This window comes from Synechococcus sp. JA-3-3Ab (genome assembly GCF_000013205.1).
Taxonomy (GTDB): Bacteria; Cyanobacteriota; Cyanobacteriia; order Thermostichales; family Thermostichaceae; genus Thermostichus.
On record NC_007775.1, the window covers coordinates 2,065,149 to 2,178,591 of the forward strand.

The 113,443-nt window shown below is 60.7% G+C and carries 109 protein-coding genes and 1 pseudogene (2 of these 110 only partly in view); 42 read left to right on the forward strand and 68 right to left on the reverse strand.

Annotated elements, in window-relative coordinates; all coding sequences use genetic code 11:
- Positions 1–749, forward strand: the 3' portion of a protein-coding gene (pheS, locus tag CYA_RS09645) for a phenylalanine--tRNA ligase subunit alpha (protein WP_011430859.1). Its footprint begins 253 nt before the window's first position; the window shows 749 of its 1,002 coding nt (coding positions 254–1,002); its start codon lies beyond the left edge, outside the window; the stop codon is at positions 747–749.
- Position 750: 1 nt separating this feature from the next.
- On the opposite strand, the gene CYA_RS09650 is transcribed toward pheS, so the two are convergent.
- The 13 genes from CYA_RS09650 to CYA_RS09710 all read right to left on the reverse strand — a co-directional run bounded on the left by CYA_RS09650 (position 751) and on the right by CYA_RS09710 (position 12,050).
- Positions 751–1,044: a PipX family protein gene (locus CYA_RS09650; protein ID WP_011430860.1), complete on the reverse strand. Its 294-nt coding sequence runs from the start codon at positions 1,042–1,044 to the stop codon at positions 751–753.
- Positions 1,045–1,241: 197 nt separating this feature from the next.
- A complete protein-coding gene (locus CYA_RS09655; RefSeq protein WP_011430861.1) occupies positions 1,242–1,826 on the reverse strand; it encodes a TIGR04376 family protein in 585 nt (194 codons plus the stop codon).
- 87 nt (positions 1,827–1,913) lie between these two features.
- Positions 1,914–2,657, reverse strand: coding sequence for an ABC transporter ATP-binding protein (locus CYA_RS09660; RefSeq protein WP_011430862.1), 744 nt, complete (start codon positions 2,655–2,657; stop codon positions 1,914–1,916).
- Positions 2,658–2,716: 59 nt separating this feature from the next.
- Positions 2,717–4,483: an MBL fold metallo-hydrolase gene (locus tag CYA_RS09665; RefSeq protein WP_011430863.1), complete on the reverse strand. Its 1,767-nt coding sequence runs from the start codon at positions 4,481–4,483 to the stop codon at positions 2,717–2,719.
- A gap of 258 nt (positions 4,484–4,741) precedes the next feature.
- A complete protein-coding gene (locus CYA_RS09670; protein ID WP_011430864.1) occupies positions 4,742–6,235 on the reverse strand; it encodes a cellulose synthase in 1,494 nt (497 codons plus the stop codon).
- Between the two features lie 126 nt (positions 6,236–6,361).
- Positions 6,362–6,631, reverse strand: a complete 270-nt coding sequence (rpmA, locus tag CYA_RS09675) for a 50S ribosomal protein L27 (protein WP_011430865.1) — start codon at positions 6,629–6,631, stop codon at positions 6,362–6,364.
- A gap of 60 nt (positions 6,632–6,691) precedes the next feature.
- A complete protein-coding gene (rplU, locus tag CYA_RS09680) occupies positions 6,692–7,099 on the reverse strand; it encodes a 50S ribosomal protein L21 (protein ID WP_011430866.1) in 408 nt (135 codons plus the stop codon).
- Between the two features lie 157 nt (positions 7,100–7,256).
- A complete protein-coding gene (locus CYA_RS09685; protein ID WP_011430867.1) occupies positions 7,257–8,006 on the reverse strand; it encodes a photosystem reaction center subunit H in 750 nt (249 codons plus the stop codon).
- A gap of 52 nt (positions 8,007–8,058) precedes the next feature.
- Positions 8,059–8,340, reverse strand: coding sequence for a chaperone modulator CbpM (locus tag CYA_RS09690; protein WP_011430868.1), 282 nt, complete (start codon positions 8,338–8,340; stop codon positions 8,059–8,061).
- Positions 8,337–9,269, reverse strand: a complete 933-nt coding sequence (locus tag CYA_RS09695) for a DnaJ C-terminal domain-containing protein (protein ID WP_011430869.1) — start codon at positions 9,267–9,269, stop codon at positions 8,337–8,339. Before CYA_RS09695 ends, CYA_RS09690 begins: the two co-directional genes overlap by 4 nt.
- Before the next feature lie 121 nt (positions 9,270–9,390).
- The gene (locus tag CYA_RS09700) at positions 9,391–10,152 is read right to left on the reverse strand and encodes a ChaB family protein (RefSeq protein ID WP_011430870.1); all 762 of its coding nucleotides are present in this window, start codon (positions 10,150–10,152) and stop codon (positions 9,391–9,393) included.
- A gap of 276 nt (positions 10,153–10,428) precedes the next feature.
- The gene (locus CYA_RS09705) at positions 10,429–11,277 is read right to left on the reverse strand and encodes a M28 family peptidase (protein WP_011430871.1); all 849 of its coding nucleotides are present in this window, start codon (positions 11,275–11,277) and stop codon (positions 10,429–10,431) included.
- Complete coding sequence (locus CYA_RS09710; protein WP_011430872.1) at positions 11,274–12,050, reverse strand: HAD family hydrolase; 777 nt, start codon at positions 12,048–12,050, stop codon at positions 11,274–11,276. The genes CYA_RS09705 and CYA_RS09710 overlap by 4 nt, the downstream gene beginning before the upstream one ends.
- 144 nt (positions 12,051–12,194) lie before the next feature.
- On the opposite strand from CYA_RS09710, the gene lpdA reads away from it, so the two are divergent.
- Positions 12,195–13,577, forward strand: coding sequence for a dihydrolipoyl dehydrogenase (gene lpdA, locus CYA_RS09715; protein ID WP_011430873.1), 1,383 nt, complete (start codon positions 12,195–12,197; stop codon positions 13,575–13,577).
- Between the two features lie 99 nt (positions 13,578–13,676).
- Positions 13,677–14,984 (forward strand): class I SAM-dependent methyltransferase, encoded by a 1,308-nt coding sequence (locus tag CYA_RS09720; RefSeq protein ID WP_228375268.1) that lies wholly within the window; start codon positions 13,677–13,679, stop codon positions 14,982–14,984.
- 38 nt (positions 14,985–15,022) lie between these two features.
- On the opposite strand, the gene CYA_RS09725 is transcribed toward CYA_RS09720, so the two are convergent.
- The 3 genes from CYA_RS09725 to CYA_RS09735 all read right to left on the reverse strand — a co-directional run bounded on the left by CYA_RS09725 (position 15,023) and on the right by CYA_RS09735 (position 20,103).
- Positions 15,023–16,414: a TldD/PmbA family protein gene (locus CYA_RS09725; protein WP_011430875.1), complete on the reverse strand. Its 1,392-nt coding sequence runs from the start codon at positions 16,412–16,414 to the stop codon at positions 15,023–15,025.
- A gap of 24 nt (positions 16,415–16,438) precedes the next feature.
- Entirely contained in the window at positions 16,439–18,751 is a 2,313-nt protein-coding gene (glgB, locus tag CYA_RS09730; protein WP_011430876.1) for a 1,4-alpha-glucan branching protein GlgB, read from the reverse strand.
- Between the two features lie 80 nt (positions 18,752–18,831).
- Positions 18,832–20,103, reverse strand: coding sequence for an RNA-guided endonuclease InsQ/TnpB family protein (locus tag CYA_RS09735; protein WP_011430877.1), 1,272 nt, complete (start codon positions 20,101–20,103; stop codon positions 18,832–18,834).
- Between CYA_RS09735 and tnpA the strand changes: the two genes are divergently transcribed.
- From tnpA to CYA_RS09775, 8 genes are all read left to right on the forward strand, one after another.
- Entirely contained in the window at positions 20,059–20,535 is a 477-nt protein-coding gene (tnpA, locus tag CYA_RS09740; RefSeq protein ID WP_011430878.1) for an IS200/IS605 family transposase, read from the forward strand. The genes CYA_RS09735 and tnpA overlap by 45 nt on opposite strands.
- Before the next feature lie 223 nt (positions 20,536–20,758).
- Complete coding sequence (tatA, locus tag CYA_RS09745; protein WP_011430879.1) at positions 20,759–21,037, forward strand: twin-arginine translocase TatA/TatE family subunit; 279 nt, start codon at positions 20,759–20,761, stop codon at positions 21,035–21,037.
- 238 nt (positions 21,038–21,275) lie between these two features.
- On the forward strand, positions 21,276–22,109 hold the full coding sequence (locus tag CYA_RS09750; protein ID WP_011430880.1) for an anti-sigma factor domain-containing protein: 834 nt from the start codon (positions 21,276–21,278) through the stop codon (positions 22,107–22,109).
- A 193-nt stretch (positions 22,110–22,302) separates the two neighbouring features.
- The gene (locus CYA_RS09755) at positions 22,303–23,163 is read left to right on the forward strand and encodes a bestrophin family protein (RefSeq protein WP_228375270.1); all 861 of its coding nucleotides are present in this window, start codon (positions 22,303–22,305) and stop codon (positions 23,161–23,163) included.
- Between the two features lie 270 nt (positions 23,164–23,433).
- Positions 23,434–23,799, forward strand: coding sequence for an NAD(P)H-quinone oxidoreductase subunit M (locus CYA_RS09760; RefSeq protein WP_011430883.1), 366 nt, complete (start codon positions 23,434–23,436; stop codon positions 23,797–23,799).
- Between the two features lie 74 nt (positions 23,800–23,873).
- Positions 23,874–24,326, forward strand: coding sequence for a DUF2996 domain-containing protein (locus tag CYA_RS09765; RefSeq protein WP_011430884.1), 453 nt, complete (start codon positions 23,874–23,876; stop codon positions 24,324–24,326).
- 197 nt (positions 24,327–24,523) lie between these two features.
- Positions 24,524–25,999 (forward strand): glycogen synthase GlgA, encoded by a 1,476-nt coding sequence (gene glgA / locus CYA_RS09770; protein ID WP_011430885.1) that lies wholly within the window; start codon positions 24,524–24,526, stop codon positions 25,997–25,999.
- A gap of 152 nt (positions 26,000–26,151) precedes the next feature.
- Positions 26,152–27,759 (forward strand): glycoside hydrolase family 57 protein, encoded by a 1,608-nt coding sequence (locus tag CYA_RS09775; protein WP_011430886.1) that lies wholly within the window; start codon positions 26,152–26,154, stop codon positions 27,757–27,759.
- 282 nt (positions 27,760–28,041) lie between these two features.
- Here CYA_RS09775 and ilvB read toward each other — a convergent pair whose 3' ends face one another.
- Positions 28,042–29,838, reverse strand: coding sequence for a biosynthetic-type acetolactate synthase large subunit (gene ilvB / locus CYA_RS09780; RefSeq protein WP_011430887.1), 1,797 nt, complete (start codon positions 29,836–29,838; stop codon positions 28,042–28,044).
- 532 nt (positions 29,839–30,370) lie between these two features.
- Between ilvB and CYA_RS15750 the strand changes: the two genes are divergently transcribed.
- Positions 30,371–30,526: a PepSY domain-containing protein gene (locus tag CYA_RS15750; RefSeq protein ID WP_346426067.1), complete on the forward strand. Its 156-nt coding sequence runs from the start codon at positions 30,371–30,373 to the stop codon at positions 30,524–30,526.
- A gap of 39 nt (positions 30,527–30,565) precedes the next feature.
- Here the strand turns inward: CYA_RS15750 and CYA_RS09785 are convergent, their stop codons facing one another.
- The 3 genes from CYA_RS09785 to CYA_RS09795 are packed head-to-tail and all read right to left on the reverse strand — an operon-like array spanning position 30,566 to position 33,032.
- The gene (locus tag CYA_RS09785) at positions 30,566–31,117 is read right to left on the reverse strand and encodes a hypothetical protein (protein WP_011430890.1); all 552 of its coding nucleotides are present in this window, start codon (positions 31,115–31,117) and stop codon (positions 30,566–30,568) included.
- Positions 31,104–31,490 carry a thioesterase family protein gene (locus CYA_RS09790; protein WP_099813344.1) on the reverse strand — a complete coding sequence of 129 codons (387 nt, stop codon included), beginning with the start codon at positions 31,488–31,490 and terminating at the stop codon, positions 31,104–31,106. Before CYA_RS09790 ends, CYA_RS09785 begins: the two co-directional genes overlap by 14 nt.
- Positions 31,491–31,523: 33 nt before the next feature.
- Positions 31,524–33,032, reverse strand: coding sequence for a hypothetical protein (locus CYA_RS09795; RefSeq protein WP_011430892.1), 1,509 nt, complete (start codon positions 33,030–33,032; stop codon positions 31,524–31,526).
- A 196-nt stretch (positions 33,033–33,228) separates the two neighbouring features.
- Between CYA_RS09795 and CYA_RS09800 the strand changes: the two genes are divergently transcribed.
- Positions 33,229–35,397: a toll/interleukin-1 receptor domain-containing protein gene (locus CYA_RS09800; RefSeq protein WP_041438461.1), complete on the forward strand. Its 2,169-nt coding sequence runs from the start codon at positions 33,229–33,231 to the stop codon at positions 35,395–35,397.
- A gap of 210 nt (positions 35,398–35,607) precedes the next feature.
- Here the strand turns inward: CYA_RS09800 and CYA_RS09805 are convergent, their stop codons facing one another.
- From CYA_RS09805 to CYA_RS15375, 3 genes and pseudogenes are all read right to left on the reverse strand, one after another.
- The gene (locus CYA_RS09805; RefSeq protein WP_049749773.1) at positions 35,608–35,865 is read right to left on the reverse strand and encodes a hypothetical protein; all 258 of its coding nucleotides are present in this window, start codon (positions 35,863–35,865) and stop codon (positions 35,608–35,610) included.
- 202 nt (positions 35,866–36,067) lie between these two features.
- Positions 36,068–36,999 (reverse strand): IS630 family transposase gene (locus CYA_RS14450; protein ID WP_148203202.1). Its coding sequence is split into 2 segments (ribosomal slippage): positions 36,068–36,663 and positions 36,663–36,999, totalling 933 coding nucleotides; the frame shifts between segments, so codons are not numbered across the junction.
- 304 nt (positions 37,000–37,303) lie between these two features.
- Positions 37,304–37,414, reverse strand: a pseudogene (locus tag CYA_RS15375) (SulP family inorganic anion transporter); the annotation flags it as partial.
- 380 nt (positions 37,415–37,794) lie between these two features.
- On the opposite strand from CYA_RS15375, the gene CYA_RS09825 reads away from it, so the two are divergent.
- From CYA_RS09825 to CYA_RS09840, 4 genes are all read left to right on the forward strand, one after another.
- Complete coding sequence (locus CYA_RS09825) at positions 37,795–38,226, forward strand: hypothetical protein (protein ID WP_011430898.1); 432 nt, start codon at positions 37,795–37,797, stop codon at positions 38,224–38,226.
- A gap of 54 nt (positions 38,227–38,280) precedes the next feature.
- Entirely contained in the window at positions 38,281–39,141 is an 861-nt protein-coding gene (locus CYA_RS09830) for an LmeA family phospholipid-binding protein (RefSeq protein ID WP_228375271.1), read from the forward strand.
- Between the two features lie 244 nt (positions 39,142–39,385).
- Complete coding sequence (locus tag CYA_RS09835; RefSeq protein ID WP_099813000.1) at positions 39,386–40,012, forward strand: GerMN domain-containing protein; 627 nt, start codon at positions 39,386–39,388, stop codon at positions 40,010–40,012.
- Between the two features lie 6 nt (positions 40,013–40,018).
- The gene (locus tag CYA_RS09840) at positions 40,019–40,786 is read left to right on the forward strand and encodes an MlaE family lipid ABC transporter permease subunit (RefSeq protein ID WP_011430901.1); all 768 of its coding nucleotides are present in this window, start codon (positions 40,019–40,021) and stop codon (positions 40,784–40,786) included.
- Between the two features lie 42 nt (positions 40,787–40,828).
- Here the strand turns inward: CYA_RS09840 and CYA_RS09845 are convergent, their stop codons facing one another.
- The 4 genes from CYA_RS09845 to CYA_RS09860 all read right to left on the reverse strand — a co-directional run bounded on the left by CYA_RS09845 (position 40,829) and on the right by CYA_RS09860 (position 44,948).
- Positions 40,829–41,956, reverse strand: coding sequence for a peptidylprolyl isomerase (locus CYA_RS09845; protein ID WP_011430902.1), 1,128 nt, complete (start codon positions 41,954–41,956; stop codon positions 40,829–40,831).
- 129 nt (positions 41,957–42,085) lie between these two features.
- Entirely contained in the window at positions 42,086–42,535 is a 450-nt protein-coding gene (locus CYA_RS09850; protein ID WP_011430903.1) for a hypothetical protein, read from the reverse strand.
- Positions 42,536–42,880: 345 nt separating this feature from the next.
- Positions 42,881–43,489 carry a hypothetical protein gene (locus CYA_RS09855; RefSeq protein WP_143597348.1) on the reverse strand — a complete coding sequence of 203 codons (609 nt, stop codon included), beginning with the start codon at positions 43,487–43,489 and terminating at the stop codon, positions 42,881–42,883.
- Between the two features lie 382 nt (positions 43,490–43,871).
- Entirely contained in the window at positions 43,872–44,948 is a 1,077-nt protein-coding gene (locus CYA_RS09860; protein ID WP_041438472.1) for a vWA domain-containing protein, read from the reverse strand.
- Between the two features lie 399 nt (positions 44,949–45,347).
- Here CYA_RS09860 and CYA_RS09865 point away from each other — a divergent pair, with 399 nt between their 5' ends.
- Positions 45,348–46,049 (forward strand): hypothetical protein, encoded by a 702-nt coding sequence (locus CYA_RS09865; RefSeq protein ID WP_011430909.1) that lies wholly within the window; start codon positions 45,348–45,350, stop codon positions 46,047–46,049.
- 67 nt (positions 46,050–46,116) lie between these two features.
- Here the strand turns inward: CYA_RS09865 and tyrS are convergent, their stop codons facing one another.
- Both tyrS and psbU read right to left on the reverse strand, forming a co-directional pair.
- Complete coding sequence (gene tyrS / locus CYA_RS09870) at positions 46,117–47,370, reverse strand: tyrosine--tRNA ligase (RefSeq protein WP_011430910.1); 1,254 nt, start codon at positions 47,368–47,370, stop codon at positions 46,117–46,119.
- 409 nt (positions 47,371–47,779) lie between these two features.
- Positions 47,780–48,142 (reverse strand): photosystem II complex extrinsic protein PsbU, encoded by a 363-nt coding sequence (psbU, locus tag CYA_RS09875; protein WP_041438474.1) that lies wholly within the window; start codon positions 48,140–48,142, stop codon positions 47,780–47,782.
- A 214-nt stretch (positions 48,143–48,356) separates the two neighbouring features.
- Between psbU and gcvP the strand changes: the two genes are divergently transcribed.
- Positions 48,357–51,287 (forward strand): aminomethyl-transferring glycine dehydrogenase, encoded by a 2,931-nt coding sequence (gene gcvP, locus CYA_RS09880; RefSeq protein ID WP_011430912.1) that lies wholly within the window; start codon positions 48,357–48,359, stop codon positions 51,285–51,287.
- An 8-nt stretch (positions 51,288–51,295) separates the two neighbouring features.
- Here gcvP and CYA_RS09885 read toward each other — a convergent pair whose 3' ends face one another.
- From CYA_RS09885 to CYA_RS09905, 5 genes are all read right to left on the reverse strand, one after another.
- Positions 51,296–52,078, reverse strand: a complete 783-nt coding sequence (locus tag CYA_RS09885) for a hypothetical protein (RefSeq protein ID WP_099834815.1) — start codon at positions 52,076–52,078, stop codon at positions 51,296–51,298.
- Between the two features lie 317 nt (positions 52,079–52,395).
- Positions 52,396–53,796 carry an Asp-tRNA(Asn)/Glu-tRNA(Gln) amidotransferase GatCAB subunit A gene (locus CYA_RS09890; protein ID WP_011430914.1) on the reverse strand — a complete coding sequence of 467 codons (1,401 nt, stop codon included), beginning with the start codon at positions 53,794–53,796 and terminating at the stop codon, positions 52,396–52,398.
- Positions 53,793–53,981 (reverse strand): DUF4089 domain-containing protein, encoded by a 189-nt coding sequence (locus CYA_RS09895; RefSeq protein WP_011430915.1) that lies wholly within the window; start codon positions 53,979–53,981, stop codon positions 53,793–53,795. Before CYA_RS09895 ends, CYA_RS09890 begins: the two co-directional genes overlap by 4 nt.
- A gap of 93 nt (positions 53,982–54,074) precedes the next feature.
- The gene (locus CYA_RS09900; protein WP_011430916.1) at positions 54,075–54,683 is read right to left on the reverse strand and encodes a hemerythrin domain-containing protein; all 609 of its coding nucleotides are present in this window, start codon (positions 54,681–54,683) and stop codon (positions 54,075–54,077) included.
- A gap of 146 nt (positions 54,684–54,829) precedes the next feature.
- A complete protein-coding gene (locus CYA_RS09905; RefSeq protein WP_041438476.1) occupies positions 54,830–55,702 on the reverse strand; it encodes a tRNA (5-methylaminomethyl-2-thiouridine)(34)-methyltransferase MnmD in 873 nt (290 codons plus the stop codon).
- Between the two features lie 137 nt (positions 55,703–55,839).
- Between CYA_RS09905 and accD the strand changes: the two genes are divergently transcribed.
- The 3 genes from accD (at position 55,840) to CYA_RS09920 (ending at position 58,219) form a co-directional block, all read left to right on the forward strand.
- Complete coding sequence (accD, locus tag CYA_RS09910) at positions 55,840–56,784, forward strand: acetyl-CoA carboxylase, carboxyltransferase subunit beta (RefSeq protein WP_011430918.1); 945 nt, start codon at positions 55,840–55,842, stop codon at positions 56,782–56,784.
- A 279-nt stretch (positions 56,785–57,063) separates the two neighbouring features.
- Complete coding sequence (locus tag CYA_RS09915; RefSeq protein WP_011430919.1) at positions 57,064–57,438, forward strand: STAS domain-containing protein; 375 nt, start codon at positions 57,064–57,066, stop codon at positions 57,436–57,438.
- Between the two features lie 82 nt (positions 57,439–57,520).
- Positions 57,521–58,219: a class I SAM-dependent methyltransferase gene (locus tag CYA_RS09920; protein ID WP_011430920.1), complete on the forward strand. Its 699-nt coding sequence runs from the start codon at positions 57,521–57,523 to the stop codon at positions 58,217–58,219.
- Here CYA_RS09920 and CYA_RS09925 read toward each other — a convergent pair.
- A complete protein-coding gene (locus CYA_RS09925) occupies positions 58,216–60,408 on the reverse strand; it encodes an NAD-binding protein (RefSeq protein ID WP_011430921.1) in 2,193 nt (730 codons plus the stop codon). The two genes, CYA_RS09920 and CYA_RS09925, sit on opposite strands and share 4 nt — an antisense overlap.
- A gap of 406 nt (positions 60,409–60,814) precedes the next feature.
- On the opposite strand from CYA_RS09925, the gene CYA_RS09935 reads away from it, so the two are divergent.
- The 3 genes from CYA_RS09935 to CYA_RS09945 all read left to right on the forward strand — a co-directional run bounded on the left by CYA_RS09935 (position 60,815) and on the right by CYA_RS09945 (position 64,214).
- Positions 60,815–61,867 (forward strand): Fe(3+) ABC transporter substrate-binding protein, encoded by a 1,053-nt coding sequence (locus CYA_RS09935; RefSeq protein ID WP_369781426.1) that lies wholly within the window; start codon positions 60,815–60,817, stop codon positions 61,865–61,867.
- A gap of 173 nt (positions 61,868–62,040) precedes the next feature.
- The gene (locus tag CYA_RS14810) at positions 62,041–62,325 is read left to right on the forward strand and encodes an esterase-like activity of phytase family protein (protein WP_148203203.1); all 285 of its coding nucleotides are present in this window, start codon (positions 62,041–62,043) and stop codon (positions 62,323–62,325) included.
- 167 nt (positions 62,326–62,492) lie between these two features.
- Positions 62,493–64,214: an ABC transporter permease gene (locus tag CYA_RS09945; protein WP_011430925.1), complete on the forward strand. Its 1,722-nt coding sequence runs from the start codon at positions 62,493–62,495 to the stop codon at positions 64,212–64,214.
- 115 nt (positions 64,215–64,329) lie between these two features.
- On the opposite strand, the gene CYA_RS09950 is transcribed toward CYA_RS09945, so the two are convergent.
- The 8 genes from CYA_RS09950 to CYA_RS09985 form a co-directional block, all read right to left on the reverse strand.
- The gene (locus CYA_RS09950) at positions 64,330–65,274 is read right to left on the reverse strand and encodes a F0F1 ATP synthase subunit gamma (protein WP_011430926.1); all 945 of its coding nucleotides are present in this window, start codon (positions 65,272–65,274) and stop codon (positions 64,330–64,332) included.
- 45 nt (positions 65,275–65,319) lie between these two features.
- Positions 65,320–66,840 (reverse strand): F0F1 ATP synthase subunit alpha, encoded by a 1,521-nt coding sequence (atpA, locus tag CYA_RS09955; protein WP_011430927.1) that lies wholly within the window; start codon positions 66,838–66,840, stop codon positions 65,320–65,322.
- A 59-nt stretch (positions 66,841–66,899) separates the two neighbouring features.
- Complete coding sequence (gene atpH / locus CYA_RS09960; protein WP_011430928.1) at positions 66,900–67,448, reverse strand: ATP synthase F1 subunit delta; 549 nt, start codon at positions 67,446–67,448, stop codon at positions 66,900–66,902.
- A 16-nt stretch (positions 67,449–67,464) separates the two neighbouring features.
- A complete protein-coding gene (locus CYA_RS09965) occupies positions 67,465–68,025 on the reverse strand; it encodes a F0F1 ATP synthase subunit B (protein WP_049749774.1) in 561 nt (186 codons plus the stop codon).
- A gap of 35 nt (positions 68,026–68,060) precedes the next feature.
- Complete coding sequence (locus tag CYA_RS09970; RefSeq protein ID WP_011430930.1) at positions 68,061–68,534, reverse strand: F0F1 ATP synthase subunit B'; 474 nt, start codon at positions 68,532–68,534, stop codon at positions 68,061–68,063.
- Positions 68,535–68,628: 94 nt separating this feature from the next.
- Positions 68,629–68,874 carry an ATP synthase F0 subunit C gene (atpE, locus tag CYA_RS09975; protein ID WP_011430931.1) on the reverse strand — a complete coding sequence of 82 codons (246 nt, stop codon included), beginning with the start codon at positions 68,872–68,874 and terminating at the stop codon, positions 68,629–68,631.
- Positions 68,875–69,103: 229 nt separating this feature from the next.
- Positions 69,104–69,850, reverse strand: a complete 747-nt coding sequence (gene atpB, locus CYA_RS09980; protein ID WP_011430933.1) for a F0F1 ATP synthase subunit A — start codon at positions 69,848–69,850, stop codon at positions 69,104–69,106.
- Between the two features lie 5 nt (positions 69,851–69,855).
- Positions 69,856–70,407 (reverse strand): ATP synthase subunit I, encoded by a 552-nt coding sequence (locus CYA_RS09985; RefSeq protein ID WP_228375272.1) that lies wholly within the window; start codon positions 70,405–70,407, stop codon positions 69,856–69,858.
- Positions 70,408–70,752: 345 nt separating this feature from the next.
- Here CYA_RS09985 and CYA_RS09990 point away from each other — a divergent pair, with 345 nt between their 5' ends.
- Together CYA_RS09990 and CYA_RS09995 are read left to right on the forward strand one after the other, a co-directional pair.
- Entirely contained in the window at positions 70,753–71,340 is a 588-nt protein-coding gene (locus CYA_RS09990; RefSeq protein WP_011430935.1) for a DUF3177 family protein, read from the forward strand.
- On the forward strand, positions 71,337–71,651 hold the full coding sequence (locus CYA_RS09995) for a hypothetical protein (RefSeq protein ID WP_011430936.1): 315 nt from the start codon (positions 71,337–71,339) through the stop codon (positions 71,649–71,651). The genes CYA_RS09990 and CYA_RS09995 overlap by 4 nt, the downstream gene beginning before the upstream one ends.
- Before the next feature lie 13 nt (positions 71,652–71,664).
- Here CYA_RS09995 and gpmI read toward each other — a convergent pair whose 3' ends face one another.
- The 4 genes from gpmI to mnmE form a co-directional block, all read right to left on the reverse strand.
- Positions 71,665–73,257 (reverse strand): 2,3-bisphosphoglycerate-independent phosphoglycerate mutase, encoded by a 1,593-nt coding sequence (gene gpmI / locus CYA_RS10000; protein ID WP_011430937.1) that lies wholly within the window; start codon positions 73,255–73,257, stop codon positions 71,665–71,667.
- Positions 73,258–73,464: 207 nt separating this feature from the next.
- A complete protein-coding gene (locus CYA_RS10005) occupies positions 73,465–73,989 on the reverse strand; it encodes a tetratricopeptide repeat protein (RefSeq protein WP_011430938.1) in 525 nt (174 codons plus the stop codon).
- Between the two features lie 42 nt (positions 73,990–74,031).
- The gene (dps, locus tag CYA_RS10010) at positions 74,032–74,532 is read right to left on the reverse strand and encodes a DNA starvation/stationary phase protection protein Dps (protein WP_011430939.1); all 501 of its coding nucleotides are present in this window, start codon (positions 74,530–74,532) and stop codon (positions 74,032–74,034) included.
- 118 nt (positions 74,533–74,650) lie between these two features.
- Entirely contained in the window at positions 74,651–76,030 is a 1,380-nt protein-coding gene (gene mnmE, locus CYA_RS10015) for a tRNA uridine-5-carboxymethylaminomethyl(34) synthesis GTPase MnmE (RefSeq protein ID WP_011430940.1), read from the reverse strand.
- A 189-nt stretch (positions 76,031–76,219) separates the two neighbouring features.
- Here mnmE and glgP point away from each other — a divergent pair, with 189 nt between their 5' ends.
- The 4 genes from glgP (at position 76,220) to CYA_RS10035 (ending at position 81,372) form a co-directional block, all read left to right on the forward strand.
- Positions 76,220–78,820: an alpha-glucan family phosphorylase gene (gene glgP, locus CYA_RS10020; protein WP_011430941.1), complete on the forward strand. Its 2,601-nt coding sequence runs from the start codon at positions 76,220–76,222 to the stop codon at positions 78,818–78,820.
- Positions 78,821–78,981: 161 nt separating this feature from the next.
- On the forward strand, positions 78,982–80,043 hold the full coding sequence (locus tag CYA_RS10025) for a tetratricopeptide repeat protein (protein ID WP_011430942.1): 1,062 nt from the start codon (positions 78,982–78,984) through the stop codon (positions 80,041–80,043).
- Between the two features lie 117 nt (positions 80,044–80,160).
- Complete coding sequence (gene ilvN / locus CYA_RS10030) at positions 80,161–80,685, forward strand: acetolactate synthase small subunit (RefSeq protein WP_011430944.1); 525 nt, start codon at positions 80,161–80,163, stop codon at positions 80,683–80,685.
- Between the two features lie 45 nt (positions 80,686–80,730).
- The gene (locus CYA_RS10035; RefSeq protein ID WP_011430945.1) at positions 80,731–81,372 is read left to right on the forward strand and encodes a hypothetical protein; all 642 of its coding nucleotides are present in this window, start codon (positions 80,731–80,733) and stop codon (positions 81,370–81,372) included.
- A gap of 188 nt (positions 81,373–81,560) precedes the next feature.
- Here the strand turns inward: CYA_RS10035 and CYA_RS10040 are convergent, their stop codons facing one another.
- Positions 81,561–82,307: a DUF3120 domain-containing protein gene (locus tag CYA_RS10040; RefSeq protein WP_011430946.1), complete on the reverse strand. Its 747-nt coding sequence runs from the start codon at positions 82,305–82,307 to the stop codon at positions 81,561–81,563.
- 138 nt (positions 82,308–82,445) lie between these two features.
- Between CYA_RS10040 and CYA_RS10045 the strand changes: the two genes are divergently transcribed.
- Positions 82,446–83,492: a glucokinase gene (locus tag CYA_RS10045; protein WP_011430947.1), complete on the forward strand. Its 1,047-nt coding sequence runs from the start codon at positions 82,446–82,448 to the stop codon at positions 83,490–83,492.
- Positions 83,493–83,577: 85 nt separating this feature from the next.
- On the opposite strand, the gene CYA_RS10050 is transcribed toward CYA_RS10045, so the two are convergent.
- On the reverse strand, positions 83,578–84,153 hold the full coding sequence (locus tag CYA_RS10050) for an NUDIX hydrolase (RefSeq protein ID WP_011430949.1): 576 nt from the start codon (positions 84,151–84,153) through the stop codon (positions 83,578–83,580).
- Positions 84,154–84,257: 104 nt separating this feature from the next.
- On the opposite strand from CYA_RS10050, the gene trpE reads away from it, so the two are divergent.
- The 4 genes from trpE (at position 84,258) to CYA_RS10070 (ending at position 88,327) form a co-directional block, all read left to right on the forward strand.
- A complete protein-coding gene (gene trpE / locus CYA_RS10055; protein ID WP_011430950.1) occupies positions 84,258–85,754 on the forward strand; it encodes an anthranilate synthase component I in 1,497 nt (498 codons plus the stop codon).
- Between the two features lie 6 nt (positions 85,755–85,760).
- Positions 85,761–86,567, forward strand: coding sequence for a phytanoyl-CoA dioxygenase family protein (locus tag CYA_RS10060; protein WP_099812963.1), 807 nt, complete (start codon positions 85,761–85,763; stop codon positions 86,565–86,567).
- 83 nt (positions 86,568–86,650) lie between these two features.
- Positions 86,651–87,715 carry a chlorophyll synthase ChlG gene (gene chlG / locus CYA_RS10065; protein WP_071813560.1) on the forward strand — a complete coding sequence of 355 codons (1,065 nt, stop codon included), beginning with the start codon at positions 86,651–86,653 and terminating at the stop codon, positions 87,713–87,715.
- 156 nt (positions 87,716–87,871) lie between these two features.
- A complete protein-coding gene (locus CYA_RS10070; protein ID WP_011430954.1) occupies positions 87,872–88,327 on the forward strand; it encodes a hypothetical protein in 456 nt (151 codons plus the stop codon).
- A gap of 22 nt (positions 88,328–88,349) precedes the next feature.
- Here CYA_RS10070 and CYA_RS10075 read toward each other — a convergent pair whose 3' ends face one another.
- From CYA_RS10075 to CYA_RS10085, 3 genes are all read right to left on the reverse strand, one after another.
- Positions 88,350–89,732 (reverse strand): MFS transporter, encoded by a 1,383-nt coding sequence (locus CYA_RS10075; RefSeq protein WP_011430955.1) that lies wholly within the window; start codon positions 89,730–89,732, stop codon positions 88,350–88,352.
- An 83-nt stretch (positions 89,733–89,815) separates the two neighbouring features.
- Positions 89,816–91,228, reverse strand: coding sequence for an aspartate ammonia-lyase (locus tag CYA_RS10080; RefSeq protein ID WP_041438484.1), 1,413 nt, complete (start codon positions 91,226–91,228; stop codon positions 89,816–89,818).
- A gap of 9 nt (positions 91,229–91,237) precedes the next feature.
- Complete coding sequence (locus CYA_RS10085) at positions 91,238–91,504, reverse strand: hypothetical protein (RefSeq protein ID WP_011430957.1); 267 nt, start codon at positions 91,502–91,504, stop codon at positions 91,238–91,240.
- 296 nt (positions 91,505–91,800) lie between these two features.
- On the opposite strand from CYA_RS10085, the gene infC reads away from it, so the two are divergent.
- The 3 genes from infC (at position 91,801) to CYA_RS10100 (ending at position 94,896) form a co-directional block, all read left to right on the forward strand.
- Complete coding sequence (infC, locus tag CYA_RS10090; RefSeq protein ID WP_011430958.1) at positions 91,801–92,358, forward strand: translation initiation factor IF-3; 558 nt, start codon at positions 91,801–91,803, stop codon at positions 92,356–92,358.
- A 15-nt stretch (positions 92,359–92,373) separates the two neighbouring features.
- Positions 92,374–92,838 (forward strand): thioredoxin-dependent thiol peroxidase, encoded by a 465-nt coding sequence (bcp, locus tag CYA_RS10095; protein ID WP_011430959.1) that lies wholly within the window; start codon positions 92,374–92,376, stop codon positions 92,836–92,838.
- A 126-nt stretch (positions 92,839–92,964) separates the two neighbouring features.
- Positions 92,965–94,896: a serine/threonine-protein kinase gene (locus tag CYA_RS10100; RefSeq protein ID WP_011430960.1), complete on the forward strand. Its 1,932-nt coding sequence runs from the start codon at positions 92,965–92,967 to the stop codon at positions 94,894–94,896.
- A gap of 51 nt (positions 94,897–94,947) precedes the next feature.
- On the opposite strand, the gene CYA_RS10105 is transcribed toward CYA_RS10100, so the two are convergent.
- From CYA_RS10105 to CYA_RS10110, 3 genes are all read right to left on the reverse strand, one after another.
- A complete protein-coding gene (locus tag CYA_RS10105; protein WP_228375273.1) occupies positions 94,948–96,450 on the reverse strand; it encodes a GTP-binding protein in 1,503 nt (500 codons plus the stop codon).
- 293 nt (positions 96,451–96,743) lie between these two features.
- Positions 96,744–96,920 carry a hypothetical protein gene (locus tag CYA_RS14815; protein ID WP_011430963.1) on the reverse strand — a complete coding sequence of 59 codons (177 nt, stop codon included), beginning with the start codon at positions 96,918–96,920 and terminating at the stop codon, positions 96,744–96,746.
- Positions 96,921–96,977: 57 nt separating this feature from the next.
- Positions 96,978–97,370, reverse strand: a complete 393-nt coding sequence (locus tag CYA_RS10110) for a fasciclin domain-containing protein (protein ID WP_228375274.1) — start codon at positions 97,368–97,370, stop codon at positions 96,978–96,980.
- Positions 97,371–97,681: 311 nt separating this feature from the next.
- On the opposite strand from CYA_RS10110, the gene CYA_RS10115 reads away from it, so the two are divergent.
- Complete coding sequence (locus CYA_RS10115) at positions 97,682–99,445, forward strand: phospholipase D-like domain-containing protein (protein ID WP_011430965.1); 1,764 nt, start codon at positions 97,682–97,684, stop codon at positions 99,443–99,445.
- A gap of 9 nt (positions 99,446–99,454) precedes the next feature.
- On the opposite strand, the gene CYA_RS10120 is transcribed toward CYA_RS10115, so the two are convergent.
- Entirely contained in the window at positions 99,455–100,438 is a 984-nt protein-coding gene (locus CYA_RS10120) for an acetyl-CoA carboxylase carboxyltransferase subunit alpha (protein ID WP_011430966.1), read from the reverse strand.
- A gap of 147 nt (positions 100,439–100,585) precedes the next feature.
- Here CYA_RS10120 and CYA_RS10125 point away from each other — a divergent pair, with 147 nt between their 5' ends.
- Positions 100,586–101,137, forward strand: coding sequence for a hypothetical protein (locus CYA_RS10125; protein ID WP_041438491.1), 552 nt, complete (start codon positions 100,586–100,588; stop codon positions 101,135–101,137).
- On the opposite strand, the gene CYA_RS10130 is transcribed toward CYA_RS10125, so the two are convergent.
- From CYA_RS10130 to CYA_RS10140, 3 genes are read right to left on the reverse strand one after another with little or no spacing between them, the layout of a single operon-like run.
- Positions 101,113–101,595: a hypothetical protein gene (locus tag CYA_RS10130; RefSeq protein ID WP_011430968.1), complete on the reverse strand. Its 483-nt coding sequence runs from the start codon at positions 101,593–101,595 to the stop codon at positions 101,113–101,115. The two genes, CYA_RS10125 and CYA_RS10130, sit on opposite strands and share 25 nt — an antisense overlap.
- Positions 101,596–101,598: 3 nt before the next feature.
- Positions 101,599–104,427, reverse strand: coding sequence for a hybrid sensor histidine kinase/response regulator (locus tag CYA_RS10135; protein ID WP_011430969.1), 2,829 nt, complete (start codon positions 104,425–104,427; stop codon positions 101,599–101,601).
- Positions 104,372–105,466, reverse strand: coding sequence for a methyl-accepting chemotaxis protein (locus tag CYA_RS10140; protein WP_049749775.1), 1,095 nt, complete (start codon positions 105,464–105,466; stop codon positions 104,372–104,374). The genes CYA_RS10135 and CYA_RS10140 overlap by 56 nt, the downstream gene beginning before the upstream one ends.
- 100 nt (positions 105,467–105,566) lie before the next feature.
- Here CYA_RS10140 and CYA_RS10145 point away from each other — a divergent pair, with 100 nt between their 5' ends.
- Entirely contained in the window at positions 105,567–106,760 is a 1,194-nt protein-coding gene (locus CYA_RS10145; protein ID WP_011430971.1) for an RNA-guided endonuclease InsQ/TnpB family protein, read from the forward strand.
- On the opposite strand, the gene CYA_RS13835 is transcribed toward CYA_RS10145, so the two are convergent.
- From CYA_RS13835 to CYA_RS10185, 9 genes are all read right to left on the reverse strand, one after another.
- Positions 106,757–107,692, reverse strand: a complete 936-nt coding sequence (locus tag CYA_RS13835; protein ID WP_148203205.1) for a GAF domain-containing protein — start codon at positions 107,690–107,692, stop codon at positions 106,757–106,759. The two genes, CYA_RS10145 and CYA_RS13835, sit on opposite strands and share 4 nt — an antisense overlap.
- Positions 107,676–107,918, reverse strand: a complete 243-nt coding sequence (locus CYA_RS13840; RefSeq protein ID WP_011430973.1) for a hypothetical protein — start codon at positions 107,916–107,918, stop codon at positions 107,676–107,678. The genes CYA_RS13835 and CYA_RS13840 overlap by 17 nt, the downstream gene beginning before the upstream one ends.
- 54 nt (positions 107,919–107,972) lie before the next feature.
- Entirely contained in the window at positions 107,973–108,422 is a 450-nt protein-coding gene (locus tag CYA_RS10155) for a chemotaxis protein CheW (protein WP_240527341.1), read from the reverse strand.
- 206 nt (positions 108,423–108,628) lie between these two features.
- Positions 108,629–109,003 carry a response regulator gene (locus CYA_RS10160; RefSeq protein ID WP_011430975.1) on the reverse strand — a complete coding sequence of 125 codons (375 nt, stop codon included), beginning with the start codon at positions 109,001–109,003 and terminating at the stop codon, positions 108,629–108,631.
- A 47-nt stretch (positions 109,004–109,050) separates the two neighbouring features.
- Positions 109,051–110,295 carry a response regulator gene (locus CYA_RS10165; RefSeq protein ID WP_011430976.1) on the reverse strand — a complete coding sequence of 415 codons (1,245 nt, stop codon included), beginning with the start codon at positions 110,293–110,295 and terminating at the stop codon, positions 109,051–109,053.
- Between the two features lie 385 nt (positions 110,296–110,680).
- On the reverse strand, positions 110,681–111,160 hold the full coding sequence (locus CYA_RS10170) for a bis(5'-nucleosyl)-tetraphosphatase (RefSeq protein ID WP_011430977.1): 480 nt from the start codon (positions 111,158–111,160) through the stop codon (positions 110,681–110,683).
- 6 nt (positions 111,161–111,166) lie between these two features.
- Entirely contained in the window at positions 111,167–112,399 is a 1,233-nt protein-coding gene (locus tag CYA_RS10175; RefSeq protein WP_011430978.1) for a hypothetical protein, read from the reverse strand.
- Positions 112,400–112,453: 54 nt separating this feature from the next.
- Positions 112,454–112,645 (reverse strand): hypothetical protein, encoded by a 192-nt coding sequence (locus CYA_RS10180; protein WP_041438495.1) that lies wholly within the window; start codon positions 112,643–112,645, stop codon positions 112,454–112,456.
- A gap of 62 nt (positions 112,646–112,707) precedes the next feature.
- Positions 112,708–113,443: the 3' end of an argonaute PAZ domain-containing protein gene (locus tag CYA_RS10185; RefSeq protein WP_041438497.1), read on the reverse strand. It continues 1,454 nt past the right edge of the window; 736 of the gene's 2,190 nt are visible here — the last part of the coding sequence; its start codon lies beyond the right edge, outside the window; its stop codon occupies positions 112,708–112,710.

Consider the following 113,443-nt stretch of genomic DNA (forward strand, 5'->3'; position numbering starts at 1 on the left):
CCCTGGCCGAAGCTCAGCTCCAGGCTCGCCTGGAGGCGGAGCGGCTGGACGTCACTATGCCGGGGCCGCGCCGGCCTCTAGGGCGGATTCACCCTTTGCAGGCCACCATCGACCGCATGCTCGATATCTTTGTGGGGATGGGCTACACGGTGGTCCACGGCCCGGAGATCGAGACAGAGTACTACAACTTCGAGGCCCTCAACACCCCCGCCGACCACCCGGCGCGGGACATGCAGGATACCCTCTATTTGGAAAAGGGCTATCTGATGCGCACCCAAACCTCTTCGGTGCAGGTGCGTTATATGGAGCAACACCAGCCGCCCCTGCGCATTGTGCATGCCGGGCGAGTGATGCGCCGCGACAGTGTCGATGCCACCCACTCGGCTGTGTTTCACCAAATGGAAATCTTGGCGGTGGGCCAGAACCTCACCTTTTGCGACCTGAAGGGCACCCTCAAGGAGTTTGTCACTCGCCTGTTGGGCCAGCGAGAAACCCGCTTCCGGCCCAGCTATTTTCCGTTCACGGAGCCTTCTGCCGAGATGGATGTGCGTTTTGGCTCCAAGTGGCTGGAAATTTTTGGCTGCGGCATGGTGGATCCCAATGTATTTCAGGCGGTCGGCTATGACCCGGAGCGCTACACCGGCTTTGCGGCAGGGATCGGCGTTGAGCGGGTGGCCATGCTCTTACATGGCATTCAAGATATCCGCCTGTTCTACAGCAGCGACCTGCGCTTTTTGTCGCAATTTTAGGTCAAGAGAAGGTGCGTTTGTAAACCAACTGCAGATGTTCCAGCTCGTCTTTGCGATTGGCGCGGCGCAGCAAGCGCATCTGCTCTTCGAGAACTTGGCGGGCTTCGTTGCGGCTAATCGGATCAAAGACCAATTCTTCCACAGCAGAGGGGTCGTCGTCAGCGGGGGGCTTGAAGTAGACCCGAAAAAACAGCCGTTGGGCATAAAGGGTGGTGAAGATGGCCTCACCTTCGTTAACCCGACACAGGCCGTAGAGCAAACCAAATGTAGGGTGATTTAGATAGAGCTCATTCATGCCCAATAGCGTACCACTCTTGGTGGAGAAGAGGGGCTTTCCTTCTCGTTCGGTGGCCGAGAAAGTTGCCGAAACGATTTCGCTCCGGCTCTTGAGACCGAGAGCGCAAATCGTAGGTTCCACCCAGCTTGATTTTGGTTCGGCTGTTGCAACTGGATTCGAGGTTAACAGAGTTTTTTTAGACACAGGCCAGGCTGCTACCGCCGCTGCTGTTCCCCCACCTTTTTCTTCATGTCATGCAATTCCTTCTCTACCTCTAGCCGCATCTCCAGCCGGCGAAATTCCTCCTCCAACTTATCTTCCTCAAACGGTTTTCCCCAGGGGCTGAAGCCCCAAGCCGGCTCGGCGGCAGTTTTGGCTTGGGCGGCCTTGACTTCTTGCAGCTTGGTTTTCACCTCTTGGCGGCGCCGGGCAATTTGCGGCAGCAGAGCTTCCAGTTGCTGGATTTTCTCCTCCAGAGCCTTCCCTTGGTTGAACAACCGGCTTCCTTTCTCCAAAAGCTCGGCTTCCCGTCGACGCGCCCCTTCGGCCAGGTCGGGGCGGTTGGCCCGCTCGGCTTTTTCGATGCGAAAGTGCCAGGTCTTGATCTCCTCGCCCAGCTTGGCGAGAGCTTCGCTCAGGGCTTGCTTCTGGGCCAAGCTTTCCTGCCGCAGCCGTCGAGTTTCTTCTTCCTGCTGGCGCAACTGCTCGTCGAGGGCTTGCAACTCGATCTCTGGGTGGGCTTTGAGGAATTCCTCTAGGCGGGTCTCCAAAAATCGGATGATATCTTCGATCAATTTCATGGGCCGATCCTCACTGGCCGAGCGCTCAGTTGCGTTTAGGCTAGCGCAAGCCGGCTCGTTCCCGATAGGCCCCCGTTGGATCGCAGCCTAGACCAGCAAATGCCCATCGGCAACGCGGATGATGCGCTGGGCGGCCTGGGCCACTTCCAGGTCATGGGTAACCACGACAAGGGTAATGCCCTGGCGGTGCAGCTCGGCAAAGAGGTTGAGCACTTCCTGGCCGGTGCGGCTGTCCAGGGCTCCTGTAGGCTCGTCAGCCAACAACAGTTGTGGCCGGTTGACGATGGCACGGGCGATGGCCACCCGCTGCTGCTGGCCGCCGGAGAGTTGAGCCGGGCGCTGGTGCAGCTTGCTCCCCAAGCCCACTTGTTCTAAAGCTTGCTTGGCCCGCCGGCGTTGCTCTGGCTCCGGGATCCCGGCGTAGGCCAGGGGCAGCATCACGTTCTCCAGAGCCGTCAAGAGGGGCAGGAGGTGAAACTGCTGGAAGACAAAGCCAATCTTTTGGTTGCGAATCCGGGCCAGCTCCCGATCCGTCAGAGTAGAGACTTCCACGCCGTCCAGCCAGTAGCGCCCTGAGCTGGGCCGATCCAGGCAGCCCATGAGGTTCATCAGGGTGGACTTGCCGGAGCCAGAGGGCCCCATGATGGCGCAATACTCCCCTGCCTCGATCGCCAAGTCGATATCGTAGAGGGCCTGAAAGCTGCCTTCCGGCAGTGGGTAGACTTTGTTCACCCCGACCATTTGCACCACGGGCAGGTGGGGTGTGGTAGGGCGCTCCAGGGATCCGACCAGCCCCTGGCGACGATCTGCCCAGGGTTGTTGCTCAAGCATGGTGGGTACCGCGACTGGCCCCATTCTAGCCTTTGGGCTGCTGGGGCTTCGGGGGCTGACTAACCGGAAGAGCGGATTTCCAGCGGCTGATGGTAGGGACAGCTTCCTTGCGGATCCACCCGGAGGCGGTAGAGGGGGGAGCGCTCTTGGTCGCAGCGAAAGGCTTGGGCTTGTGAGGTTAAGATCTGGCGGGCAAAGCGGCAGTTCTGGCACTTTCTGCCACCGTTATCGGTGGAGGCAGAAGGCTGTTTTGGACGCGGCACGATTCCTGCTGGTGCGGGGGCGGCCCCTGCCGGGCGGATCAGCTCCCGCGGCGAAAGGCCGCGCAACACCAGTTCGGATCCCTGCCAGCGGGCCTCCACCAAGCCAGTCTCAGCCCAGGCGGCCCAGCGGGGATCCTGGGCAATCTGAGGGGGCAGCCGTACCTGTACGCCGGCCAAGGCGCGGGGCGAGCCCTGTTCCTGCCAGATCTCTTCCACCTCCCCCTCGTAGCGCAAGGCGGGATCCCTGGGAAATTCTGACGGCTTGACTTGGGTTTGCAGGCGGCCGTCAGGCAGCTCCAACCAATGGCCGGGTTGGGGGCAGTGGACATGGTAACGGTTGCACAGCTCCGGCAGATCCGCCAGATCCTGCGCCTGCTGGGGGCTGGCGTGCACCAAGACCACATGTTGGGGGCGAAAGGTGTGGACGATCTGGGTCAGATGCCCAACGTCGTTGTGGCTGTGCCAGGCCAGCCACTCCACTCCGATGCGGGAGCGCAGCGGCGCTGGCCATTGGTCAAAGGGGGTGGCCAGCTCCACTTCCGGCAGCCGCACCAGCAGACAGGAGCGCTGCGGCTGGGCCAGCAAGCGCGACCAGATGGGATCCCAGGCTTCAGGCCCGGCATCGGCATCGCACAGCAACAGGCCCTGGGGCAGGGGATCCGCCTCCGTGAGGGGCTGCACCCGCGGCTGCAGGCGGTCTTCCCAGAACAAGGGCTGATAGGTGGCGAAATTGCGCACCGGCTCCGGCAGGTAGGGGAGCAAGCGTTCGTAGAGGTTGCAGCCTGCAGCTAGGCCTGGCGCCACCCACACCGTCAGCTCCTGGGAAGCTTGGGTAAAGCGGTGGTGAGCTTTGAGGAGGAAAATCAACTCCTGGCCCAACCCTAGCACTGGCAGCGGGAACAGCACCGTCTGGCCTGCAGCCAAGGCGCCAAGCAGGCGCTCCACCAGGCGGTTTTCCAGATGGCGACGGGGCGGATGGCGAGTGGATCCCAGCGAGGCTTCGATGAGCAGCACGTCCGGCTGCCAATGGCGCAAAGCGGTGAGATCCAAGCCGGGGGCAAAGCGGGTTGAGGCCAGGGAACAGTCGCCGGTGTAGACGCAGGTTTGGGCCGGAGTGGTCTGGGTATTTTGCAGCAGGGTTGCCGCTGCTCCCGGCAGGTGCCCGGCTGTGAAAAAGGTGAGCATCAGATGGGGCAGGATCTCTCGTGCCTGGCCAAAGGGCAGTGCCCGAAAGGGAGGAAAGCGAATTTCCCGGTCGTAGCCCGGCCAAACGCCCCGCTCCCACAGGCCGCCCGCCAAGTGGGCGGTCAGGGGAGTGGCATAGATAGGCACCTGCGGGTAGCGACGATAAAAGGCGGGCAGCCCCTGCAGGTGGTCAAAGTGAGCATGGCTGCAGATCACCGCATCCGGGATCCCTGGCAGGGCCTTGAAGAGGGAGGAAGCAGGCAAACCGCAATCGAGGAGCAAGCGGTGGGATCCCATCTCCAGCCAGTAGGCACAGCCCTGCCGGCGGGGATCCGTGCCCAGGGGAAACAGTCGAAGGGGGGGTCTTTCTGACTCCACAGATGTGTTGTTTTTAAGCTAGAAGACCACGCTCAATCCTGCAAACCACAAGGGCGGCTCGGCCAGGGATCGCCCCTCCCCCTCCGTACACCTCCCGGAAAGGCAGGGGCAACCTCTGCCGATCTAGCTATCCTATCCTTCTTCCAGCATAGCTGTTGACCACTTCCGCCGGGGCAGCCGGCCATTTTCTCTATGCTCTCCATGCAACAGCGGAATAATAGGGGGATTTGGCTTTGCCGTGTGCCTGGCTTGGCAGCCCTAGGAGTTGGAGAGCGCATCTGTTGTTTCTTCCGCTGCCGGGTTGTGGCTACGCAAGGCAAAGCCGGCAAAATCGTGATCGTCCGGGCGCACCGTTAGAACCATCAGGTTGTAGAAGGCCCAGACTAGGCCAAACAGCAGCTCTGGCCAGGTTGGATCCCAGTTGCCGGCAAAGCGCAGGGATCCCACCCCCATGGCCAACAACGTCAGCACAATAGCCAGCGCCTGCGGGCCGAGGGCAAGCTGGGACGGCTGTTCGGGGTAGGGGGGCACCCCCCGCACCGCCTGCACCAGCGCCTGGATGGACTGGAAAAACTGGCTGCCCGTCTGCCGCTCCGACTGCCACGCCGCTCCCCACAGCGACGGGGGAAAAGCCAACAGCCAGGTGAGGCGCCCCAGCAGGGCGTAGGGAAGAAACCAGGCAAAGAAGACTCTATCAAAGGCCGGCACCGGCATCCAGCCTGTGCAGAGAAAGAGGATGGGCACCGCTAAATAGGCCAGCTCCGCCACCCCGCCCGCAGCCCAGAGGGCCAGCCACAGGTACTGAAAGCGCTGCTGCTGCGTGGTGGGCTTGCTCCAGAAGGGGTTTTCCCGCAGGGCAGAAAACACCGCCAGCAGAGCGACGCGGCGGTTGCGCAACGGCAACAAAATGCCAGTGACCTGGGCTGGGCGCACTAGGTGGGACTGCCAGCCGCGGCAGTGCATCTGACACCCCAACTGCACAGGGCGGCGAATGTCGATTTGCGGGATCCCCTCCAAAGCTGCCCGCCGAATGAGACAGCCAGATCCCAGCAGCGGCGCCGCCTGGTAGCCCTGGGATCCCACCGCCAAAAGCTGCTGCAGCGGGTGAACCGCCCTGGGCTGGCCCAGGGTGCGCAGCGTTGCCTGCACAAAGCCGGTGGCATTGGCAATCGGGGCCCGCTCCGGAAAGTCGTAAAACAGGGGCAACGTCTGCCACAAAAAATCCGGCTCGACAAAATGGCCGGGATGCAGCAGGAGCAGATATTCTCCCTGGAGCTGGCCGGATCCCAGCATGTAGGCTAGGGGATCGGTCGTGGGGCTTGGGCAAGACCAGTACTCGCAGGGGATGGCCCGCGCCACTTTAGCCATCTCCGCATCTTCCACCCGATCCACAATATGGACAAACAGCCGCTCCCAGGGGTAATCCAGGCGCAGGGCCGAGAGCACCGTCTGCCGGGTCGCTTCCACGGAATCCCGCTGGCGCAGCACCAGCACGTCCACCCGCGGCAGTTGAAAAAACGCCCGCCGCAGCACCTCGGGCGCGGGCACCCCCTCCTGCGGCACCTGGGGATAGCGGCTGAGGATAAAGCCCACCGCCGCCAGCCAAACGTACAGCTCTGCCCCCCAAAACAGAAGGGATCCCAGACCGGTCAGCCCCTCGCTGATGCGCCAGTAGAGGTACGCCACCCCAGCGATAAGGTGGAGCAACCCCACTCCCCGAAACAAGTACACCTGCACAGCCCTGGATCTCACAGGCGCTCCACACAGGATTGGGATTGGGCCAAGCCAGGATCCCCCCTTTGCCCAGCTGCAGGCTGAGGAATGGAACCAGTTGAGCTGTCTTGCCCAGTTGCCCAGCCAGAACGGGAAGCTCACTGCCTATTGGGCAGCCGCCTCAACCGGGTAGACGCTCACCTTTTTCCGCCACTTGCCGTAGCGCTCAAAGGTAACAATGCCGGTGGCCACCGCAAACAAGGTGTCGTCGCCGCCGCGGCGCACGTTCACCCCTGGATGAAACTTGGTGCCCCGCTGTCTCACCAAAATGTAGCCAGGGTGCACCAGCTCGCCGCCAAAGCACTTCACCCCCAGCCGCTTGGCATTGGAGTCGCGACCGTTGCGGGTACTGCCGGTTCCTTTCTTGTGAGCCATAACGCCTCCTCTGCAACTGTGTCGTCGCCAAAGATAAGTTGGGATCCTGGAGTTTAGGATCTATTCCTCCGCCGCTGGGATCCCTGTGGTGTCAGTGGTCGCCTCAGAAGTGGATGGCGGAGCAGACTGGGCCGTGGCCAGGGTTGTGCCGTTGAGTTCGATGGACTCGATCAGCACGCGGGTGAGCGGCTGCCGGTGTCCTCTCTTTTTGCGGGTTCCCTTCTTCGGCCTCATCTTGTAGACGATGATTTTGTTGCCGCGGCGGTGCTGCAAGACCCGTGCCCTGACCACTGCCTCGGGAACATACGGATGCCCTAGCGTCACCTGTCCCTCGTGGTTGATTAACAACACCTGGGACAGGGCCAAGGGGCTGTTTTCCTCTGTGCCGGGCAGGCGATCGACGTCGTAAAAGCGCCCTGGCTCTACCCAAAGCTGCTTGCCACTGGTTTCCACAATTGCGTAGGTCATGCCTTTTCCTTGCCGTACAGGTGCCCCTAGGGGTCTTGCAACCTGATCCGAGCATTGACAGCGATTTTTAATCCTAGCGGAAAAACCTGCCCTCTGTCAGCTAGGGCTATTCCCTCACCCCCATCCCCTCTCCCTTTGGGAGAGGGGAGTTGGAGCATCATTCGGTCAGCTTTTCCCAGGCGGCCTGGAGGGCAGCTTGCATGCGCTGGGCGGCGCGGCTAAGGCGCTGCTGCCAGGTTGTCCATTTTTGCTGCAAAAACTCTGCCGCCTCATCGAGCAGGGAGAGGTCGAACTTGCCCCCTTTGGCCAGCTCGTCCCGCACTTGCTTGACCTTGACGCGCACCACCTCCGGCGGATCCTGGGGGCCGACCAGGGATTTGAGGCGATCCCCCATGCGCTGGATGAGCTGCTTGACTTGGCGAGACTTTTCGCTCCAAAAGTTCTTTAGGCCCTCAGTTTCTGATTTGAGGCGCTGCGGCGCATCTTCCTTGACCACCACGGCATCTACGTCGATGGCCTCTACATCCTCCGGCAACAGGACGGCGCGCCCTCCCCAGGGCTCGGCGATGCTGCCCCCCAGGATGTAGGCGGCAATCGTTCCGGTTTCCCAATCGAAGAGAAAATCCTCGATCCAGCCCACCGGCTGATCCCCAATACGCACGGTTCGCCGGTAGAGGGAGCTAAGCGGCGTTGCCGGAGTGGCGAAGACGGTGGAGTAGGTCAGCAGCGCGTCCGGCCCGATGAGAGAGATTTGCTCCAGGGGGGTGTAGCCCTGCTGGCTGGTGAAGTAGCAGACCCGCCCTTGTCCATCGACCCAGATTTCTTCGACAGTGCCCAGGGCCGTGGCAGTGCTGCTATCCAGGGCCAGCAGGCCCACCACTTGGCTACGTCGGACGACTTGTTCCATAGAGAAGTTCTCCTGACTTGCGGGATTTAAGGGAGATGGAGGCTTGGGCTGCTTAGCCTCCGCGGTAGTAGTGTAGCTGCGCCCTGAGGCGGGCAATTTCCTGGGCCATATCCAAAACCATGGCCGCCCCAACCCAGTTGAGGCCCAAGTCCCGATGCAGGCGGATCATCTGCAGCAGGCGCCGCAGTTGTTGGGGGGTGAGGTAGCTGCTTTGCGCTTCCACCAGCCCCTGCAACAGCAGCCACTCCAGCAGGTGGGTCGGGATCCCGGCTACTTCACTGGCCTGCTCAAAGGTGTAGAGCCGTTCTTCTACCCGCACAATGGCCAAGCTCATAGCCTCACCTCCTGCAAGTAGGCGCGGGGATCCCAGCTCCGATTTTGCCGCAGCTTCTCGTAGAGATCCCGCTCAGTGGGGGAGAGGGATTTGGGCGTGACAACCTTCAGCCGCACCAGCAGGTCGCCCCGCTGCCCTTGGGGATCCCGCCAGCCCTGGCCGCGCAGCCGCAGGGTCTGGCCGCTATCGACGCCGGCGGGGATCTTCAGTTGCACCCGACCGGTGGGGGTGGGGACTTCCGCTGTGCCGCCCAAAACCGCCTCGTCAGGGGTGATGGGCAGCTCGCAGAGCAGGTTGTCGCCGTCGAAGCGGAAGAAGGGGTGCGGGGGCAGCTCCAGGGTGAGGTAGAGATCCCCCCTCGGCCCGCCAAAGGGGCTATATTGGCCTTTACCCTTGACGCGGATGCGGCTGCCCGGTTTGGCGCCGGGAGGAATGCGGATGGTGAGGGTTTCGCCATCCACGCTCAGCCGCTTTTGGGTGCCGTGGAAGGCCTCTGCCCAGGTGAGGCCCAGCGTGGCTTCTACGTCTTGCCCTGGCAGATCCACCGAGACAAACGGCCCAAACCCCGTGGTGAAGCCCTGGAAGCCGCCGCGGCGGGATCCCATGCGGCCCAGCAGCTCGTTGATGAAGTCCTCGAAGCTGGCGTACTGGGCAAATCCCTCCATGCCCGGCCCCGCCGCCGCGCCGCTGCCCACCCGTTGCCAGTACTGGCCAAACTGGTCGTAGCGCCGCCGCTTGTCGGGATCCGAGAGCACCTCGTAGGCTTCGTTGATCTGCTTGAAGCGCTCCTCGGCCGCCTTGTTGCCGGGGTTGACGTCGGGGTGATACTGGCGAGCCAGCTTGCGATAGGCGCGCTTGATCTCCTCTAAAGAGGCATCTCGGCTGACGCCCAGGATCTGGTAGTAGTCCTTGAAATCGCTCGCAGCCATAAGCTCACCCCTACGAAATCAGGTTAAGGCTTTTAGGATACCTTCAGGCTAGAGGTGCAATCGGAAAACCCAGAGCGAGGGAGAAACACTTAGCTCTGTCCTTGCCCCTGAGAGCACTCCCCTAGGGTTTGCGCCTGGAGAAAATCCCCTTGTCGTCTCTTGTGAAAACTTGTTTGACCTTTTCCCAAGCCTTGAGCAGCGCCTGGGTGACCGGGCTGCCCTCTGCCTTGGCCTGGTTGTAGGCTTCCACAAAGGTTTGCTGGGCTTCTTCTGAGAGATCGGCGCGGATCTCGGGGGAGATGGTTTCGGGAGTCAGGGATCCCTCTGGCTCGCTGGGCAAGTTCAAGTCGGCAGTGGCCACCTCTTCGCCGCCGGCACTTTGCAGCAGCAAGTAGATTTCGCCCGCTTTTTCCTCCGGCACCTGCACCACCAACAGGAATTCGCCCGCCTGCACCCGCGTCTGGTAGATGGCGGCCTTCTCCTGTGGCATGCCCAGGGCAATGAGGGCGGATCCCAGCCCCGCTCCCAGCGCCCCGTAGAGAGCGCCACCGGTTGCCCCCAGCAGCGCCGCTCCTAGTGGCCCGGCGGCCACCACCGCCCCCAAAAAGGGAATAAACAGCACCCCTACCCCCGTGAGGAGCCCCAGCAGCGATCCAAACAGGGATCCGTAGATGGCGCCGCTGGTCAAGCCATCGAGAACCACATCTTTGCGAGTGATAAAGCCACTAATTTTGGCTTCCGTTTGAAAGTTGCGGCCAATGATGGAGATGCGGTCGTTGGGGATACCGCGGTTGAGCAGGCGCTGGATGCACTCTTGGACTTTGGCTTCTTCTTTGAAAACGGCAGAGACGCACTTTTTGGGGGCTTGGGCGAAGGTATTCATGAAAAAGGCTCCTGTGAAAGTTTTGACCCAAAAGGCTAAGGGAGGTTTTTTGGCAAACTTTTCCCCTCTTTGCCTATGCCGCCTATTATCTCCCTCTGTCGCCCAAGCGGGAGTCGAGGGATCGCGAAACTCCTGGAGCGATCTCCGTACTGAGGAGGCCTGCCCAAGCGCCCCGCGCCGCTGGCCTTCACCCCCAGCCCCTCTCCCAGAGGCACCCTCACCCCCAGCCCCTCTCCCAGAGGGAGAGGGGAGTTGGGAATCGAGGGATCTCACGGCCTAGAGGGATCCAAGACCCTGCCTCAAGCCGCGGCAGACCCCACTCAAAAAGGCAAGATCTAGGGTCTCGAGGGTGTCGCTCAGCTTGTGGTAGTGGGGGTTGCGCAAAAAGGCGGTGTCGGTCACCATAGCCGCAGGGTAGCCCGCATCCCAAAAGGGGGAGTGGTCGCTGAGGCGGGTAACCGGCAGGAACAAACCCCGCTGGCCGGCTGGCAGCCAGCAACACGGGATCCCCACCTGCTGAAAACCGCGCTGCAGCCTAAGCAGATCCCCCAGGGCGGGCCAGTTGCCAATGAGACCGATGTAATCTCCCCGGTCGGGGTAGAGCCGCTCCAGGCCGGCGGGGTAGCGCTGGGATCCGGGCGTGGGATCCCGGTAGCCCAGCATCTCCAGAGAGAGCATCAGCCGCAGGGGTTGGCGCTGTTGTCTGAGAAAGCGGGCGTAGGCTTTGCTCCCTAGCAGGCCCCGCTCTTCTAGGTCGAAGGCCACTAGCCACAGGGGGGAAGGGGCGGGCTCGGCGGCAAAATGGCGGGCCAACTCCAGCAACACCGCCACGCCGCTGGCGTTGTCGTCGGCGCCGGGGGTAGCAGGCGCGGCGTCGAAGTGGGCCCCGATTAAAATGGGCCTGCGGCCAGGCTGGGATCCCGGCAATTTCAAGATCCAGTTGCGGTGCTGGCAGCCATTGGCCTCAAAGGGGAAGGGCTCCACCGGGCCGCACTCGGAAAGCTGTTTTTGGACATACTGCTCCACCTGCCGGTGGCCCAAAGGCGACCAGTCGGGATCGCGGGGCTGAGCTACTTGCTGCAGGTGCTCCCGGAGGCGCTGTTGCAGATTGGGCTCTCGGGTCACTTTTCTTGTCCGGCGAGGGCTTGAGCGTGGACTTGGCGAGCCAGCTCCAGAGTAAAGTGGCTGTGGGATCCCGCCCTTCCCGCCAACACCTGAAACGGCAGCCCAGGCTCCCCTAGGTGATCCAACACCAAAGCCGCTCCCGAAAAGTCTTGCTCCCGCGTATAGTTGTTTACTGTCACCACGGCTGGGACGCCCGCCTGCTGGGCCGAGCGCAGCCCGTTCTCCGAGTCCTCAAAGGCCAGGCACTCCTGGGGGCGCAGCCCCATCTGTTCCAGCGTGTAGCAGTAGATGTCGGGGGCTGGCTTTTTGGCGGGGACAATATCGCCGGCAGCGATCACCTCAAACCAGCTCAGGCTTTCTGGCAGGGTGTGCTCCAGAAGGGCCGTCACGTTTTCGGGCGTGGTGGTGGTGGCGATGGCCAGGCGGATCCCGGCGGCTCTGGCTTCCTGTAAGAGGCGCTTGACGCCGGGGCGCAAAGGGATCCCTCCTTGGGCCAACAGAGCTGTGTAGTGGCGGGTCTTGGCCTGGTGCAGCCGGGCTATTAGACTGGTCAGGTCTTCGCCGGCAGGCAGGGGCGGCTGGCAGGTCTGGACGAAGTGGCGAATGCGCTCTTTGCCGCCGGTGATGGCCAGGAGCTGGCCGTAGAGCTCCACCGACCAGTGCCAGTCCAACCCTGCCTCGGCAAAGGCGGCGTTGAAAGCCACGCGGTGCCCATCCCGCTCCGTATCCGCCAGCGTGCCATCCACATCAAAAATGAACGCCTGCAGTTCCATGCGCATCCCCCGTTCCCACCCCGCCAGCCTCTTGTCAACTGGGCAAGCGACCCTATGCTACCTCATGGTTTGGATGCTCTCAGCCAGGTTCCTGGGAAGGCCAACAAGATGAGAAAATGAGGCACCGGTTATCCAAGTCTCGCCATGAGCTTTGATTTTGACTTGATCATCATCGGTGCTGGCGTCGGCGGCCATGGCGCGGCGCTGCATGCCGTCGAATCCGGCCTCAAAACCGCCATCGTCGAAGGTGCGGAAATGGGCGGCACCTGTATCAACCGCGGCTGCATCCCCTCCAAAGCTCTCCTGGCCGCCTCCGGACGCCTGCGGGAACTGCAACACACCCCTGAGCTGGGCATCCAAGTGGGATCCGTCCAGGCCGACCGAGGAGCCATTGCTGCCCACGCTGCCCAGGTGGTGGAGAAGATCCGCACCGACATGACCCGCTCCCTAGAGAAGCTGGGGGTAACAATCCTGCGGGGGCGGGGCGGGCTGGCGGGGCCACAAACGGTCGAAGTCCAGGAAGAGAAGGGATCCCAGACCTACACGGCGCGGGATGTGATCCTGGCCACGGGTTCTCGACCCTTTGTGCCGCCGGGGATCCAGGTGGATGGCCGCACCGTGTTTACCAGCGACGAGGCGGTGCGGTTGGAGTGGATCCCGGAGCGGCTGGCCATCATCGGCAGCGGCTACATCGGCCAGGAATTTGCCGACGTCTACACGGCGCTGGGATCCCAAGTTATTCTCATCGAGGCGCTGGAGACCCTGATGCCGGCCTTTGACCCCGACATTGCCCGCCTGGCCCAGCGGGTGCTGATTAAACCCCGCCAGATCCAGACCTATGTGGGCGTGCTGGCCAAGCAGGTGATCCCCGGCCAGCCGGTGACGATCCACCTCTCCAACGGGGAGACGCTGCAGGTGGATGGCTGCCTGGTGGCCGCTGGGCGGATCCCGGTCTCAGAAGGGCTGGGCCTGGCGGAGCTGGGGGTTGTTACGGACAAGCGCGGCTTTGTGCCGGTGGATAGCCGCATGGCCACCGAATTGCCCCACCTGTGGGCCATTGGGGATGTGACGGGCAAGATGATGCTGGCCCACGCGGCGGCAGCGCAGGGGCGGGTGGCGGTGGAAAACATCTGTGGCCGCCCTGCCTACATGGATTACCTGAGCATCCCGGCGGCGGTGTTCACCCATCCGGAGATGGGCTTTGTGGGGCTAACCGAGCCGCAGGCCAAAGCCGAGGGCTATAGCGTAGGCACGGTGCGCACCTACTTTGGCGGCAACTCCAAGGCCATTGCTGCTGGCGAGACTGAGGGCATGGTGAAGCTGGTCTTTGATAAAGAGACGGGCCTCTTGCTGGGATCCCACATTTTTGGGCCGCATGCCGCCGATCTCATCCACGAGGCAGCCCAGGCCATCGCCCGCCGCGCCACGGTGCAAGAGCTGGCCCGCCTGGTGCATGTTCACCCCACCTTGGCAGAGACGCTGGAGGAGGCCTACCGGCGAGCTGCCCACAGTTTGACGGCGGCCTAGCCCTGCCCTGCTGCCGACCGACACGGGCCGACTTGACGGCCAAAACCGGTCTAAGAATCTACAAAGACTCTTAGGATAGGGGGGAAGAGGTGGGAGGACGTGCCTTTGGCAAGCGAAGCGGAGATCACCCAGGCAGTGCAGGCCCAGTACGAGGCGTTTCCCTACCCGCCTGTGCCTTACGACCAACCCTTTGAGGGCTTCTCCAGCCTGGGCAGCTATACGTTGGCCCAATATGCCCGCACCCGCACCTTACAAGAGCCGACGGGCGCCAGGTTTTTGGTGGCCGGGTGTGGCACCGGCTGGGAGGTGCACGGCATTGCCGCCAGCAACCCCGGCTATGGCGCCGTGGTCGGGATCGACCTCAGTCGCCCGGCCCTAGAGATTGCCCAGAAGCGGATCAAGTACCACGGCCTGCGCAACTGCTCGGTGCACTACGGCGATCTCATGGATCCCTCCACCTGGCCGGAGGGAAGCTTCGACATGATCAGCTCCTACGGGGTAATCCACCACACCGCCGATCCCGTCAAGGCCCTAAAGAACTTGGCCTCGCGCCTGGCTCCCGACGGGGTAATGGCCCTGATGCTCTACAACCGCTCAGGCCGTTGGCATGTCTACCGCATTCGCCGTGCTTTGGAGCTGCTGGGGATTACTCCACCGGCCACCCGGGAAAAGATCGAATTTGTGCGGCAACTGCTGAAGGCAGCTCATCCCAACTCCCTTTTGGCCAAGCACGCCAAGGCCCATGAGGAATACTACCTAGCAGACGAGAACATCGTCGACAACTTCTTCCACGCCAACGACATTCCTTTTGACATCGGCGCAATCCCCGACCTTCTGGCCCAGGCGGGCTTGGAGTTTATCGATGTAGCCCCCTACTTGGACTACTGGAACGCCAAGCCTTTAATTGCTGCTACTCACACCGAGTTCCATCGCCGCTACGAGGCCCTTTCTCGCCTCGACCAGCTACGAGTTATCGAGTATCTGGAGCCTCTTTACCACACGCAAAATCTCTTTTGGTGCTGCCATCAGGGCAAAAAGGTGGCCAGTTGGGATCCTTTTACCCCTGAGTTTTTCCAAAGCTCCCGTTGGCAGCTCAACCCCCTCTTTGTCCAGCACGGCAAAGTGCGCTACTGGGATCAAACCATCCCCTTTTCGGATCTGCTGGGCAAAGTGGATCCGGCCCAGATCGTGACCCAAAAGATGGACATCTTCTGGCCCATCGCCCGCATCCCGGGCAAGATGATCGCTTCTAGCCGCTACCAGGTGGTGGAGCTGCTGCTGCCATTGGCCAAGCAAGCTCGTTCCGGCGCCGAGATCTTGGCCGACCATCGCGAGAGAGCCGGCCACGTCCTCCGCCTCTTCCAGCAGTGGGAAGCCGACCGCCTGGTTCTAAGAGTTGCTCCCTAACTCCCCTCTCCCTTTGGGAGAGGGGCTGGGGGTGAGGGCTAAGCAGGCTGGCGGCCACCCACAATGGCGCGGCAGCGAATGTAGGGCCCGCCGGCATCCACCTTGGCTGGCTGGCCCTTGCCACAGTGGCCGGATCCGAGATCCCAAAGGAAATCTCGCGACACAGCATCCACCGACTGCAACACCTCAAAGGCATTGCCAGTGATGGTGACTCCCCGCAATAGCTCCGCCAGCTTGCCATTGCGAATGCGGTAGGCCCGCTCCACGCCAAACATGAACTCGCCCGTGGAGTCCGCTTGCCCGTTTCTGGCCCCATCCAGGAAGTAGCCGTCGGGAGTGCTGGCGATGATCTCCTCCAATGTCTGGGATCCCGGCTCGAGATAGGTGTTGCGCATGCGGATGAGTGGCTCGTCGGCGTACTCCCAGGCGCGGGCATTGCCGGTGGGCTCGACACCGAAGTGGGCGGCAGTCTCCCGGTTGTGCAGGTAGCTCACCAGGATGCCATTCTGGATGATGGTAGTGGTTTGAGTGGGAACACCTTCATCGTCCACGGGCAGCGTTCCCCCTGCCCCCGGCATAAATTCAGAACGGCCAGAGTCCTTGAGAGTAACCAGTTCGCTGGCCACCCGCTGCCCTAGCTTGCCAGCCGCCACCGAGCCCGCGAGGACGAAATCGGCCTCGACCGTGTGGCCAATGGCTTCATGCACCAGCAGTCCCACGATGGAAGGGGAGAGGATGACCGTGGCCCATCCCCCCTCAGCATAGCCTGCAGAGAGGAGATCGACGGCTGTGGCAGCCGCCTTCTCCGCCATCTGCAAGGGATCCGCCCGAAAAAGGCAATTCCACCCCCCCGTCACGCCAATGGACTCAGTACCGCTGCTTAGTTGGCCATCCGCCTCGGCCACCGCCTGGATCCGCAGCTCAGGGCGCACCAGCCGGAAGGCCACATCCGCCCCATCCGTAGTAACAATGGCTTTTTCCTCGTAGATCTCGTTGTAAGTGCAACTGGCGGAGGTGATGCGGGCGGAAGACTTGCGCGCCTGGGCTTCTGCTTCCAGAGCCAACTGGATCTTGGCCTCCAGGGGTTTGTTGACCACCTCCTCCACGCCGGGCTCGCAGAACTCCCCCTGGGCCAGGGATACGCTGGGCAAAGCCTTCAGCTTCTGCCTGCGGCAGTCGGCGCTGGCGCGGGCCGCTTGCTGGGCCTCGGAAATGGCCTTGCGAATGGCTGCGGGTGAGAGATCCCCGGTGGCGGCAAAGCCCCAGGTGCCGGCTTCTAGCACCCGCACCCCCACACCTGAGCGCCGTCGAACCGCTGTGCGCTCAATGCGCCCCTTTTCCGCCGTGACACTGCGAAAGACTTTGCTGTGGTAGCGCAGTTCCACAAAGCCAGAATAGTCTCGAAGGATGTCGCGCAGCAGATCTCGCATGGCAATGAGGCGGGAAGGCCGTACTCACTCCAGCATAGCTTTGTTTTCGCCTGAATCCTCCGCCAGCTGGGGCGGCTGCCACTTCAGCACCAAGGTTGAAAGAGGGGGCAGGCAGAGCTCAAGCGAGTAGGGCAGGTTGTGGTAGGGCCAGTCATCCGTCCACTTGCCCCCTAGGTTGCCAACCCCGCTGCCCCAGAACTCTACCGCGTCGCTGTTGAGCAGTTCCCGGTAAAACCCTCGCTGCGGCACGCCAATGCGGTAATTCGGCCAAACCACCGGCGTAAAGTTACAGACTACCACTAGCCACTCCCTGGGATCCTCCCCATATCGGATAAAGGAGATAATGCCCCGATGGTCGCTGCAGTCAATCCAGCGGAAGCCTTCTGGCTTGGTGTCTTGGGTGTAGAGAGCCGGTTGCGAGCGCAGCAGCTGGTTGAGAGTGGCTACGTAGTGGCGCAGCTTGGCGTGGGGCTCATACTGCAGCAGCTCCCAGTCTAGATCTGCCCAAACATTCCACTCGTTCCACTGGCCAAACTCCATGCTCATGAACAGGGTTTTCTTGCCAGGGTGAGTGAACATGTAGCCGTAGAGAGCCCGCAAGCTGGCGAACTTGTGCCACAGATCTCCTGGCATTTTGCCCAGCATGTGGCTTTTGCCGTGCACTACCTCATCGTGGGAAAAAGCCAGCATGTAATTTTCACTGAAGGCATACATGAGGCTGAAAGTCACTAGGTTGTGATGGAACTGGCGGAACCAGGGATCCATGCGAAAATAATTCAGCATGTCGTGCATCCAGCCCATGTTCCACTTGAGGTTAAAGCCCAGACCACCCACATGGGTTGGCCAGGTTACCATTGGCCAGGCAGTGGATTCCTCGGCAATGGAAAGAACGCCAGGGTAGTACTTGAAAATAAGGGTGTTGAGCTGGCGAAAAAAGTCGATGGCCTCCAGGTGTTCTCGCCCGCCGTAGCAGTTGGGGATCCATTCTTTGCGGTCGTAGTCCAGATAGAGCATTGAGGCCACCGCATCCACCCGAAGGCCGTCGATGTGGTATTTGTCAAACCAAAAGAGGGCATTGGCTATTAGATAGTTGCGCACCTCGTTGCGGCCGTAGTTGAAAACCAAAGTGCCCCAGCCCTTGTGCTCGCCCTTGCGGGGGTCGGCATATTCGTAGAGGTGGGTACCGTCAAAAAAGGCCAGCCCATGCCCATCTTTGGGGAAATGCCCCGGCACCCAATCGACAATGACGCCGATCCCTTCCTGGTGGGCGCGATCGACAAAGTACATGAAGTCTTGGGGCGAGCCGTAGCGGGAGGTTACCGCGTAGTAGCCAATAACCTGGTAGCCCCAGGAGCCGTCGAAGGGGTGCTCGGCCACGGGTAAGAGCTCGATGTGGGTAAAGCCCAGCTCCTTGACATAGGGGATCAATTTGTCCGCCAGCTCCCGGTAGGTAAGAAAGCGGGTGTTGGGCTTTTGCTCCACCGGCACCAGGTGCCCATCAGCGGGGGGGTCTTCCGTGGAAGCGTGCATCCAGGATCCCAAATGCACCTCGTACACCGAGATGGGCGAGCGCAGGGGGTCGGTGGCAGCCCGCTTTTCCAGCCACTCCTGGTCGTGCCAGGTATAGGTGTGGAGGTCGGCTACAATTGAGCCGGTTTTGGGTCGCACCTCCTGCTGAAAGCCATAGGGATCTGACTTTTCGTAGATATCCCCCCAGGCAGTTTTCACCTCGTACTTGTAGACGGCTCCTGGCCCAACACCAGGGATGAACACCGCCCAGATGCCGCTTTCGCCCAGCCGCTTCATCTGGTGTTGGCGGCCATCCCAGTGGTTGAAGTCGCCAATGACACTGACATTGCGGGCGTTGGGAGCCCAGACGGCAAAGTGGACTCCCTGAACCCCATCTACGCTGATGGGATGAGCGCCCAACTTCTCGTAGATGCGGTGGTGGTTGCCCTCGTTGAAGAGGTAGCGATCCAGCTCGCCGATGTGGTTGACCTTCTCCAGGGGAAAGCGATAGGGATCCTCCCACTCTTCCAAGTGCTGGCCCTCCGGATCCCAGACCCGCTGCGCCCGCAGAAAGTAGTCTGGAACCGGCGTGCCAGGCGCAAAGCACAGCTCAAACAACGTTTCTGGATGCAGCGGCTGCATGGGGTAGGCCTGCCCAGTGGCGCGTTCTACCAACCAAACCTGTTTGGCATTGGGCACCAGGGCCCGCACCAGCCAGAAGGACGTCTCCCCCTGCTCTATCTGCTGCGGCCCCAAAACAGCATAGGGATCCTGCCACTGGTTGGTGACGAACTGAAGCACTTGTTCGGCAGACAGGAGAAAGCCCATCGGCAAGCTTCAACAAAGCAACAATCTCAGTCTAGCGGTCGTCGGCTGCCGCTTTTGGCAGCTCGTGACATCCTCTCCCGCTAAGCCCTGACGGGCTGTAGACGGGAGCTTCCGAGAATCACTTCCCGGAGTTGCTGCTTCAACGGACTGGTAAACCAGGATCCTCCACAGCCAGAGAGCGGCAGTCCCACCGCCCTGAGTCCTCGCTTCAAAATCTCGATAGCAGCGTTCAAGTCTCTGTCCCACGACCCGCAACGGGGGCAATCATGCACCCGTTCCGACAAGGCCTTGGGAACACGCTCCTCACAAACACAACAATTTTGGGACGTACCACGGGGAGCCACTCTCAACACCTGTTTGCCGCGTTTGACCGCCACTGCTGTCAGAATGTCAAGAAATCGTCCCCAAGCCGCATCCAAAATCGATTTAGCCAACCGAGTTCGTGCCAGCCCTCGGACGTTGAGATCCTCCACCACCAACAGGTCGTATTGCCCCACCAGCCAGTGCGCCACTTGGTAGTGGAACGCTTTGCGTTGTCGGGCAACGTGCAACTGCAAACAAGCAACTTTCGTGGCTTGTCTCTTCCAGTTGGCGGATCCCTTCACTTTGCGGCTCAGTTGCCGCTGCTGTCGAGCCAAGTGCTTTTGAGCTTGGCGGTAGTGCCGCGGGATAGGCACCACCTCCCCATCGCTGGTGGTGAGAAACCTATCCAATCCCACATCAATGCCCACCGCCTTTTTGATCGGCACAGGCTCTGGGAGAGGAACGCTTTTGTCTTCCAAGCTGATGCAGACATACCACCCATCGGCCTTGCGCACCACTGTGCAGGTTTTGGGCACAAACCCCTCCGGCAAGGGGCGGTGCAGCACCACAGGCATCGAGCCAATCTTGCTCAGCCGCAGAGTCTCCCCTTCCAGATGCGCTCCCGCCTTGGGGCAATTGATGCGGGGGAATGTGAAGGATCTCAACTCCCCCGCTTTTTTGAAGCGAGGCCGCCCCCGCCGCTTGCCTGTGCTATCCGGCTCCCGCCACGCTTTCCACGCCTTGTCCAGCCGCATCAAGTTTTGCTGCAGCACCTCGGCGTAAATGCCCCGGTAGGCCGGGAACAGTTGCTTGATTTGTTTGAGGGATCCCGCCTGCCGATAATAATTCGGCTCCAGCGGAGCTTCTGACACAGGCAACGGACAAGAGACAAGACTGCAGCGGTCAATTGGGCAACGGGTTGCGGTCAGCCAATCCAGTCTCTGCCCCAGAGCGTCGTTCCACTGCCGCCGCAACAATTCCAGCCACTCGGTCATCAGAGCGGCTTGGTCGTCGCTGGGCAGGATCCGGTACTCGTGGGTGATAATCATGAGACGGTTCTAGCATTTAGCGCAATGAGCTACAACATAAGCCATCGTTCTGTTTACAGCCTACAAATCCACTTGGTGCTGGTGACAAAGTACCGTCGTCGGGTGATAACTGCTCCAATGTTGCAGAGGCTGGAAGATATATTTCGAGCGACCTGCCAAAAGTGGCGCAGTTCCTTGGTGGAGTTCAACGGTGAGGCGGATCATGTGCATCTGTTGGTGAGTTTTCCGCCGGATGTTCAGGTCTCGAAGCTGGTGAACAACCTGAAAACAGTCTCCAGCCGGTTGATTCGCAAAGAGTTCGCCACAGAGGTGGCACGGTTCTACAGCAAGCCTGTATTTTGGACAGGGACCTATTTTGTTGCCTCTTGTGGTGGGGTCACCGTTGAGGAGTTGAAGAAGTATGTCGAGCAGCAGGCAACGCCCAGATTGTGAGACTCAGGGGCATTGAACCCCTTCGTCTCACCGCCTATCCTCCAGCCCGCCAAGCTGCGCTGTGGAGGGAGTACCCCGGAGGTTCTCATGGATTCCAGAGCCATGGCAGTAGCAGCCAAACCTTTCTGCCCCCGGGAAAACCTGCTAGAGTTGGGAGGGGATAATTCCCCTCCTTGCCAGCGAGGTTGGTTGGCTTGTTCTATTTTTGGGGTTTTGGGGACTTATGGCTATCCTGCTGTCGAGCGAACCTATCCTGGCCGTGAGCATCTTCGGCATGGGCCTGCCAGAGCTGGCCGTGATTGGGATAATTGCAGTGGTCGTGTTCGGCCCCAAGAAGCTGCCGGAGTTGGGCAGCGCCTTCGGCAAAGCGTTGCGCAGCTTCAAGCAAGAGATGAACAACCCCAGCAGCGATGACGAGCCCACCGCCGGTGCCGATCGCGTCAGCGGGACGGAGTCCCTGAAGGTAGAAGCGGAGAAGGTGGTCGAGAAAGATGCCGCCTGAGGGCATCTGCACTGAAAAAATGGTGTCTTGGGTCGGCTCCTCGTTTTGTAGGAGATAGGTGCGAGTAAAAGCGGATACCGCAAGTTGCACGGCCGGCATCTGCACCAGCCGCAACAAAATGAAGTCGGCTTGCCGGTGAGCTGGATCCAGGGCTGATGTATATTTTTGAAAAAGCTACCGGCCTGGCGCTACCGCTTGACCCAAAGCCGGGCTGGACAGGCGCAGCAGATGGGGGGCTATGGCGGAGCCGACCGATTTCGAGCTGATGCGCCAGATCCAACTGCGGGATCGCCGCAGCCACTTTTTACTTAAGGATCGCTACCAAAAGCGCCTGCTGGAGATCGCGCTGTCCACTCTCAAGCAGCCTCACCAGGCCGAAGAGGTGGTGCGCCAGGTGTTTGAGTTCTGCTGGAAACATGCGGAGGCCTTTGACCTGCAGCGGGATCGCTCGGTGGCCCTGTGGCTTTACGAGTTGACGGCCTTTCAAGCCCAAGAACGCTTGCGGCGCTGGAGCTGGTTGCCCGCCCCTGCCTCCATCCGGGTCGCACCTCCTTGGTGGCCGCGGCGCCTCCTCTGGGGCAGCTTAGTAGGGTTAGGGATCTACGCAGTGGCCATAACAGCGGCCTACTGGCGGCTGCGCTGGCAGGGGGAGTCGGTAGCCATTCAACGGCTCTATCAGGAGTGGCAACGACAACCGCAGGTACGGCGAACCCTTCTGCGCGACCCCAGCTTCCGCAACCCCCTGTTGGTACAAGCTCTCTGGTCGCCCCGCGCCAAGCAGGTGTTGCTCTTGGCTTCAGAAATGCCCCCTGCCCCCCCGGGAACCACCTACCAACTGTGGCTGGAGTCGGCTGGGCAGCGCCTGGAAAGCGCCGGCACCTTCACCGTCAACGCCGAGGGATCCCTGCAATGGCTCAGCCAGCCCACCCATTCACAGCAGCCGACCCGCCTTTGGATTACCCTCGAACCGGCAGGCGGGAGCGAATCCCCCACTGGCGCCCCTCTGCTGCAGAGCAACTTCTGGATCCCTGCCTCTCAACCTGAGGAGAGCAAAGAGAACCTCTTAAACTAGCTTGAAATGACTCCTGAGACCCTGGAAGTTGCCCCGTCAGGTCAAGGGATTCATCCCCCCGTATACGGCGGGGAAGAGGGGGGCCTGCGCCGCCAAGGTTTCGGTCAACAACCGTTGCCATGACGGTAGTAGGATCAGGGGGCAGGCTTGCCGACGCCACACCAGGATTCGCCAGTATCTATCGGGAAATGGGTTGCGTTGGTTTCGCTTGGCCCTGCAGTTGCACGGATCGGTTGTGCCGGCAGTGCTGCCTCGCACCCTCATCTGTGGTCTCCTGGGAGTGCTGGTTTCCGTTCTCTACAAGCTGGGGTTGCCCATAGCGCTGTCCTCGTTGGTGGCGTTCGTGCCCAACATCGTTTTTGGCTTGATGCTGGTGTTTCGGACAAACACTGCCTACGAGCGGTTTTGGGAGGGGCGAAAAGCTTGGGGATGCGGGGTGAGCAACGTGCGCAACTTAGCCCGCTTGATTTGGGTAGCCATTGAAGAGAAGCAGCCAGACGATCGGGAAGAAAAAATCAAAATCCTCTATCTCCTGCCTGCTTTTGCCATCGCCATGAAGCAACATCTGCGCCAAGAATTTTTGCCAGATGAGCTTCAGACCCTCCTCAGCCCAGAGCAGTTGCAACGTCTTAAAAACCTCAACCATCCCTCCTTGCAAATTGCCTTTTGGATTGGAGACTACCTACAGCGCCAATACCAAAAAGGCCGCGTTGAAGTCTATCAGCTAACGATCATGGTGGAGCGGCTCAATAACATGGTCGATGTCCTGGGCGCCTGCGAGCGCATTCTCATGACCCCAACGCCCATGGCCTACGCCTTACATTTGAAGCAGTTGTTGCTGCTGTATTGTTTGTCTTTGCCTTTTCAGATGGTGGAGGGATTGGGCTGGATGACCGGCCCCATTGTCGGGCTGCTGGCCTTTATGCTGTTTGGCGTCGAGGAGATCGGCATTGAAATTGAGAACCCCTTTGGACGGGATCCGAACGACCTGCCCCTTGATGTGATTTGCAGTAGGATGAAGCAGAATATCGCTGATTTGATCCAGTCTGCCTAGAACAACCATGGGTTATCTCATAAACAAGCTTAGGTTTCCCTGGGGAAGGTAGTCCGGCTTTTTAAATTTTTCCAGTAACACCGGCTACGCAGCCGACAGCCGTACTTTTAGGCTTCTTCTGTGCCAGAGGGATCCCGCTTCTCCCCAGAATTGTTGGGTGGGGAGATTGGCCTGGGCAACTTTCTGGGATCTGGACGACAAGGGATCCCACCTCGGCGCCAGGAATGATACCTTGAACAAAGGCGTAGGATCTCGACCGGAGCGACAGCCATGCTGAAATGCACCACCCGCCACGTTCACATCTTTGCTGGCGAGGTGACCGCCGATAACCACTTTGTGCCTCGCGACGATCTGCTCACCCTCGATGTGGATCCCGACAACGAGCTGGTCTGGAACGATGCCGCCTTGCAGAAGGTCTATGCTCGTTTTGAGGAATTGGTAGAAGAGTACAGGGGCCGGGATCTGACTGAGTACAACCTGCGGCGCATCGGCTCTGACCTGGAACACTTCATTCGCTCTCTCCTCAAGCAAGGGGAAATTGCCTACAACCTGCAGGGGCGTACCCCCAACTACAGCATGGGCTTCCCCCAGATCCCTGCTGAAGAAATTGTCGGCCAGTACATCCCCAAAGGTTAGCCTCTCTTCCATCCCTGACTCTGGGCCTGCCAGCCCGCACGCCAATCGTTGACCTGTTATCGGAGTATCAGCCCATGTCTGGAGAACCTACCCCCGCCCAGGAAACCGCTGTCGAAAAGCCGGCCCGGGTTGAGGCCGCCAACCCTGCTCCCAAGGAGACTGACACTGCCCAAGCCTCGCCCAAAGCCGCAGCAAAAAAACCAGCCAAGGAAGAGAAGCCTTTCGAGCAACTCATTGCAGAAGATGTGATCCCGGCAACCATCGCCGCTTTTCAGAAACGCGGCGTCACCGATCTGCAACTGCGGCTGGAGGGCAAGACGCTGATTGGCTCGTTTGCCGGCGGCAAAAAGCAGTTTAGCGTCCTCTTTGCCGAGGGATCCCTCAATGGGCCCAAGTTCTTCCGCTGCGCTATTGAAGGATCCCCGGCCAGCACCATTGAGTCTTTTATGATCGACGAGCGTCGCGTCGATGTGCCCCTGTTCGTGTTCTATCTGCTGCAGCGCCTCTATGCCCAGCAGTGGTATTGAGCGATCCCAGGCAGATGCCTGAGCCGCCAGCCAAACCCGTAGGCAGCGCAGCCAGAGATTGAGCTAGCCACCTGTTAGGCAAGGAAGGGATCCCCGGACAGGGATCCCTTTTCGCTGAGGCGGGGGATGGGCTGTAGAAGCCAAAAGAGATTATCTTTTGTGAAGAAAAGTAAGGCGGTGCTACGGGAGAGCGCGAAATGTACATCGTGCAGATTGCGTCGGAATGTGCCCCGGTCATCAAGGCGGGGGGGCTGGGGGATGTGGTGTACGGCCTCAGCCGAGAGCTGGAAGTGCGGGGCCACTGTGTCGAGCTGGTTTTGCCCAAGTACGACACCATGCGCTACGACCAGATCTGGGGCTTGCACGACGCCTATCGCGACCTCTGGGTGCCCTGGTATGGGGGAGCTATTCACTGCTCGGTGTACTGCGGCTGGGTACATGGCCGCCTTTGCTTTTTTATTGAGCCCCACTCCGGCGACAACTTTTTTAATCGTGGCTGCTACTACGGCTGCCCGGACGACAACATGCGCTTTGCTTTTTTCAGCAAGGCGGCTCTGGAGTTTCTTCTCAAAAGCAATAAGCGCCCCGATATCATTCATTGTCACGATTGGCAGACAGGATTGGTGCCGGTGCTGCTCTTTGAGATTTACAAGTACCACGGCATGGAAAACCAGCGGGTATGCTACACCATCCACAACTTTAAACACCAAGGCTTTGGCGGCCCGGAAATCCTCTGGGCCACCGGCCTCAACCGGGAGCCCTATTACTTTCATTACGACCGCCTGCGAGATAACTTTAACCCCTTTGCCCTCAACTTTATGAAGGGCGGGATCGTCTTTTCCAACTTCGTGACCACCGTTTCCCCCACCCATGCCCTGGAAGCGCGATTTGGTAATTACAACTATGGACTGGGACACACTCTTTACTTGCACCAGCACAAGTTTCGCGGCGTCTTGAATGGCATCGACTACGATATTTGGAACCCTGAGATCGATCGCTTTATTCCTTTTCACTACACGGCGCAAACTTTGGAAAACAAGGCCAAAAACAAAAAAGCACTGCGGGATCAGCTATGGCTACAAGATGTTGATAAGCCCATTGTGGCCTATATTGGGCGGCTGGACGAGCAAAAAGGCGTGCATCTGGTGCATCATGCCATCTACCGCTCCCTGTTTAAAAATGCCCAATTCGTGCTGCTGGGATCCGCCACGGAGCCGGGGATCGGCGCCTGGTTTGCCCATGAGAAACGCTACCTCAACGACAACCCCGATGTTCACATCGAGCTGGGCTTCAACGAAGAACTTTCCCACCTCATCTATGCGGGGGCAGACATCCTTGTGGTGCCCAGCCACTACGAGCCCTGCGGCCTTACCCAGATGATCGGCCTCAAGTACGGCACGGTTCCGGTGGTGAGGGGCGTGGGCGGCCTGGTGGATACCGTTTTCGACCGCGATTACGACACTCGCAAATTGCCGGAGCAGCGCAATGGCTACGTGTTCTACCACACGGATCGCGCGGCTCTGGAGTCGGCGCTGGATCGGGCCATCGACCTGTGGTACACCGCTCCCGACCAGTTTCGCCAACTGCAAGTCCAGGGCATGAGCTACGACTACTCCTGGAACTACCCCGGCAAAGAATACCTGGAGATCTACGAGTTCATTCGCCACCGCTGAGCGATCCCCAGCGATCCCAGCCCTTGACCACAAGGGGGAAATGCTGGACGATAGGTAGCAATGCCGCTCTTAACCTTCCCTACAGATTTATTGCCGGGGAAGGGGAGCTTGCTCGGTTATCTTCTCCTACCTGAGGATCCCTGGCCGCTATGATGGGCTATCTCGCCTTGGTACTCCACGCACACCTGCCCTTTGTGCGCCACCCTGAGCAGGACTTCGTGCTGGAAGAAGAATGGCTCTACGAAGCCATCACCGAGACCTATGTCCCGCTGCTGCACATGTTCGAGGGGCTGCGGCGAGATGGCATCGACTTTCGCTTCACCATGTCCCTGACGCCGCCCTTGGTGTCGATGCTGCGGGATCCCTTGCTGCAGGAGCGCTACGACCACTACCTAACCAAGTTGGAAGAGCTGGCCCAACTGGAATACGACAAGAACGCCACCAACGGCCACATTCGCTACCTGGCCGAGCACTACATCAAGCAATTTGCCATGGTGCGCGATCTCTGGGAGCGCTACGACCGGGATCTGGTGCGGGCCTTCAAACAGTTTCAAGACAGCGGCAACCTGGAGATCATTACCTGCGCGGCTACCCACGGCTACCTGCCCTTGATGCAGATGTACCCGCAGGCGGTATGGGCCCAACTTATCGTGGCCTGCGAGCACTACAACGAACACTTTGGCCAATGGCCAAGAGGGATCTGGCTGCCGGAGTGCGCCTACTACCAGGGGCTGGAGCGGATGATCGCCGATGCCGGCCTGCGCTACATGATCACCGACGCCCACGGTTTGCTCTATGCCAAGCCGCGGCCCCGCTACGGCATGTACGCCCCCATCTTCACCGAGACTGGCGTTGCCGTCTTCGGTCGGGATCACGAGTCTTCGCAGCAGGTGTGGTCAGCGGAGGTGGGCTACCCTGGGGATCCCGTCTATCGCGAGTTCTACAAAGACCTGGGGTACGAGGCCGACTACGAGTACATCAAGCCCTACATCATGCCCAACGGCCAGCGGAAAAACACCGGCATCAAGTACCACCGCATCACGGGGCGCAACCTCGATCTGGGACAGAAGCAACTTTACGATCCCTACTGGGCCAGGGAGAAGGCGGCAGAACATGCGGGCAACTTCATGTTCAACCGCCAGCGGCAGATCGAGTATTTGTACAGCGTCATGGGGCGTCCGCCGCTGGTGGTGGCCCCTTATGATGCCGAGCTGTTCGGCCATTGGTGGTATGAGGGCCCCTGGTTTTTGGATTTCCTCATTCGCAAGAGCTACTTCGACCAAAATACCTATCGCATGACTCACCTGGCGGAGTACTTGCGGGAGAACCCCACCCACCAGGTGTGCAAACCTGCCCAGTCCAGTTGGGGGGCGCGCGGCTTCCACGAGTACTGGCTCAACCCCACCAACGCCTGGATCTACCCCCACCTGCACAAGGCTACCGAGCGGATGATCGAGCTGAGCCGCCGCGAGCCTGCCGATGACCTGGAGTGGCGGGCCCTGAACCAGGCGGCGCGGGAATTGCTCCTGGCCCAATCTTCCGACTGGGCCTTCATCATGCGCACGGGGACGATGGTTCCCTATGCGGTACGCCGCACCAAATCCCACCTGCTGCGCTTCAATCACCTCTACGAGAAGATCCAAGCCGGCCAGTTTCGGCGAGAAAAAGCCACCCCTGAAGACGAGCAGTGGCTGGCCAAGGTGGAATACATGGACAACATCTTCCCCAACCTCAACTACCGTGTCTACCGGCCCCTCTGACCATTGGGTAAGGCCGGAACCTTTTGGCAACTTCCACCCGCACCGCGTGGAAAAAAGAATTTCCGACTACTTGAGCCTCACTCCCCCCCTTCCTCTTGGACGATGGGCTGGGGTTGGTCGCAGCAGAGGCGCGCTCGGGAAGTGTTTTCTTCAATCGGGTTTGAAACGACTGCAGTTTGAAATAGCCATCATCGGCATCCCTGCGGACTTTCCGCTGCCGAGGGCGGGCCTTGTTGCGAAGGGATCCCAACTTCCCTGCCCTGATGGCCAGCCCTGCCGGTTCTAGAGCTTGGTGCCGCACTCGGCGCAGAACTTGTGCAGGCTGGGGTTTTTGGTGCCGCAATTGGGGCAGTAAATCAGCTCGGCGGCTTGCTCCAGTTGCCGCTTTTCCGGCAGGCCGATCATCTGGTAGTTGGCTTTGCCGGCGGGCACCATCGGGTAGCAGTTCTCGTCCCGCTTGACCACAAAATCGACCACCACCGGCCCCTCGTGGCGCAGCATCTCTTGGATGGCGTCGTCCACTTGATCGGGGTGATCGACGCGCATGCCCTTGACGCCAAAGGCTTCAGCCAGCTTGACGAAATCCGGCATGCCCGGAGTCATATCCGAGTGGGAGTAGCGCTCGCCGTGGAAAGCCTGCTGCCACTGCCGCACCATGCCCTGCCAGCCGTTGTTGATGATGGCCACCTTGGTGGCAATGCCGTACTGGGCCACCGTGCCCAGCTCCTGCATGTTCATCTGGAAGCTGGCGTCGCCGCTGATGCAGATCACCTCGGCGTGGGGCAGGGCCACTTTGACCCCCATGGCCGCCGGGAAACCGTAGCCCATGGTGCCCAGGCCAGAACTGGAGATCCACTGGCGCGGCCCGTTACGCAGAAACTGCGCCGCCCACATTTGGTGCTGACCGACATCGGTGGTGTAGTAGGCGTGGGGAGCATGGCGACGAAAGGCATCGATCACCTGCTGCGGGGCGATCACGCCCTCATAGCGGGGCACCTGCAGGGGGTAGTCCCGTTTCCAGCGCTCGATCCGCTCCAGCCAAGCCTGCGTCTGGCCAGGGGTGTGGGGCATTTTGCTCAGTTGCGCCAACAGCTCCACCAGGACGGTGCGCACATCTCCCACAATCGGCACGTCCGGAGTGCGGTTTTTGCCCACTTCTGCCGGGTCGATATCAATGTGGATAACCTTGGCGTGCTTGGCAAATTCGTCCAGCTTGCCGGTTACGCGGTCGTCAAAGCGGGCCCCCACGGCAATCAGCAGGTCGCACTCGGTAACGGCGAAGTTGGCGTAGGCGGTGCCGTGCATGCCCAGCATCCCCACCGAGAGGGGATCGTTCTCATCGAAGGCCCCTTTGCCCATGAGGGTGGTGGTCACCGGGATCTGATAGGTGTGGGCCAGCTCGGCAATCTCGGCATGGGCACCCGAGATGATGGCCCCGCCCCCCACGTAGAGCAGGGGCCGCTTGGCCTGCAGGATCAGCTTGGCCGCCGCGTGGATCTGGCGAGGGTTGCCCCGCACCGTGGGCCGGTAGCCGGGGATATTGACCTCGCTGACCGGCTGGTAGTCGAACTCTTCCAGGCCCACATCTTTGGGGATGTCGATCAACACTGGACCGGGTCGCCCCGTGCTGGCGATGTGGAAGGCCTCGGCCACAATCCGGGCCATCTGCCGGGGGTCGCGCACCACGTAGGAGTGTTTGACAATGGGCAGGGTGATGCCAAAAATGTCAGTCTCCTGAAAGCCATCAGTACCAATCAAATGGCGGGGCACCTGGCCAGTAATGGCCACCAGAGGCACGGAGTCCATTATGGCGTTGGCGATGCCTGTCACCAAATTGGTTGCCCCCGGCCCCGAGGTGGCAAAGCACACCCCCACCTTGCCGGTAGCGCGGGCGTAGCCATCGGCAGCATGGGCAGCGGCCTGTTCGTGGCGGACTAGGAAATGTTTGAGTAGCCCTTGGGATTCGGCCTTGTACAGCTCGTCGTAGATGGGCAAGATCGCTCCTCCTGGATAGCCGAAAATGTGCTGCACCCCATGTCGATGCAGGCTATCCACCAGTGCATAGGCCCCTGTTGCCACGATATCTTCTCCCCACTGAAGACGACCGAGCGCTCAACCTGAAGGGTTTGAGCTAGAAGACCAGCCAGCTATTGGCCGGCTTTTTAGGTTGTGTATTTAATTCAACAGTCTAGCAGGGGTTTGCTCCGCAGGGTTGAGATTTGCCTGGGGGGTGGCAACCGGTTTTTTCCTTCACCCTGCTTTTGCCTTGGAGAGCCCTTTAAGGCTGAGCTGTCGCATCCCCAGCAGAGGTGGCTCTAGATGAGAAGGGATCCGCTGCCCTGGGGATCCTGCGCTGCAAAACCTGCCCAGGCCGACGTGAGACCATCCGGTTCTCAGAGGGTTGAACCTGAAATTGATGGCATCCTCCCCTCAATATTTATTGAGGGGATTATTGCCCCTCGAGCTCCCCTACTTCTCTAAAACCTGCTGTTATCTATCTAGGTTTGATGATTGCGATGCTGGTCGGCAACCCGCTGGCTGGCCTCAAGACCGGCCCAGAGCCGGTTTTTGCCCAGTCTTCTGTCTCAGCAATCGATGAAGAAACTATTGGATTGCTCGCTTAGTTGTTCCCGCTGCTTCCGTTGAAGAAGTCGAACTGGAGCGGGAGAATGGGCGCTGGGTTTGGAAGGTGGGGTTTGCCAACGACATTGAGGTCAAAATCGATGGCAGAGCCGGGAAAATTCTAGACATCGATGATGACTGGTAGTTGGGCTGCTGCAAGAGCCCAAGAGAGGGCTGACGAGTTCTATCGGATCCTCGAGCGGCTGCTGCGCAGGATGAGCCATGCCAATTCCAAGGCCGGCCCCAGCACTCGCCAGGCGCGAAAGCAAAGCAGCAGGGATCCCTGTCCGTGCCAGCCGGTGTGGGCGAAGGTCAAGCGCAGGTGGCAAGCCAGCGAGGGGGGGAGGGTTGCCAAAAGCCCTAGGCACTGCCCCGTCAAGGCCGGGTCGGCAAAGCCGATTTCCAGGCCGCCTCGCCAGGACTGGATCTGGATCCCCTCGGCCAACCGCCTCAGAAGGGGCCAGAAGCGAGGCCAGTCGGCAAAGGAGAGACGGCAGCCCACCCAGGCTGGCCAATGCCCGCGAACGTATAGGGACCCGCAGCGCCATTCCCAACCCCGACGGCTGCCCCGCAGAGCCAAGCCCCTCCACCCGCGCCATTCCCCAACCCAGGCGAGGGGGCCCTGCCAAGGCTTGCGGTAGCGCAGCAGGAGCTGTTGTGGCCAGAACAAAAACAGCCCCAACCCCGTGACCAGCAACAGCCCTGCCAGGCGCTGGATGACCTCAGGCCAGCCCATAGCGAGCCAGAAAACGGGGCAAATCGACCACCTGACAGGTATAGGATCCCTGCATGACCAAGCGCCCCTGCTGCGTGATCTTCACCTGAAATTCAATGCGCCTTCCCACCGCTTGCACAACCTCAACCTGAACGTGTAGAGGATCCCCGACCACGGCTGCCGAGCAGTGTTCCAGGGCAAAGCGGATCCCGACGACGGCTTCTTCCCCCTCGTAGAAGGGCTGCAAGGTGTTGTGGCCGCACCGCTCGATCAGCGCCAACAGCGCCGGGGATCCGATCACCCTCACGCCGGGGTTGCCCAGGGCCTCTGCCGTTTGCTCGGGGCCGGGGATCCCTTGCCAGGTGCCGCGGGTGCCGAGAGGAACAGGTTTCACGGTCTGGGAGCCCCAACAGGCGAGGGTGGGCATTTAGCGGGATGCAGTCCTGGACTGCCACAGGCGCCAGCCCTGCCCAAGCAAGAGGCAGAGAACCAGGATCCCGACGAGAACCACCAGCACCAGGGCCCGCTCCAGGCGGGTGGCATAGAACCCCGTCACCGTCCAGTTGCGGCTGAGGTTGGAGCCCAAAATGGCAAGCATAGCCAGGCCCAAAGCTTGGGTCCCTGTCCAAGGTGCCCTTCCCCTTTCTTGGTTTAGGGCTATGGGCTGCAGCGCTGCCAAGATCAAGGCGGTGATCAAGGCTGCCAGCAAGAAGGCCGCCTGCGGCTGGGCGTGGACGAAATAGCCCACCCCCAGCGGCAGGAGCAGGCTGGCCAGCGTCAGGCCGATCCCCGTCGGCAGCGGCCTGTCTTGCCCGTACACCCAGTGGACAAGCGCTGCCAGCCCCATGCTCGCCATGCCCAGGTACAGCGCCGCCGCCACATAGGGCTGGGTGAGGTCGATCCCGGCCACCTGCAGGTTGAACTGGTGCAGCAGGTTTTGCAGCAGGGGTTGGGCCGACAAAAACAGGGCGGCCATTGCCCCCCAGCGGCTGGGAAAAGCCAGACACCCCAGCCCCAGCAGCGCCGCCCCGTAGGATCCCCCCAGCCGCAGCGCCAGCAGCGCCCCACCGCCTACCAGCGTCAGGCTCACACAGGCCCGCCAGAGCAAGGCCTCTTTCCCCTCGGGTGCCGGGATCCCGCCCTCCAAAGCCAGCAGAGCCCACGAGAGCAGCACCCCCGCCCCGTACAGCAGCGCCCAAAAGGGATCCTGGTACAGCCCGTTGCGCACCAGGGCCAAAGCCAGCGCCGTCGCCACCAGCCATCCCACACCGTGCCCCAGGGCCGACAGCAGCCGGTTGGAGCCCACCTCGCTGTCGCGCGAGGACTCCGTCCCGCTGGCGGGAACGGGGAGGATCAGCAGGGGCAGCGTGCCCGCCACCAGGCTGAGGGCAGCCAGCCCCACCGGCAGCAGCACCGACCAAGGGAGATCTTGGGGGGAGCCCATCTCCAGCAGGCGGGATCCCCAGGTCAAGGCGGCGATGCCGCTCCAGCCCTGGCCCAGACCCATCAGCACAGACAGCATCTCCGCCTCGGCCAAGCAGCCCAGCAACGGGATCCCCACCAAGCCCATCCCCAGGCCGCAGCCCCACAGCAGCAGAGAAAAAGCAGCTCCCGCCTCAGATTCCTCGAAAGCACCGCGGGCTAGGCCCCACACGCTGGCCAAGCTGAGCAGCAGCACCGCCAGCCCCTGCCCGGCCCGCCCGCAGCCGCTCAAGCCCAGCAGACCCAACCCCACCAGTCCCCCCAGCAACACCGCTAGCGGGATCGGCTCCGACAACTGTCCCAGCCCTGCCCCCAGCGCCGCCAAGGCTGCCAAGCCCAGCCCCACTGCCGGCTGCCAACGGCGAAGGGATCCCCAGCGGCGATAGCGAATCGCTTCCAACAGCAAAACCACCAAGCCAATTGCAGCCCCAATCGCCAGCGCTCCGCTTACCATCTCCCCCTCCTGACCAACCCTTCCTCAACTATCGCCGATCTTGGTCTGGCCATCGAAGGACTCCGTCCCGCTGGCGCAAACGGCAAAAGGGTTGACAGAAACTTGGTGCCTTATCCCCCAGCCGGGGAAGGGCAATGCCCCAAGCCGCCGAGGCGGTGGCAAAGATAAGCTGGAAAAGAGCAGCGAGCGGGCGTTCATGTCTTCCGAGCATTACAAGTTCGACCTCTTCTTGCGTTACCACCGGGCCCAGGCCCGTTGGGCGCGGCAGTTGGCGGAGCGGCTGGATCGGGAGGGCTTCAAGGTCTGGTTTGACCGCTGGATGCTACAGCCAGGAGACGACCGCCGGCTGGAGCTGCAACTGGCCATCGAACAGTGCCGCTGGGTCGGGGTGGTGGCCTCGCCGGAGTTTGTCGCCAATCCCTGGCCCAGAGATGAGCTCTACAGCGGCTTCTCCCACGCCCCGCCCCGGCAGAACCAGCGCCTGCTGACGCTGCTGCACACGCCCGCCGAGCTGCCCCGCCCCCTGGCAGAAGCGCCGCTGCTGGACTTTAGCGGCTCCGATGAGGATCCGGTGCTGTTCGAGTACCGGGCCCGGGAGCTGATGCACTTTTTGGATCCCAGCTTTCCCGCCCCCGGGGATCTGCAGCGATTTCGGCTGCAATACCGTCGCCGCGAGGAACTCCCTGAAGATGAGGAGGTGCGGGGGTTCCAGGCCTTTTTGCGGGCCATTCAAATGGCCATCCTGCGCATTGCCACCGGCGAAATGCCCTCTGCCACGCCGGAGGAAGGAGCACGCAAGATTGCCATTTTGCAATTTATTCAGCGGCTGTTTCAGTGGAACAGCGCCGACATTCAATTTGAGCGGGCCGAGGAGTGGCGCAAGCGGGGCAACCTGAGCGAGGCGCTGGCCGCCTACGACCGTGCCTTGAACATGGATCCCAACTTTGCCCTGGCCTGGAGCCGGCGCGGCGATGTGCTGGTGCAGTTGGCCCGCTACCGCGAGGCGGTGGACAGCTACAACGGATCCCTGAGCATCAACCCCTACGACGAGGAGACGCGGCTGCGCCTGGCCCTGATTTTGGGGCGCCTGGGCCAGTACAAAGCGGCGGTGGTCAACTACGACAAGGTGCTGGAGAGCAACCCCGAAGATGCCTTGGCCTGGCACAATCGCGGCATTCGCCTCATGCAACTGAAGCGGCCCAAGCTGGCCCTCAACAGCCTGAACAAGGCGCTGCGCTACAACCCCCAACAGCCCCGCACCTGGCTGGCGCGTGGGATCGTGCTGCGGCGGCTGCGGCGGCCCAGCTCGGCGGCGGCCAGCTTTGCCCGCGTCCTGAAGCTCAACCCCAGAAGTGGCCGGGTCTGGCGCTACCAAGGCAATGCCCTGTTCCACTGCCAGCGGCTGCGCTCGGCCATCGAGTGTTACAAGCGCTCGCTGCGGCTGCGCCGCCGGGATCCCATTACGCTCCACAACCTAGGGGTGGCTCTGCTGCGCCTGGGGCAGTATCGGCTGGCCAGCAAGGCCCTGGAACGTGCTCTGCGCTACGACGCCGACAACCCCAAAAGCTGGTATGCCCGCGGCGTGGCCTTCCAGAAATTGGGCTACCTGAGGGAGGCTTGCATTCACTTCGAGGAAGCCCTGAAAATCCGGCCAGAGGACTTCCCGGCTCGCTACGCCCTGGCGGTGGCCCAGCAGGAGCTGGGGCAATACGAAGCCAGCCTGGAGCAGTTCCGGCGCCTGGTGCAACAGCGTCCCGGCAGCTTTGCCTGCTGGTTTGGCCAGATCACCAGCCTGCGGCGCTTGGGCCGGTTGGAAGAAGCCCTTGCTGCCGCCCAACAGATGACCCGCCTCAACGAACGGGATCCCTGGGGCTGGTTTGCCTTAGGGCTAGTGTATGGCGACCTGAAAGAGGCAGAAAAAGCGGTGGAGGCCTACTCGCGGGTTTTGCAGCTCACCCCAGAAGACGCGGTGGCCCTCAACAACCGCGCCTGGGAGGCCCTGAAGCTGGGGAAATTGGAGCTGGCTCTAGCCGACGCCCAACGGGCCACAGAACTGGAGCCGCAGCGGCCCGCCTTCTGGCATACCTTGGCGCTAATCCAACTACAGGCCGGCCAGCGGGAGGCGGCCCAGGCCAGTTTGCAGCGCTGCCTGGAACTGGATCCCCAGTTTCAGCCGGCCCAAGCTGCTCTGCAGGAGCTGAACCGCGCCGGCTCCAGCTCGCCGACACCGTTGCCGGGCAACTTTGCCGAGAGCCCTGCTGCTGACGCGCCGGCAGGAACGGCGCTGCCAGAACTGAAAACCCTCACCCCTCAAGAGGAGCCGCAACCGGTAGACCGTAGGCCCCTACCGGATCCCTCCGCTTAGCCCTTGTCTTGTGCCAATCCCCACAACGCCCTGACTGGATTTATGCCCAGGGACAGCTTGCCTCCCTGCCTGACAAAACTCCACCGGCTCAGGGCTATGTAGACCATCCGCGAACTGAAGCGCGGAAGCAGGCTACTGAGCAGGGGGAGAACCTCAGCCTTAGCAATATACAAACTGTGCTGTTCAGAGGGGCCGTCAGCTCTCCCCCGTTCACAGCAAGGGCAGGCCGCGCAGTCGTCGCAGTTGGTTGATATGGGCTGGGCAATCACACCCGAACAGGGCAATGGCGGCGTTGCTCTCTTCGAGGGTGAACTCCAAGAAAAGATGCTCCGCCGCCTCGACCTCAGCTTCAGATGGGTTGGGATCCCCTATCTCTGGCCAAGGGAGCGGGTGCCGCCACGGCAAAGAACGAGAGCGGACAACACTCAGATCAAATTGAGGCACCTCCAGAGCAGAAGCCCAAGCCATAGGAGCAGGCGACAGCAGCAACGCCCACAGAGCCGGTGTAGCCCACCTAGCCCAACGCCAATAGAAATGAGGGATCCCTGCCATCAATCTGACCAACTCACCGTAGCGGTAGTGTACCACTGGTTTTGGCTTCTGTCAGGAAAGAGAAACTCCATCAGCCGAAATGACCGTAAAGTGGTTGAGCTTACAGCCTGTTAAGGACTCAAGGGGTACAATAGCAGCACTTAGCAAACCAACTTTGGAAGGAGGATGGATTGATCAGTAGTAAAGAAGTCTTCACTATCTGCTCCATGCTATATTTCCCAATTCTGCAAAGCTGCCGAATAAAATGCTTCAACACCGACCACATCATCTCAATGGGATTCAACTCCGGCGCATACACAGGTAGGTATAGGATTCGTGCTCCTGTCCCCCTAATCAATTCCTCAACTTCCCGACTCTTGTGGATATTTAAATCCTTCCTCGCATCTAGCTTCGGACATAGCTCGCTTCTCAAAAACTCCAAAAAATCTCCTTTCTTCATCCCACCCTTGATGACACGACAGCCAACTACACCTCTCAAGGAAATAGCTCCAATAACCGTATACTTTTCACCCTTGTATCTCTGACGATAATGATAAGCCCTTTGACCACGTAAACTCCGAGATACTCTCCGCTCCATTCCCTCCCAGACTCCCGTCTGGTCGATGGCAATCAAATCCTCCGCTGGAATATTCCTGACTTCTTGACTATAAGCTAGTCGTTCCCTTTGCACCTCCTCTTCTTTGACTTTTGCACTGCGGTAGGTCTTTTTTTTAAAGTCATTCCTTGCTTTTTCAAGAAATTATGTATCGTGACGATGCTTACATTGATTCCTAAGCGCTCGCGCAACAGTTCTTGATACTGCCACAGGTAGAAGTCTGGGTGTTCTGTAATAATTGCGATCACTTCCTGCCGATGTTGTTCCAAAATGCCCACTCGCTTGGTGCCTGCTTTCTTAGGGGCTAAATCTTGAGTTTGTTGGTACTGACGCACCCAGCGGTGTACTGTTCTTTTGGTAACCATGAAGCGTTTAGCTACCTGGCGGATGGAGGTGCTACCTGCCTGGTAGGCTGCTACAACTCTTTGCCGCAAATCCAAAGAATGAGTCGGCATTCCTTTCTCTCCTTCCTCTTGAATACTTGTACCCTATTTTAAATTAAAAGGCTGTACCTAATTTATGGTGAAAAACCCGACGGGTGGAAACCCTCTGGAAAGCGTGTCAAGCGGGGCCTGTACCAAACGGCAAAGGGGTGGTTGGTTAACGCTGAGGCAAATGCTGTCGCCAACCTGCTTAAGAAAGTCAGCAGAACCTTGGAGCTTTGCGTGAAGGAACTGTCTAGAGGCGCTTTGACAACGCCGTTACGGGTTCTTTTGTGGACTGCGTAAGAATCCCCCGCCTTCAGGCGGTGGGAGTGTTAAATCCAGCTACAATTGCTGTGTAAAGCCCCGCTTTAGGATCAACGCCGCTGGCAATGGCAAAGGCAAGCGCTAGCGGCAAAGCCACCACTGCTGTGGTCAAGCCGCCCATAAGGTCGCCGCGCCAGCGCGCCAAAAGCTTTTTCCACCCTTGGCCTGCGTCATCCGTAGCCACAGTTGGCTGACTCACCACAGCTACTCGAACACTCCTCAGTTGCCGATAAGTCCTTTCAAAGGGTAACACAGTGTTTACAAATGTGTATACGGACTCAATGGCACCGGGGAAGGTGTAGCGTCGCTGAGTGCCTCAGCGGCAGTTGACGGATAAAGCCAGAGTGTGAGCAGCCGATCGTAGGCCCAACGATGGTTTAGAATATTTTTAGAATCTGGTCTGAGGTTGCGGGGATCCTAAAGACGCCCAGCTCGGCGGTTTTATTCCGTCGTTTCTTCTCCCCTTTCCCTTCAGCTCCCTCTGTAACTTAGGAGATTGCTATGGCCGTTCCTAGTGGTCTTTCCAGCCCGCTGCCGGAGCAAGAAACCTCTACGGGACAAGGAAACGGTCTGAACTTGGCTCCTCGGCCTGCCGACCCGATCCTGCCGGCTGCTCTAGGGTCAGGAGAGAGGTCCGGCCCGCCGGTGTTTCCTAGCCCTGTCAAGTTCAGCAAGATCGAGATCGACAACCGCCCGGTGGGAGCTTCCACCCTGAAGGTAGTGGATTACTTTGCCGATGGCCGTCCGGTTGCTGCTGCCACTCTGAAAGTTGTGGATACCTGGGGCGAGGGGCGCCCAACGGTGGCTTCCGGCGTCAAATTTGTCCATGACCCAACCCTCAACCGGCCGGTGATGGCGGACGGCCTGAAAATTGCCAAAACTTTCCTGGGAAATCGCCCTATTGAGGCTAGTCCCCTTAAGGTGTTGCGTTAGCCGGCATCCCTGACGAGGGCCAGGGATCCCCCTGCTAACCTGAGTGGGGGAGACGTGACAGCGGCAAATATGGAGATCCTGGCGGCTTTGGTGGGGTTGCTGGCGGGCTTGGGAGGAGGGGCAGGCTACCTGGCAGATCAGGCGGCTCGGCAGCTTTTGCTCGCTCAGCTCGATGGGGTAGAGGTTTTGGAGGTGCGCATCCAAAGCCGCCCTAACTATCGTTTTTTGAGCGGCCAGGCGGATCGGTTGTTGGTTGCCGGGCGGGGGCTGTACAGGGCTCCGTTTCCGCGCATAGAGCTGCTGGAGCTGGAAACAGATCCGGTGGCCATTGACCCCTCTTTTTTCCGCGGGGCTCCTCTGCGGCTGGAGCGTCCTCTGCAGGCGGCGGTGCGGGTGGTGGTGCGGGAAGAAGACTTGAATGCTGCCCTCAACTCGCCAGAGGTGCTGAGACAGTTTCAGGATATCCGAGCAGATCTGCCCTTTGGCGGGCTTAGGGACGAACCCCGCCGCTTCGATCTGCGCAAACCCCGGGTCGAGTTTTTGGCTCCTGACCGCCTTCGACTTTCTGCCCTCTTGGTGGAGCAGGAAGGCGGCAGCGAGCAAAAAGACTCCGTCCCGCTGACGCGAGCAGTTGATGTAGTGTTCAACGCCGGGATCCAGGTGGAGGAGGGGCGCCGCTTGCAGCTTCAGGATCCGGAGTTTGTCATCGGCTCTGTGCGGGTTCCCGATGAGATCTCGGCAGCGTTTTTGGGCGGCCTTAACGAGGTGTTTGATCTGCAAGAGCTAGAAGATCTGGGGCTCCTGGTGCGGGTGCTCAGCCTGGAGATAGGGTCTGATCAGGTGCAGGTGATCGGCTTTGTGCGGGTCGAGAGCTTGGAGACCCTGATGGGATCCCGGCGAGCCGCCCTTCCCTAGCAGGGATCCCCGCCCATTGGGGCTAAATCTTCTCGTCGATAGGGTCGTCTTCTGCCAGGAGCTTCTCGATGCGGGCCTCGTCCAGGCGGGAGAGCAGCCGCGCCGCCTCTTGGTTGTCGCGAATGGCTGTGGCCAGCGTGAAGCCAGTTCAAGCTGGCTTGCGCCTGTGCCGGTTTGGGGATCCCCGGCAGGGTGGGCCTTTCTTCGCTACCCTAGAGCTAAGCAAGACAGGGGAATGGCAGCGATGGATCACTACGGAGGGCGTACCGCACAGCTTGGCTCTGGCAAATTGGGGGGGCGACGTTCCCGCCCACGGCGCGACCAGGCCCTGCCCCTGGGGATCCTGGGCTTTTTGCTGGGGGTGGGGGTGATGGGGGGAGCCTGGTGGTACAGCATTGGGCCGCGGCAAACCCTTTCTTTGTACTGGCTGACCACGGCTAACAACTCGATCTACTACGTGCAGCAGGAGCGCTCCGTGCGCGCCTTCGACGCCCAAGAGGCCATCCGTGTGGCTTTGGAAGAGCTGATCGCCGGGCCCCGGGATCCCCACCTCACCACCGCCATCCCTCCCCAGACACGGCTGCTGGATGTGCGGGTGGAAGGCAACGATATTTTCCTCAATTTCTCTTCTGAATTCACGCAAGGGGGGGGATCCACGGCGATGATGAGCCGGATCGCGCAGGTGCTCTACACGGCCACCAGCCAGAACCCCGGCGCGCGGGTGTGGATCTCCGTCGAGGGGCGTGCCCTCGAGGTATTGGGGGGGGAAGGGCTGATGATCGACCAACCCTTGACGCGGGCCTCGTTTGTCCCCAGCTTCCAGCTTCCGGCAGAACCTGAGGCGGAGCCGTCAGCCGTATCGGCCTCTTGAGAGATCATGAACTGGTTCCAACGGGTGGGCAGCAGTTTTCTCCTGGCCGGGCAGGTGACCTTGCACCTGCTGCGGGGCCGCATTCACCGTCGCAACACGCTGGAGCAACTGGCAGCGGTGGGGCTGGAGTCGCTGCTGATTGTTTTGATCACAGCGGTGGTGATCAGCGGCGTTTTCACGATTCAGTTGGCGCGCGAGTTCATCAACTTTGGAGCTTCTTCCCTCATCGGCGGGGTTTTGGCCATTGCCCTGGCCCGCGAGCTGACGCCGGTGGTGACGGCGGTGATCCTGGCTGGACGGGTGGGATCCGCCTTTGCCGCCGAGCTGGGCACCATGAAAGTCACGGAGCAGATCGACGCCCTTTACCTGTTGCGCACCGATCCGGTGGACTATCTGGTGATCCCACGGGTAGTGGCCGCGGGGCTGATGCTGCCGGTGCTCACCATCCTCTCCCTGTTGACGGGGTTGGTGGGGGGGATGATCATCTGCGCGTCGGTTTACAACATTCCTTCCACGGTGTTTCTCACCTCGGCTCAGAATCTCCTGGCCCCTTGGGACTTGATCGTCTGTTGTTTGAAGGCGATGGTGTTTGGGTCTCTGATCGCCATTGTCGGCTCCAACTGGGGCCTTTCCACCAGCGGGGGCGCCAAGGGGGTGGGGCGCTCCACCACCGATGCTGTGGTGACGGCGTTGCTGGGGGTGTTTGTTACCAACTTTCTGATCTCTTGGCTGGCGTTTCAGGGCCCGGGAACTGCCCTCAGCCGCGCCTTCTAGCCACTCAAAAGGGCAAAGGTAGGAGATAGTGATGCAAAATCCCTACGCCCCATTCCTGAGATTTTCTTGGCCTGAGATCAGCCGGGCGCTCAGGATCTGATCCCCCAGCTTGATCTTGCGCAGCACCTCGGTGCCCTCGGTAACATAGCCGAACACGGCGTAGCGGCCATCCATGAGGTTGAGGCCGGCGGGAGTGAGATCCGGCTCGGCCATAAAGATAAAGAACTGAGAAGAGGCGCTGTTGGGATCCTCGGGATAGCGGGCCATGGCCACCGTCCCTTCGGCAGCAAAGGGCAGGGCCGGCTCCACATCCCACAGGCCCAGTTGATCGAAGGTTTGGCCGTAGCGGGGCATTACCTCACCCTTGACCCGGATCTCCATGGGGATGGTGCGGACTCTGCCGGTGGCCGGATCCACATAGCCGTCGGCAGGGCCAGGGGGATCTCCAGCTTGCACTAGGAAGAATTTCTCCACTCGGTCAAAGGTCAGGCCATCGTAGAAGCCCCGCTGCACTAGGTCAGCGAAGTTGCCAGCAGTTATTGGAGCACTATAGCCATCCAGGGTGATCACCATGCGCCCGGCGGTGGTGTTCAGCTCCACTTCTGCCCGGCCCAGGAGCTGCGGCTTGTCGGCGTACTCATCAGGTACCTCGTAGGGGAAGGCCCCCACCCAGTTGTTCTCCAGGGATCCCAAGTCGTCTATGAGGCGGTCGTAGGCGGCGCGGGCTTCCTCCTTGCCCTTGGATTTGCGCTCCGTGGCCTGGCTGATGAGCTGCAACTCCTGGCGTAGGGCGGCTATTGCTTCAGAGGCGGCGGCAGCCTGCTCGGGGGGCAACTCCGCCAGCAGGGGATCCGCATAGCGATCCAGGAGCCGCTCCACCTGGCGCACATCCCCCCGCACCGCCGACCAGCGGTTGTACTTCAGGTCGGCCTCGATTTTGGTGATGGACTCGTCAATTTCCCAGATCCGACTGTCTTGGATGGGCAGCGCCCGCCGCAAGAGGGTTCGCGGATCCGTAATGGCATCCCCTTGCGGCAGCGCCAGGGCCGGGATCCCACCCAGCCAAATCGTCCAAAGCAACACAGCCGCTAAGACCAGCCGGAGTGATCTTCTTCCCCACTCCCACCGATTGCTGCCAACTGCGGATCCCTGCTGGGCACGCTGTGTCATGTCTTCACCCGTTGCCGACACTGCTTTTGCTCTCAGCCTGGCATTCTAGCGTTGCTGGCGGCAAGCGTTGCTGCGAAAGAGGGGGGTGAAGTCGCCTTCAGCAGTCAAGCTGCAAGGTCATGGCTACCTCTATCTGGGAACGACAGCCTCGAAGCGGATGGCCCCGGCACTGCCGGCTTGCCCCACATTGACCACCACCAGGCCGTTGGGGTTGGTGATGCCCCCACAGGCCGGCGGCACCGCTTGCCCCGGCGGGATAAAAGCTCCCGCATCCCCATCAACCGCATCGCTCAGAGCCACTGGAGAGCCACCTGCCGGCGTCACAGACAAGCTGCCCGGCACATAGCCAAGACCGGGGGCGAGGGGATCACACACCGTCAGCCTCGAGCCGGGCGAATCCAGCAGGAAGTAAATCGCAAACTGCAGCCGCGCTCCGGGACGTACCGGCTGGTTGATGGCGCCTTGCAGGAAGGTGGCTGCCCCGCCCGGCCAAGGGATCCCTGGGTTGTCGTTGGGATCCGTGGGCTCGTCGAAGAACTCGCGGATAGGAAGGCCGTTGACGGCGCTGATCCGCTTCACCAGTCGGATCCCTTCGCCTGGGGGAGGTGCTGGGCTGGGTGTGGGCGTCGGAGTGAGTGTGGGCGTCGGTGTCGGGGTGGGTGTGGGTGTTGGAGTCGGTGTGGGTGTCGGAGTGGGTGTGGGTGTCGGAGGAAGCTAGCTTGCTCTACCCCCAAGAGAACCATTAGCAGGGCTGTGGAAACGGTGCCCAAGCTGCGACTAAAAAAGCAAAGCAATCTTTCCAGTTGACCAGGACGAAATGAAGACGGTTTTGAGGTCAGCATTCAACACTCCTCGGCTCTCTCAGCGCGTTCTCTTGAAACACAAAATCAGCTCACATCAAACTTGACTAAAACGAGGCAGCCATCAGTTATCTACCCTCACCGAAACCGTGTTGCTAAAGAGCAACGAGCCCGATGCTGAACGAACAACAGCTCTGTTGGTGATGATGGTGGGAAGAGCGGGAGTTTCAGGAGCAGGCACAAATGGAGTCGGCGTAGGTGCCGGCGGTAGGGGTACGGGAATGCGGAGGCGGCAGGGCTGATCCGATTGATTGCCTTCTGGGGCATAGCAAACGCGAATAAGATCCTCCACAAAGCGAAGCTGATTAAAACTAAGTTGATCCGCTTGTCGAATGATGTCCGTAATGATTTCCTCCAGGTCTCGGGCTGTTCTGGAAAGAGGTACGCTGACAAACAGAATATTCTCCAGATCCCTAACTTCGGGGGGAGCTAAGTTGGAGAAAGGTACTCTATCCCGCTCCCCCAGCAAGATGCGATAAAGGGCTTCGCTCCAAGGGGAAACATCCACGGCTGCGCTGAAAACAAATCCCCGCAGGGGTGTAGGCTGGCCGGACTGACGCCCTTGGCCCAGGAGATTGGACTGAACCGATACCAATTTCCCCGGCGGTTGAATAATCGATCCGGAAAAGGGAATGGTGAACCGCAAGTTGCCCTCCAAGGCAGTGGTTGACAAGGCAGGCAACAAAATGTCCCCTCTTGAGCTTAGGTTGAACAACTCAACCTTATTGCCTCTTGAAAAGAGCGGCCCTCCCGAACAAAGGGCGGCTGTTGAGCCTGAAGGGCAAAGCTGAGCAAAGGGATCAACCACCAATCCCAAAATGGCAGAGGTAGAGCCAGAGCCAGAGCCGGGATCCCTTGGCGGCGACCCCACGGTCGAGGGGCTGCTGGAGGTACCACCACCGCAACCTTTCAGGAAAACCGTTAGGGAACCTGTAAGCACTGCCGCCAGGACAAGCGCAGCCGGTTGCCAAAATCTTCTGGGTATACCGAGTCGTCGAAACATTTGCTTATCGCCTCGCTCTCGATTAGGGATGTTGTCAGCCTGCGGAATGACTCTAGCGGGATCCCACCGTGAGAACAGCGTCGCTGAATGGCGCCACAAAACGGCTGCCTTCTCTCTCAACTCTCAGCTCGCCACTGAGAAGATAAGAACCAGCAGATAGCGGAACATTGCTTTGCACCCTCACCTGCAGGCGGTGCTCCCCAATAGCAGCAGGGAATAAGTTGGCAAAGGGAGCTTCCAGCCCTTCAGAAAACCGTGCCAGCACAAAAGTCCCCTCAGTAGCTGCAGCCAGACGCTGTAACTCCAGAAGATTCAAATCGACCCCCAACCCAACCACATACACGGTGAGTTTTTGTCCTCGCTCTCTGGCCAAAGTTGTCAGCTCCTGACTAGCTTGGTTGATGGAGCGGGTGCTTTCGTTGTCAATCCCATCGGTGAATACCACCAAGCGGCGGTTGAAACGCTCGGTGGGCCGAAAGTCGCTCAAGAAACGCCCGGCTTCTACCGTGGCATCATAAAGGGCGGTGTTCCCACCAGGATTTGCCCGCAGTACCCCCCGCCTCAGCAGTTGCTTGTCGCTGGTGAAGTCTTGCAGCAGTTGGGCCGTGCGCAAGGGCTGGCCGAGAGCGGTAGCGCCAAAACCAGCTCCTCGATTATCGAAGCGGAGCACCGCCCCCAGATCCAGGGGTGTGGCGCGAAATTGATCCAAAAGCCCAAAAACAGCCAAAAAGCGCCGGGACTGGGGATCCAAAACCAGCAGGCTGCCGGAGCCGTCCATGAGAATGGCCATCAGCAAAGGCTGACGGGCCAGCTCCGCTCGAGGATTCTCGATGCGAGTGGGGCTCAGGGTTACTGTGGCTGACTGCGGGATGCCCTGCAGATCGGTTACCCGGTTAACCTGTAGGCTGACCTGGGCAGGGGAAAGCTGGGTGACCGGCTGAGGCGGATCCCCGCTTTGCAAAAGGGCAATGTTGAACTCCATCTCCCCCTGGGTGCCGCTGAAATTGCGCGTCAGAGCCCCATTGAAAGTCAGGCGAGTTGGGGATCCCAAAGAAGCAGGGTCGATCCCCGTGCTACTGGAAGAGCCACAGCCGGCTATAGAGATCCCTAGCAGGATCAGGGCAATCACCCAGCTAGTTTCTCGGTTTTCTGGTCTGTTAAAAGGTCGAGAGAAAAGGCAAAATCGCGATGTAACGCTACCATAGGGAGAGCCGAAAGAGTATCGTAGAAAGAAACACTTGCAAGTAAAAAAAGATACTAAAAACTTGTCGATCCTCAGGCGATGGCTTTCAGAGGTGACAGTTTTTTTAAAATAAGCGTCCTTGTTTAACTTTGGCTTTAGAAGCATGGCCCGTGGGGTTGGGGAGCTTCAAGAGGCTTGCCGGCCAGCCTAGAAAAAGCTTGGCAGTCCAGTTTTGCCCCCATCTCCTCTCCCGAAGGCGGGCAGACGCCGCCTGAGGTGCATGGGAACCCGTCCACAGGTGTAAGCTCTAATAGGGATCCCTCTGGGTGAGGAGGACGGTCAAACATGGCGGCCAAGCAACTGAAGTTCTACTGGAGCCCTCAGTACCAGATCTTTAGCTGTGACGGGGCCAAGCTGGAGGGGCACGGCTCCATCCAAACCAATCCCTCGCATGACCTGGTTCACTTGTTCATTGCCGCCAACGGCAAGATGCCTTGGCAGCCGGTAGAAAGCCGCGAGCAAACCTGCTTTGCCGAGTACAACGCTGTGCTGCTGGAGCACCTTTTGGTCAACTGCTTCAACGCGGCAGCGCTGGGATCCATGGCCCCAGAGCAGATCGTTCCGGAGGCGCGAAAGTTTTTGCAGTGGTTTGTTTCCGAGCATTATGCGCCTTTTCCGGTTTCCGAAGAAGAAGCCTTTCGGCGCTTTGCCGAACACTTGGATATCGAGCGCATGGTGCGGCTATTCCCCTACTTCTACAGCCTGCGCGCCTGGGAGTGCTTCAGCCCCACTTACCGCAACGAGGTTTACGATTTGGAATTCACTTCCGAAGACGATCCGGTCAAAGAAGCCCCGGAATGGGCGGCGGATCCCAATATTTTGGAGACCCAAGAGCTGGTGCGGCAAAAGCTCGCCGAAGCTGTGGCGGAGGCAAGATCGATCCGGCCCCGGCCAGAGCCCGTGTTAGCTTCGCCGCTGTTTAACCCCTCAGCCAAGACCAAGCAGAAGAAAGCCGGGCTCGGCTTTAAGCCCATCCCCACCTGTTGAATAGTTGTGGAACCATCGAGCTCCCCTCATAGAGGGGTTGGGGGTGAGGGGAGAAAACCAAAGCTGACTAGTTTGTGCCGACCACCAAGCGGCAGAAGGCCTTCTTGCCCACCTGCAAAACCCGCCCGTCCAGCTCAGAGGCTTGGGCAAACTCCAGGTCGGGATCCTCCACCTTTTGCCCGTCCAGCCGCACGGCGCCCCCTTGGATTTGCCGACGGGCCTCGGCAGCGCTCTTGCAGAGGCCGGATTCGCGCAGGATGTAGCTCAGTTTTACCGGGTAAGACAAGCACTGGATGGCAAAAGTGGGGATGGATCCCGTTTCAACGAGATTGCCTTGTAACACCAGCGCTTGGGCGGTGCGCTGCGCCTCTTCTGCGGCTTCAGAAGAGTGAAATTGGGCCACGAGGGTCTTGGCCAAGAGGATCTGGCGCTGGCGGGGATCCGCCGGCAGCTCCGAGGGGGGCACCGAGGTGAGCAGCTCAAAGTAGCGCTCCACCAGCTGATCCGGCACCTTCTCTAGCTTGGAGTACATGGTGAGGGGATCCTCGGTCAGGCCCACGTAGTTGTTTTTGGACTTGGACATTTTCTGGTAGCCATCTAAGCCCTCCAACAGGGGCACCGTCAGGCAAAATTGAGGGGTTTGGCCCTTCCACAGTTGCAGCTCCCGGCCAACCAGGAGGTTAAAGCGCTGGTCAGTTCCCCCCAACTCCACGTCCGCCTCCAGCGCCACCGAGTCGTAGCCTTGCAGGAGAGGGTAGAGAAATTCGTGCAAGTAGATGGGCGTTCCCGAGCGGTAGCGCTGGGCAAAGTCTTCCTTGGCCAACATCTGCCCCACTGTCATCTGGGCTTGGAGCTCAATGAGCTCGCTAAGGGTGAGGCGGGCTAGCCACTCGCTGTTGCGGCGCACCTCCAGCCGACCGGGGGTCTCAAAATCCAAAATCTTGCCGGCTTGCTCCAAGTAGGTGCGGGCGTTTTCCTCCACTTCTGCCGGGGTGAGGCGGGGACGGGCCTCCGATTGGCCGGTGGGATCCCCGACCAGGGCTGTAAAATCCCCGATGAGGAGGATGGCCACATGGCCAGCATCCTGGAATTGGCGCAACTTGCGCAAGACCACTGCATGGCCCAGGTGCAGATCTGGCCGCGTGGGATCGATGCCCAGCTTCACCCGCAAGGGGCGATCGGTGGTGGCCAGGCGCTCCGCCAAGGCTGCCGCTCCCCCTGGGAAGACCTCGGCCACTCCCCGCTGCGTGATCTCGGCGATGCGGGGATCTCCCTGGGCTGACGAGACAGCAGTTGGAAATGTTCTCGAAGTTGGCTCCATCCACTTGGCTCGATGAGCACCATGGGCTATTTTAAGCCCATCAAAACCTTCGGGGTACTCTGGCGACGGGGGATAGAGACTGAGGAGGGCAGCTCCCCTTGGGTCTCACAACTAGCGGGGGAATTCCCAAGGCCATTGGGGAACTACTGGGCCCCCCTTTCATCCCCCCGTGTACGAGGGGACAGAGGGGGGTTAGGGAACGCTTGGGGAGATCTGGCGTAGTGACAAGTTAGGTGAAGAAGTTAGTGGCCCGTCACTAATTACTAACCACTAGCCACTAGTTAGTAAGTGCTGTCGTGGAACCAAGAACAAGAATCCCCGCCCTTTAGGGATGGGGGGTATGTCGACGCAGGCTTCATAAAAGCTGCAGAGAAGCAGAAAGCTTTCTCCCCTGCAGACCCTGCCAGGATCAGCCGTAGTATCCCTGGTTGATCCGGTTTTCCAGTTGGTTGGCTCCCTCTTGGTACTCCCCAAACACGAAGTTCTCCGCGTTCGCCTTGATCAAGGCCTTCTGTTGCTCCGTCAATTCTGGGATCTGCAGCATGTCCTCCAGGCTGTTGTAGGGAGCATTTTTTACTAGGATGCGGGCCAGGGTGGGATAGAAGCCGGGCAACTGGCGGTAGTTGCGCAGGATGGTGTTGTTCACGTCGATGGGAGTGTCAAGATGTTTCACCGGCGGCAGCTCCGCCGCCACCGCCGGGATCCCCAAGGGGACCAAGCACAGACAGAGCAGCAACAGGATAGACACCAAGGCGGACAGGAGCCGACGCATAGCACCACCTCTCCAGACAGAGTTGAAAGCAGTCATGACAACGCTCAGGGGATAGGTCGCTAACATTCTCCGACCATTTAGTGTCTCATCCCCGCTCCCCCGAATCGAGACCCAGATTCAAATTTGGATCCCGACAGAAACAATTTTTAACAACTATGATCGGGGAATAGCCTTTTGGCGGCTGACCGACTTTCCATCGCTTTTGTTTTGCCCCATGTCCGACTCCACCATCCTCCATCCCCTCAGCCCCTCTGGACGGGAGACGCCTCAACCCCTCTCTGCCGTCGATGCCGAGCTGGAGCTGCTAGAGCAGCGAGAACTCTTCCTCTGGCGGCACATCGGGCCGGACGCCCAGCAAATCCGTCAGATGTTGCACGCCTTAGGGCTGAGCTCTCTACGGGAATTAGTGGATAAGGCGGTACCGGCGGCCATCCGCAGCAGCCGACCCCTGGGCCTGGGATCCCCCTGCAGCGAGCAACAAGTATTGGCGGAGCTGAGGGCGATGGCGGCCCAGAACCAGGTGTGGCGCTCCTTTTTGGGTATGGGCTATTCCAACTGCCTGACGCCGCCGGTGATTCAGCGCAACATTCTGGAGAACCCCGGCTGGTACACCCAGTACACCCCCTACCAGGCGGAGATCGCCCAGGGGCGGCTAGAGGCCCTGCTCAATTTCCAGACGATGGTGATCGATCTAACAGGCATGGAGATCGCCAATGCCTCCCTGCTGGACGAAGCCACTGCCGCCGCCGAAGCGATGAGCCTGGCCTACACCTTAGCGGGCAAGCAATCCCCAGTTTTTTGGGTGGATCGCGGCTGCCATCCCCAGACGATTGCCGTCGTGCAGACGCGGGCAGAGCCCTTGGGGATCCAGGTGCGTGTGGCCGATCCTTCGCAGTTGGAGCTGGAGAACGGCTTTGGATTGCTCTTGCAGTATCCCAACACCTATGGAGAGATCCGGGATTACCGCGAGCTGGTGGAGCGGGCCCACCAAAGGGGGATGGTGGTGGCCGTAGCTGCCGACTTGCTCAGCCTGACTCTCCTGCAGCCGCCGGGAGAATGGGGGGCGGACATCGTGGTGGGATCCACCCAGCGCTTTGGGGTGCCCCTGGGCTACGGCGGCCCCCATGCCGCCTACTTTGCCACTCGCGAGGCCCACAAACGGCTGCTGCCGGGGCGCCTGGTGGGGATCTCTCAGGATGCTCAGGGCAGGCCGGCCCTGCGCCTGGCTCTGCAAACCCGGGAGCAGCACATCCGCCGCGACAAGGCCACCAGCAACATCTGCACCGCCCAGGTGCTCTTGGCCGTGGTGGCCTCCATGTATGCCGTCTATCACGGCCCCCGAGGCCTGCGGCAAATCGCCGAACGCATCCACCGCCAGGCCCATCACCTAGCGGCCGCGATTCGCCAGCTGGGCTACAGGGTGGGGCCAGAGTATTTCTTCGACACGTTTTGGGTAAGGGCAGAGTCCCCCGCCCAGGTTGGGCAGATCCAAGAGCGGGCCGCCCAGCGGCGCATCAACCTGCGCCGGATCGACGAGATGACCCTGGGGATCAGCTTGGACGAGGCCACCACCGCTCAGGATCTGCGCGATCTCTGGCAGATCTTTGCCGGCTCTGAAGAGCCAGCCTGGGATGTCGAGGGCCTGGGTTTGGATGCCAACCAAAGCCTGCCCCCCCAGCTCTTGCGCACCACTCCCTACCTCACCCATCCGGTGTTCAACCGCCACCACTCGGAAACGGAGCTGCTGCGCTACATCCACCGCCTGCAGAGCCGGGATCTCTCCCTTGTCCACTCCATGATCCCCTTGGGCTCCTGCACCATGAAGCTGAACGCCACAGCCGAGATGCTGCCAATGACCTGGCCGGAGTTTGCCCAGCTCCATCCTTTTGTGCCCCTGGAACAAGCTCGCGGCTATCAAACCCTCTTTGCCCAGTTGGAGCAGATGCTGGCGGAGATCACGGGCTTTGCCGGCGTCTCCCTGCAGCCCAACGCCGGCTCCCAGGGGGAATACGCCGGCTTGCTGGCCATTCGCCGCTACCACCAGGCGCGAGGGGAAAGCCAGCGGCAGGTGTGCCTGATCCCCACCTCTGCCCATGGCACCAACCCCGCCAGCGCTGTCATGGCTGGGATGCAGGTGGTGAGCGTGGCCTGCGACAGGGCCGGCAACATCGACCTCGAAGACCTGCGGGCCAAGGTGGAGCAGCACCGGGAACGCCTGGCTGCCCTGATGATTACCTACCCCTCCACCCATGGGGTGTTTGAGGAAGGGATCCGCCAGATTTGCCAGATGATCCACGAGGCCGGGGGGCAGGTGTACATGGATGGGGCCAACCTCAACGCCCAGGTGGGCCTCTGCCGTCCTGCGGAGCTGGGGGCCGATGTCTGCCACCTCAACCTGCACAAGACCTTCTGCATCCCCCACGGCGGCGGCGGGCCGGGGGTGGGGCCCATTGCCGTTGCCCGTCATCTGCTGCCGCATTTGCCCGGCCACCCCTTTTTGCCCGGCTGCAACGGCCCGGTCAGCGCCGCCCCCTGGGGCAGTGCCAGCATCCTGCCCATTGCCTGGGCCTACATCCGCCTCATGGGATCCGCCGGCCTTACCCTAGCTACCCAAGTGGCCCTCCTCAATGCCAATTACATCGCCAAGCGGCTGGATCCCTACTACCCGGTGCTCTACAAAGGGCCGGGGGGATGGGTGGCCCACGAGTGCATCCTGGACCTGCGCCCCCTCAAGAAAAGCGCCGGCATTGAGGTGGAGGATGTAGCCAAGCGGCTAATGGACTACGGCTTCCACGCCCCCACCATCTCCTGGCCGGTGCCGGGGACAATGATGGTGGAGCCCACCGAGAGCGAATCCCTAGAAGAGCTGGATCGCTTCTGTGAGGCAATGATCGCCATTCGCCAGGAGATTGCTGCCATCGAGCGGGGCGAGATGGATCCCGTGCGCAATCCCCTTAAACTTGCCCCCCACACCGCCGAGGTAGTGGCCGCCGACCACTGGGATCGCCCCTACCCTCGCTCCCTAGCCGCCTATCCCCTCCCGTGGGTCAAGGAGCGCAAGTTCTGGCCCAGCGTCAGCCGCATTGACAACGCCTACGGGGATCGTCACCTGGTGTGCAGTTGTCAGCCCTGGCTGGAAGGCTAACCCTCAGATCAAGCCGCTTGTGGTTTCACTTGGACCAGCTCTGAGCAAGAGGAGAGGAGTTGCTCGGCCTCTTGCATAAGGCGCTCAGTCTCTGGCAGCGAGGCCAGCACCAGGGGCAGCACCTCCTCATCGGCCTTGACGGCATTCTCGGTTTCTTGCAGGAGATTGATCGAGTCCTCGGTAAGCAGGTCAGCCACCTGCGACAGTTGCGCCTTCAGCGAGGCGTTCTCTCGCTCCAATTGCGCCAGCCGCGCTTGCAGGCTATCCACTTGCCGATCTCGCTCTCCCAGGGCTGCTTCCAGCTCACGGTTGCGGGCCTCCAACGCTTGGCGGGCTGCCTCTGCTTGGTTCAGCCGTTCTGTCAAGCTGGCCAATTCCTCCTCCAAACTGGTGAGGCGACTCAACTGTTGCAAAAGTTGGGCATTCTCTGCTTCCAGTTTTTCAATCAACGCCTGAGCGCTCAACAGATCTGCTTTGGTGGACTCCAGCTCGTGACAGACTTGGTCATAGTTGGCAATCAGCTCGCCCAGCCGAGCTTCTCTCTCCCGAAGTTCTTCTCGCAGGGAACGGACCAAGCGATCCCTTTGTTCGACGCCCTGTTGTAACTGTTCGACGTCCTGCCGCAGGATAGGCAGTTCATCCAAAGCTTTCCGGGCCGTGACCAGAAGCCTCCTGAAGCTCTTCTGCAGGCGGCTGTGGGAGTGATCTAATTTGGCGAAGGCTTCGTTGAGCGAGAGATAAGCCTCGCACAGTTTCGTGTAGCGCTGGGCCAGAAAAGTAGGGTGATCCATAATGCAGAGTCCAGGTGGGGGTGCCATGTCCATTTTATGCCGCTCATTCTATCGACCCAAGCCGGAAAAGAGGTTATTCGCTACAACAACCGTGGGATTAATTTTACTTTAAGATTTTCCTCTCTCTGGGCAAACAGCTCACGTCCTGCCCCGACAAGATTCAAACTCTCTGGCAAAAACAAAGGGGCAAAAGCGGCCCTCAAGAGTGGCACATTTTTACCCCTATCGAGGAGATTATATTTAGCGTCTGGAGCAAAGGATTCAAAATTAAAACACTAGATATGGTTCAAACGCGCCTAGAGGGAGCATCTCCTGGCTCAGGCAGGCCGCGCATCCGGGATCCCTAGCTTCTCCAAATAGGCGGCTGCCCGCAGCAGTTTGGCTTCTTGATAGGGGGCGGCCACCAGTTGTACGCCAAAGGGCAGGGATCCGCTCTCGCGCAACGGCACTGAAAGCACCGGCAGGCCGATAAACGAGAGGGGCTGAGTGTAGAGGCCGAGGTTGGGCCGGGTGAGAACTTCTACCCCATCGATCACCATCTTCTCTTGGCCAAGTAAGGGGGCAGAGCAGGGGGTGGTGGGGGCAATGAACAGATCGATCTCCTGAAAAATGGTCTGCACCTGCTGGCGGTACCAGCGGCGAAAGCGCTGCGCCTGCAAGATCCAACTGGCGGGCAGCAAAGCTCCGGCCAAAAAGCGATCCCGGGTGGCCGGATCGAAGTCGTGGGGGCGAGTTCGCAGGTTGGGCAGGTGCAGGTTGGCTCCCTCGGCAGCCGTGATCAGGTAGGCGGCGGCGCGGGCGCGCTGGGCTTCCGGGATCCGCACAGTCTGGCGGGCCCCCAGGGCTTGGGCCACTTTTTCTACTCCGGCCAAGATGGGGAGCTCTGCCCCTCGGGCAAAGTAATCATCCGCCACCGCGATGCGCAAGCCTTCGATCCCCTGCCCCAACTGCCCAAAGGTGGGATCCACAGGACGCCGGGTACAGACGGGATCTTGGGGATCCGGCCCTTGCATAACATCGAAGCTGAGGGCAATATCGGCCACCGAACGGGCCAAGGGGCCCACGTGGTCGAAGCTGGGGGCAAACAGAGCCACCCCTGCCCGCGACAGACGGCCATAGGTGGGCTTGAGGCCGTAGACGCCACACAAAGAGGCCGGTACCCGAATCGAGCCGTTGGTGTCGCTGCCCAGGGCAAGGGGCACCAAACCTCCTGCCACCGCTGCTGCCGAGCCGCCAGAGGATCCCCCCGCACTGCGGTTGAGATCGTGGGGGTTGTGGGTGGGGCCGTAGTGGCTGTTTTCGGTGACGAAGCCATAGGCGTACTCGTCCATATTGAGGGTGCCCACCAAGATCGCCCCTGCCTGCTTGAGACGAGCCACCACCGTTGCATCTTGGATGGCCGGGGGATTCTCGCGGTTGATCGCCGAGCCAGCTAGGGTGGTGAGGCCGGCCACGTCAAACAAGTTCTTGACGGCAAAGGGCACCCCTGCCAGCGGGCCCACCGGGATCCCTTGAGCCACCTGTCGATCCACCTGCTCCGCCGCTTGTAAGGCCGATTCCTCCAAGACAGCTGTAAAGGCATTGAGCTGGGGATCCCGCCGGCGAATCCGCTCCAGACAGGCGGCCACCACCGCTTGGGCGCTCACGGATCCCTGGCGGACAGCCCTGGCAATAGAGACCGCGTCAGCGCTGCCGAGAAGGTAGGGATCCCCGGTCATGGCTGAGGGTCAAAGGTGGGATCTGGCTCAACTATCGGCGGCAACGGGAACTCCAGCACCTGTTGAGCAATGGGCAGAAAGCGGGCAAAATTTTCGATCACCCCTGCTCGGTGTTCAGGATGCAGGGGCAGTTGCAGCAGTTGGGCCATCTGGTCGACGTAGGTTTCCGGATCCCAGGGTTGCATGGTTCTAGGGTCAGCAGGCCGGTTGCGGCAAAGATACCACAAGCTCGCCTGCGAACACCACCAGGCAGCCTCCAACAACAAGACCGTCGTTGGCTAGGGAGCGGCCATCTGCACAGCGTTGCCCTGCAGCGACCAGAAGCGCTCGTTGGGCAAGACAGGGCGGGTTATCGCCTGCCGTTCCAGCTCATTCAAAGCAACGCGACGGCTATGTGCAGAGCGATTGGAAGCAGCGCTGGCTTGCAGGCGTTTGCGGAACAGACGCAACTGCTGCTGCTCTGCAGCGGGGGAAACATGCTGGGCAAAGAGGGGATGCAAGAGCTTCTCTTCCTGCTCGAACTGGGCCCGCAACTGCCGATAGAAGTGAAGAGCAGAAGTGGGATCCAACTGCTGCGGGTCGCGCTCCGCCTGGTGCAAAAAGCGCGTCAGCTCCGGGATCTGATCCCGCAACTGCTGCTCCAGCCGGTCAATTTGGGCGCTGCGGTGGGGATCCGCCGCCAGAGCCGTCCTGAGCAGCGGGTAAAGGACATGGCGCTCCAGTTGAATGTGGCGGGAGAGGCGCTGCCGCAACCTTTGCACACAGAGACGCCGCTGCTCCAGATCTAACTCCGGAGCTCGAGAGAGGCGAGCCAAGAACTGCAGGGTAACACGGTGCTGTTCAGCACAAAGGACAACCAGTGTACCGGCAGAGGCCGAAGGAGACATAGCAGCTCACCGGAGAGAGGGCTTCACTTTAGCTTAACTTTGTCAAGACACGGCAGCTTGCGTAAGGGTACGGGACTGGTGCAGGTGTCTTGGATACACTCAGACAGCAATTCCGGCAAAAGCTGCCCAGATCTGCACTCCGGTCGCTAGGCTTGCACAGGCCAGCGGCGTTTCCAGGCGGAAGTGGGCTCAAGGGGTGAAGTTTGCTGTTCTCGCTGGCGTTGCAGCCGAATCTGGGCTCTATCCCCTTGCAAGGTAGGATCCCGGTAGGGCACCGCGGCGCGGGTTCGCAGGTGCTCCCACTCCATGGGCGAGAGGGGCGGCAGGTGATGCGGTTGGGGCGAGGCCACCGTGCCCGGCCAGGGGCGGCCCACCGGCGGCGTCGAGCCAATGAATAGCCCCGCCTCCAGCAAGGCCGCCCGCACCGCCGCCGCACAGGAATAGGTGGCCAGGATCCCGCTGGGGCGCATTCGCTCGGCCACTGCCCGCAAGAAGTCCACCGTCCACAGCTCCGGGCAAACCGAAGGGGAGAAGGGATCCAAAAACACCGCATCCGCCCATCCCGGCGGCACCTGGAGCAGGGTTTGCCGGGCATCTCCCCACAGCAGGGTTCCCCGCCAGCGCGGCGATTGCCAGGATCCCTGCTCGATCAAGTGTTGCCACTCCTGGCCAAAGCTCCAGGTGGATCCCACCCCCACCTGCCAGGCCTGGCGGGGCACCTCTGGGGATCGCTCCAGGCCAATGACTTCCACAGGGCAATCGGGCCGCACCTGCCAAATCGTCTCCAAGGCCAGGCCGGAGTTGTAGCCGAGGCCAAAGCAAATATCCAAGAGGCGAATGGGATCGTCCGGATCCCGCTCCAACGGCAGGCGATCCAGCCGGCAAGGGCGGACAAACTTCTCCAGCGCTTCCTGGGCAGCGCCGCTGGTGTTATGGAAAGCCTGCCCGAACTCTTGGGAGAAAAAGGTCAGGGATCCATCCCCTGTGGTCAACACCTGCCACTGGGTTTCTGCGGTCATGGGCTATTGCAAGTCTCTATTTCCAGCTTGGCGATTCTTTGATAGCTTGAGAACGTTAAGATGAGTTTCGCAGCTCACCGGCAGGGCTTACAGATTCAGCTCTGGCCATCCCTAGCTAGGGGGGTACCTCAGCGGCTATGTCTTTACTGGATTGGTTTGCCGAGCGGCGCAAGCAGACTTCCCTTAACTTGACCGGCAGCAGCCCCTTCGACAAAGAGCGGCAAGTGCGGGAGATCGCCGACGGCCTGTGGCAGAAGTGTCCGGCTTGCGACGCCCTCACCTACACCAAGGATCTGCAGCAGAACTGGCAGGTTTGCCCGAGCTGCGGCTATCACCATCGCATCACGGCCCCGCAGCGGCTGCAGCAGCTTTTGGATCCCGGCTCCTGGCAGCCCCTTGACGAGCACCTGGCCCCCACCGATCCGCTGCACTTTTTCGACCAAAAGCCCTACGCCGAGCGACTGGCCTCTTATCAGGAGCGCACCCAACTTAAAGATGCCGTCTTGACCGGGCTGGGCAGCTTGGAAGGGATCCCAGTGGCGATGGGCGTGATGGACTTCCGCTTTATGGGCGGCAGCATGGGCTCGGTGGTGGGCGAGAAGATCACCCGTCTTACCGAACGAGCTACCCGCGATCACCTGCCCCTAGTCATCTTCTCCGCCTCGGGGGGAGCCCGCATGCAGGAAGGGATCCTCAGCTTGATGCAAATGGCCAAAACGGCAGCCGCTCTGCAAAGGCACCGCGAGGCCGGGCAATTGTTCATCTCTGTGCTCACCCATCCCACCTATGGGGGGGTGACTGCCAGCTTTGCCATGTTGGGGGATTTGATCCTGGCCGAACCCGGCGCCCAGGTGGGGTTTGCCGGGCCCAATGTTATTGAGCAAACCATCGGCAAGGGCAAGCTGCCGGAGGGCTTCCAGACGGCCGAATATCTGCTGGCCCACGGGCTCATCGACGCAATTGTGCCGCGAACCGAGCTGCGCAGGCGCCTGGCCCAGTTGCTGGCCATGCACCGTCCTCGCCTGCGTATGTCCCTTCCCGCCCTCGAGCCGACTTATGCGCTCGATCCGGCCAGGATCTGAGATGGGGAGCCAAGGTTGGATCCCTCTGCCTGCAGGCGGAGCGGCTAGCTCCCCTCTCCCAAAGGGAGAGGGGTAGGGGGTGAGGGATTGCTCCCCGTCTGAAGAGGAAGTGAGGGTAGCTGCCTCAACGCTGGGCCCCGCAGACAATCTCAACCAGTTGGAAATTGCCATGGCAAAGAGGGATACCCTCTCTTTCTGCATAAGAGGGATTTCCTGCCGAGGGGGTAATAGCAGCAACCGATGGTGCTAAGGTGGGGCATGAGGTCTTGACTGGAAACGATGGATTTTAAGCTGCGCATCCGTACTGCCGAAACCCCCCAGGGGCAAAAGCTGGCAATCGTGCCCTTAGAGGGTCGCTTTGACGCCAAAGCCGCTTCTGAAGTCCGGCAGTTGCTGCAGCAGGTTTTGGATTTTGGCTACCACAACCTGTTGATCGACATGTCGGCGGTTACCTTTATGGATAGCTCCGGCCTGGGAGTGCTGATCTCGGCCTTGCGCAAGTGCCGGGCTGCCGGCGGCAACCTCAGCCTCTGTTGCGTTCCCGAAAGTGTCTCCCTTGTCCTCAGCCTCACCTCCATGGAAAAGGTCTTGACCTGTTTTGACGACCTAGAGACGGGCATCGCCAACTTCTCCACCGCTTCTTCCGCTCGCTAGGCCGACATTCCTTTTTGATTTGCTTCGATGCCCTTCCTGCGCTGCTGACCTGGTTCCCAGGATTCGTTGAGAATGCTCAGCCATGCCCCAAACCGGCCTCGATACCTTTCAGCTTCTTTACCAGCACCACCGTGGCCCCAGCTTTTGCGAGCGCATGCTGGCCACGGCTCCTGGGCGCTTCAACGAGGCCTTTTGGCGGTTTTGGCAGCAGCACGTTGAGCCTTGCTTGCCTGCTGCGCCCTGCCTGCTGGATCTGGGAACGGGGCCGGGGTATGTCCTCCGGCAGTGGGCCCAGCGCTACCCCGGCGGACAGTTGATCGGCGTAGATCTGATGCCCTACATGTTGGAGCGGGCTAAAGCCGACCTCAAAGACATCCCCGGCATCCAACTGCTGCAAGCGGACCTCCACGATCCCCATTTGCCCCTGCCCGATAGCAGCGTTGACGCGGCCCAGGCGGTGGTGGTGATCCACGAGATGGTGCAGCCGGTGCGCCTGTTGCAAGCGGTGCGGCGTCTACTCAAGCCAGGGGGACGATTTTTGCTAGTGGACTGGGTGCGCGCCCCCCTCAGCCTCTACTTCGATGCCGCCACCGAGGTCCAACTGTTTCAGCCGGACACCCCCCTAGATACCTTGGTGGATCAATTTACCCACTTCTACGAGCACAACCGCTTCAGCGCCGAGGACTTGGCCTGGCTGTTGGAGAAGGTTGGTTTAAGAGTCGTGGCCCAGGAGCTCTACGGGCAAAATCGCTTTGTGCGTCTTGTGGCCGAAAAGCCCTAGAGGACTTCAAGGATCCGCCGCTCGCCGGACTGCACCTGGGCAAACACCTGCACCTCGGTGCTCATTTTGCGCAGTTGGCGGGCCAACTTAATCGCCTTGTCGCGGGGGAGAGGGGGGCTCACCACCGCCGGCAGACAGCGCAACAGCGGCTTCAGGGCCGTCTTGGGCAGCCGCGCATAAAACGCCAAGGTGGAGAGGATCTCGTCTTCAAAGTAGGGGTTGCGACATTCCAAAAGGCGCACTTGATACAGCTCCGGCGGCAGAGGGCGTCCCTGGGCCAGGCGAATCAGAGATCCCACCGTCCCCATCACATACAGGCGATCCCCCCGCTTCAACACCGTCTCGCCCTCTTTCTGCCAGATCTTGGGGAAAACACAGGGCCGGCCCGGTCGGGAGTGATGCAGCAAAATTGCCAGGTCGTAATCCTGGGCCAGTTGCCGCAGGGACAGCCCCAGGTAAGGGCTGGAAGGCGAGACCTCCAGCAGCGTCACCAGCAGCGTTTCCCCCTCCCAAGTTAAGGTGCCGTAAACGGATCCCACCAGCGCTGCCGTGGCAAAAGCGCGCGCCCCCAGGGCGGTGGTGCTGTAGCTGGTTCCCAGCGTCTGCAGATGCCGCTGCATCCGCGCCGCCACCTGGGGATCGGTAACCCGCAAGATGGTGCGGATCCCCGGTTGCAGGCTGTGGGCGGTCAGGGCGGTCTCGAGGTTGGTGAGATCGTCAGGCGTCGTGCAGATCAGGCAGCGGCTGCTTTGGATGCGAGCCTGTTGCAGCGTGCTGGCCAGAGCGTAGTTGCCCCGAATCACCACCGCCCCCTCCCGTTCCGCCGCTTCCACCAGAGGGTTGTCGCTGTCGGGCTCCACCACCACCACCTCATAGCCCATCTGCCGCAACAACTGCAGCACCAAGTAGCTTAGCCGCCCCAAACCGGCAATCACCACATGATCCGCTTTGGGCATACGGGCGGCTCGGCCCAAGCCAAAGCGGCTGCTCACCAACTTGTCGGTCACCAACCCGTAGATCAACCCCACCAGGGCAGCTCCCACCAAGGTCATGACCACCGCCACCACCTTCACCCCCAGCGGCGTCTCCGCCTGCTGAAAAGCCTCGATGTCGCCATACCCCCCTGTCAACACCACGATGGTCAGCAGCAGCCCGTCAACCACAGATTTGCCGATAATTCTGAAATTAATGACCCCCAGCACCAACATCGCCCCCAAGGTGAAGGTGAGGGTATGCACGATGGGCTTGACCTGCAGCAGTCCCTGCAGGCTTCTGCGCAGCCAAGATAGGAGGCCCCGCCCGAACGACTTGCCTCGCCGTTGTTGTCGCCTGTCTTGCGCCTGTCCGCTGGCCCAGCGTTGGGCCCGCGAAGAGCCGCGCCGCCCGTTGCGCTCCAACAGTTGCAGATAGGATCTGGGGTCGCAGATCACCAAAATGCGATCCCCCTCCAGCAGCTCTGCCTCGTGGTCGAAATCGTCGAAAACCCGAGACTCGGAAAAGTCGGACAGCCCGTCCACCGGGTAGTGGAACAGCACCCGCGCCCCAAAGGTTTCCTCCAGTTCCGCGAGGGGCATGTGCAGCAGACGGGAGTTGTAGCCGATGGTCAGCTCCACCACGTTCCAGAGGGTGGTCTCTTGGGGGGCGCCCAAATAAAGCGGATCGGCCAGCTCCGGCGGCAGCGTGGCCGGCTGAGCCTCCAACTGGGGCAGCTCGAAGTAGCCGACAAATTCGTCCGAGACAGCCTTGAGGGCAAAGGCCGGAGCCGCTAAGCCGGCAACCGATAGGGAAAAATGCTGCGGCAAAATCGAGTCCAGGTAGCGGGCAAGGCCGGTGTTAAACAGACGAGAGACAATGCGCGCCTGCGGGTTGAGATCTCGAATCAAGAGGGCCAGCTCGAAGTTGGCCTGGTCGTTGTCCTCCAGCAGCAGCGCCACCTTGATCCGCTCGATCCCAGCCCGGCGCAGCACCTCCGGCTGATGGGGATCCCCCTCTACGTATTGCCACGGTTCCTTTAACAAAGAAGGCCGCGGGCCAGGAGCCACCACCACCGCGCGCTGTCCAAAGTCTTCCAGAATCTGCAGCGTCAACGCTGCCAAGTCGTTGTAGCCACAGACTAGGAGGAAAGCACCTGGATCCCGGCCATTGTCTTGCAGTTGCTCATCCGGCCCTTGAGAAGGGGAGCCCACCATACTCCACCATCCACCCTGCTCCCTTTATACCCAAGGCAGCTCTAAAACCCCGACCTACCCAAAATATTCTATTCCAGTAAGGGATCCCCTTGCCCGGCCAGCCGCATGAGGAGCGACCTTGGCTCTTGTTTCCAGCGAGAGTTGGCGGATCTGAGGCCAAACGGTTCAAAGATGAGAACAACTCCCAACAGCTTGACTCGGTACTTAGGATCCTCTATCATTGCCCCAGAGCAAAGTTCTTGAATAAAAATCTCAATAAGCTTGGCCTAGACAAAGATCAAAAGGCCGGCATTTGGGAAAACTCCCCTGCTTTCAGGGGAGGGACTTTCAAGTGCTTTCTCGGGTAAAGGCATTGCTGACTGGGTCAATGCAGCAGCCTTTCTTGAAATGTTTTTGAGTTTAGGAGTTGGGTATGCGCTTATCGCGACGGCAATTTGTCAGCTGGGCCGCTCTGGGCTCTGTAGCCTTGGCGGCAGGCTCGTTGGGGCGTCCGGCCCGCGGCGCCAACCGGGAGGTGAACCTCTACACCTCTCGGCACTACGGCACAGACGAAAAATTGTACGACCTCTTCAAGCAGAAAACGGGCATTACGGTGAACTGGGTGCAGGGCAACGCCGATGAGATCGTCCAGCGCATCCGCAGCGAGGGCTCCAACAGCCCCGCCGACATCTTCATGACGGTGGATGTTGCCCGGTTGTGGCGCGCTCAGAACGAGGGCTTGTTTCAACCCATCCAGTCGGAGACGCTCTCCAAAAATATTCCCGAGTCTCTGCGGGATCCAGAGGGGTACTGGTTTGGCCTCACCAAGCGGGCGCGGGTGATCATGTACAACAAAGACAAGGTGGATCCCAAGGAGCTCTCCACCTACGAAGATCTGGCCAACCCCAAGTGGCGGGGCAAGGTGCTCACCCGCTCCTCCAGCAATGTGTACAGCCAATCTCTGACGGCCTCGATCATCTTGGCCCACGGGATCCCGGAAACCGAAAAGTGGGCCCGCGGCCTAGTGGCCAACTTTGCCCGCCCGCCGGAAGGGGGAGACATCGATCAGATCAAAGCCGTAGCTGCTGGCGTGGGGGATGTAGCCTTAGCCAACACCTACTACCTGGCGCGCTTGATCAAATCCGACAATCCTGAAGATCGGGCCGTAGCGGAAAAGGTGGGCGTCTTCTTCCCCAACCAAGAAGATCGCGGCACGCACGTCAACATCAGCGGCGCCGGAATTTTGAAAACTGCTCCCAACAAAGAGGCGGCCATCCAGTTTCTGGAGTTCCTCTCCGGCCCAGAAGCGCAGGCTATCTTTGCCCAAAGCAACAACGAGTACCCGGTGCTGCCGGGGGCTGAGATCGACTCGGTGGTGGCCAGCTTTGGCACCTTTAAGGAAGATACGATCAACGCCGCCAGCATTGGCCGCGTCACCCCTGATGCCCTAAAGGTAATGGATCGGGCCGGTTGGAAGTAGATCAGGCCTCCAGGACAGGCCCTGAGTGCAGCCTTTCATTGCTTGACGCCGTGAACGTTAAGCAGCTTGACGGTTCTTGGCCAAGCGTCGATACTCTAGGACGGCGTTGCTTCCGTTCGAGGCCGCTCAGGCGTCCTGTCTTTCTTTATCAAAAGCTTCTGGAGGTTTGCCAAATGAAACAACTGCGAAAAGCAGGCTTGTTCTTGCTCCTGCTTTCTTTAACTTCTTTCTACACCAATAGCCCGGCAAAGGCAATTGAAAACCTTCCCGAAAAGGCTCCTGTTCCAAAGCGGGATCTGCTTTTGACCACAGAAAACAAAGAAGAAGTATTTGACATTATGTCGATCCCCAATTATCCCCACGACAAGCCCGAGGGGTTGGCCATTCTCAACTTAACTACCCTAGCGATAGTTAACGACGACGACTTTGGCATCGTCTCGGAAAAGGGCGCGGTTTAAGAAAAAACTATGCTTGTAACAAGCAAGACGAGAACATCGTTTATTTCGTTAAGCTGCCCAAGAGCTTGTTTTGAGAGAAAACTTGGTTGGGGATCCCTGGAGGATCCCCTTTTCTTCCCCAGGAGTTGCTCAAGAGGTAGCTCCCGCCTGTTGAGATGGACAAAGAGATGAGGTTGAAGTTGTTGAGCAAATCTCTGCCGGGAAGTGGCTTCTTTCCTCTGAACGGCTGGGCGCTTCTGACTCTGACCCTCAGCGGTCTCATTCTCGTTCCTGTCCTTACGGTGTTGCTCAGCCTTTTTGCGGACGAGCGGCAGGTTTGGCAGCACCTGGCCGACACGGTCTTGGGGCTATATGTGCGCAATACCCTGGTGATGATGGTGGGTGTGGCAGTGGGCGTTATCCTGGTCGGCAGCGGCACCGCCTGGCTGGTGACGATGTGCGAGTTTTGGGGGCGGGCCTGGCTGGAGTGGATGCTGGTGTTGCCCCTGGCAGCTCCTACTTATGTGTTGGCCTACGCCTACACGGACTTTTTGCAAGTAACCGGCGGCTTCCAGATCTGGCTGCGGCGGGTCACCGGCTGGGGCATCGGCGACTACTGGTTCCCTAACATTCGCTCCTTGTGGGGGGCGATCCTGCTGCTCGTCCTCACTCTTTACCCCTATGTGTATCTCTCGGCGCGGCTGGCCTTCCAGGAACAGTCGGTGGCCTGTTTGGAGGTGAGCCGCTCCTTGGGCTATGGGCCGTGGGCCAGCTTTTTCCGAGTGGCCTTGCCGCTGGCGCGGCCGGGGATCGTGGCCGGCTGTCTGCTGGCTTTGATGGAGACCTTGAACGACTTTGGGACGGTCAGCTACTTTGGGGTCGATACCTTTACCACCGGCATCTACCGCACCTGGACGGCCTTGGGCAATCCGGTGGCTGCCGCCCAGCTCTCGGCGCTGCTGCTGCTGTTGGTGCTGCTGCTGATGGCCCTGGAGCAATTTTCCCGCCGGCGGGCGCGCTACTATCGCCAAGGGTTCAAGCCGTCCCTCACCCGCTACCGTCTGCAGGGGATGCGGGCGGTGGGGGCGTGGCTGGCCTGTGGGATCCCGATTGAGCTGGGCTTTGTCGTGCCGGCCCTGATCCTGCTCAACATGACTCTGCGCCAGGGAGAGTTGGGCCGCCGCTTTTGGAGCTACGCCCAGAACAGTTTTCTCCTCTCGACGATCACGGCGGTGATTGCCGTCTTGGTGGCGGTGGTGGTGCTGTACGGTTTGCGGCTGCAAGGGTTCGAGCAGGCGAGATCTGTCCGGGGCCTGCGGCTGGCGGTGCGGCTGTCTTCTCTGGGCTACGCGCTGCCCGGGGTGGTGATCGCGGTGGGGGTTCTGATTCCCCTAGGGCGGCTGGATCAACTGCTGAGCGACTTGCGGCAGGTGGTACTGCAACAGCCGCCCGGCTTGGTGATCAGCGGCACCATTGTGGCGTTGGTGTTTGGCTACCTGGTGCGCTTTTTGGCCGTTGCCCTGGCCACGGTCGAGGCGACGCTAGCGCGCATTCCTCCCAGCCTGGATGAAGCAGCCCGCAGCTTGGGGCAGGGATCCCTGGGCACCTTGCTACGGGTGCACCTGCCCCTGATGGGAGGCGGGATCCTGGCGGCGATGCTGCTGGTGTTTGTGGATGTAATGAAGGAGCTGCCGGCAACGATGGTGCTACGCCCCTTCAACTTCGATACCTTGGCCGTCCACACCTACCGCATGGCTGCCGACGAACGGCTGGCCGAGGCCGGCGCTCCTGCCTTGGCGATTGTCCTGGTGGGGATTTTGCCGGTGATCCTGCTCAACGCCCAGATAGCCCAGCGACGCAATCTAGGCTCCTCAAATGAAATGAAACGTCTCCCTACTCCCCTCTCCTAGAGGGAGAGGGGTTGGGGGTGAGGGTCGCGGCGCGAGGCGCTTGGCTTTTCTGGGCTAGAGAAGGCTGCCCTCTATGCGTCAGCTTGAGTGCAGGAGTGGGTCACTGGAGGGAAGTTTACAGGGCCTCAGCCCCGGCAACTACCTCCAGGATCTCCTGAGTGATGGCCGCCTGCCGAGCTTTGTTGTAGGCAAGGCCCAGTGTGCGGATAAGCTCGGTGGCGTTGTCGCTGGCGTTGCTCATGGCCGTCATGCGGGCCGCCAACTCGCTGGCCGCTGCTTCCTGCAAAGCCCGCAACAACTGGTTATTCAAGTACAGCGGCAGCAGCGCGTCCAAAATCTGCACCGGATCCTGCTCGAAGATCATGTCCGGCGGCGGAGCGGAAACAGCAGCCACGATCTTGCTGCGCTCGACGGTGAACTCTCCCCCGCGCACCAGAAGGTTAAAAATCTCGTCGTCGCGGGCAGCCAGGCGCGTGGGATCCAGAGGAAGCAGCGACTGGACCACTGGCCGCGAGCTAATCAGCGAGACAAAGCGAGTGTAGATGAGCTCCACCTTATCCACCTTCTCGGAGAGGAAAGCGGAGAGCAGCTCATCCCCAATTTGAGCAGCTTCAGCGGCAGTGGGGATCTGGGACAGATTCACGTAGGTCTTGGCGATGGGGGCAGAGCGGCGCTGAAAATACTGCACCGCCTTGCGGCCCACCAGGTAAAGCCGCACCTGCTGCCCCGTCTCCTGCAGCTCGCGCACCCGCTCCTCGGTGCGCTTGATAACGTTGGCATTGTAAGCGCCGCACAGGCCCCGATCCCCGGCCACCACCAATAGGCCCACGGTCTCAATGGGCCGCTGCTTCAGCAGGGGCAGGTCGACATCCTCCAGCCGCAACCGCGTCTGCAGGCGGTAGAAAACCTGGGCCAGGCGATCGGCAAAGGGACGGGTGGCCATCACCTGCTCCTGAGCCCGTCGCACCCGCGCCGCGGCCACCAGGCGCATGGCCTCTGTAATCTTGCGGGTGTTCTTCACCGCCTTGATGCGGTCGCGAATCCGCTTTAGGTTTGCCATAACCGATCCTCTCTGCTGTGGTCACTGGATGGGGATCCCCGGCAACTAGGCCGCCTTGGCCAGGAAGCTTTGCTTGAACTCCGCGATGGCGGTTTTCAAGATCTCTTCCGCCTCGTCGGTAAGCTGCTTGGTGGAGAGAACGATCTCGCCATACTTGGGATGGGCGGTGCCCAAGTAGGACAGCAGGCCCTGCTTAAAGCTGGAGACTTTCTCCACCGGAATGTCGTCCAAATACCCCCGCGTCCCGGCGTAGATGATGGCCACCTGCTGATCCAAAGACAGGGGCGAGTACTGCGGCTGCTTGAGGATCTCCTGCAGCCGTTGGCCGCGGGCCAGTTGCTTCTGTGTAGCTTCGTCCAGGTCGGAGGCAAATTGGGCAAAGGCTTCCAGGTCGCGATATTGCGCCAGTTCCACCTTGATCGAGCCGGCCACTTTCTTCATCGCCTTGGTCTGGGCTGCCGAGCCGACGCGGCTGACAGAGATGCCGACGTTGATGGCCGGGCGAATGCCGGCGTTGAACAGATCCGACTCCAGGAAGATCTGCCCATCGGTAATGGAGATAACGTTGGTGGGAATATAGGCCGACACGTCGTTGGCCTGGGTTTCCACAATCGGCAGCGCCGTCATGGATCCCTCGCCCAGCCGGCTGTTCAGCTTGGCGGCCCGCTCCAGCAGGCGCGAGTGCAGATAGAACACATCTCCTGGGTAGGCTTCCCGTCCAGGTGGGCGCCGCAACAGCAGCGACATCTGCCGGTAGGCCACCGCCTGCTTGGACAGATCGTCGTAGACCACCAGGGTATGCTTGCCCTGGTACATGAAGTACTCGGCGATGGTGGCGCCGCAATAGGGGGCCAGCCACTGCAGCGGGGCCGGGCTGTCGGCGCCGGCAGCCACCACAATGCTGTAGTCCATCGCCCCTCGCTCGCTCAGGATGTTCACCACCTGGGCGATATTGCTCTGCTTCTGGCCGATGGCCACATAGATGCAAATGACATCCTGTCCTTTTTGGTTGAGGATGGTGTCGACAGCAAGGGTGGTCTTGCCGGTTTGGCGGTCGCCGATGATCAGCTCCCGCTGGCCCCGCCCGATGGGGATCAGGGCATCGATGGCGGTGATGCCAGTCTGCAGGGGCTCGTAGACGGAGCGGCGATCGACGATGCCAGGGGCCGGCGACTCAATGAGGCGCGTCTCGGTGCAGTGAATCGGCCCTTTGCCATCGATGGGATTGCAGAGGGGATCCACCACGCGGCCCAGCAGGGCTTCTCCCACCGGGATGCTGGCAATCCTGCCCGTGGCTTTGACGATAGATCCTTCTTGGATGTTGCGCCCGGAGCCGATCAGCACCGCGCCGACGTTGTCTTCCTCCAGGTTGAGGGCAATGCCCACCGTGCCATCCTCGAACTCCAGTAGCTCGCTGGCCATCACCTTCTCCAAGCCGTAGATGCGGGCAATGCCGTCCCCCACCTGCAGGACGGTGCCGACATTGGAGATCTGCATCTCCTGGTTGTACTGTTCGATCTGTTGCTTGATGATGGTGCTGATCTCGTCTGGGCGAATTGTAGGCATGGCAGTCCTCTCGAGGGAATGGGAAGGGATCCAAAATTAAGGAAAAACGCTCGGCCAATCTAGGCTAACTGCAGCGCCAGCCGGCGCAACTGGCCGCGCAGGCTAAGGTCGATCACCTGGGATCCAATCTTAATGATCACTCCACCCAGCAACGTGGGATCTTGGCTGGTCTGGAGCTCCACGCCGCTGGCTTGTGTGAAGTCCCTCACCCGCTCGCGGATCGACTGCTGTTGCGCCTCGGTCAAAGGTACCGCTGTGGTCACCTCGGCCAGGACGATATTTTTGAGCTTCCGCTGCAGCTCCAAGAACCGCTGGCAGACGGCCCCGAGGAACATAATACGGCGACGGTCGCTCAACAGCTTGAGCGCGTTCAGCAGCAGCGGGTGGATCTGGTCGGCAAACACCTGCTGCAACAGGTTTTTCTTGGCTTCCGCCTTGACCAGGGGACTGGCGAGGAATTGGCCCAGCTCCGGCGTGGCCTGCACAACCGCGGCAATGAAACGGATGTCGGCCTCAAAGGTATCCAATAATCCCTGCGCAGAGGCCAGCGAAACAAGGGCTTCGGCGTAGGGATCCACCACTCTGGCGGCCATGGTGCTGCTGATCATAACTTCCCCTTTCCTCCTAGCGGGCAATCATCTGGATCCCCCGTTCAATCAGGCGCTGGTGCACCTGCTCGTTGAGGTGTTGCGGCAGCTCCTGCTCCACCTTGCTCAGGGCTTGGCGCACGATCTGGCGGCGCAGCTCCTGGAGAATTTGCTCTTGTTCGGCAGAGAGATCCCTTTCGGCGTTGGCGCGCAGCCGCTCGATCTCCCGCTCCGCCTGCTGCAACAGCTCCTGCCGGCGGGCTTCCGCATTGGCCTCCGCCTGTTTGCGAATGCGCTCCGCCTCCTGCTGAGCCTGCGCCAGCTTTTGCTGCTCCTCCGCCAGCCTCTCGATCGCCTCCTGCTTGCGCTGCTCCGCCTGGCGCAGCTCCTCGAGGATGCCTTCTCGCCGTTTGGCCAGAGCTTCCCCCACCACCCGGCGGCCCAAAATGTACAGCAGGCTGAGGATGATGGCGATGTTGATTAAGTTGCTTTCCAGAATCGCATCCAGGATCCCCTTTTCTGCAGAACCCTCAGTGGCTTCCGTCACCGGCTCGGCAACGGCCAAAAGCCAAGCGGGCACAAGGCTCCACACCAGCATCACGCGCTACTCCAAAGGAATGTTCAACTGGCCACTTAACGGGCGCTGCCCAACAGCTTCTCGGTGATCTGGGCGGCAATGGCATCCACTTGCTGCTGCAGTTGTTCGAGCGCCGTCTGCTTTTCCTGCTCGATTTGCCGCCGCGCCGCCTCCAGCTTAGCTTGGATCTCCGCCTGGGCCGCCGCCAGCTTCTCCGAACGGATACGGGCCGCAGCCGCTTCCGCCTCGGCGATCACCTGCTGCGCCTGGAGGCGGGCCTGGCCGATCTCAGCCTCGTACTGGCGGGTCAGGGCCATCGCCTTGTCCAGCCGCTCCTGGGCCTCCGCCTGGGTGGTGCGGATGTAGTCGTTGCGGCTGTCGATAACCCGAGTAACCGGCTCGTAGAAGAGGGAGTTGAGCACGGCCACCAGCAACAGAAATTGGACGGCAATGATGGGCAAGGTGGCGTCGAGATCGAAGAGGCCATTTTTCTCGGCAGCTTCAACGGCCAACAGGGTTGAACAGATCATGGGGCCGCACCAACAGAAACGGGATCCAACATCGAACAAGGCAGGGGGCGAACCGGCGCAACAGAGCTATTGATCCGGGCCGCCCCCAGAGACATCAGGCGAAGGGGTTGGCGAACAAGAGCACCAGCGCCACCACCAGGCCATAGATGGTCAGGGCTTCCATGAAGGCCAGGCTAACCAACAGGTTGCCGCGGATTTTGTCTTCTGCTTCCGGCTGACGGGCCAGCCCCTCCATGGCAGCGGCAGCAGCATTCCCCTGGCCCAGACCCGGGCCCAGGGATCCCAGGCCAATTGCCAGAGCGGCAGACAACACAGAAGCAGCAGAGGTTAACGGATCCATAGCAAGATGCTCCTTGTCGTTACAAAACAGATGTTGACACGAACGCAACAGCGTCTTGAGCTTGAGGTGATCTGACCGGAGTAGTCGAGCCGATCGCCTCTTTGTCGGCGGCCTCCAGGCTCAAGCCCTCGGCCCCAACAAACCTTACCAGAGAAGGGATCCCTTGCGACGACCTTTGAAGGAGAGGGGGCGTTGAACTGAGTAGAAGTCCCCACCTTCCCTCCGCAGGTCAATCGTGGTGATCCCCACCCCCATGACCTTCCAGCGCCTCTCCAATGTAAGCGGCCGAGAGGGTGGAGAAGATCAAAGCCTGAATGGCCCCCGTAAACAGAAATAGGATCATCACCGGCACCGGGATCAACAACGGCACCAGCAACACCAACACCGCAATCACCAGCTCTTCTGCCAAGATGTTGCCGAACAGACGGAAACTCAGGGAGAGGGGCTTGGTGAAGTCTTCCAGGACGTTGATGGGCAACAGAACTGGCGTGGGCTCGATGTACTTCTTAAAGTAAGACAGCCCTCGCTTGCTGATACCGGCCACGAAATACATGACGCTGGTGAGCAGCGCCAAGCCGGCGGTGGTGTTGATGTCGTTGGTGGGAGAGGCCAGCTCTCCTTCCGGCAGGGGAATCAACTTCCAGGGGAAGAGATTGCCCATCCAGTTGGAGACAAAAATAAACAGGAACAAGGTGCCAACGTAGGGCACCCAGGGCCGGAAGTTTTTCTCACCAATCTGGGCACGGGCAATGCTTTGGACAAACTCCAGGGTGTACTCGATAAAGTTTTGCAGACCAGCGGGCTCCCGCTGCAGTTGACGAGTCCCCAACAGCACCACGGTCAAGATCAGGGCGATGGCAATCCAACTGGCAATCAAAACTTGCCCGTGAACCGTAAATTTGCCCAGGTGCCAGTAAAGGTGATGACCAACCTCAAGTTCTGCTACCAGAGGAGGAGCGGAGAAGAACAGGTTCATGAGCATCACGCAGAAGAAGATAAACGGGTCAAGGTCTGAACAAGATAAATCAGCAGGGTGACCTTGTAGGTCATGAACCCCAAGAAAATGGGCAAAATCTGCAAAGACTTCACCTGGGTGGCCAGGACGATTAGCCCGACAAACAAAGCCAAACGCGTTACCCCCAGTCGGCTGCGACTTTTGCCCAGTTCCGCGACGCCGCGGCCCAGCATGCGCAGATAGACTACGCCGACGATTGCCCCCAGCAAATAATTGGCAGCCACCGCCGGCGAGTAAACCAAAGCCACCCCCACCGCAATGGCCAGGCTCACCCCCAAGGTGACCAGCACCAACCATAGCTGCAGTGCTTCATAGCTCCTGCCAGCCGTTGTCGCCTTCTCCCGCAAATCCGCTTTGCCCGGGGCAAGCGACGGCTGCAACGCACTCTGGCAGCCCAGACCCGCCTCCTGCTGTGGCGGAGGCGCCGCCTCCTCCAGGGGCGGCAAAGGCTTAGGCTTCCACGGGGTCGCCTTCCAACGGGCAGGACTGTGGGAGAGGAGTCGGGAAGAACGTGCCATGGGAATGAGGTCACCACCTCTGAGGATCTGGCCTTAACCCAAAATAACACGACTAAGTAACAATACTTAACGAGTTGGGCGAGGCCAGGGCGGGATGGAACCTTGCAACTATCGCCTCGAAAGACGACTAGCCCTTCGACAGACGGAGATGTTCCTCTAAGAATTTACCACCTTCGTGGATCGGCAACGGCAAAAATGGAAAACTTTCTGAAAGACCGCGGATGTAAAGTTTTGCCTGGGGTGGCTGAGAAGCTGCAATCTTCTGTTACCTCCTGTTGTTTTGAGGTGGATCCCGCCGATTCTGTTGCTCTATATACTATGGGGCAGTGAGAAGAAAGGGCGAGGATGATCCCAGTGAGTTGGCTGGTCAAGGCGATCTGGGTGGACTACAGCTTGGCTGTAGCGCTGACGGTGGTGCTGCCGTTGGCTCTCCTAATTTGGGCCTTTGCGGTGGGGTTGCGTCCTCTGATTCAGCTCTTGATCGTCTACTGGCGGGTATCCAGCCTATTGGCGGTGACGGTGTATTTGATGATCGGCGGTCTGCCCATCAGTTTCTTGAGCGGGGCGATGGCGCGGCTGTTGATCCCAATGGGTCTGTGGTTCTGGCAGGATTGGAGCACTGCCCTTGAGCAGTCGAGAAGCTGGGCGGCGCGGGCTTTCTTGCTCTGGCGGTGGATCCTGACTGGCTATATGGGGGTCGGGTTCTTCTTTTCAGGAGCCTTTGTGCCCTGCGCCTTCCAGGCTTCTTTGTCGCTGCAGTGTCGAGCCTGGTTTGAGCCGCCGCTGGGCTTTCGGGAGATCTTCCATCCCAATGTACCCCCCGAGCTGCTCGGGAGCCTAGGGGCCTGGGGCTTGGTAGTTTACCTACTCTACAGCGTCTATTTCGTTTGGCGGCTGCGGCCCCCTACCGAGAAAAGGGAGTTGGCAGCATGAGCGCCCTGCCCTGGCCGCTGGCTCTAGAGCGCTACAGCCAGGCCCACCCCCAGGAGGTGCTGCGGGTAGAGGTGGAAAGCGAGGGGGAAACGGATTTGGTGCTCATCTACCGCGGCTATAGCAGCTCCCTGCGCCGGCCCACTCCCCCCGATCCAGAGGTGCCGGTGATCCCTCCTCAGGCTCGCTTCTTACAGTTAGAGCGCCTTAGTGCCCCTTATCACCCTGAGCACTCCCAGGTTTTAGCTCTCTACCGCAGCTGGGAGGAGGTGAGGGCTTGGCTAATCCAAGAAGGGATCCCAGTAGCCGAGTAAGGGAGGGCGGGTTTTAGCGCCCCACAGGCGCCGGCTGCCGCTGCAGGATGGTGTATTCTGCCGGCTGCAGAAGAGATTGCCCTGTCATCTCGGGGGGCTGAGGCAGGCCTAGGATCTCGAGCAGGGTGGGGCCGACATCGGCCAGGGTGCCGCCAGAGCGCAGCTTGACATCGCCACCGCGACCAGGGATCTTGCGCCTTTCCCCCTCCACCAGGATGCAGGGCACGGGGTTGTTGGTGTGGGCCGTCCAAGGGTTGCCCTGCTCGTCCCACATCAGCTCCGCATTGCCGTGATCCGCCACGATTAAGGTGGTTCCCCCCACGTCCACCACCGCCGCCAGCAGACGGCCCAGGCAGCGATCCACCGTCTCCAGCGCCCGCACCGTGGCCTTGAAGTTGCCGGTGTGGCCCACCATGTCGGGGTTGGCGTAGTTGAGCACCACCAGGCTGTATTCGCGGCGGGCGATAGCTTCGATGGCTTTGTCGGTCACCTCCACCGCTGACATCTCCGGCATTTGGTCGTAGGTGGCCACCAGCGGGCTTTGCACCAAGATGCGATCTTCGCCGGGAAAGGGCTGCTCAATGCCGCCGTTAAAAAAGTAGGTGACGTGGGCGTACTTTTCCGTCTCGGCAATGCGCAATTGCTTGAGGCCGGCCTCGCTCACCACTTGGCCCAGCAGGTGATCCAGGTTCTGCGGCTTAAAAAGCACCTGCACCGGCAAGGTCGGATCGTACTGGGTCATGGTGATGAAGGTGAGATCCGGAATCAGACGGCGCTGAAAACCGGAAAAGTCGGGACAGACAAAAGCTTGGGTAAGCTGGCGGGCGCGATCCGGGCGGAAATTGAAGAAGATGACCGCATCTCCCGACTGCACCGCCCCCGGAGCCAAGCGAGTGGGGGGAATAAACTCGTCGGTAATATCCTGGGCGTAAAAGTCTTCCATCACCTCGGCGGCGCTGCGGCCACAGCCAGGGCCGTCTTCCGTCAGGATCTCGTAGGCCTTCTGGGTGCGCTCCCAACGGCGATCCCGATCCATGGCGTAGTAGCGGCCGCTCAGGGTGGCGATGACGCCGCTGCCCAGCCATTGCAGCTCTTTTTCCAGAGCGGCCAGAACCCTGGCTCCATCGCGGGGCAAGGTATCGCGGCCATCGGTGATGGCGTGGACATAGGCAGGGATCCCCGCCTGGGCTGCCAGCTTCAGCAAGCCGTAGAGATGGTCGATGTGGGAGTGAACCCCCCCCTCAGAGCAGAGGCCAATGAAATGAAAACGGCCCCCCTGCTCCTTGAGCCGATGACAAACCTCCACCAAGAGGGGCTCGTGAAAAAGGGATCCCGTCTCGATGGCGTCGCTGATACGCACCAACTCCTGCGGCACCACCCGCCCCGCCCCCAGGGTCAGGTGGCCCACTTCTGAGTTGCCCATTTGCCCTGACGGCAGGCCCACGGCTCGCCCCGAAGCTTGCAGCAGGGTATGGGGGTAGGTAGCCCATAGGCTGTCCACGACAGGGGTTCGGGCGGCCAGCACCGCATTGCCCTCAGGGGCTTCGCGATAACCCCAGCCATCCAGGATTACCAGAACCACAGGTGCCACCGATTGTGCATCCATGAAATGGCCTCTCGTTTTTTAAGACATAATACCAGCCCAGGCAATACGATACCGAATCCTCCATTCCCTCTCAAGATTTCACCTTTCTTGTGAGGGGAAAAGAAGCAACTCCAATAGTCGGGATTGAGCAGCTACCGCCAATCGATAGGCGAGCTGCCATAAGTATTTATACATATCTGCGCAGACATCTACCCAGATAAAACACGGTCAGCCGCGGGGGCTGGGCCGCAAACGTTTGCGCAGGGACTCGGCGCGGCGCTTGGCAATGGCATTCTTCGGATCCAGTTGCAGCACCGTCTCGTAGGCCTCGAGGCCAGGGCCGTAGAGATTTTTCTTCTCGTAGGCATGGGCCAGATTGTTCCAAGCGGTTACATAGCCGGGATCCGCTGCCACCGCGTCTTTGTAGTAGCGGATGGCCAAGTCGTATTGCCCCTGGCTGAAGTAGGCAAAGCCGAGGGCGTTGCAGACGGGGGGAATGTTCTCCCCAGCCACCTCTAGAGCTTTTTTAAGCTGGACGATAGCCTGGTCGTAGAGGCGCTTTTGCAGATAGACGCTGCCCAACTCGTAGTGCTCCTGCGGGGATCCCTTGCCTTTGCTCAGGCGGGGCTGGAGCTGCCGGATGACTCTTTCCTGGGCCCGTATCCGCAGCACCTCGCGCAGGACGAAGTAGCCCACCACGCTGAGGATACCGGCCAAAGCCACCAGGTACAGGAGGGGAGCGTTGACGCCCATTTTGCCTATCCCGCTTGCCTCTTCAGATTTGCCTTGCCAGCGTTACGCCTGCAGGTGAGCCTCGATCAACCAAAGATCTTTGTCGATCTGGCGCGAGATCTCGGTAAACAGGTCGGCGGTATCGGCGTCCCCCAGTTCGGTACTGCGGTCGATGTTGCGGCGCACCGAAGCGGCATACTGGCCGTAGCGGGCCGCCAAAGCCTGCAGGTGAGCCCGGCCGTCTTCAGCCGTCAGGTCGTACTCCGGCAAGGCTGAGGTTTGGGCGACGATGCGGGCCGTGCCGCGGGCAATGCCCCCCAAAGCTGTAACCCGCTCCGCCAGCATGTCCACGTAGTTCTCCAGAGTGCCGGCAAAGGTGTCGAACATCTCGTGCAGGGCGATGAAGTTCATGCCTTTGACGTTCCAGTGGGCCTGCTTCACCTGAGTTTTCAAATCCAGCGTGTCCGCCAAGGACTGGTTGAGCAGCTCCACCAGTTGCGCGCGGGCCTCCGCCGGCAAGTCGATCTGGGTGGGGTAGAGACGGGTTTTTGCGGCGGTAACCATAGCCAACCTCCTAAGTTGTGTTTCCATTATCTGGGATCCGCCTCGGCTCTGGGGCCTGCTGATTCCCGACTGAGTCCATACTAACACAAACTCGGAATGAGTATGAGTTAGCAAGCGCTTACTTGCCGATGCAGAAGCGGCTGAAGATCTGATCCAGCACCGCTTCGGAGATCTCCTCGCCGGTGATTTGGCCAAGGGCGTGCAGGGCGCCGCGCAGGTCGATGGTCCAAAAATCGAGGGGGAGCTGCGCCTGCATAGCCTGAACGACTTGTTCCAGGCTGGCTTGGGCCTGGCGGAGGGCGGCGGCCTGGCGTTGGTTGAGGCTCACCTCCAGGTTGGGCTGGGGCCGCCCCTGAGTCACAAGCTGCTCCAAGGCCTCTTCCAGCTCCGGGATCCCTTGGCCTTGGGCGGCGACGGCGGGGACGCGGTAGGCGATCTCGGGCGGGAGGCGGATCTTGTCGGCGGGGGCGAGGTCGGTTTTGTTGATCACCAGGATGAGGGGGCGGTGGCGGATGGAGGCATAGATAGCCGCATCAGCCTCCGTCCAGCCGGCCTGGGCGTCGATGACCAGCACCAGCACATCGGCGGTCTGGGCCAGCCGTTGGGAGCGCTCCACCCCTAGCCGTTCCACCGGATCGTCGGTGGCGCGAATGCCGGCGGTATCCAGGAGCTGGACGGGGATCCCTCTCACCACCAACTGGGACTCCACCACATCCCGAGTGGTGCCAGGTAGATCCGTGACAATAGCGCGATCCTGCCCCGACCAGGCGTTGAGCAGGCTGGACTTGCCCACATTGGGCCGCCCGACAATGGCCACTTTCACCCCAGTGCGCAGTAGTTGCCCCCGCTCGGCGGTGGCCAGCAGGGCCTGCATCTGAGCCTGAATGTCTTGCAGCCGGGCCTGCCAAGCGGGGACGTCCAGGGGGGGCAGATCCTCTTCAAAGTCGAGGCGGGCTTCGATCTCGGCCAATAAACCCAGCAGCTCCTGGCGCAGGGCGCGGATGGACTGCCCCAACTTGCCCTGCAGCCCCGCCAGGGCCATTTGGGCCGCCTGCGGGGAGCGGGCCGCCACCAGATCGGCCACGCTTTCGGCCTGGGTGAGGTCGATGCGGCCGTTCAAGAAAGCGCGCAGGCTGAACTCCCCCGGCTGCGCCAGCCGTGCCCCCTGGCGCAGGCACTGCTGCAGCGTGGCCTGAACCACCATGATGCCGCCGTGGCAGTGCAGCTCCACTACGTCCTCGCGGGTGTAGGAGCGGGGAGCCTGCATCCAGACGGCCAGGGCCTCGTCCAACCGCCGGCCCTTCTCGTCGTGGATCCAGCCGTAGAGGAGGCGATGGCTTTCCCAGACTGCGTTGCGGCGGGCGGGAGTAAAGATAGCCTGGGCAATGGCCAAAGCCCGCGAACCGGAGAGGCGTACAATGCCAATGCTGCCCTGTTCGGGCACCACTGCCGTGGCAATGGCAGCAATGGTATCGGCCAGGGGCGCAGTCAGATCCATCCTCGACAAAGCCCGGCTTGAATTGTCGCAACTGTTGGATTCCCCATCGGCTTTCCCCGATCCCCTGCAGAGGTCTCTTGCGCCTATTGGCGCGCCTCCCCGAAGTCGGAAAAAGCTATAAAAAGCCGTGCGACCCGGTGAAGGCCGGGGTAGCCTGACAGTGGCAACTCACGCTCGTCCCGGATACTTATGAAGCCGTTACGCACGTTCAAGGTCACTCCCTACCTGCCGGCTGCTCTGGAAAGTCTGCGCTTGTTGGCCTATAACCTGCATTTTAGTTGGAACGTGGAAACCCGCAGCCTGTTTCGGCGCATGGATCCAGATCTGTGGGATGCCTGTGGCCACAATCCGGTGGCTTTGTTGGGGCAGATTCGGCAGGAGCGGCTGGACGAGCTGGCGGAGGATCCTGGTTTTTTGGCCCACCTGGAGCGGGCCAGCCAACAGCTCCAGAGCTACCTGCAGGAAGACACCTGGTATCGCAAGTATCGCTCGGCCCAAGCGGTGGAAGGGGAGTGCTACGCCTATTTTTCAGCCGAGTTTGGTCTGGCAGATTGTTTGCCCCTCTACTCAGGAGGCCTGGGGGTCTTGGCCGGGGATCACCTCAAGGCGGCCAGCGACCTGGGCCTGCCGCTGGTGGGGGTGGGCCTGCTCTACCAGAAGGGGTATTTTCGCCAGTACCTCAACCCCGACGGCTGGCAGCAGGAGCGCTATCCCGTTAACGATTTTTTCAATATGCCCCTGGAGCTGCAAAGAGATGCGGAGGGCCGCGAGATTCGCATCGAGGTGGACTACCCCAAACGCAAGGTGTTTGCCCGCATTTGGAAGGCGATGGTGGGGCGGGTGCCCCTCTACCTGCTGGACACCAACATCGAGCCCAACAGCCAGTACGACCAGGACATCACCGATGAGCTGTACGGCGGCGACCAGGATGTGCGCATCCACCAGGAGATCATGTTGGGGATCGGCGGCGTGCGGGCTTTGCGCGCCCTCGGCATCCATCCCACCGTCTACCACATGAACGAGGGGCACTCGGCTTTTTTGGCGGTGGAGCGCATCCGCCTGTTGATGGTGGAGCAGGGGTTGAGCTTTGAAGAAGCCTGGCAGGTGGCCAAGTCCAGCCAGATGTTTACCACCCACACGCCGGTACCTGCCGGGATCGACCTGTTCCCGCCCGACAAAATCGACTACTACCTCGGCTTCTACTACAGCCAGATGGGCCTGAGCCGGGAGCGCTTTTTGGCCCTGGGCCGCGAAAACACCGGCGACTTTCAATCCCCCTTCAGCATGGCAGTGCTGGCCATCAACATGGCCTCGTTTGTCAACGGCGTCAGCAAGCTGCACGGGTCGGTCTCGCGCAAGATGTTCAGCCGCCTCTGGCCCGAGATCCCGCTGGAAGAAGTGCCGATTACTTCCATCACCAACGGGGTGCATGCCCGCACCTGGGTGGGGGAAGAGAACCAGGCCCTCTACGATCGCTACCTGGGGCCGGATTGGGCGGAGGCTCCCCCCTCGGATCCCCTGTGGCAGAAAGTGGATCGGATCCCGGATGGGGAGCTGTGGCGGGCCCACGAGCGCAGCCGCTCGCGCCTGATCAACTTCGTTCGCGAGCGCCTGGTGGAGCAACTGCAAAAGCGGGCGGCCTCAGCGGTGGAAATTCAGTGGGCCTCTGAAGCCCTCAACCCGGAAGTGCTCACCATTGGCTTTGCCCGCCGCTTTGCCACCTACAAGCGGGCCACCCTCTTGTTTCACAACCTGGAACGGCTCAAAGCCTTGCTCAACCATCCCCAGTACCCGATGCAGTTTATCTTTGCCGGCAAGGCCCACCCTCGCGACAACCCCGGCAAGGAGCTGATCCGGCAAATTGTGCAAGTGTCGCGCCAGCCGGAGTTTCGCCAGCGGCTGGTGTTTATCGAAGACTACGACATGTACATCACCAGCCTGCTGGTAGCCGGGGTGGATGTGTGGCTAAACACCCCCCTGCGCCCCCGCGAGGCCAGCGGCACCAGTGGCATGAAGGCGGCGGCCAACGGCGGACAGAACCTGAGCATTTTGGATGGCTGGTGGGATGAGGCCGATTACTACCAGACCGGCTGGCCCATTGGCCGCGGCGAGGAATACGAGGATCGCGCCTACCAAGACGAGGTGGAGTCCAACGCCCTCTACGACCTGCTGGAACAGGAGGTTGCCCCTCTGTTTTACCAGCGCGGTAGCGATGGCCTGCCCCACGCCTGGATTCGGCGCATGAAGCAGGCCATTCAGCTCAACTGCCCCCGCTTTAGCACCCAGCGCATGGTACTGGAGTATGCCGAGCGGGCCTACATTCCCCTCAGCAACTACTTCGACCGCATGCGCCGCGATAACTTCGAGTCGGCTCGCCAGTTTACCCGCTGGCGCAGCCATCTGCAGGAGAACTGGTACAACATTCGGGTTGTCAATGTCCAGGTCGAACCCCCCAAGAAAGCTTCCGCCGCCGGCCTCCCCTCGGCGCAAAACGACCAAGTGGTGATGGCCCGCGATCCCCTCACGGTGACCGTTGAGGTGCGGCTGGGATCCCTGCAACCCCAGGATGTCATCGTCCAGGCCTACCAGGGGCCGGTGGACGACAACGGCCAGATCCGGAACGGCCAAGCAACCCCCCTGCGCTACGTGGAGACGGTGGAGGATCGGGCCATCTTCTCCGGCCAGATTCGCTACGAGGCCAGCGGCTTGCAGGGGCTGGCCATCCGCCTGCTGCCCTTTCATCCTGACATGCACGATCCCTATGAGCTGCGGCTGATGCTCTGGGCCTAGAATGTCCGTTCCACCCAAAAGGGAGAAGGAAGGGGAACAGCAGGGATCCCCTTCCTATGCGGATCCAGCCTGAACAAGAGAGACTCCCCAAATTCGTGCGGATGGGTGTTTCTCGCTGCCCAATCAGGCAGAATCAGAGAAACCAGCTCCGGGTTGATGCCATGCTCAAAGCCCACGACTCGGCCGGTTTGCGCCTGTTGCTCGCGGCTGCCCTGCTGTTGGGGGGCTTGGCCAGTTGGCGGCAGGATCGCCTCTCGGCAGTGATGGGTCTGGCCAGTGCGGCAGCCATTTCAGCCTTCACCCGCCCCGCCATCTTGGCTTACAACCGGGGTCGCGAACGGTGGCTGAACCGGGATCTGATAGGGGCTGTCGAGCAGCTCAACCTGGCGCTGCAGCAGGATCCCTGTCTGACCAACGCCCACCTTCTGCGCGGCCAGGTTTACCTCGAACTCGGCCAACTTCCCCAGGCGCTGGCGGACTTCGACCAAGCCACCCGGTTGGCCCCGCGCCGGCCAGAGTCCTATCTCTACCGCGGCCTCCTTCTTCAGTTGCAGGGGGATTTGCAGGGGGCAATAGCCGAGCTTGCCGAGGTAGTACGCCGGCATCCCAGCGCCCCCCACCACCTCCGCTTGGCCAACCTGCTCAGGCAACAGGGATCCCTGCCTTCAGCTCTAGCTCACCTGGACGAGGCCATTTGTCGGGATCCCACCTCGGCGCCTGCCTATGCCTGCCGCGCTACGGTGTACGGCTACCTGGGAGAATGGGAGGCGGCTGTGGCCGATTGGTCCCAGGCCATCCGCTGGGATCCCTGTCCGGCCCACCACTATGGGCGGGGCGTTGCCTATGCTTGGGCCGATTGCTATGACGAGGCCATTGCCGACCTCAGCCGCAGCCTCGAGGCAGAACCCTGCCAACCCCACGTTCTCTACATCAGGGGCAATCTTCTCTACGAGCTGGGGGAGATCAAAGCTGCCCTCGACGATTACGACCAGGCCTTTCGCTTGGAAGCCGACGGCAACCTCGGGGATCCCACCGACGAGTACGGCTTGTACGGTCGGGGGCTGGCTTACGGAAATATGGGAGATAGGGCAACGGCTATTTCCAGTTGGCAAGCCGCTTTGCAGGTCAGCCGCCAACACCACAACCTAGTTTTGCAGGAACAGGCGCATCGATCTTTGCGGCAGCTCCAGGATTTGGACGGAGATCCCGGAGCCTTTGGCTAGCGAGGTCGAAGGGATCCCCTCAGAACATTGCCGCGAAACTGGCGTAAAATTTGCTTATCGCCATCTCAATTCCCCTGATCTGCAGTTGGATTTTTCCCACCTCCTTCTGTGGCTGCCGTGAAACACACCCTCAGCGCTCTTGTGCAGGATCAGCCCGGGGTCTTAACCCGCATCGCCGGCATGTTTGCCCGCCGGGGCTTCAACATCGACAGCCTCACCGTTGGCCCCACCGAGCGGCCTGGCATCTCCCGCATCACCATGGTGGTGCAGGGGGATGAGCACGATGTGGAGCAGATGACCAAGCAGCTCTACAAGCTGATCGACGTGCTGAAAGTAACCGACATTACCCATGTCCCCTGTGTAGAACGGGAGCTGATGCTCGTCAAGGTCAACGCCAGCATCGAAACTCGCTCGGCCATCATGGACGTGGCGCAGATGTTCCGTGCCCGGATTGTGGATGTGGCGGAAGAGTCTTTAACTTTGGAAGTGACAGGGGATCCGGGCAAAATGGTGGCCATCATCAAGATGTTAACCAGCTTCGGCATTCGGGAGATTGCCCGCACCGGCCTGGTAGCTCTCACCCGCGAGTCGGGAGTCAATACCGAGTACTTGAAGCAGCACCCCACCGTGGCAGTCGTCTGAGGGGCTTGGCCACGATGCCAACAGAGATTGCTTAGGGAGGAGGCCATGGCAAAACCGGAGAGAAGCCGGCGCCATAGGGGGCAGGCCCTGCGCAATAGCCTGCGTTGCCTGATGAGCCTCCTGGCCATTGGGCTGTTGGGGTTACTGGGGGGCTGTGGCCCCCGACCTCCCAAGTCGGTTGTGCAGCAGGCTCTGGCCTACCAGATCTCCCACCCGGCTGAGCCGGTTGCCTCGCTGGTGGGCAGCGACCGCTTAGCAGGCCGTTTGGAAGTGCAGGATGTCCAAATTCGTCAGGATAGCCGTGAACCCCTGCTGTTGGCCTCAGGAGAGAAACTGGAAGGCCACCACCTCAGCGGCACCTATACCGTAATTGTCAAGCCACCGGGATCCCGCCGCCCCTACCGCCGCAAGGGGGATCCCTTCCAGCTCACCCTGGCCCACCAGAAGGCGCAAAGTTCCCCTTCCCCTGGGGGAGCGCAGCCCAAAACCCTGCCCGAACGGTGGCTACTGGCCCATCCCTCTCCCGATGCCAAGAGCTGGGAGGTCATCGACTTTTTCCCCCAGCCGGCACCGCTGCCGGAGCTGCCTCCTGCCGAACAGGCGTACCGACACCCGACTGACCTTGACGCTCTCCCCGCCCCTATAGCTGGCTTTCGCCCAGGGGTAAGCCAGAGAACTCTTTCCTAGGCTGGAGGACTGCTCCCACCGGAGAAGTCAGCTACCTTCCCTGGGGAGGAAGAGATCCTTCGCGGCTACCTGGCCACAACAAAGCGCTACGTAGAAACTCCAAACAACGGTAGGCAGGCTCCTCTGCAGGCCTCAATGTTGTCCCTTGCGCCGCCATTTTCTGGGTCAGCACCGCAGAGGTGGTTGGCTCACCGCAGCAGAGCTGCCCCCCAGCCGAATAGCCCATCCACCAACAGGGTATTCAGCACTGCTCCCGCAAATGCCCAATGGTGCAAGCGGCGGGATCCCTGCACTCTCCACAATCCAACACCCAGCAACAGAAGGCCCAAGCCGATGCCCCAACCCAGGCCCCAGGGGGTAGCCATTTTGTCGAGGGCCGCCCTAAAAGGGACAACCGCCTGCTCCAACCGGTCAAACTGCATCGCCTGCCGCCACTCAGGCAGCAGCCCCACCGAGTAAATGTAAAGATCTGTAACCGCTGTGCCCCACAAGGAGCCGAGATAGAACCAGGTGCCGATGCGGGCAAAGCGTTGCCGTGCCCCCCACCAGACCATCGGGATCCCCAGAGCTTCCACCGGCATGTGCCAGAGGGGCTCCCAGCGCAGCCAGCCCCAGTAGAAGGATCCTGCCAGCCAAGTCAGCGTGAAGCCGTAGAGCAGATCCCCCCAGATGCGGGTGCGGGGCCGCGAGTAGAGCCGCCAGCTAAGGCCCAGCCAGCCTAGAGTCATCGCCAAGCTCAGCCAAGGGCTATAGCGCACCAGGGGCGCTGCCACAAAAACGGGTAGGCACACCAGCACAGCCGCCGCTCCCCCGATGGCGTGGTGAGAGGGAAACCGCCTTCGCAGAGAAGAACGGGGAATCTCCCGTCCGACTGGGCCCTGGGAGGCCAGGGAAGGCTCTTCTTGGAGAGGCGGCGAACAAGAGGTAGGAAACAAAACGCAATCTTAGAAACTTTTACATCAGTTAACATAGCATCTTCCCTGCCCTTTCCCGCCCCGGCCGAGAGGGGCCGGCGTTGCCAGGGTACTGCCGAAAATGTCAGGGTGAGAATAACGCGCTGCCCGGAAAACACTATGGAGTTGCTGTTGGCGGGAGATATCGGGGGCACCAAGACCAGCCTCAGCCTCTTCAATGCCCAAGATCCCGATCACAGCCTCTACCACTGCCGCTACGCCAGCCAGAGCTATCCCAACCTCACCCCGGTGGTGCTGGAGTTTCTGGCCCAGGCACGGCAGGAGCTGGGGCGAGATCCCCAACCGGTTGCCGCCTGCTTTGCTGTGGCCGGCCCCGTAGTGGAAGAAAAAAGCAGTCCAGGAGCCGGGGGACAGAGGGCCAAAATCACCAACCTGCCCTGGAGCCTGCACTCAAGCCAGTTGGCGGCGGAGCTGGGGATCCCCCGCCTAGCGTTGATCAACGACTTCAGCGCCGTAGGCTATGGGGTGCTGGCCCTGCGAGATCAGGATCTGGAAACGCTGCAGACAGGAGAGCGGCAGCCCCAGGCGCCCATCGGCGTCATCGGGGCGGGCACAGGGCTGGGGCAGGCCTACCTCACCTGGGGAGAAGGCGGCTACCAGGTTCATGCCAGCGAGGGGGGGCATGTGGATTTTTCTCCACGGACCCCTTTGGAATGGGAGCTGCTGCGGTATCTGCAACAACGACATGGGCGCGTCTCCACCGAGCGGGTGGTCTCGGGGCAGGGGATCGTGGCCATCTATCAATTTCTGCGGGATAGCCGCTGGGGCCAGGGAGAGGAGCAGTTGCTGGCCCAAATTGCCGCCTGGGAAAGGGGAGCCAGCCCCGTCGACCCAGCCGCCCAAATTGCCAATGCCGCCCTGGAGGGACGGGATCCCTTGGCGGTGGAGTGTTTGCGGCTGTTTACCAGCTTGTATGGGGCCGCTGTCGGCAATTTTGCCCTGCACCTGCTGCCCCGTGGGGGCCTGTTCATCGCCGGCGGGATCGCGCCCAAGCTCCTGCGCCTGTTGCGGGAGGGAGAGTTTTTGCCCTCCTTTTTGGATAAGGGACGGATGCGCACTCTGCTGGAGCAACTGTCAGTGCAGGTGGTGGTGAACGCCCAGGTGGGCTTGATAGGGGCTGCCCACTATGCCGCCACTTTGCTGTAGAGGTTAAGCCTGTTGGCGGCAGGGATCCCCCGCTCCCTTCTCCCAGGGGGAGAGGGGGGCTGGGCAAGGCGCAGGATGGCCATGCCTAGGGCTTGTTCCTGCTCGCAAAGGCCGCATTTTCCGCTGCCAAAAACAACTGGGCCCGCCAAAAGCAGGTGATGGATTTGCTGTCGAAATCCAGGCCAAAACGGGCCATTTCTGTCAGTTCGGCAGGCGAAAGCTCCACCACCGCAATGTCTTCATCTTCATCCTTGGCCGGTGGAGCATCCAGCACTTCCAGATCCCGCGCCAGGTAGGCGTACATGATCTCGCTGGAATAGCCGGGGCACAGATAAAATTGGCCGAGGGGATCCCAGCGGTGGGCGCGCAGGCCGGTTTCTTCTTCCAGCTCGCGGCGAATGGTTTCATCAGGATGTTCCCCTGGCTCGACGGTACCGGCGGGAAACTCGTAGAGGTAGGCGGCGACGGCAAAGCGATATTGGCGAATGCAGACGAACTTGCCTTCGGCAGTGACCGGCACGGCCACCACGCCGCCGGGGTGGAGGAGGTACTCCCGCTCCCCTTCGGTGCCGTTGGGAAAGCGCAAGCGCTGGCTGACAAAGGTGTACTTGTGGCCTTGAAAGCGCAGGCGCTCGCGAAGGATCTGCGATGGGGTGTGCATGGCAAGGTTGCTTAGAGAAAGGCCCCCCTCAGCTTAATCGGTGGCGGTGCTGTTGGAGCTCCCCCCTTAAGGTAAAGTCAGAGGGGCAAGCGAAGGTGCAGGCCATGATCTCCCCTTCTCTGAAGGAGTTCCTCGCCCTCAGCCAACAGGGCAATTTCATCCCGGTCTACCAAGAATGGGTGGCGGACTTGGAAACGCCTGTCTCTGCCTGGTACCGGGTCTGTGCCGGGCGGCCCTACAACTTTCTGCTGGAATCGGTGGAGGGAGGGGAACAGGTGGCCCGCTACAGCTTCCTCGGCTGCGACCCTTTGTGGGTTTTGCAGGTGCGCGGGGATCAGGCCTTGCAGATCCACCGCGATGGGCATCGAGAGCAGCACCAAGGGGATCCCTTTGCCGTTTTGGCCCGCTGCCTGCAGCCCTATGAGCCGGTGCACCTGCCGGAGTTGCCCAGCAGCATCGGCGGGCTCTTTGGCTACTGGGGCTATGAGCTGATTCGCTGGATCGAGCCCAAGGTGCCCATTCACCCCCTGCAGCCGGGGGATCCCCCCGACGCTATCCTCATGCAGGTGGACAGCATCCTGATCTTCGACCAGGTCAAGCGCAAGATCTGGGTGGTGGCCTTTGCCGACACACGCCAGCAGCCGGCGGAGCAGGCCTACGCCCAAGCCTGCCGGCGGGTGGAACAGTTGGTGCAACAGCTCAGCGCCCCCCTTTCTCTTGCCCACCTCAGCCTCGACTGGAAGCCGCAACTGCCCGATGCCATTCCCCCCAGCACCCTCAGCCGCGCCGCCTACTGCCAGGCGGTGGAGCAGGCCAAAGCCTACATCCGGGCTGGCGAGATCTTTCAGGTGGTGCTCTCGCAGCGCTTCACCACCCCTTTTGCTGGAGATCCTTTCCGGCTCTACCGCTCCCTGCGGCTGATTAACCCCTCCCCCTACATGGCGTTTTTCCAGTTTGGCGATCTCTGCCTTGTCGGCTCCAGCCCAGAAGTGATGGTCAAGCTCACTCGGATAGGGGAAGAGCGCATCGCCACCGTGCGTCCCATCGCCGGCACCCGCCCCCGCGGCGCCACCCCCGCCCAAGACCGCCAGTTGGAGCAGGAGCTGTTGGCGGATCCCAAGGAGCGGGCAGAGCATGTGATGCTGGTGGACTTGGCCCGCAACGACCTGGGGCGGGTCTGCCGCCTGGGATCCGTGCAGGTGGACGACCTGATGCAGATCGAGCGCTACAGCCACGTGATGCACATCGTCAGCAATGTGGTGGGGCAGTTGGATCCCCGCTACAGCGCCTGGGATCTGCTGCGGGCCACCTTTCCTGCCGGCACGGTTACTGGCGCTCCCAAGATCCGCGCCATGCAGATTATCCACGAGCTGGAAGGGTGTCGCCGCGGCCCCTACGCCGGCGCCTATGGCTACTACGACTTTGCCGGCCAACTGAACACCGCCATCACCATCCGCACCCTGCTGGTTCAGGGGGACCAGGTGAGCATCCAAGCCGGGGCGGGCATCGTGGCCGACTCGGATCCGGAGCGGGAGTACCAAGAATGCCTGAACAAAGCGCGGGGCATGCTCATGGCAGTGGCCAGCTTGCAGAAGGAGTAAAGGCTCGTGTTAGCCCAGGTGCACTTTAGCCATGCCGAGCGGGAGCGCCGGCAGCCGGATCCAGAGACCGTAGAGCAGGCGTTTCACCTGTTTTCCACCGAGGGCTACCTGGTGCTGCCGGAGATCTTCCCCACGGCGCTCATCGACAAGCTACACAGTAGCTTTCTGACCACCTACAGCCGCTACTGCACCCACGAAAACCACCCCGACGCCCTGTTGGTGGGCAATCGACGAGTGATGGTGACGGTGCGCCTGGAGGGGCCCTTTAACGATCCCCTGCTCTATGCCCATCCCTTAATCCTGCCTATCTTGCAGCGAATCTTGGGATCAAGCCTGATCCTGAGCGGGCTGGGGGTGGTAGTTTCTCTGCCGGGATCCGCCGACCAACAGGTTCACCGGGATCTCTCCCACCTCTTCGGCGACGCAATTCTAGATGCCATCGTCCCCTGCTATGCCCTGAATTTGCTTATCCCGCTGGTGGAGGTCAACGAAGAGAACGGCATGACCCGCCTCTGGCCTGGCAGCCACGCTGTTTTCGAGGCCCACTACACCGAGCTGGCCCGGCAGATGCCCTTTGTCGATCCGCCGCTGGCCAAGGGATCCTGCCTGCTGTTCGACTACCGCTTGATTCACCTGGGCCGGGCCAATCGTTCTGCTGCTCCCCGGCCCCTCCTCTACAACACTTACAGCCGACCTTGGTTCCGGGATCCCGTCAACTATACCCGACAGCCCCCCCTGGTGATCCCGGCAGCCGAGAAAGAGCGGATCCCGGCCCAGCACCACTCCCTATTCGTGGCAGCGCAGATTGTGTAGAGGAAAGTTTTGAGGAATGTGGGAAGATGCCTCAGAATGGGGGTGGGTATCCCCGTTGTTGAAGTTTGATTGCGCACCCCACCATGAGCGAAAGCACCTCTCAAGAGCCATCTTGGGCGCCGACGGCAGACGAAATGGCCCCTGCTGTGGGTCCTGGCGCAGAAACCGCCCCGGCTCCTGAAGCCGACAAGGGATCCGCCGCCCGGCGTGTCCGCCAACTCTTGGGCATGAAAGGGGCAGAGGTGGAGTCTCGCTCCGTTTGGCAAGTCCACCTGCAACTGATGAAGCCCGTGACCTGGATCCCGCTGGTGTGGGGCCTGATTCCGGGAGCGGCCTCCTCCGGCCACTTCACCTGGACTTGGGAAAACGTGGCCCTCATCTTGGTGGGCATGATCCTGGCCGGCCCCTTGATGACGGGCTACACCCAGACCCTGAACGAATACTACGACCGCGACATCGACGCCATCAACGAGCCCTATCGCCCCATCCCTTCCGGGGCCATCTCCCTGCGGCGGGTGGTCATCCAAATCTGGGTGCTGCTGATCCTGGGGCTGGCGTTGGCCTATGCCCTGGATTGGTACACCGGCCACGACTTTCCGGTGATCACCTGCATTGCCCTGGCGGGAGCCCTAATTGCCTACATCTACTCGGCGCCGCCCCTGAAACTAAAGCGCAACGGCTGGCTGGGGAACTACGCCCTGGGGGCCAGCTACATCGCCCTGCCCTGGTGGACGGGACATGCCCTCTTTGGCGAGCTGAACTGGACAATCTGCATTCTGACCCTGATCTACAGCTTGGCCGGCCTGGGGATCGCCGTGGTCAACGATTTCAAAAGCATGGAGGGGGATAGACAATTTGGCCTCGCCTCCTTGCCGGTGATGTTTGGGGCGATGGGGGCGGCCTGGATCGCGGCGCTGATGATCGACCTGTTTCAGTTCGGCATGGCCTCGTTTTTGCTGGGAGCTGGCCTAAAGCTCTACGCCGCAATTTTGGTGCTGCTGATTATCCCGCAGATCACCTTCCAAGACATGTACCTGCTGCGGGATCCCCTCAACAACGACGTCAAATACCAGGCCAGCGCTCAGCCTTTTCTGGTGTTGGGCATGCTGGTGGTGGGGCTGGCGCTGGGCCGCTTGGGGCTGGGGTAGTCGAGCCGAGGCCAAAGTGCCCATCCTGGCAACCGAGGTGACGGCTTCCGCCCTGGGGTGCTCCCTCTGCCTGGGCCAAGATCAAGTCAGGATCCCATCGGGGATGGCCGATGGATCCCAAAAAGTGGGATGGCCCTGGGCCAAAGGAGATATCCGATGAAGCTGTCTATTCCCCTCCAACTCAGCCTCAGCCTGGCTCTGCTCTTGGGGGCGGTCGTCCCTGCACAAGCCCAGCGGATCGTCATCGACGGGCGCGGGATCCTGGTCGAACCCAGCACCGGTGGCTCGGTCATCCTCAACCCCGACCAGCCGCTCTTGGCTCCGATCCCGCCTGGGGGAGTTCCTTTTTCCCTCGATGCAGAGGGCCAAGTGGTCTCTGCCCCTGGCTACCGCTGCAGCGCCGCCACCGCTGCCGACAACTCTCCCATCATCTGCCGCTCCCAGTTCAACCCCAACGACGTGGTGGTCTACGAGCGGGATGGCCGCTCCAACACCTTCTTCGTCAATACTGACAACCCTGTGATCCAGCCTTCCGGCAGCGGCCTGCGGATTCTGCCCAACTCCGAGCCGGTGCAGCCCTCCGGCAGTGGCTTGCGCATCATCCTCAACTGACAGACGGGAAGCGGCCCCCTGTCTAAGGGGATCCCTCAGGAGCAGCTCCCGCTCGTCTTGCCTCCAATTCCCTTAGGATCTGCCGGTGGCGCTGCCGGGTGATGGGGTACAGCCACACCAGCAGGATCCCACCGATTAAAGCCACTGCCGGCAGGGGGCCGATGGCGAGGCGGATGGCCAGCAAGGCCAATTCTGGCTGGAGGGGTGGGGCCTCTCCGGCCACCGAAGGGATAAAGCCGGCCCAATCCAGAGCTTGTCCCACGAAAAACAGCCCTAGCGCCAGGCCCACCTTTTGCAAGAACACCATGAAGGCATAGAAGATCCCTTCCCGCCGCTCCCCAGTGTGCAGCTCGTCCAGGTCGATGACATCCGGCAGCATTGACCAAGGGCCAAGATACACTGTGGCGGAAACCCCGATCCCTGCCAACAGGGCTAGTGCAATCATGAGCCGCTCCTGGCCGGCCTGCAGGAAAAATAGGCCCGCCTGCGAGATGAGCCAAAACCCCGCCCCGATCAGGTACATGGCGCGCTTGCCCAGCCGAGCGCTCAGGCATGTCCAGGCAAACAGGGTCAGCACGGCAACACTCTGAACCGCCAACACCACCAGAGAAATCCACACCTCGGGCAGGCCCATCCAGAAGACGATGAAATAGGGGATGATCGTGGCTGTGAACTGAAAGGCCAGCCAAGAACACAGGTAGATGCCGCTGACAAACAGGTAGGGGCGATTGCTGAAGGCCACCCGCAGTTGCTGCAGCAGAGGCAGCGGATCCCGTTGGGATTGAAAACGTTCTCGTACTCCCCAAAAGCAGAGCAGCAGGGGCACAGCCGAGATGGCCCCAAAACAAGCCCCCGCCAGCAGATGGCCGGCAGCCCGATCCGGCAGCAGGTTAAACAGCAGCGGAAAGGTAACCACGGCAACCATGCTGCCCCCCACCGAGAAGGCAAAGCGAAATTGGTTGAGCCGGGTGCGCTCGTCGTAATCCTGGGTTAGCTCCGCCGTCAGGGAGGCGTAGGGGATGTTGGCGGCAGAATAAAAGGTGTTGAACAGCAGGGACACCGCCAGGTAGTAGGCGAAAAGGGGGCCCATCTGACCGGGAAAAGGGATCCACCACTGAGCTGCAAAAGTCAGGCCAAAGGGGATGGCCGAAAACAGCAGCCAGGGGCGGCGACGGCCCCAACGGCTGCGGGTGCGGTCGCTGAGGATGCCGATGATGGGATCGTTGACGGCATCCCAAAAGCGGGTGATGGCGTAGATGCTGCCGGCCAAGCCTGCCGCCATGCCGACGGTATTGGTGAGAAAGGGCAGCAGGAAAAAGATGAGGATATTGGCCGTCATGCCCGTGCCCAGATCCCCCACCCCATAGGCCAGCTTCGTCCGCAAGCTCAGTCGTTCTCCGGTCATGGCCTGCCTTGGCAAAGGAGAGTCTTACTTAGTCTAGGGGGAAGGGGCAGGCGAGAGGGCTAATTGCCCTTTTCGCGGAGGGGCTAAGAGCGCATCTGGCTCATCGCCTCCAGATTCAACGCCTTGGCCACCTGTTCCGGGCTCATCAAGTTGCGCTCCAACACGATCTGGCGGATGGGCTTGCCGGTTTCCAGGGAGATCTTAGCCACCTCTGCCGCCTGCAGGTAGCCAATGTAGGGATTGAGGGCAGTCACCAAAGCCAGCGTCCCCTCAGCATAGCTGCGGCAGCGATCCGCCTGGGCGGTGATGCCGCGGACGCAGCGCTCGGTAAAGACGCGCAGGCTGTTGTTGAGGATCTGCAAGCTATGCAGGAGGTTATAGGCAATCAGCGGCATCATCGCGTTGAGCTCAAATTGGCCTGCCTGGGCGGCGAGGAGAATGGCGGTGTCCAGGCCGATCACCTGAAAGCAGACCATGTTCAGCATCTCGGCCATCACCGGGTTGTACTTGCCGGGCATGATGGAGGAGCCGGGCTGTACCGGCGGCAGTTGGATCTCTTTGAGGCCAGTCTTGGGGCCGGAATCCATCAGGCGTAGGTCGTTGGCCATTTTGATGGCATCTTGGGCCAGGTTGCGCAGGGATCCCGACAGGTGCACAAAGGGGGCCATGCTCTGCATCGCCGCCATGGGATGGGGGGCCGGGGTAAGGGGCAACTGGGTGTACTCTGCCAGCCGTTGCACCACCTTTTGCCGGTACTGGGGATGGGTATTGAGGCCGGTGCCGACGGCGCTGCCCCCCAGCCCCAAGCTGCCCAGAGCCTGGCTGGCCTCCTCGATCCAGCGGCGGTGCTGGGCAAAGATGGCCGCATAGGCGCCGAAGCTATCTCCCAGCCTTATGGGGACAGCATCCTGCAAATGGGTGCGGCCCGCCTTGAGAATGCCGTGGAACTCCTGTGCTTTCTGCTCCAGCGCCGCCACCAGGTTGTCCAGCGTGCCCAAAAGATCCCGCCGCACCCGCAGCAGGGCCGCCAGGCGAATGGCGGTGGGGATGACGTCGTTGGTGGATTGGCCGTAGTTGACATGGTCGTTGGGGCTGACCCGCTCGTAGCGCCCCTTGGGCTCTCCCAGGATCTCCAGGGCGCGGTTGGCCAACACCTCATTGACGTTCATGTGGTGGGAGGTGCCCGCCCCGGCCTGGTACACATCCACCACAAACTGATCCCGCAGGGATCCCTGGAGGATCTCGTCTGCCGCTTGGACAATGGCCTTGGCCACGTCGGGGGGAATGCAGCCCAGCTCGCCGTTGACCTCCGCCGCCGCTTTTTTGATGAGCACGCAGGCCTCCACGTACTCCGGCAGCGGCTTGAGGCCGCTGATGGGAAAATTCTCCAGGGCGCGGGCGGTTTGGATGCCGTAGTACACCGACTGCGGCAGTTGCCGCTCCCCCATCGCGTCCCGCTCGCTGCGCACTTGCAGTGGGTCTGTCTCTGGAACCATGGCACAGCTCTAGCTGGCAGGTTTTTGGGAAGGTTCCTGTAGAGGTAGGGATCCCTTTTCCTGGAGAGCAGCCAACTGCTGGCTAATCCGCTCGTTGTTTTCCGCCAAGACGAGCACCATGGCCGCGCAGGCCAGATGAACTCCTGCCCGGAATTCGGCCGAGGCTTTGTACTGAGCCAGCGCCTCGCTATCTCCTTCTCGCGGGCTCAGGATCAGTTGCACCGACTTTTGGGCCAACTCTTTCAGTTCCCGTTCCGTTAAACCGAGCTGCACCACTTTTGCCCTCCCTGCTAACCGGAAAACAAGCCCCCCCCTGCCCTCTCACCGGCAGGAGCGCCACTTTGGTTATCCTACCGCGGTTGCTGCCCCAATCCAGCATCCTTCTTCCTTCCAGTGGGTCGGCGAACCCCTAGAAGAAAACAAAAAATGCCGGCTAGTATAGGTGCAGCATGCCTTGCCCTCCTGGCCGATAGACCACTTGGGGGTGCAAGTCCGTCGGCCAGCAACGGCGCAAAAGAGGCTGCTATTCTCTGAGTACTACCATCTAGGTTGTTGTTCACAGAGAGGAAAACTTGTCCGTAGAACGTCCACTTGACCGCTTGCCCCGCAAGCAGCGCGCAGAGCTGCCGGCCATCAACGAGCGCATCCGCTTCCCCAAAATTCGCCTCATCGACACCGATGGCACCCAGTTGGGGATCATGAGCCCGCGCGAAGCCCTGCGCCTGGCCGAAGAAAAAGATCTGGACTTGGTCTTGGTCAGCGACAAGGCGGATCCTCCCGTCTGCCGCATCATGGACTACGGCAAGTTCAAGTTTGAGAAGGAGAAAAAAGAACGGGAGGCCCGCAAAAAACAACACACCGCCGAGATCAAGGAAGTGAAGTTTCGCTACAACATCGGCGAGCACGACTACCACGTCCGCCTGCGCAGCGCTCAGCAGTTTTTGGGGGATGGAGACAAGGTAAAAGCCACGGTGATGTTTCGCGGTCGCGAGGCCCAGCACGCCGAGTTGGGGGAAGAGTTGCTGCAGCGCTTGTTCAAAGACCTAGAAGGCGTGGCGGAAATGCAGCAGCCCCCCCAAAAGGAAGGGCGAAACATCACGATGATCCTCTCCCCCAAAAAATCCACCTGAGGAGGGATCCCGTCTATGGCTCTTGCTGTTGGGGATCCGGCGCCGGAGTTTACCCTGCCCGATGCCGAGGGCAATTTGGTCAGCCTGAGCCAGCTGCGGGGCCGGCGGGTGGTGCTCTACTTCTACCCGCGGGACAACACTCCCGGCTGCACCCGAGAAGCCTGTGGCTTTCGCGATGCCTACGCCGAGTATCAGGCGCACGGGATCCACGTCTTGGGGGTGAGCGCCGACGACGCCCGTTCCCACCAAAAGTTTGCCCAAAAACTGCAGCTTCCCTTTCCGCTGCTGGTGGACGAGGGGGCCAAGGTGGCCAGCGCCTACGGCGTCTATGGCCCGAAAAAGTTTATGGGCAAAGTCTATAACGGCATTCACCGCACCACCTTTGTCATCGATCCGGAGGGGAAGATCGAGGCCATCATCACCAAGGTCAAGGTGGAGGCTCACGCGGCGGAGCTGCTCAAGCAGTTAACCGGCTCCTAAGCTCTCTGTTGGGGGGTGCAGGGGGAGCAGCCCTGTCGGCAAAGGTGCCTAGGTGTCCAGCGTTCCCGTGCCGAGATTAGGACAAGAAGAGAGCGGGCAGGGGATATAACGATACAAGGTGCCGGTATGGATTCCCCTGGGGCCGTGTCCCGACGCACCCGTACCACCAAGTCGATTCACGACAGCTACCAAATTTTGGGTTTGGCCGGCCAAGGGCAGTATGGGCGCGTGTTCTGTGCCCGGCCCCGCCACGGGGGGGATCTGGTGGCCCTCAAGGAGCTGCCGGCAGAGCGCTTTCCCACCCCCAACCTGCTGCGGGAGCTGCGCTACCTGCTGACATTGAACCACCCCAACATCACCCGCTGCTACGCCCTCGAACATGCCCGTGAGGGGCGCTATTTGGTGTTGGAGTACTGCGAAGGGGGCACGCTGCGGGAGCTGATCGACCAGGTGGAGCGGGGGCTGTGGCTGCCGGTCAAGCAGGTTTTGGGCTTTGTGGATCAGATCTTGGCCGGCTTGGATCATGCCCATCGACAGGGGGTAATCCACTGCGATGTCAAGCCAGAGAATATCTTGCTCAAGCCCACGCCCCAGGGTTGGCAACTGAAGCTGACGGACTTTGGCATCGCTCGTCACCCCCAGCCTGCTCCCGGCGAGATCTCTGCCACCGGCTCCCCCGCCTACATGGCGCCAGAGCGGTTCTACGGCCAGTTCAGCCCCGCTTCTGACCTCTACGCGGTGGGGATCATCCTCCTGGAGCTGTTGACGGGCCGGCGACCCTTTTCCGGCTCCCCCAGCCAGTTGATGCACGCCCACCTCAACCAGCCGTTTGTCTGTCCGGAAGGGATCCCGGCCCCGCTGCAGGAACTGCTGGAGATCACGTTGCGCAAGTTGCCCCTGCGGCGGTTTCGCACCGCGGCCCAGATGCGTTCGGCCCTGGCAACCTTTGCCCGGGAGTGGCAGGAGCCAGCCGGTTGTTGGGTCGGCCCTCGCCTGTCCAGGCGGTCACCTCCCGGCCTGCAGGTCTGGGATCTGCCGGATCCGGGTTTTGTTGGCGAGGGCGGGAGGGAGTCCCTGCCTGAGCAAAAGTTCTGCATCTGTGAAGATCCGAGCGGCTCCCGATCCCCGCTGCTGCTGCGGGTAACCCCTCAGCGGCTGGAGTGGCTGGATCTGCAGACCCTTGCCTCAGGAGCGCCGCCTCTGGCCTGTTTCTCCTTGGCCGAACCGTTGCAGCAAGTGCTGCCCTTGCCGAGCTTCCCGGAGGCTTTGGCTTTTTCCAAAAGCAACCTTTTGCACCTGAGTCCCGCGCGCGTCCGTACCTTGCTGAGTTTTGCGGAGGATTGGCGAGCCACCTGGCTGGCGGAGCGGCAGGAGTTGGTCTGGGCCACTGCCAAAGAAATTGGGGCAGTGCAATGGCTGCCGGCTGGGCCAACCGTAGCTCAACCTTTTCCGGAGTTCCACTGCTACTTTCGCTGGCCTTGGCAGGTGCCAACGGGATCCCTGCTCCGCTTGCTGGCTCTCTCGGAGCATCTGGTGCTGTTGGCGGGATTGGGGCGGCAGTGGGTGGAAATGACTGTGTTGCCCTATCCGGCGGCCTGGCCTCCGCAGACGGGCTCCCAGCCGCTGCGCTATCGCCTACCCCTGGATCCCAGGGGGAGAGTGCTCAGCTTGGGGGAGCGGCTGCTTTTTGCCGGCGGGGATGGAGGAGGCCAGGGATGCTGCCCCCACCTTTGCTCGGTGCAGGTCAACCCGCTGCGGCTGCGCCGCTGGTTTTTGAAGGGGTGGCCCCTGCAAATGGCCAAGGCCCCTTGGGGCGTGCTGCTCCTGTGTCGCGAGGGGGAGGAGTTCTCTTCCCTCTGGCTGTATAGCGAGGGGGGGTATCCCTTGGCCCAGGTGGCCGTGCCCGTCGGATCCGAGGTGTTGCAGGTGGGGCAAAGGGGACTGGTCTGGCTGCAAGTGCCCAAGGCCGGGAAGCCGCAGCAATTTCAGCTTTGGCAGTTGGATCTCAACCAGTTGCCGGCGAATGGCCATGCCGCCGAGGGGGTTGCTTTGGGCTAGCGACGGGTTTTTTGCTTTTGAAATGGCCCTAGCTGAGCTTGGGCTGTTCGGCTAGCTGCTGGAGTGGGCTTGGCGAGCCAATTGCTTGAGAAAGGCCAGCGGATAACGGCTGTGAAGCTGCTGCTTGAGCCGCTCTTGCAGGAGCTCCTCTTGCCAGGGATCCCCCGATTGCAGCCACTCCAGGTAGCTCAGCCCCGCCACCCGCGTCAGATAGGCTCCGCTGGCCGCCTGCAGCGGGATCCCCATGAGCATCCAGGGACTGGCTTTGAGGGCAGAGCCCAGGGCCTGGGTGGCCAGCTCCAGTCCCCCAAGCTGCACGATCATTTGCGCCAGGCTGTGGGCCATTTGTTGAGCCTGCTGCAGGGTGATGCGGCGATCGAACACCTGATGCAGCTCCCCGATCATGCGCGCCTGGATGACCACCCCCGCCAGCATATCCAAAGCCGGAAGGGGAGTCACGGCCAGGGCAGCAGCGGTGGCCCACTGCATCCGCTCCACGATCTGGCGACCCTGGTGGTAGCGCTCTTCCCGCAGGGCCTGTTGGACGGCCTCGCTCAAGGTTTGGGTTTGCAACAGGGCGTTGGCCAGGCGCAGATGGGATCCCTTTTGCTGCAGCAGGCGGGCCATCTGCTGGACCAGGGCGCCTGTATCGGGGGGCTGCGGCTCCCAGGTTTCTTGTCTGGAGCCATCGGGGAAGCAGTAGCGAACCTTCAAGGGCTCCGGGTCGGCGGCAATGGCCACCACCTGCTCAGGGGGAATGACGCCGGCGGTGCGCTGGCGCAGGTGGGCCAAGATGATCTCCACCTCCTCCGGCAACATCTGATCCGTCTTGTTAAGGGCCAGGATGGTGGATTTCCCCAGCCGGGCCAGCTCGAGCAGCTCGGCATATTCTGAGGCCAGCAGATCCCCAGCCACCACCAAAATCAACAGATCCGCCTTCTGGGCCAGGGCGCGGGCCTCCGCCTCGCCGGCGCCGCCGATGGTCAGCAGGCCAGGGGTATCGGTGAGGGAGATGGGGCCACTCCAGCCCTCCAGTTGATAGGTGTGAATGGATCCCTGCTGGGTGGTGCCCAGGGTGGGAGCGGTTTCCCCCACAGGCTGCCCCAGCAGAGCGTTGATGAGAGAGGTTTTGCCGGCAGAAGCGGTGCCGAACACCACCAGGTGCAATTCTTCCTGGGCCAGCCGTCGATCGATCTCCCGCGCCTTGGCCTGCAAGGCGCGACGGCTAATGTCGTCCTGCAGCTTCTGGATAAGGCGATCGACATCCTGCAGATCTGCTTGCACCTGATCCCGCGTCAACTTAACCCGCCGCCGCGGCTTAGCCGCTGGGGTGGGATCCTGTTGCGGTCGGCGAACCTGTTGCCACCAATGGCGTGCCACCAGCCCTGCCGCCACTGTTCCGCCCAGGATGCCGGCCACCGCCAGATCCGCCAGCGGCACCGAATAGGGAGCCACAAAGCTGTAGATGCCCTCAACCCATTGCAGGTATTGGCTGAGAGCCGCCAAGCCCAGCCCCGTCAACAACCACAGCCAAGTGGAGCGCGACAACACCATGCCAACCCACAGCTTGCCCAAATGCCCAATCGGGAACAGATCCTGATCCCCAGGCAAACCCTGAAGATCTATCTAGTCTAGAGATCTGCAAAGGCGAGAGAAGCGTTCGCGAATTTAGGACGGCTGAACCCTCTCCGCTGGCAACCCCGGCGCAAGCGGGCTCCGCAGCCGCTTCTCTAGCATAGGGCTAGCTGTAGCTGGGCATACAGTTTTTGCAAGAAGCTTTGTTTAGGAACAGCTACCCACCGGCAAAACCAGAAGCTGAAGACAGAAAACGCCAATCGAGATCGCCCTCAGCCCAAGTGGCCAAAAAGGCCAGGGATCCCTGGCAAAACCGCCGGCGGCTCCAGCGGCGCTGGCAAAAACTCGCCCCCCCGGTAGTCCAATAGCTGCACCAACAACAAATAGCCCACCCCCAGGGCAATGGCCAAAGCTCCCGTCATAATGGCTACCCACTTGGGCCGTTCCACGCTGGGCCTCCCAATCACTGCCGGACTTGATCTTCTTTCTTAATAATGCCTGAAGCCTTAGCGAGGTGGGATCAAGACGGTGTCGATGACGTGGATGATGCCGTTGGCAGCTTGAATATCCGCGGTGATCACGTTGGCGTTGTTGATGCGAATCCGTCCGCCCTCAAGAAGGGTGACAGTGACAGGGGATCCCTGCAAAGTCGTCACCTGCTGGCCGGATCTGAGGGCGCTGGAGGGGGCCAAGCCGGGAACCACGTGGTAGGTGAGAATGCGCACCAGCTCTGCCCGGTTCTCAGGCCGCAGCAAGGCTTCCACCGTGCCAGGGGGCAAAGCGGCAAAGGCAGCATTGGTGGGAGCAAAGACCGTGAAGGGGCCTTCTTGCTGCAAAGCCCCCACCAAGCCCGCTGCCTGCAGGGCCGTCACCAAGGAAGTTAGGGTTAGCAGCGGCAACGGCGACGATATTGGGCAGCGGCGTAGGGCTGGGAGAGAGAGTCGGAGTGGGCGTCGGCAGGGCAATGGCTGTATCGTTGCTGGAACTGTCACAACCGACCAAGGCCAAGCAGGTGGCCGCCGTCAGTCCAAGGGTGAGGGCTTTGCGATTCATAACAAAAGTTAATAACTCAAAACATTCGTCTCCATCTTAGGGTCAAAAGCCGTTCTCGCACGGGTGGCCCTAGAGCAGAGCAGGGGTCACTTTTGCGTAGAAGTGGCTACGGTAAAGTTCGGTATTCTGGGTGTGGTTGCTGGAGGGGAGAAAGGGGATGAACGGGATCGGGATCCCATCTTGGCGGCGGCAACTGCGTCGTTGGCTGCCCTGGGCTGCCCTGCTGCTGCTCCTGGTGGCCATTGGCTACTGGGTGGGCCCCCGACCTCGGCCTTATCCCCAAGAGCCAGAGCTGCCCACCCTGGCCCCTCTGCCGCAGCACCCCCGCATCCGGGTGGCGTTCAACCAAAGCCGCGAGAGCACCTATCGGGATCCCTATCGCCAGGTCTATCGCTACGGCTACAACCTGGAGGAGCTGATCCTCTCCCAGATCCGCTCCGCCCAGCAGTCGCTGGATGTGGCGGTGCAAGAGTTGAACCTGCCCCTGATTGCCCAGGCCCTGGCCGAGCGGCGCCAGGCCGGGATCCCGGTGCGGGTGATTACCGAAAATACCTATGTGCGGGCCTGGCACCAGCTCACCCCTGACCAAGTGCGGGCGTTGGACGAGCGCAGCCGCCGCAAGTACGAGGAGTACCGCAACTTGGTGGATGTGAACCGGGATGGGCGCCTCTCCCCAGAAGAGATCGCCACGCGGGATGTCTATGCCCTGCTCGATGGGGGGCAGGTGCCCTGGCTGGACGACACCGCCGACGGCTCCAAGGGCAGCGGCCTGATGCACCACAAGTTTGTGATTATCGACGGGCAGCGGGTGCTGACCGGATCGGCCAATTTTACCCTCTCCGATATCCACGGGGATTTCGATGCCCCCGGCAGTGTGGGCAACGCCAACCACCTGCTGCTGCTGGATAGCCCCGAGCTGGCTCGCCTCTACACCGAGGAGTTCAACCTCATGTGGGGAGATGGGCCGGGAGGGTTGCCCGACAGCCGCTTCGGGGTGCAAAAGCTCAAGCGTCCCCTGGAGACGGTTTACCTTGGCGATGCCATCGTGGGGGTACATTTTTCTCCCAGCAGCCGCTCCCTGCCCTACGAGGCCACTTCCAACGGCATCATCGCGGCCACCCTGGCCCAAGCGCAGCAGCAGGTGGATCTGGCCCTGTTCGTCTTTACGGACTCAGGCATTGCCAACCAGCTCAGGCAACTGCGCCAGGAGCGCAACGTGCTGATCCGCGGCGTGTTCGATCCCGGCTTTGCCTTTCGCGACTACAGCCGCACCCTGGAGATGTGGGGGCTGCTGCTCCCGGACGAAAACTGCCGGGTGGACGCGGCCCGCCTGCCTTGGACAGTGCCCGCTTCATCCGTGGGCGTGCCCAACCTCGCCCCGGGAGACAAGCTGCACCACAAGTTCGCCATCGTCGATCCCGGCACTCCTCAGGCCACGGTGATCACCGGATCCCACAACTGGTCAATGGCGGCCAACCACATCAACGACGAAAACCTTTTGATCATCCGTAATGAGCGGGTGGTGGATCACTTTGTGCGCGAGTTCGAGCGGCTCATTGCCGAGGCCCGCTTTGGCCCCAGCCGCCGCCTGCAGCAACAGGCGGAAGAGAGAGCCCGCCTCTGCCCCAGCCCTGTCCCCGTCGCCCTCTCCTCATCTGAAGCAGAGCCGGAGCTGCTGGAAGTCGAGGTGATCTCCGTTCCTGACAGGGGATCCCCTTCCCAGCCCGCTACCCCGCAAGCTTCCCGCGTGAACTTAAACACCGCCACCGCAGCAGAGCTGCAGCAGTTGCCCGGCATTGGCCCGGCCCTGGCGCAGCGCATCATCGAGGCCCGTCCCTTTTCCTCCTTGGAAGATCTACAGCGGGTCAAGGGCATCGGGCCGGCCCGGATTGAGCAACTGCGGGATCGGGTCACCTGGTAGGGATCCGGTCTAGCTCTCTTGAGCCAGCTCCAGAAAGGCCCCCATGCGGCGAAACTTCTGGTAGCGCTCCTCCCGCAGCTCCCGCCCGCTCAGAGCAGATAGCTCCTTGAGATGCCGCAGGAGAGCTTCTTTCAGCGTCTGGGCAGCTTCCAGGGGGGCGCGGTGGGTGCCGCCAACCGGCTCCGGCAAGATCTCGTCAATGACCTCTAGCTGCAGCAGGTCTTGGGCGGTAATGCGCAGGGCTGCCGCTGCTTGCGGCGCTTTCTTGGCATCTTTCCAAAGGATGGCCGCACAGCCTTCCGGCGAGATCACCGAATAGACGGCGTGCTCAAACATCAAGATGCGATCCCCAATGCCAATGGCCAAAGCCCCCCCGGATCCCCCTTCGCCGATGACGGTGCAGATGATGGGGATCTCCAGCCGAAACAGGGTCTGCAGGTTGGTGGCGATCGCTTCCCCCTGGCCCTCGGCTTCTGCCTTAACCCCTGGGTAGGCCCCCGGCGTGTCGATAAAGGTCAATAGGGGCAGGCCGAAGCGGTGGGCATGTTCCATCAGCCGCAGGGCTTTGCGGTAGCCGGCGGGGTTGGGCATGCCGAAGTTGCGGTGGATGTTGTCTTTGGTGTCGCGGCCTTTTTGGTGGCCGAGGATCATCACCGGCTGATCCCCCAGTTTGGCCAGGCCGCCGACGATGGCCGGATCGTCTTGGCCGTGGCGATCCCCGTGCAGCTCAAACCAGTCGTCGCAGATGGTCTGGACGTAGTCCAAGGTGGTGGGGCGGCGGGGATGGCGGGCCACCTGCAGCCGTTCTACGGGGGTGAGCTGGCTGAAGATCTCGCGGCGCAGCTCTTCGGCTTTGGCCTCTAGTTGGCGAATCTGCTCAGAGGCGTCGATGTCGTTTTCTTCGGCCAAGGCGCGAATTTCCTGGATGCGCTGTTCGAGGGCGGCAACAGGCTGCTCAAACTCCAGCAGCAGGCGATCGGTGGGCTTGGTCATACCGGTCGGCATTCGCGTTGGGATCTGGCGGCTGCGACAGCTTGCCCCAGCTTCTGGGGTGGCAGCCCGCTTAGGGCTGGAAGTTGATCTTCTCACATCCAGATTCTTTAAGCTAGAGAAGGCCCTTTTCTGGCTCTGCTTAAACCCGTGTCTTCCTCCTCCCACTCCTCCTCTGCCCCCCTTCCCCCCTGGCTGCGCTGGGGGCTAGTGGGATCCGTCGTCTTGGCTATCGGGGTGGGAGCCTTTTGGCACTACGGGCGGCCTGAGCGACAAATCCGCGTCCACACGGAGAGATTGCTGCGGGCGGTGGAGCAGCGCAACTGGGATCAGGTGGAGATGTTGGTATCTGAGGCCTATAGCGATGGTTGGGGCCTGAACAAGCAGCGGGCGCTGGCCTACAGCCGCGAGATCTTCGGCCAATTTTTTCGCTTGCGCCTCCAACCCCAAGCGCTGCAGGTGCAGCTCGACCTAGGGGATCCCAGTCGCCAAGGACGGGCCACCCTCTGGTTTGTTATCGAGGGCTCCGGCGGCCCCTTGGCCAACCTGACGCGAGATCAGGTGAATGCGCTGGAGCAACCCTTCCAATTGAATTGGCAGCGACGGGGTGGGGAGCCCTTTCGCTGGGAGCTAACCCGCGTGGAGAATCCAGAGCTGCAACTGCCCCTTCTCGCTTCTCAAGAACAGGCAGGCCAGAGATGAGGGTCGAACACCAACAGGGGGAGCTGACCTTCAACTGGCGGGATCCACTGCACAATACCCCTTTGGCGGGCCTGAGCTGCATAGCGGCTGGGGAGAGGCTGCAACTGGGAGGATGTCAGGCGGCGCAGGAGGGGCTGAGTGGGAATGGGCAGAGCCCCTGTTTCTGGGTTGTCGATCTGGTCGGACAATCCGTCCTCAGAACTGCCTGGCTGCAACAGAATAACCCCTTCCGGTTGAAAAGGGATCCCTCGGCCCAGCAACAAACGACCGGTATCCAAAAGCTGGGGGCCGCCCTCCTGAGCAAGCTGAAACTCTGCCCAGCTAAAAACTCGCCGCGCCCGATCAACAGGGAGGCCGAAGCAGTAGGAGCCCAGTTGGAAAGTAATCAAGGTCTGCCGGTTTCTCAGTTGTTCTTGCCGAGCCAGACGACGCAGGCGCAGAGGGGAAAGCAGGGGCATGGACTACCTCGCCATCAAAACGCCGGTGGAAGGTGCCGAAGAGGCTGGTTGCAGCAGTTGCCGCAGCTTTTGGATCAGCTCCTGTTCCTGGAAGGGCTTGGAGAGGTAGGCGCTGGCTCCCAGCCGCTGGGCCAGTTGGCGGTGTTTCTCGCCACTGCGGGAGGTGAGCATGACCACGGGAAGCTGGTCATACAGGGGGTGGGCACGAATCTGGGCCAGCAAGCCAAAGCCATCCAGCCGCGGCATTTCAATGTCGGTAATCACCGCTCGGATGGGAATTCCTCTCTGCAAGTGCTCGAGGGCCTCTTGTCCGTCGCGAGCCTGTTCAACCCGGAACCCTGCTCTTTCTAGGGTCATGGCCAAGAAGCGGCGCACGTTGACCGAATCTTCCACCACCAGCAGGGTGGGCTGGGCGGCAAACCTGGGCTGGGGAAGGGGATCCCTTGCCGACTGACAGGGCTGATCCCGCTGGGCGAGCAGCCAGCTCAAGAGGGCAGGCGGATCCACGAAAAGAGCGATTCGCCCATCGGCCAAAACCGTACAGCCGGAGAATCCCGACGGCAGAGGCAGACCTCCCTCCACCGGGCGCAGAGTTACCTCTTGCTCCCGCCAAAAGCGATCCACCAACAGGCCATAGGGCCGGTTGTCTTCTACCACCAGCAGCACCACAGGTCGGTCGAGAAGGGGGGTCTCGTCAATTTCCCGGCGAGGCTGCCAGCGCGCGAAGCGAAACCAGTGACCCACAGGAATTAAAGGGATCTGCTCCCCTTCCCAGAGAAAGGAATCGGCAGGCAACTGCGGGGGGATAAGCAATTCTTCCACTGCGTTGGCCGGAAAAGCCAACATCAACCCCTGGCATTCTGTCAGCAGCACGCGGGTGACGCTCAAAGAAACGGGCAGAGTGAGGGTAAACAGCGTGCCCCGTCCCGGCCAAGATTCCACCTGCACCTGGCCGCCAATTCGTTGCAGGTTGGTGCGTACCACGTCTAGACCCACTCCCCGTCCAGATAGCTCGCTGACTCGCTCGGCGGTGCTGAAGCCCGGCTGGAAGATCAACTCCAGCAGCTCCTGGGAGCTGGCCTCAGCCAGGTCGGCAGCGGAAAACCCTATCTGCAAGGCGCGGGCCCGGATTTTATCCAGACAGATCCCTGCCCCATCGTCTCGCACCGTGATCAGAGTGCGGTTGCCCCGTTGGCTGGCGGCAATTTCGATGAGGCCCTTGGCCGGCTTGCCCTGGGCCAGGCGGGTGTCTGGAGCCTCGATGCCGTGGTCAAAGGCGTTGCGCACCAAGTGCAACAAGGGATCCGCCAAGGCCTCCAAAATCGAGCGCTCGATTAGGGTGGATCCCCCCAAGACCCGCAGCTCCACGGGCTTGCCATGGGCTAAGCTCAGCTCCCGCAGCGCTCTGGGGAAGCGATCCGTCAAATCCGATAGAGGCTGCATGCGCACCTGGTCGAGACGGGTTTGCATTTGCCTGGAGAGGCGGCTGAGCTGGCGGGCGCTGCCTTCGGTCTCCTGCAGGGTGGTGTCGATATCGTGGGTTACCTCATCAATTTGCACAACGGTTTCCATCACCTCTTGGGTCAGCAGGTGCATCTCTCCATAGCGATCCATCTCCAAGAGGTCAAAGGTATCGGCCAAGGTCAGGCCGGGATCCCCTTCTTTTTTCAAGAGCACAGAAGCAGGCACGGTGGCAGCGACGCGGTCGTAGCTGCTGCGCAGGCGGCTGTTGGTTTCTTCTAGAGTGCGAACCCGCCGTTTGAACAAGCTGACCAGCTCCCGCAGCCGTTGCAGGCGACTGTTTAAGCGGTTGCGCTCCCCTATGAGCTCTCCCAACAGCTCCCCCAACTGTTCCAGAGGGCGAGCCGGCACCCGTAGCATCTCGGCAGCGCTTTTGGCCCCGGCTGGAATCGAATCCGGCAGCTCGGTGGCTCCTGCCATTGCAGGGGGAGGGGCTTCTGGCGGGGGGGAAACTGGAGGCTCTGCCGGATCCCAGGAGCTGGGGAGAAGAGCGACCTGACCGACCAGCACCAGGGCCTGCGAGCGTCGCCAAGCTTGTAAAGCCGCCTGAGCAACGGGCAACACCTGCTCCTTGGCATTTGGCGGCAGCGTCTCCAGAGCTTGGACTACTGAGCCGCACAGGGTGGCAAAGGCAGGCAGATCCAACATTTCCCCCAACGCCCCCAGCTCTTGGGCAGCAATGAGAAACTCCTCCCGCAAACAGGGCTGCTCGGGGTGGGCCAGCACACCTTCCAACCGCTGCAGACAGGCCTCCACCTCGGTTGCAAACAGCAGCACCCGCATATCGCCCCCGGCCTCTGCTGCCAGGACTTGGACGTTGTCCTCAGGCTGCAACTCTCCCAACTGCTCTCGCAATTGATCGAAAAGAGGCTGCACCCGCTCTGCCAGCCAAGATTCGTCCAAAAGCCGCTGCTGGCGGTGCTGCTGGGCTATTTGGCGCATGCAATCCAACGCCGCCAAGAGGTTGCGCTCCACTGCGGGGTCGGCTTTTTGGGGATCCACCTGCAAGATCTTGAAACCATCTTCCAGGCGATGGGCCAAGTCGCTAAGCACCGGAAAGCCCATCATGGCCGCCCCGCCCTTGATGGAATGAGCAGCCCGCAGCAAGCGATCCAAACGGGGGCGATCCAAACTCTGGGATCCCAGGCCCAACACCCCTGCCTCCAGGGTGTCGAGGTAAGCCTGGGCTTCGTCCAAAAACTGCAGCCTAACCTGCCACTCGCGTGGGTCGAGGGAAGTGGGATTCGGCCCTATGCTAAACCGCCTCCCCCACCTTGAAGGTGGACACAGAAGTCTGCAACTGACGGGCAACCGCCACCGTAGCCTGGAGAGAGTTGGCCACCTGCTGCGAGGCTGCCGCCGTCTGGGCGGCAATGTTGGCGATTTGCTGCATCAACTGGCGCACCGTTTGAGATGCATCTGCCTGGGCATCGGTGGAGCGGGCAATGGCCTGAAAGAGCTGGTTCACCTGCCGCGAGACTTCCACAATTTGTCCCAGGCTCTGCTTGGCTGCTTCCACCAAGCGGGTTCCCTCCACCACCTGGCCGGTGCTGGTTTCCATCGCCTGTACCACCTCGCCGGTTTCCCGTTGGATCCCTTCCACAATGCGCTCGATCTCGCGGGTGGCTTCTGCCGACTGGGCCGCCAGTGCCCCGACTTCCTCGGCGACCACCGCAAAACCTCGCCCTTCTTCGCCGGCACGGGCTGCCTCGATACTGGCGTTCACCGCCAAGAGGTTGGTTTTCAGCGCAATCTGGTTGATCAAGGACACCACCTTGGAAATCTGCTGGGAAGATTCCCCCAGCCGCTTCACCTTCTTGGCCGTTTCGGCCACCGTTTCCCGCAGTTGCAGGATGTTTTGCACTGTGCGATCCATAGTCAAGCTGCTGTTGATGGCCGTGGCGGCGGCAGATTCGGCAACGGTGGCGGCCTGTTGGGCTTTATCGGCTACCTCCTCGATTGAGAGCGTCATTTGCTCGACAGAGCGCAAGGTCTCTTCGATTTGGGTGGCCTGTCGGAGAGCGGCTTCGGCCAACTCGCGAATGGCTGCCTCGTCACGACCAATCGATTGGTTGACTTGACCGGCGGCCTGCTGCACTTGAATCACGATGTCGCGCAAGCTCTCGATAATGACGTTGAAAAAGTCCGCCATGATGCCAACTTGTCGGGCTGTTAGCTGCGCCCGCACCGTGAGATCCCCCCGCGAGGCTTCTGTGACCTCGCTGATAAGCTGCAGCAGCTCTCTTTGCAGCGCTTCCGACCGCTCCCGTTCCTGGGCGGCCACGGCTTTTTGCTCCAGCGCCCCCAGGTTACCCAAAGCTTGACCCAGGCGGTTGGCCAGCTCTGCCAAGGTTTTCTGTTCTTCGTCAGCTAGAAATCGCAGGAGCCCCGCACTGTACCCGTAGGGTCAGTGCCGGGAGGAATGCGCTTTGATGAAGTACAATGAACTTATGAGCCAAGTCCTGACCGTCTCCTGTAAGCTCAAGGTAGCCCAGTCGCAAGCCGCCAAATTGGACGCGACGATGGAGGCTTTTGGCCAAGCCTTGAACTGGGTCAACCAGAACACGCCGGAGAAGATCGTCAACGCGGTCAAACTGCAATCCCTTTGCTACTACGAGATTCGCGCCCGATTCGGCTTGTCCAGCAACTTGGCCCAGCAGGTGTGCAGACGGGTGGCAGGCGCTCGCAAAGTGGCGAGACAGCGCAACCGTCCGGTTAAAGAGTTCAAGCGTGGGTTCGTTACCTACGACGCACGTATCTTTTCATTCCGCGAGAAAGACTGGACGGTGTCGCTGACCACGGTGGAAGGGAGAGAACGCTTTGAGCTAGCCATTGGTAACTACCAGAGGGGAATGCTGGCTGGCTCTAACCCCAAATCGGCCACCCTAGTCCAGCGGAAGGATGGCTCCTACTACATCCAGATTTGCGTAGAGAAAAAACCACCCAAGCAACAAGATACCGACAAGGTGATCGGGGTGGACTTGGGGAGGACAGATATTGCCCATACGTCAGAGGGGGACAACTGGAATGGACAGCAGTTGAACAGAGTCCGAGACCACTACTCCCGGTTGAGGGCGGTACTCCAACGCAAAGCCAGTAAGGGCACACGCAGTTCGCGGCGCAGATGCAGAGAACTGTTGCAACGGCTGTCTGGCAAGGAGAGACGCTTTCAAGTGTGGGTCAATCATCGCATCTCCAAAGCCATTGTCTCTAGGGCAAAAGCTACCAACAGCGCTATTGCTCTGGAAGACCTGACAGGGATCCGGGAAAGGGTCAATCAACAGCCACGCAGCAAAGCCGAGCGGCGTAGGACCAACAGTTGGGCGTTCTACCAACTACGTCAGTTTCTGGAGTACAAGGCGAGGGTTGCAGGGGTTTCTCTGATTCTTGTGCCGCCTGCTTACACGTCGCAGACCTGTCACAAGTGTTTACACATCCATCCCGATCCTGCGCAATCCTACCGCAATGGCAAGTCGTTTAAGTGTGGGCACTGTGGATGGGAAGGAGATGCGGACTTGAATGGTGCAAACGTAATTGCGCTCTTGGGGGCTGTCGTAAACCAGCCTAGAGGTCCGGGCTTGTTTTGTTCTCTGGTAGAGCAGAACAGGCTCAGGGCTACTGAAAGCCCGCTCCGTACCGCTTAGCGGTCGGAGCCGGGTAGTTTACACCAGCTCTGGCTTTGGGCGCGGCCTATTGCCAAAAAACCGTAAAGCTCATCGCCACGCACCACCGGCGCTATCATCTCGGCTTTCAGTTGGGCTGTGGCCAGCCTCTGCAGGTAGTCGGCGCCCAGATCTGGCCTAGGCACCGGGCCAAAAGCGTAAACTTGCCCGCCGTGGAGAGCCTGCTGGATCGGAGCCGGGATCCTGCGGAGGAGGGTGCCCAAGGTGTCGGGCAGGCGGCTGTCGTGAGATTCAGCGATAACCTGCGCCTCTTCGGGAGCGGTCAAGCGATAGAAGGCCACTCGTTCGGCATCGAAGCGCTGGCGCATCTCGCCCAACAAGTCAGTTAGGGGATCGATCAGCTCTTGCTCTTGGCGAATCCGGGCAATATCGGCAAACCGCTGGGCCAGTCGGGTGTCGGAAACTTGTCGCTCGTAGGTGGCGTTGCGTTCCCGCACAAAGTTGCGCACCAGGATCAAAATGATCCCCCAGCTCAGCAGCAGAATCGGGAAGCTGATGCCGGAAAAGATCAAAGCCTGCAGCAGATCTTGCTCGTAAAGCTGGACGCTGGCCTGAATGTTGCTGCGAATGGCCTCCAGGGTTTGGTTGATCCCTTCGGCGTAGATGCGCTTTTGCTCTTCGTACTCAGGGCTGTGCAGCAAGTTGAAAGCCCGTTCCTGCTCGCCGGCCCGAATCAGATCAAAAGCCTGCACTTCCCACTCCACCAGCTTGATGTTGGCTGCTGTGGTTTTGGCTGCATAGGCTTCGTAAGAGGCGGGATCCAATTGCTGAATCTCCGCCAGCACCTCATCCAACTGAGGGACATGGATGTTGTAGCGCTCTTCCCAGGACAGATCCCCGCTGGCAGCGGCCATGCGGGCAGACATGGTCAAGACTTCATCCAAATAGATCACCTGAATAGATCACCTGATCGCTCAGGTTTTGCAGGGTGAACTGCCGCGAGATCGCCGGCTCGAACTCGAAATAGGTGCGGGCTACGCTGCCGGCAGAGACGGCAAACAGCAGGGAGCTGATGCCCAGAGGAAAACTGATTGCCAGGGCCAGGCGGGATCCCGCGACTTTGCGTTGGGGCCGGGAAGATGGAGCAGGCCTGAGAAAGAGGGGACGGAAGGAAACCATAGAATTTTGCCTTTAAGTGAGGGTAAGTCAGGGAAAAGGTCGCCAAGATCAAGATCAAGGGTTTGCCGAGGAATCAACTGAGTTGAGCTTTTGGACAATGGCAAGAGGGTCGAGCACCCAGAGAGGCTCATCCCCTTCCAACACCAGCCCTTTGCAAGAGTCGTAGAAGTTCTCCAGTCGAAAGTTGTTTTGTGCTGCCTGGGCTTTTGTTAAGGGTTGGATCTCCTCGGCGGGCACTCGAGCTACTCCTTTCACGTGTTGGGTTGCCAGGCCCAAGCCTGTTCGCACTGGCGATGCAGAGCCCCCAAATTCTGGGCGCATCACCACCAAGTGGTGTTCGGGCTGCCCAAAGTCCAAGGGCTCTAGGCCGAGAAATTGCGGCAGATCCAGTCCCCAGAGAATGCGATTGCGATAGTTGAACAAGCCCAGCACCCATGCGGGCTGGTTGGGGAGAAGGGTAAAGTGGTGCGGGCCAACAATTAGAGCTTCCTGGGCAAATGCCATGGGCAAAAGGGCCCGACAGTCTACCCCCAACTGTAGATGTAAGTACAGCTCGCCGGTACGGGTAGAAGTAGGGCTGTGTGGGGAGAAAGCTACCGCCATTGCCGTTCTCGCTCTGCCAATTCTAAGACATCTCCTAAGAACAATTCGTGATAATCACAGGGATCCTAACTGGAGGCGCAGCTCAGCAAGGACAGGAGTGGCAAAAATCATGAGCTCGCGCTGAGCACTACTGATTTCACGGCCCGCAAAATGTCTTCGCGGGTAAAAGGCTTGGTCAGATAAAGATCGATCCCTTGCTTCATGCCCCAGAGTTTGTCCAGCTCTTGATTTTTAGAAGTACAGGCCACAACGGGCAACTTTTGGGTTTCCGGGTTTTTCTTGATTTGGCGGCACAATTCCAGCCCGCTCATGCCTTCCATGACCAAGTCCGTCAGCACCACATCGGGTTTGTCGTTGCGGATCTGCTGCAATGCCTCTTGGGCGTTGGCCACCGCTACCACCTGATAGCCTTCTGAGCGGAGGTAATCGCTGATGAGCTGTCGCTCCGAGGCCACATCTTCCACCACAAGAACTTTCACCATGATCGACATCTCCTTACCTCTTTTTCGACGAACCTTTAGAGGGATCCCTAGCTGAGATAGCGAAACACCATCTGCAGCAATTCTTCCTGCCGAAAGGGCTTGGTCAGGTAATCGGTGGCACCGGCCAGGCGCGCCTTCACCCGATCGATCAGACCTTTGTGGCCTGTGACCATCACCACCGGCACATCCTTTAACACGGAGGATTTGCGGATGAGGCTGCACAATTGGTAGCCATCCACGTTGGGCATACCCACGTCCAGCAGGATCAAATCTGGCTTGAGGGTGGTCAGCTTCATCAGGGCTTTCAAAGAGTCGCTGATGGCGTGAATGACCAGGTTGTGCCCTTCCAACAACCGCTGCAACTCGCTGAGCATGGCTTCGCTGTCGTCAATACAGGCCACAATCCAGGTTTTCGAGGCCTGGGGAGATGGGCCTAGATCTGCAAGCTCGTTGGCCAGGTGAAGAGGGACGGTGGGAGTTTCTGAGGGCTGTGATTCTGTCTCAAGCTTGGCCGAGTAGGTTTTGGGCAGCCGATCAAAGGGGGGTTGGGGATCCCGCAGGACAAGGATACCGGCTTTGACCAGAGGATGTAGGCGGCGAGCGATCTGGAGGTCGTCTTGATCGAGAAGGGCGCTCAACTGGCGGAAGCTAAACCCCTTCAGTAACCGGCCTAGCCGTTCCTGTTGCTCGGCGGGAAGGCGTTCTGCCTGGGCCCGGCTGGCAAAGTAGGGCCGTTGGTAGGGGGAGGTGATCTCAGGCCCCAAAGATTGCCATGCCCGTAGCCGCTTTTGGATCAGGTCGAGCAGGGATCCCCCATCCCACTGGCCCAGGGTGGGCACGTTGTCCAGTGGGATGATCTCCTGCTGAAAGCCCCCTGGAACCAGCAACAGATTTTGCAGCACCTCCTCGCCGATCCAAGCATTCAACCTGCGCGCAGCTTCCCAAGGCAGCAGTTGCTCCGTTACCATCCAACTCAGCCCCAGAAGGTCTGCAGGTAGAGGCCCAGTCTCCTGAGCCAATAGCGCCTCCACCTGCCGATGGATACGTAGGCAATTTTGGCGAGTCAGAGAAAAGACTTGATGGCTGAGCCGACGCAGGTGGCGATCCAAGCGCTCCAAGGGCTCCAAGCTGTGGTGAGCAAACCCCAGGCGACCTTGGTGAAACACCAATGACCAAGTGCCCAGCCCCTCCCCTTTGTCCAAGGCACTGAAATACCGAACAACTCCTGTGAAGCTGACCTCTGCGTTCAGCAGATGGGCCGAGACTTCTGTACAGACGGGGGGACAGTTCATGGGTCGAGAGGACGTGCTCGGACAATTTCCTGCGCTGAGGTTGATGACACGACTGAAGTCTTAGCTACCCCACAAGCCGGTGAAAAAATGCTTTCCAGAATACAGTTCAAGCCCAGCCCTGACCCAGACGAGATCTTTAGATGAGCCAAGCCCAACAAGACGGCCAAGGCTGCACGAACTCAAAGGCAGTTTCAGCGTTCAATTCGTATTCAGAAAAACTCTCCTCCTGGGGAGATCGATGACTATTGCTCATCAGCCAATCTCTAAAGGTGAAGGCTAGCCCTCAGATTGTCTGCTGGCTTTCTTACTCGGGAACTTCCCACGGAAAGCCTGCAAGACAAGATAAAGGTAACCCCGATAAACCTCTTCCGTAAAAATACGGAATTTAGGTCTTCTCCAATTTCCAAAGCTGCTCCAGGTGGGCTTGGCAGCGGCGCAGGAGCTGGCGACTTTCTTCAAAGCTGATCTGCTCCAACGCCTCGGGGTAGGAGCACCAGCGGTAGGCGGCCACCTCTTCTGGCTGCACCTGCAGCTCAGGGGGAGGAAACTGGGGTGGCAGCAGAGCCACGTAGTAGGTGACGGTCTTGGCCACCGCGTTTCCCTCGGGATCTATAAAAGTGTAGGCCTCTTGCAGCGTCAAAGGGCCAGGCTGGCCGGGCAGGGTCAGGAGCTGGTAGTCGGTTAGGCCGGTTTCTTCCCGCAACTCCCGCTGGGCTGCCGCCAAGTCGCTTTCCCCCTCATCTTTGTGGCCTTTGGGAAAGGCCCAGTGCCCCTTCTGATGCTGGATGAGCAGGTAGAGATGGGATCCCTGGGCGGGCGGGAGGGGCAGGATCGGGATTACGCCGTAGGCGGCATCGGTCAGCATGGGGAGCTAGTCTCCAAAGAGTTTGATGGCGGGCGGCCTGGGATCGAAAACCCCGTTGGGATCCACCCGCGGGCGCTCCACCCCTTGCAGGGGATAGAGAGGGCGACCCGTGTCGAATTGAAAGAGGTAGATAGGCAACTGGCTGCTCCCCAAAGGCAAGAAGGCTAGGGTATCGATCTGGGTAAGGGCGTTGCGGCTGGCCGGTCGGGTGAGGTTAAAGGCGGCGATGCGGTCTTCCAAGGGGGTCTTGGCCTCGCTGCGTCGGCCTAGGCCAATGCTAAATTGCTGGTTTCCCTGCTCATCCACCCCCAAAACCTGCACATCTCCTAGCTCCACTGGGGGCGTGCTCTCCGGCAGGCCGGCCACCACCGGCGGCGCATCCACCGGCGGCTGCGAGGGCAAAAAGCGCAGCTGCACCCCCTCCGGCAGGATGCGGTAGTCCTGGTAGTCGTGCCGGATGGAAAGGGATCCCCTGAACAGGCGGCGGGTCAGGCCCTCCAGCGTCCAAAACCCGTAGGCCAAATTGATGCGGGTGCTCTCCGGCAGCCAGTAGCTAACCCCTGCCTGGGGATCCGGCACTGCCGCAAACCCTATCAGGGCATAGGCCTGTCCCCACACCCCCGACAAAAACAAGAGCACCTGCCGCGGCAGCCCCGACTCCGGATCCAGCCACAGCTCCCGCACCTGGCCCTCTTGGAGAGGCTCTAAACGCAGATGCTGGACAGGGAATCCCGCCAGAGTTACCCGTTCTGAGGAGAGGACGCGGTAGCGGCTGGGATCAGCCTCTAGATGAAAGCTCACCGAGGGCAGGAGCGCTTCGGGCCGGCTCACGTACACCGAATACAGCCTGAGTAAGTCCGATTGGTTCACCGCTTCCAGTTGCCGCGAATCCAACAGGCGGACGCGATCCCCTTCGGCTACCCAAGCCTGCCAACTGCCGTCGCGGCGGCGGAGCACATCCAGGGTGGCTGTAAAGGTCTGGGATCCCTCAACCCGCACCTGCTGGCGGTACTGCAAGTTGGGCAAAGGGGGCAGTTGCTTCAAAGCAGCGTTGTAGCGCTCCAGCCAAAGCTGGGGATCCTGGTCAGAGCCTCTCGAGGAAATGAGCTCCGCTTGGGCCAAAGCCAAATCTGCTGAGGGTAAGCCAACTAGCCCCGCAAGCAAAAGCACAACCCCGCCCAGATAGCCATAGAGGGATCCCTGCCGTCGCCACCTTCTTACAGATTGTCCGGGGGCCATCAGCTCACCTTGGCCTACTTGGCTGAATGGGGAGGCTCTCTCCTGTCTCCATGCCTACTCAATGGCAATAGACTGGGGGCCTTGCGTGGAGGCGGGCGGATCCTCTACCCTCAAGCCCTGGGACTCCAGCCAGCTCCGCAGCGGATCTTGCCTGATGTCCAAGCGCAGCAGGCCGCTTAGGAAGCCCCCGCAGAAGACAACAGGGTTGCTCAGAAAGGTCTTCCAGACCTCGTTGGGAGTAAACATAGTTGGCATCTCAAACCCTTCCCCATCCTAGCAGGGCCCACAGGGAAGAACCCCCTACCCTGCTAGACGGCAATCAATTTCTGGCGATCTATGTTTTGCAGGATACTGAAGATGTTATCGCCAAGGCGCTGGAACTCCTTGCCGCTTTTGTCGGCAAAATGGAGCACCCAGGGCAGCCTACAGGCTTGGAAGCCACTGGCAGGATGAAGTTGAGAGAGGTGATAGGTTTGTAAAGCCAGAACTTCCAAGGGAGTCTTGCCGTGCTCGTGGATCGCTCGCAGAGGTCTTGCACTGCCGAGGGAGTTCCCACCTTTTCTAATGGGCTGGCTTGTTATTAGAGTAAACGACTTTCGCGAGTAGTCGAAAACAACAGTGCCTATTTTGGCATCTTTGTACTTACCTTTTCCTTCTTCTATCCCCATTCTTCCTGTACCGCTTTTGCGTATGCCAACAATATCCACAGCAATCTTTTCTTTTTCTAGCTCCTCAATTGTTCTACTAAATTCGCCTCCTTGAACTAAACCATCCCTCATCAAGAGAACCTTGCTTGGATATCGGCTAAGCTTGTCATAAAACCTATCGACAAGTTTGGACACAGTTTGATAAATTGCGTCCCCGGAGAAGGTTTCTCCTCTCTGCACAGCAGGTAGCTCCCAACCTAAGCTCTGCCCATCAGCCAGAACAGCGAAAGCAGAGGCTCCGTAGTATAGCCGCCGATTGGTTCCCACATCGAAGCCGATGATCAGCTCAGGGCCTACAGGATCGTCGAGGGGTTCCAGGAGTACCGGCTGCCACGCT

Bases quoted from the DNA above. Each gene is read 5' to 3' on its own strand.
- CYA_RS09650 (WP_011430860.1), bottom strand. From the start codon at position 1,044: ATGAATGAGCTCTATCTAAATCACCCTACATTTGGTTTGCTCTACGGC.
- CYA_RS09655 (WP_011430861.1), bottom strand. From the start codon at position 1,826: ATGAAATTGATCGAAGATATCATCCGATTTTTGGAGACCCGCCTAGAG.
- CYA_RS09660 (WP_011430862.1), bottom strand. From the start codon at position 2,657: ATGCTTGAGCAACAACCCTGGGCAGATCGTCGCCAGGGGCTGGTCGGA.
- rpmA (WP_011430865.1), bottom strand. From the start codon at position 6,631: ATGGCTCACAAGAAAGGAACCGGCAGTACCCGCAACGGTCGCGACTCC.
- rplU (WP_011430866.1), bottom strand. From the start codon at position 7,099: ATGACCTACGCAATTGTGGAAACCAGTGGCAAGCAGCTTTGGGTAGAG.
- CYA_RS09685 (WP_011430867.1), bottom strand. From the start codon at position 8,006: ATGGAACAAGTCGTCCGACGTAGCCAAGTGGTGGGCCTGCTGGCCCTG.
- CYA_RS09690 (WP_011430868.1), bottom strand. From the start codon at position 8,340: ATGAGCTTGGCCATTGTGCGGGTAGAAGAACGGCTCTACACCTTTGAG.
- CYA_RS09695 (WP_011430869.1), bottom strand. From the start codon at position 9,269: ATGGCTGCGAGCGATTTCAAGGACTACTACCAGATCCTGGGCGTCAGC.
- CYA_RS09700 (WP_011430870.1), bottom strand. From the start codon at position 10,152: ATGAATACCTTCGCCCAAGCCCCCAAAAAGTGCGTCTCTGCCGTTTTC.
- CYA_RS09710 (WP_011430872.1), bottom strand. From the start codon at position 12,050: ATGGAACTGCAGGCGTTCATTTTTGATGTGGATGGCACGCTGGCGGAT.
- lpdA (WP_011430873.1), top strand. From the start codon at position 12,195: ATGAGCTTTGATTTTGACTTGATCATCATCGGTGCTGGCGTCGGCGGC.
- CYA_RS09725 (WP_011430875.1), bottom strand. From the start codon at position 16,414: ATGCGAGATCTGCTGCGCGACATCCTTCGAGACTATTCTGGCTTTGTG.
- glgB (WP_011430876.1), bottom strand. From the start codon at position 18,751: ATGGGCTTTCTCCTGTCTGCCGAACAAGTGCTTCAGTTCGTCACCAAC.
- CYA_RS09735 (WP_011430877.1), bottom strand. From the start codon at position 20,103: ATGATTATCACCCACGAGTACCGGATCCTGCCCAGCGACGACCAAGCC.
- tatA (WP_011430879.1), top strand. From the start codon at position 20,759: ATGGCTATCCTGCTGTCGAGCGAACCTATCCTGGCCGTGAGCATCTTC.
- CYA_RS09750 (WP_011430880.1), top strand. From the start codon at position 21,276: ATGGCGGAGCCGACCGATTTCGAGCTGATGCGCCAGATCCAACTGCGG.
- CYA_RS09760 (WP_011430883.1), top strand. From the start codon at position 23,434: ATGCTGAAATGCACCACCCGCCACGTTCACATCTTTGCTGGCGAGGTG.
- CYA_RS09765 (WP_011430884.1), top strand. From the start codon at position 23,874: ATGTCTGGAGAACCTACCCCCGCCCAGGAAACCGCTGTCGAAAAGCCG.
- glgA (WP_011430885.1), top strand. From the start codon at position 24,524: ATGTACATCGTGCAGATTGCGTCGGAATGTGCCCCGGTCATCAAGGCG.
- CYA_RS09775 (WP_011430886.1), top strand. From the start codon at position 26,152: ATGGGCTATCTCGCCTTGGTACTCCACGCACACCTGCCCTTTGTGCGC.
- CYA_RS09785 (WP_011430890.1), bottom strand. From the start codon at position 31,117: ATGGGCTGGCCTGAGGTCATCCAGCGCCTGGCAGGGCTGTTGCTGGTC.
- CYA_RS09795 (WP_011430892.1), bottom strand. From the start codon at position 33,032: ATGGTAAGCGGAGCGCTGGCGATTGGGGCTGCAATTGGCTTGGTGGTT.
- CYA_RS09800 (WP_041438461.1), top strand. From the start codon at position 33,229: ATGTCTTCCGAGCATTACAAGTTCGACCTCTTCTTGCGTTACCACCGG.
- CYA_RS09805 (WP_049749773.1), bottom strand. From the start codon at position 35,865: ATGGCTTGGGCTTCTGCTCTGGAGGTGCCTCAATTTGATCTGAGTGTT.
- CYA_RS09825 (WP_011430898.1), top strand. From the start codon at position 37,795: ATGGCCGTTCCTAGTGGTCTTTCCAGCCCGCTGCCGGAGCAAGAAACC.
- CYA_RS09835 (WP_099813000.1), top strand. From the start codon at position 39,386: ATGGATCACTACGGAGGGCGTACCGCACAGCTTGGCTCTGGCAAATTG.
- CYA_RS09840 (WP_011430901.1), top strand. From the start codon at position 40,019: ATGAACTGGTTCCAACGGGTGGGCAGCAGTTTTCTCCTGGCCGGGCAG.
- CYA_RS09845 (WP_011430902.1), bottom strand. From the start codon at position 41,956: ATGACACAGCGTGCCCAGCAGGGATCCGCAGTTGGCAGCAATCGGTGG.
- CYA_RS09865 (WP_011430909.1), top strand. From the start codon at position 45,348: ATGGCGGCCAAGCAACTGAAGTTCTACTGGAGCCCTCAGTACCAGATC.
- tyrS (WP_011430910.1), bottom strand. From the start codon at position 47,370: ATGGAGCCAACTTCGAGAACATTTCCAACTGCTGTCTCGTCAGCCCAG.
- psbU (WP_041438474.1), bottom strand. From the start codon at position 48,142: ATGCGTCGGCTCCTGTCCGCCTTGGTGTCTATCCTGTTGCTGCTCTGT.
- gcvP (WP_011430912.1), top strand. From the start codon at position 48,357: ATGTCCGACTCCACCATCCTCCATCCCCTCAGCCCCTCTGGACGGGAG.
- CYA_RS09885 (WP_099834815.1), bottom strand. From the start codon at position 52,078: ATGGATCACCCTACTTTTCTGGCCCAGCGCTACACGAAACTGTGCGAG.
- CYA_RS09890 (WP_011430914.1), bottom strand. From the start codon at position 53,796: ATGACCGGGGATCCCTACCTTCTCGGCAGCGCTGACGCGGTCTCTATT.
- CYA_RS09895 (WP_011430915.1), bottom strand. From the start codon at position 53,981: ATGCAACCCTGGGATCCGGAAACCTACGTCGACCAGATGGCCCAACTG.
- CYA_RS09900 (WP_011430916.1), bottom strand. From the start codon at position 54,683: ATGTCTCCTTCGGCCTCTGCCGGTACACTGGTTGTCCTTTGTGCTGAA.
- CYA_RS09905 (WP_041438476.1), bottom strand. From the start codon at position 55,702: ATGACCGCAGAAACCCAGTGGCAGGTGTTGACCACAGGGGATGGATCC.
- accD (WP_011430918.1), top strand. From the start codon at position 55,840: ATGTCTTTACTGGATTGGTTTGCCGAGCGGCGCAAGCAGACTTCCCTT.
- CYA_RS09915 (WP_011430919.1), top strand. From the start codon at position 57,064: ATGGATTTTAAGCTGCGCATCCGTACTGCCGAAACCCCCCAGGGGCAA.
- CYA_RS09920 (WP_011430920.1), top strand. From the start codon at position 57,521: ATGCCCCAAACCGGCCTCGATACCTTTCAGCTTCTTTACCAGCACCAC.
- CYA_RS09925 (WP_011430921.1), bottom strand. From the start codon at position 60,408: ATGGTGGGCTCCCCTTCTCAAGGGCCGGATGAGCAACTGCAAGACAAT.
- CYA_RS14810 (WP_148203203.1), top strand. From the start codon at position 62,041: ATGAAACAACTGCGAAAAGCAGGCTTGTTCTTGCTCCTGCTTTCTTTA.
- CYA_RS09945 (WP_011430925.1), top strand. From the start codon at position 62,493: ATGAGGTTGAAGTTGTTGAGCAAATCTCTGCCGGGAAGTGGCTTCTTT.
- CYA_RS09950 (WP_011430926.1), bottom strand. From the start codon at position 65,274: ATGGCAAACCTAAAGCGGATTCGCGACCGCATCAAGGCGGTGAAGAAC.
- atpA (WP_011430927.1), bottom strand. From the start codon at position 66,840: ATGCCTACAATTCGCCCAGACGAGATCAGCACCATCATCAAGCAACAG.
- atpH (WP_011430928.1), bottom strand. From the start codon at position 67,448: ATGATCAGCAGCACCATGGCCGCCAGAGTGGTGGATCCCTACGCCGAA.
- CYA_RS09965 (WP_049749774.1), bottom strand. From the start codon at position 68,025: ATGCTGGTGTGGAGCCTTGTGCCCGCTTGGCTTTTGGCCGTTGCCGAG.
- CYA_RS09970 (WP_011430930.1), bottom strand. From the start codon at position 68,534: ATGATCTGTTCAACCCTGTTGGCCGTTGAAGCTGCCGAGAAAAATGGC.
- atpE (WP_011430931.1), bottom strand. From the start codon at position 68,874: ATGGATCCGTTAACCTCTGCTGCTTCTGTGTTGTCTGCCGCTCTGGCA.
- atpB (WP_011430933.1), bottom strand. From the start codon at position 69,850: ATGAACCTGTTCTTCTCCGCTCCTCCTCTGGTAGCAGAACTTGAGGTT.
- CYA_RS09985 (WP_228375272.1), bottom strand. From the start codon at position 70,407: ATGGCACGTTCTTCCCGACTCCTCTCCCACAGTCCTGCCCGTTGGAAG.
- CYA_RS09990 (WP_011430935.1), top strand. From the start codon at position 70,753: ATGATCCCAGTGAGTTGGCTGGTCAAGGCGATCTGGGTGGACTACAGC.
- CYA_RS09995 (WP_011430936.1), top strand. From the start codon at position 71,337: ATGAGCGCCCTGCCCTGGCCGCTGGCTCTAGAGCGCTACAGCCAGGCC.
- gpmI (WP_011430937.1), bottom strand. From the start codon at position 73,257: ATGGATGCACAATCGGTGGCACCTGTGGTTCTGGTAATCCTGGATGGC.
- CYA_RS10005 (WP_011430938.1), bottom strand. From the start codon at position 73,989: ATGGGCGTCAACGCTCCCCTCCTGTACCTGGTGGCTTTGGCCGGTATC.
- dps (WP_011430939.1), bottom strand. From the start codon at position 74,532: ATGGTTACCGCCGCAAAAACCCGTCTCTACCCCACCCAGATCGACTTG.
- mnmE (WP_011430940.1), bottom strand. From the start codon at position 76,030: ATGGATCTGACTGCGCCCCTGGCCGATACCATTGCTGCCATTGCCACG.
- glgP (WP_011430941.1), top strand. From the start codon at position 76,220: ATGAAGCCGTTACGCACGTTCAAGGTCACTCCCTACCTGCCGGCTGCT.
- CYA_RS10025 (WP_011430942.1), top strand. From the start codon at position 78,982: ATGCTCAAAGCCCACGACTCGGCCGGTTTGCGCCTGTTGCTCGCGGCT.
- CYA_RS10035 (WP_011430945.1), top strand. From the start codon at position 80,731: ATGGCAAAACCGGAGAGAAGCCGGCGCCATAGGGGGCAGGCCCTGCGC.
- CYA_RS10045 (WP_011430947.1), top strand. From the start codon at position 82,446: ATGGAGTTGCTGTTGGCGGGAGATATCGGGGGCACCAAGACCAGCCTC.
- CYA_RS10050 (WP_011430949.1), bottom strand. From the start codon at position 84,153: ATGCACACCCCATCGCAGATCCTTCGCGAGCGCCTGCGCTTTCAAGGC.
- trpE (WP_011430950.1), top strand. From the start codon at position 84,258: ATGATCTCCCCTTCTCTGAAGGAGTTCCTCGCCCTCAGCCAACAGGGC.
- chlG (WP_071813560.1), top strand. From the start codon at position 86,651: ATGAGCGAAAGCACCTCTCAAGAGCCATCTTGGGCGCCGACGGCAGAC.
- CYA_RS10070 (WP_011430954.1), top strand. From the start codon at position 87,872: ATGAAGCTGTCTATTCCCCTCCAACTCAGCCTCAGCCTGGCTCTGCTC.
- CYA_RS10075 (WP_011430955.1), bottom strand. From the start codon at position 89,732: ATGACCGGAGAACGACTGAGCTTGCGGACGAAGCTGGCCTATGGGGTG.
- CYA_RS10080 (WP_041438484.1), bottom strand. From the start codon at position 91,228: ATGGTTCCAGAGACAGACCCACTGCAAGTGCGCAGCGAGCGGGACGCG.
- bcp (WP_011430959.1), top strand. From the start codon at position 92,374: ATGGCTCTTGCTGTTGGGGATCCGGCGCCGGAGTTTACCCTGCCCGAT.
- CYA_RS10100 (WP_011430960.1), top strand. From the start codon at position 92,965: ATGGATTCCCCTGGGGCCGTGTCCCGACGCACCCGTACCACCAAGTCG.
- CYA_RS10105 (WP_228375273.1), bottom strand. From the start codon at position 96,450: ATGGTGTTGTCGCGCTCCACTTGGCTGTGGTTGTTGACGGGGCTGGGC.
- CYA_RS10115 (WP_011430965.1), top strand. From the start codon at position 97,682: ATGAACGGGATCGGGATCCCATCTTGGCGGCGGCAACTGCGTCGTTGG.
- CYA_RS10120 (WP_011430966.1), bottom strand. From the start codon at position 100,438: ATGACCAAGCCCACCGATCGCCTGCTGCTGGAGTTTGAGCAGCCTGTT.
- CYA_RS10130 (WP_011430968.1), bottom strand. From the start codon at position 101,595: ATGCCCCTGCTTTCCCCTCTGCGCCTGCGTCGTCTGGCTCGGCAAGAA.
- CYA_RS10145 (WP_011430971.1), top strand. From the start codon at position 105,567: ATGAGCCAAGTCCTGACCGTCTCCTGTAAGCTCAAGGTAGCCCAGTCG.
- CYA_RS13840 (WP_011430973.1), bottom strand. From the start codon at position 107,918: ATGGTTTCCTTCCGTCCCCTCTTTCTCAGGCCTGCTCCATCTTCCCGG.
- CYA_RS10155 (WP_240527341.1), bottom strand. From the start codon at position 108,422: ATGGCATTTGCCCAGGAAGCTCTAATTGTTGGCCCGCACCACTTTACC.
- CYA_RS10160 (WP_011430975.1), bottom strand. From the start codon at position 109,003: ATGGTGAAAGTTCTTGTGGTGGAAGATGTGGCCTCGGAGCGACAGCTC.
- CYA_RS10165 (WP_011430976.1), bottom strand. From the start codon at position 110,295: ATGAACTGTCCCCCCGTCTGTACAGAAGTCTCGGCCCATCTGCTGAAC.
- CYA_RS10170 (WP_011430977.1), bottom strand. From the start codon at position 111,160: ATGCTGACCGATGCCGCCTACGGCGTAATCCCGATCCTGCCCCTCCCG.
- CYA_RS10175 (WP_011430978.1), bottom strand. From the start codon at position 112,399: ATGGCCCCCGGACAATCTGTAAGAAGGTGGCGACGGCAGGGATCCCTC.
- CYA_RS10180 (WP_041438495.1), bottom strand. From the start codon at position 112,645: ATGTTTACTCCCAACGAGGTCTGGAAGACCTTTCTGAGCAACCCTGTT.